This is a genomic window from Pseudomonas sp. 2(2015), assembly GCF_000955865.1.
Taxonomy (GTDB): Bacteria; Pseudomonadota; Gammaproteobacteria; order Pseudomonadales; family Pseudomonadaceae; genus Aquipseudomonas.
Window position 1 is genome coordinate 358,209 of the sequence record NZ_JYOF01000004.1, and the last position, 115,343, is coordinate 473,551.

Annotated in this window: 98 protein-coding genes (2 of these 98 cut by a window edge); 50 read left to right on the forward strand and 48 right to left on the reverse strand. The window is 63.8% G+C overall.

Translation table 11 applies throughout. The features are described 5' to 3' along the window. Both UB48_RS09885 and UB48_RS09890 read right to left on the reverse strand, forming a co-directional pair. Positions 1–353 carry the 5' portion of a DNA polymerase III subunit chi gene (locus UB48_RS09885; protein ID WP_045196384.1) on the reverse strand. It extends 76 nt beyond the left edge of the window, so only the first 353 of its 429 coding nucleotides appear in the window; it begins with the start codon at positions 351–353; its stop codon lies beyond the left edge, outside the window. A gap of 51 nt (positions 354–404) precedes the next feature. Beyond that, positions 405–1,898, reverse strand: a complete 1,494-nt coding sequence (locus UB48_RS09890) for a leucyl aminopeptidase (RefSeq protein ID WP_045196387.1) — start codon at positions 1,896–1,898, stop codon at positions 405–407. A gap of 280 nt (positions 1,899–2,178) precedes the next feature. Here UB48_RS09890 and lptF point away from each other — a divergent pair, with 280 nt between their 5' ends. Together lptF and lptG are read left to right on the forward strand one after the other, a co-directional pair. Next, entirely contained in the window at positions 2,179–3,294 is a 1,116-nt protein-coding gene (gene lptF, locus UB48_RS09895; RefSeq protein WP_045196390.1) for an LPS export ABC transporter permease LptF, read from the forward strand. After that, the gene (lptG, locus tag UB48_RS09900) at positions 3,287–4,348 is read left to right on the forward strand and encodes an LPS export ABC transporter permease LptG (protein ID WP_045196392.1); all 1,062 of its coding nucleotides are present in this window, start codon (positions 3,287–3,289) and stop codon (positions 4,346–4,348) included. Before lptF ends, lptG begins: the two co-directional genes overlap by 8 nt. 52 nt (positions 4,349–4,400) lie before the next feature. Here lptG and UB48_RS09905 read toward each other — a convergent pair whose 3' ends face one another. From UB48_RS09905 to arcD (UB48_RS09960), 12 genes are all read right to left on the reverse strand, one after another. Beyond that, positions 4,401–4,889, reverse strand: coding sequence for an RDD family protein (locus tag UB48_RS09905; protein ID WP_045196394.1), 489 nt, complete (start codon positions 4,887–4,889; stop codon positions 4,401–4,403). Positions 4,890–4,986: 97 nt separating this feature from the next. Then, on the reverse strand, positions 4,987–5,199 hold the full coding sequence (locus UB48_RS09910; protein WP_045196397.1) for a cold-shock protein: 213 nt from the start codon (positions 5,197–5,199) through the stop codon (positions 4,987–4,989). 347 nt (positions 5,200–5,546) lie between these two features. Then, entirely contained in the window at positions 5,547–6,671 is a 1,125-nt protein-coding gene (gene gcvT / locus UB48_RS09915; RefSeq protein WP_045196399.1) for a glycine cleavage system aminomethyltransferase GcvT, read from the reverse strand. A gap of 28 nt (positions 6,672–6,699) precedes the next feature. Further along, positions 6,700–8,076: an L-serine ammonia-lyase gene (locus UB48_RS09920; RefSeq protein ID WP_045196401.1), complete on the reverse strand. Its 1,377-nt coding sequence runs from the start codon at positions 8,074–8,076 to the stop codon at positions 6,700–6,702. 100 nt (positions 8,077–8,176) lie between these two features. Continuing rightward, entirely contained in the window at positions 8,177–11,032 is a 2,856-nt protein-coding gene (gene gcvP, locus UB48_RS09925) for an aminomethyl-transferring glycine dehydrogenase (protein ID WP_045196403.1), read from the reverse strand. Positions 11,033–11,041: 9 nt separating this feature from the next. Further along, on the reverse strand, positions 11,042–11,425 hold the full coding sequence (gene gcvH / locus UB48_RS09930) for a glycine cleavage system protein GcvH (RefSeq protein WP_045196405.1): 384 nt from the start codon (positions 11,423–11,425) through the stop codon (positions 11,042–11,044). 274 nt (positions 11,426–11,699) lie between these two features. Beyond that, positions 11,700–13,208 (reverse strand): sigma-54-dependent transcriptional regulator, encoded by a 1,509-nt coding sequence (locus UB48_RS09935; protein ID WP_045196407.1) that lies wholly within the window; start codon positions 13,206–13,208, stop codon positions 11,700–11,702. 143 nt (positions 13,209–13,351) lie between these two features. Next, positions 13,352–13,720, reverse strand: a complete 369-nt coding sequence (locus UB48_RS09940) for a DUF5064 family protein (protein ID WP_045196409.1) — start codon at positions 13,718–13,720, stop codon at positions 13,352–13,354. Positions 13,721–13,775: 55 nt separating this feature from the next. After that, positions 13,776–14,705, reverse strand: coding sequence for a carbamate kinase (gene arcC, locus UB48_RS09945; protein ID WP_045196411.1), 930 nt, complete (start codon positions 14,703–14,705; stop codon positions 13,776–13,778). A gap of 79 nt (positions 14,706–14,784) precedes the next feature. Further along, positions 14,785–15,795, reverse strand: a complete 1,011-nt coding sequence (locus tag UB48_RS09950; RefSeq protein ID WP_045196413.1) for an ornithine carbamoyltransferase — start codon at positions 15,793–15,795, stop codon at positions 14,785–14,787. 78 nt (positions 15,796–15,873) lie between these two features. Then, positions 15,874–17,130: an arginine deiminase gene (gene arcA, locus UB48_RS09955; protein WP_045196415.1), complete on the reverse strand. Its 1,257-nt coding sequence runs from the start codon at positions 17,128–17,130 to the stop codon at positions 15,874–15,876. 33 nt (positions 17,131–17,163) lie between these two features. After that, positions 17,164–18,591 (reverse strand): arginine-ornithine antiporter, encoded by a 1,428-nt coding sequence (gene arcD, locus UB48_RS09960; protein ID WP_045196417.1) that lies wholly within the window; start codon positions 18,589–18,591, stop codon positions 17,164–17,166. A gap of 442 nt (positions 18,592–19,033) precedes the next feature. Between arcD (UB48_RS09960) and arcD (UB48_RS09965) the strand changes: the two genes are divergently transcribed. Beyond that, entirely contained in the window at positions 19,034–20,461 is a 1,428-nt protein-coding gene (gene arcD, locus UB48_RS09965) for an arginine-ornithine antiporter (protein ID WP_045196419.1), read from the forward strand. Between the two features lie 15 nt (positions 20,462–20,476). On the opposite strand, the gene UB48_RS09970 is transcribed toward arcD (UB48_RS09965), so the two are convergent. The 8 genes from UB48_RS09970 to gap form a co-directional block, all read right to left on the reverse strand. Then, positions 20,477–21,835, reverse strand: coding sequence for a CoA transferase (locus UB48_RS09970; protein ID WP_045196421.1), 1,359 nt, complete (start codon positions 21,833–21,835; stop codon positions 20,477–20,479). 49 nt (positions 21,836–21,884) lie between these two features. After that, complete coding sequence (locus UB48_RS09975; protein WP_045196423.1) at positions 21,885–24,011, reverse strand: methyl-accepting chemotaxis protein; 2,127 nt, start codon at positions 24,009–24,011, stop codon at positions 21,885–21,887. A gap of 100 nt (positions 24,012–24,111) precedes the next feature. Next, on the reverse strand, positions 24,112–24,537 hold the full coding sequence (locus tag UB48_RS09980; RefSeq protein ID WP_045196600.1) for a YbaN family protein: 426 nt from the start codon (positions 24,535–24,537) through the stop codon (positions 24,112–24,114). A gap of 60 nt (positions 24,538–24,597) precedes the next feature. Next, complete coding sequence (locus UB48_RS09985; protein ID WP_045196425.1) at positions 24,598–25,212, reverse strand: biliverdin-producing heme oxygenase; 615 nt, start codon at positions 25,210–25,212, stop codon at positions 24,598–24,600. A gap of 134 nt (positions 25,213–25,346) precedes the next feature. After that, positions 25,347–27,941 (reverse strand): TonB-dependent receptor, encoded by a 2,595-nt coding sequence (locus UB48_RS09990; RefSeq protein WP_045196427.1) that lies wholly within the window; start codon positions 27,939–27,941, stop codon positions 25,347–25,349. Positions 27,942–28,060: 119 nt separating this feature from the next. Then, positions 28,061–29,023 carry a FecR domain-containing protein gene (locus UB48_RS09995; RefSeq protein ID WP_045196429.1) on the reverse strand — a complete coding sequence of 321 codons (963 nt, stop codon included), beginning with the start codon at positions 29,021–29,023 and terminating at the stop codon, positions 28,061–28,063. A 93-nt stretch (positions 29,024–29,116) separates the two neighbouring features. Further along, positions 29,117–29,629 carry an RNA polymerase sigma factor gene (locus UB48_RS10000; RefSeq protein ID WP_045196431.1) on the reverse strand — a complete coding sequence of 171 codons (513 nt, stop codon included), beginning with the start codon at positions 29,627–29,629 and terminating at the stop codon, positions 29,117–29,119. Positions 29,630–29,713: 84 nt separating this feature from the next. After that, positions 29,714–30,715, reverse strand: a complete 1,002-nt coding sequence (gene gap / locus UB48_RS10005) for a type I glyceraldehyde-3-phosphate dehydrogenase (RefSeq protein ID WP_045196433.1) — start codon at positions 30,713–30,715, stop codon at positions 29,714–29,716. Positions 30,716–30,984: 269 nt separating this feature from the next. On the opposite strand from gap, the gene edd reads away from it, so the two are divergent. From edd to UB48_RS10055, 10 genes are all read left to right on the forward strand, one after another. Beyond that, on the forward strand, positions 30,985–32,811 hold the full coding sequence (gene edd, locus UB48_RS10010) for a phosphogluconate dehydratase (protein ID WP_045196435.1): 1,827 nt from the start codon (positions 30,985–30,987) through the stop codon (positions 32,809–32,811). After that, positions 32,808–33,761, forward strand: coding sequence for a glucokinase (locus UB48_RS10015; protein ID WP_045196437.1), 954 nt, complete (start codon positions 32,808–32,810; stop codon positions 33,759–33,761). The genes edd and UB48_RS10015 overlap by 4 nt, the downstream gene beginning before the upstream one ends. A 40-nt stretch (positions 33,762–33,801) precedes the next feature. Then, the gene (locus UB48_RS10020) at positions 33,802–34,500 is read left to right on the forward strand and encodes a response regulator (protein ID WP_045196602.1); all 699 of its coding nucleotides are present in this window, start codon (positions 33,802–33,804) and stop codon (positions 34,498–34,500) included. After that, positions 34,481–35,938, forward strand: coding sequence for an ATP-binding protein (locus tag UB48_RS10025; RefSeq protein WP_045196439.1), 1,458 nt, complete (start codon positions 34,481–34,483; stop codon positions 35,936–35,938). The genes UB48_RS10020 and UB48_RS10025 overlap by 20 nt, the downstream gene beginning before the upstream one ends. A gap of 145 nt (positions 35,939–36,083) precedes the next feature. Continuing rightward, the gene (locus UB48_RS10030) at positions 36,084–37,343 is read left to right on the forward strand and encodes an ABC transporter substrate-binding protein (protein ID WP_045196441.1); all 1,260 of its coding nucleotides are present in this window, start codon (positions 36,084–36,086) and stop codon (positions 37,341–37,343) included. A gap of 135 nt (positions 37,344–37,478) precedes the next feature. After that, complete coding sequence (locus tag UB48_RS10035) at positions 37,479–38,387, forward strand: carbohydrate ABC transporter permease (protein WP_045196443.1); 909 nt, start codon at positions 37,479–37,481, stop codon at positions 38,385–38,387. Then, a complete protein-coding gene (locus tag UB48_RS10040) occupies positions 38,380–39,225 on the forward strand; it encodes a carbohydrate ABC transporter permease (RefSeq protein ID WP_045196445.1) in 846 nt (281 codons plus the stop codon). The genes UB48_RS10035 and UB48_RS10040 overlap by 8 nt, the downstream gene beginning before the upstream one ends. A 5-nt stretch (positions 39,226–39,230) precedes the next feature. Further along, the gene (locus UB48_RS10045) at positions 39,231–40,385 is read left to right on the forward strand and encodes an ABC transporter ATP-binding protein (protein WP_045196447.1); all 1,155 of its coding nucleotides are present in this window, start codon (positions 39,231–39,233) and stop codon (positions 40,383–40,385) included. A gap of 54 nt (positions 40,386–40,439) precedes the next feature. Then, the gene (locus UB48_RS10050) at positions 40,440–41,786 is read left to right on the forward strand and encodes a carbohydrate porin (protein WP_045196449.1); all 1,347 of its coding nucleotides are present in this window, start codon (positions 40,440–40,442) and stop codon (positions 41,784–41,786) included. A gap of 143 nt (positions 41,787–41,929) precedes the next feature. Continuing rightward, positions 41,930–42,784, forward strand: coding sequence for a D-hexose-6-phosphate mutarotase (locus UB48_RS10055; protein WP_045196451.1), 855 nt, complete (start codon positions 41,930–41,932; stop codon positions 42,782–42,784). On the opposite strand, the gene hexR is transcribed toward UB48_RS10055, so the two are convergent. Further along, positions 42,777–43,637 carry a DNA-binding transcriptional regulator HexR gene (hexR, locus tag UB48_RS10060; protein WP_176794343.1) on the reverse strand — a complete coding sequence of 287 codons (861 nt, stop codon included), beginning with the start codon at positions 43,635–43,637 and terminating at the stop codon, positions 42,777–42,779. The genes UB48_RS10055 and hexR overlap by 8 nt on opposite strands. A 213-nt stretch (positions 43,638–43,850) precedes the next feature. Between hexR and zwf the strand changes: the two genes are divergently transcribed. The 5 genes from zwf to UB48_RS10085 all read left to right on the forward strand — a co-directional run bounded on the left by zwf (position 43,851) and on the right by UB48_RS10085 (position 48,380). After that, positions 43,851–45,320, forward strand: coding sequence for a glucose-6-phosphate dehydrogenase (zwf, locus tag UB48_RS10065; RefSeq protein WP_045196455.1), 1,470 nt, complete (start codon positions 43,851–43,853; stop codon positions 45,318–45,320). Next, positions 45,307–46,020 (forward strand): 6-phosphogluconolactonase, encoded by a 714-nt coding sequence (gene pgl, locus UB48_RS10070; RefSeq protein ID WP_045196456.1) that lies wholly within the window; start codon positions 45,307–45,309, stop codon positions 46,018–46,020. Before zwf ends, pgl begins: the two co-directional genes overlap by 14 nt. A 17-nt stretch (positions 46,021–46,037) precedes the next feature. Further along, positions 46,038–46,712, forward strand: a complete 675-nt coding sequence (locus UB48_RS10075; protein WP_045196457.1) for a bifunctional 4-hydroxy-2-oxoglutarate aldolase/2-dehydro-3-deoxy-phosphogluconate aldolase — start codon at positions 46,038–46,040, stop codon at positions 46,710–46,712. Between the two features lie 172 nt (positions 46,713–46,884). After that, a complete protein-coding gene (locus UB48_RS10080) occupies positions 46,885–47,616 on the forward strand; it encodes a monalysin family beta-barrel pore-forming toxin (protein ID WP_045196458.1) in 732 nt (243 codons plus the stop codon). Positions 47,617–47,672: 56 nt separating this feature from the next. Next, entirely contained in the window at positions 47,673–48,380 is a 708-nt protein-coding gene (locus tag UB48_RS10085; protein WP_045196460.1) for a monalysin family beta-barrel pore-forming toxin, read from the forward strand. A gap of 66 nt (positions 48,381–48,446) precedes the next feature. Here the strand turns inward: UB48_RS10085 and UB48_RS10090 are convergent, their stop codons facing one another. From UB48_RS10090 to UB48_RS10120, 7 genes are all read right to left on the reverse strand, one after another. Beyond that, entirely contained in the window at positions 48,447–49,799 is a 1,353-nt protein-coding gene (locus UB48_RS10090; RefSeq protein WP_045196461.1) for a hypothetical protein, read from the reverse strand. 4 nt (positions 49,800–49,803) lie between these two features. Further along, the gene (locus UB48_RS27085) at positions 49,804–51,243 is read right to left on the reverse strand and encodes a DUF6384 family protein (RefSeq protein WP_052676507.1); all 1,440 of its coding nucleotides are present in this window, start codon (positions 51,241–51,243) and stop codon (positions 49,804–49,806) included. Next, positions 51,243–52,382, reverse strand: a complete 1,140-nt coding sequence (locus UB48_RS10100) for a hypothetical protein (protein WP_045196463.1) — start codon at positions 52,380–52,382, stop codon at positions 51,243–51,245. Before UB48_RS10100 ends, UB48_RS27085 begins: the two co-directional genes overlap by 1 nt. A gap of 158 nt (positions 52,383–52,540) precedes the next feature. Then, positions 52,541–54,214, reverse strand: a complete 1,674-nt coding sequence (gene leuA, locus UB48_RS10105; RefSeq protein ID WP_045196464.1) for a 2-isopropylmalate synthase — start codon at positions 54,212–54,214, stop codon at positions 52,541–52,543. Positions 54,215–54,525: 311 nt separating this feature from the next. After that, the gene (locus UB48_RS10110) at positions 54,526–55,350 is read right to left on the reverse strand and encodes a M23 family metallopeptidase (RefSeq protein ID WP_045196466.1); all 825 of its coding nucleotides are present in this window, start codon (positions 55,348–55,350) and stop codon (positions 54,526–54,528) included. A gap of 3 nt (positions 55,351–55,353) precedes the next feature. Then, on the reverse strand, positions 55,354–56,733 hold the full coding sequence (gene xseA / locus UB48_RS10115; RefSeq protein WP_045196605.1) for an exodeoxyribonuclease VII large subunit: 1,380 nt from the start codon (positions 56,731–56,733) through the stop codon (positions 55,354–55,356). Positions 56,734–56,853: 120 nt separating this feature from the next. Further along, positions 56,854–57,738 carry a LysR family transcriptional regulator gene (locus tag UB48_RS10120; RefSeq protein WP_045196468.1) on the reverse strand — a complete coding sequence of 295 codons (885 nt, stop codon included), beginning with the start codon at positions 57,736–57,738 and terminating at the stop codon, positions 56,854–56,856. A 114-nt stretch (positions 57,739–57,852) separates the two neighbouring features. Here UB48_RS10120 and UB48_RS10125 point away from each other — a divergent pair, with 114 nt between their 5' ends. From UB48_RS10125 to tadA, 7 genes are all read left to right on the forward strand, one after another. Next, positions 57,853–58,623: a sulfite exporter TauE/SafE family protein gene (locus tag UB48_RS10125; RefSeq protein WP_045196607.1), complete on the forward strand. Its 771-nt coding sequence runs from the start codon at positions 57,853–57,855 to the stop codon at positions 58,621–58,623. Between the two features lie 18 nt (positions 58,624–58,641). Further along, a complete protein-coding gene (locus tag UB48_RS10130; RefSeq protein ID WP_045196470.1) occupies positions 58,642–59,199 on the forward strand; it encodes a sugar ABC transporter ATPase in 558 nt (185 codons plus the stop codon). Positions 59,200–59,284: 85 nt separating this feature from the next. Next, on the forward strand, positions 59,285–60,754 hold the full coding sequence (gene guaB / locus UB48_RS10135; protein ID WP_045196472.1) for an IMP dehydrogenase: 1,470 nt from the start codon (positions 59,285–59,287) through the stop codon (positions 60,752–60,754). A 126-nt stretch (positions 60,755–60,880) separates the two neighbouring features. After that, positions 60,881–62,458: a glutamine-hydrolyzing GMP synthase gene (gene guaA, locus UB48_RS10140; RefSeq protein WP_045196475.1), complete on the forward strand. Its 1,578-nt coding sequence runs from the start codon at positions 60,881–60,883 to the stop codon at positions 62,456–62,458. Between the two features lie 133 nt (positions 62,459–62,591). Further along, positions 62,592–65,180, forward strand: a complete 2,589-nt coding sequence (locus UB48_RS10145; protein WP_045196477.1) for a membrane-targeted effector domain-containing toxin — start codon at positions 62,592–62,594, stop codon at positions 65,178–65,180. Between the two features lie 131 nt (positions 65,181–65,311). Then, positions 65,312–66,688: a multicopper oxidase family protein gene (locus tag UB48_RS10150; protein WP_045196479.1), complete on the forward strand. Its 1,377-nt coding sequence runs from the start codon at positions 65,312–65,314 to the stop codon at positions 66,686–66,688. Continuing rightward, a complete protein-coding gene (tadA, locus tag UB48_RS10155; RefSeq protein ID WP_045196481.1) occupies positions 66,688–67,170 on the forward strand; it encodes a tRNA adenosine(34) deaminase TadA in 483 nt (160 codons plus the stop codon). The genes UB48_RS10150 and tadA overlap by 1 nt, the downstream gene beginning before the upstream one ends. 44 nt (positions 67,171–67,214) lie before the next feature. Here tadA and mltF read toward each other — a convergent pair whose 3' ends face one another. After that, positions 67,215–68,675: a membrane-bound lytic murein transglycosylase MltF gene (gene mltF / locus UB48_RS10160; protein ID WP_045196482.1), complete on the reverse strand. Its 1,461-nt coding sequence runs from the start codon at positions 68,673–68,675 to the stop codon at positions 67,215–67,217. Between the two features lie 246 nt (positions 68,676–68,921). Between mltF and purL the strand changes: the two genes are divergently transcribed. Continuing rightward, positions 68,922–72,821, forward strand: coding sequence for a phosphoribosylformylglycinamidine synthase (gene purL, locus UB48_RS10165; RefSeq protein ID WP_045196483.1), 3,900 nt, complete (start codon positions 68,922–68,924; stop codon positions 72,819–72,821). 3 nt (positions 72,822–72,824) lie between these two features. Continuing rightward, complete coding sequence (locus UB48_RS10170; protein ID WP_045196485.1) at positions 72,825–73,136, forward strand: YqfO family protein; 312 nt, start codon at positions 72,825–72,827, stop codon at positions 73,134–73,136. A gap of 84 nt (positions 73,137–73,220) precedes the next feature. On the opposite strand, the gene nagE is transcribed toward UB48_RS10170, so the two are convergent. The 9 genes from nagE to tatA form a co-directional block, all read right to left on the reverse strand. Continuing rightward, entirely contained in the window at positions 73,221–74,888 is a 1,668-nt protein-coding gene (gene nagE / locus UB48_RS10175) for an N-acetylglucosamine-specific PTS transporter subunit IIBC (protein WP_045196487.1), read from the reverse strand. Between the two features lie 12 nt (positions 74,889–74,900). Continuing rightward, a complete protein-coding gene (gene ptsP, locus UB48_RS10180) occupies positions 74,901–77,441 on the reverse strand; it encodes a phosphoenolpyruvate--protein phosphotransferase (RefSeq protein ID WP_045196488.1) in 2,541 nt (846 codons plus the stop codon). Between the two features lie 19 nt (positions 77,442–77,460). Continuing rightward, on the reverse strand, positions 77,461–78,483 hold the full coding sequence (locus UB48_RS10185) for an SIS domain-containing protein (protein WP_156160185.1): 1,023 nt from the start codon (positions 78,481–78,483) through the stop codon (positions 77,461–77,463). Further along, positions 78,473–79,570, reverse strand: a complete 1,098-nt coding sequence (nagA, locus tag UB48_RS10190) for an N-acetylglucosamine-6-phosphate deacetylase (RefSeq protein WP_045196492.1) — start codon at positions 79,568–79,570, stop codon at positions 78,473–78,475. Before nagA ends, UB48_RS10185 begins: the two co-directional genes overlap by 11 nt. Before the next feature lie 10 nt (positions 79,571–79,580). Continuing rightward, the gene (locus tag UB48_RS10195) at positions 79,581–80,312 is read right to left on the reverse strand and encodes a GntR family transcriptional regulator (protein ID WP_045196494.1); all 732 of its coding nucleotides are present in this window, start codon (positions 80,310–80,312) and stop codon (positions 79,581–79,583) included. A gap of 80 nt (positions 80,313–80,392) precedes the next feature. Next, positions 80,393–81,904, reverse strand: a complete 1,512-nt coding sequence (locus UB48_RS10200) for a Fic family protein (protein ID WP_045196496.1) — start codon at positions 81,902–81,904, stop codon at positions 80,393–80,395. Positions 81,905–81,996: 92 nt separating this feature from the next. Continuing rightward, on the reverse strand, positions 81,997–82,776 hold the full coding sequence (gene tatC / locus UB48_RS10205; protein ID WP_045196498.1) for a twin-arginine translocase subunit TatC: 780 nt from the start codon (positions 82,774–82,776) through the stop codon (positions 81,997–81,999). Then, complete coding sequence (tatB, locus tag UB48_RS10210) at positions 82,776–83,054, reverse strand: Sec-independent protein translocase protein TatB (RefSeq protein ID WP_045196499.1); 279 nt, start codon at positions 83,052–83,054, stop codon at positions 82,776–82,778. The genes tatC and tatB overlap by 1 nt, the downstream gene beginning before the upstream one ends. Beyond that, a complete protein-coding gene (tatA, locus tag UB48_RS28400; protein WP_045196501.1) occupies positions 83,054–83,278 on the reverse strand; it encodes a twin-arginine translocase TatA/TatE family subunit in 225 nt (74 codons plus the stop codon). Before tatA ends, tatB begins: the two co-directional genes overlap by 1 nt. Positions 83,279–83,421: 143 nt before the next feature. On the opposite strand from tatA, the gene gspK reads away from it, so the two are divergent. Continuing rightward, on the forward strand, positions 83,422–84,387 hold the full coding sequence (gene gspK, locus UB48_RS10220; protein ID WP_045196503.1) for a type II secretion system minor pseudopilin GspK: 966 nt from the start codon (positions 83,422–83,424) through the stop codon (positions 84,385–84,387). Between the two features lie 24 nt (positions 84,388–84,411). Here gspK and UB48_RS10225 read toward each other — a convergent pair whose 3' ends face one another. Then, entirely contained in the window at positions 84,412–86,460 is a 2,049-nt protein-coding gene (locus UB48_RS10225; RefSeq protein WP_045196506.1) for a PhoX family phosphatase, read from the reverse strand. A 237-nt stretch (positions 86,461–86,697) separates the two neighbouring features. On the opposite strand from UB48_RS10225, the gene UB48_RS10230 reads away from it, so the two are divergent. The 12 genes from UB48_RS10230 to gspN are packed head-to-tail and all read left to right on the forward strand — an operon-like array spanning position 86,698 to position 97,338. Beyond that, positions 86,698–88,329, forward strand: a complete 1,632-nt coding sequence (locus UB48_RS10230) for a lipoprotein UxpA (RefSeq protein ID WP_045196508.1) — start codon at positions 86,698–86,700, stop codon at positions 88,327–88,329. Continuing rightward, a complete protein-coding gene (locus tag UB48_RS10235; protein WP_045196510.1) occupies positions 88,326–88,751 on the forward strand; it encodes a pilus assembly protein PilZ in 426 nt (141 codons plus the stop codon). Before UB48_RS10230 ends, UB48_RS10235 begins: the two co-directional genes overlap by 4 nt. Positions 88,752–88,754: 3 nt before the next feature. After that, positions 88,755–90,707, forward strand: a complete 1,953-nt coding sequence (gene gspD / locus UB48_RS10240; RefSeq protein ID WP_045196609.1) for a type II secretion system secretin GspD — start codon at positions 88,755–88,757, stop codon at positions 90,705–90,707. Between the two features lie 5 nt (positions 90,708–90,712). Then, positions 90,713–92,161, forward strand: coding sequence for a GspE/PulE family protein (locus UB48_RS10245; RefSeq protein WP_082075428.1), 1,449 nt, complete (start codon positions 90,713–90,715; stop codon positions 92,159–92,161). 3 nt (positions 92,162–92,164) lie between these two features. After that, positions 92,165–93,367, forward strand: coding sequence for a type II secretion system inner membrane protein GspF (gene gspF, locus UB48_RS10250; RefSeq protein ID WP_045196514.1), 1,203 nt, complete (start codon positions 92,165–92,167; stop codon positions 93,365–93,367). A gap of 14 nt (positions 93,368–93,381) precedes the next feature. Next, positions 93,382–93,816 (forward strand): type II secretion system major pseudopilin GspG, encoded by a 435-nt coding sequence (gene gspG / locus UB48_RS10255; protein ID WP_045196516.1) that lies wholly within the window; start codon positions 93,382–93,384, stop codon positions 93,814–93,816. Between the two features lie 2 nt (positions 93,817–93,818). Beyond that, positions 93,819–94,253, forward strand: a complete 435-nt coding sequence (locus tag UB48_RS10260; RefSeq protein ID WP_045196518.1) for a prepilin-type N-terminal cleavage/methylation domain-containing protein — start codon at positions 93,819–93,821, stop codon at positions 94,251–94,253. Then, positions 94,250–94,618: a type II secretion system protein GspI gene (locus UB48_RS10265; protein ID WP_045196520.1), complete on the forward strand. Its 369-nt coding sequence runs from the start codon at positions 94,250–94,252 to the stop codon at positions 94,616–94,618. Before UB48_RS10260 ends, UB48_RS10265 begins: the two co-directional genes overlap by 4 nt. Further along, positions 94,615–95,202, forward strand: coding sequence for a prepilin-type N-terminal cleavage/methylation domain-containing protein (locus tag UB48_RS10270; RefSeq protein WP_045196522.1), 588 nt, complete (start codon positions 94,615–94,617; stop codon positions 95,200–95,202). The genes UB48_RS10265 and UB48_RS10270 overlap by 4 nt, the downstream gene beginning before the upstream one ends. After that, the gene (locus tag UB48_RS10275; protein WP_045196525.1) at positions 95,202–96,311 is read left to right on the forward strand and encodes a type II secretion system protein GspL; all 1,110 of its coding nucleotides are present in this window, start codon (positions 95,202–95,204) and stop codon (positions 96,309–96,311) included. Before UB48_RS10270 ends, UB48_RS10275 begins: the two co-directional genes overlap by 1 nt. After that, complete coding sequence (gene gspM, locus UB48_RS10280; RefSeq protein ID WP_045196527.1) at positions 96,308–96,694, forward strand: type II secretion system protein GspM; 387 nt, start codon at positions 96,308–96,310, stop codon at positions 96,692–96,694. The genes UB48_RS10275 and gspM overlap by 4 nt, the downstream gene beginning before the upstream one ends. After that, the gene (gspN, locus tag UB48_RS10285) at positions 96,691–97,338 is read left to right on the forward strand and encodes a type II secretion system protein N (protein WP_045196529.1); all 648 of its coding nucleotides are present in this window, start codon (positions 96,691–96,693) and stop codon (positions 97,336–97,338) included. The genes gspM and gspN overlap by 4 nt, the downstream gene beginning before the upstream one ends. Positions 97,339–97,351: 13 nt before the next feature. Here gspN and UB48_RS10290 read toward each other — a convergent pair whose 3' ends face one another. The 4 genes from UB48_RS10290 to UB48_RS10305 form a co-directional block, all read right to left on the reverse strand. Continuing rightward, on the reverse strand, positions 97,352–101,824 hold the full coding sequence (locus UB48_RS10290) for a hemagglutinin repeat-containing protein (protein ID WP_045196531.1): 4,473 nt from the start codon (positions 101,822–101,824) through the stop codon (positions 97,352–97,354). A 28-nt stretch (positions 101,825–101,852) separates the two neighbouring features. Beyond that, positions 101,853–103,478, reverse strand: a complete 1,626-nt coding sequence (locus UB48_RS10295) for a ShlB/FhaC/HecB family hemolysin secretion/activation protein (protein ID WP_045196610.1) — start codon at positions 103,476–103,478, stop codon at positions 101,853–101,855. Between the two features lie 223 nt (positions 103,479–103,701). After that, positions 103,702–104,259, reverse strand: a complete 558-nt coding sequence (locus UB48_RS10300; RefSeq protein WP_045196533.1) for a murein L,D-transpeptidase family protein — start codon at positions 104,257–104,259, stop codon at positions 103,702–103,704. A 21-nt stretch (positions 104,260–104,280) separates the two neighbouring features. After that, entirely contained in the window at positions 104,281–104,835 is a 555-nt protein-coding gene (locus UB48_RS10305) for an NUDIX hydrolase (protein WP_045196535.1), read from the reverse strand. Positions 104,836–104,969: 134 nt separating this feature from the next. On the opposite strand from UB48_RS10305, the gene UB48_RS10310 reads away from it, so the two are divergent. From UB48_RS10310 to purT, 5 genes are all read left to right on the forward strand, one after another. After that, positions 104,970–105,569: a CoA pyrophosphatase gene (locus tag UB48_RS10310; RefSeq protein WP_010220257.1), complete on the forward strand. Its 600-nt coding sequence runs from the start codon at positions 104,970–104,972 to the stop codon at positions 105,567–105,569. A gap of 43 nt (positions 105,570–105,612) precedes the next feature. Next, positions 105,613–106,137 carry a gamma carbonic anhydrase family protein gene (locus UB48_RS10315; RefSeq protein ID WP_045196537.1) on the forward strand — a complete coding sequence of 175 codons (525 nt, stop codon included), beginning with the start codon at positions 105,613–105,615 and terminating at the stop codon, positions 106,135–106,137. Beyond that, positions 106,137–106,340, forward strand: coding sequence for a DUF1289 domain-containing protein (locus UB48_RS10320; protein ID WP_045196539.1), 204 nt, complete (start codon positions 106,137–106,139; stop codon positions 106,338–106,340). Before UB48_RS10315 ends, UB48_RS10320 begins: the two co-directional genes overlap by 1 nt. Before the next feature lie 63 nt (positions 106,341–106,403). Then, a complete protein-coding gene (locus tag UB48_RS10325; RefSeq protein WP_045196541.1) occupies positions 106,404–106,871 on the forward strand; it encodes a VUT family protein in 468 nt (155 codons plus the stop codon). Between the two features lie 88 nt (positions 106,872–106,959). Beyond that, positions 106,960–108,141, forward strand: a complete 1,182-nt coding sequence (purT, locus tag UB48_RS10330; protein ID WP_045196543.1) for a formate-dependent phosphoribosylglycinamide formyltransferase — start codon at positions 106,960–106,962, stop codon at positions 108,139–108,141. A gap of 59 nt (positions 108,142–108,200) precedes the next feature. Here purT and UB48_RS10335 read toward each other — a convergent pair whose 3' ends face one another. The 3 genes from UB48_RS10335 to UB48_RS10345 form a co-directional block, all read right to left on the reverse strand. Then, positions 108,201–109,505, reverse strand: coding sequence for an MFS transporter (locus tag UB48_RS10335; protein ID WP_045196545.1), 1,305 nt, complete (start codon positions 109,503–109,505; stop codon positions 108,201–108,203). Positions 109,506–109,772: 267 nt separating this feature from the next. Beyond that, complete coding sequence (locus tag UB48_RS10340; RefSeq protein WP_045196547.1) at positions 109,773–110,987, reverse strand: transporter associated domain-containing protein; 1,215 nt, start codon at positions 110,985–110,987, stop codon at positions 109,773–109,775. 13 nt (positions 110,988–111,000) lie between these two features. Further along, a complete protein-coding gene (locus tag UB48_RS10345; RefSeq protein WP_176794297.1) occupies positions 111,001–111,804 on the reverse strand; it encodes an inner membrane protein YpjD in 804 nt (267 codons plus the stop codon). A 205-nt stretch (positions 111,805–112,009) separates the two neighbouring features. On the opposite strand from UB48_RS10345, the gene ffh reads away from it, so the two are divergent. From ffh to rplS, 5 genes are all read left to right on the forward strand, one after another. Next, entirely contained in the window at positions 112,010–113,386 is a 1,377-nt protein-coding gene (ffh, locus tag UB48_RS10350) for a signal recognition particle protein (protein WP_038996825.1), read from the forward strand. Between the two features lie 238 nt (positions 113,387–113,624). Then, positions 113,625–113,876, forward strand: coding sequence for a 30S ribosomal protein S16 (rpsP, locus tag UB48_RS10355; RefSeq protein ID WP_028942918.1), 252 nt, complete (start codon positions 113,625–113,627; stop codon positions 113,874–113,876). 5 nt (positions 113,877–113,881) lie between these two features. Then, positions 113,882–114,418, forward strand: a complete 537-nt coding sequence (rimM, locus tag UB48_RS10360) for a ribosome maturation factor RimM (protein WP_045196552.1) — start codon at positions 113,882–113,884, stop codon at positions 114,416–114,418. 3 nt (positions 114,419–114,421) lie between these two features. Beyond that, a complete protein-coding gene (trmD, locus tag UB48_RS10365; RefSeq protein WP_045196554.1) occupies positions 114,422–115,174 on the forward strand; it encodes a tRNA (guanosine(37)-N1)-methyltransferase TrmD in 753 nt (250 codons plus the stop codon). A gap of 43 nt (positions 115,175–115,217) precedes the next feature. Then, positions 115,218–115,343: the 5' portion of a 50S ribosomal protein L19 gene (gene rplS / locus UB48_RS10370; protein WP_038996821.1), read on the forward strand. The gene runs 225 nt beyond the window's last position; only the first 126 of its 351 coding nucleotides appear in the window; its start codon is at positions 115,218–115,220; its stop codon lies beyond the right edge, outside the window.

Below are 115,343 nucleotides of genomic sequence, written 5' to 3' on the forward strand. Positions count from 1 at the left end.
TGACGAATCGCCGGCTCTTCGACCACGATCTCGGCGATCCGGGCAAAGCGGGAAGCGAACGCCGGTACCTTGAGGTCAAGGTTGATCAGCAGGTCCTGGTGGCTGCCGGCATCATCGCCAAGGCCCAGAGCGACGCTGCCCTGCGGGTTGTCTTCAGCCGCGTCGTGGGGCACGAAGGACTCGCCCTTGAACGCCCACAGGCGCGCGTCCAGTTCATCGCGCTGGGCGGCGTCGCTGCAATGCAGGTAAACCCGGTGCCCCAGGCGCCAGGCCTTGTCGCACAGCTTGCAGGCGAAATCCAGGCGCGCCGAGGGCGCGGCGCTGGGCAATATGTAGAAATCGACTTTGCTCATGGTCTGCCTGCCGGCCGGCTACGCCCCAAGGCGCAGACGGCCAGCGTCGCCTCAGGCGTTGGCGCGATCGAGCAGGTACTGGGTCAGCAGTGGAACCGGGCGGCCAGTGGCACCCTTGTCCTTGCCGCCGCTGATCCAGGCGGTGCCGGCGATGTCCAGGTGAGCCCAGTTGTAAGCCTTGGCAAAGCGTGACAGGAAGCAACCGGCGGTGATGGTGCCGGCTTTTGGCCCGCCGATGTTGGCGATGTCGGCGAACGGGCTGTCGAGCTGTTCCTGGTATTCGTCGAACAGCGGTAGCTGCCAGGCGCGGTCGTCGGCGCGCTTGCCGGCGTCGAGCAGTTGCCCGACCAGGTCGTCGTTGTTGCCCATCAGGCCCGAGGTGTGGCTGCCCAGGGCGACGATGCAGGCGCCGGTCAGGGTGGCGATGTCGATCACTGCCTGAGGCTTGAAGCGCTCGGCGTAGGTCAGGGTGTCGCACAGCACCAGGCGGCCTTCGGCGTCGGTGTTGAGGATCTCGACGGTCTGCCCGCTCATGGTCGTGACGATGTCGCCAGGACGGGTGGCGCCGCCGCTCGGCATGTTCTCGGCGCAGGCCAGCAGGCACACCAGGTTGATCGGCAGTTGCAGCTCGAGCACGGCGCGCAGGGTGCCGAAGACGCTGGCGGCGCCGCCCATGTCGAACTTCATTTCATCCATGCCGGCGCCGGGCTTGAGGCTGATGCCACCGGTGTCGAAGGTGATGCCCTTGCCCACCAGCACGAAAGGCTTCTCGCTCTTTTTGCCGCCCTGGTAGTTGAGGACGATCAGGCGTGGCGGCTGATCGCTGCCCTGGCCGACGGCGTAGAAGGCGCCCATGCCCAGGTCCTTGATCTTCTTCTCGTCCAGCACCTCGACCTTGAGGCCCTTGAATTCCTTGCCCAGGGCCTTGGCCTGTTCGGCCAGGTAGCTTGGGTGGCAGACGTTCGGCGGCAGGTTGCCCAGGTCGCGGGTGAAGCCCATGCCGTTGGCGATGGCGACGGCATGCTTGACCGCGCGCTCGACATCGCTGGCACCGGCCTTGGCGCTGAGCAGGGTGATTTTTTTCAGGGCGCGAGGTTCGGCTTTCTTGCTCTTGAACTGGTCGAACACGTACTGGCCATCGAGCAGGCTCTCGGCCAACAGGCGGGTCTTGCCATAGAAAGCATCGCGGCCGGCAACCTTGACGTCGTCCAGGGCCAGAGCTGCGTCGCTGCCGTTCAAGCCCTTGAGCACTGCCAGCACGGCGGCAACGACCTTGCGCCAGCTGCGATCACCCAGCTCGGCATCCTTGCCGGTACCCACCAGCAGCACGCGCTCGGCCTTGAGGTTTGGCAGGCTGTGCAGCAGCAGGGTCTGGCCGACCTTGCCGGCCAGGTCGCCGCGCTTGAGCACGCTGGCCAGGGCACCGCCGGTGGCTTCGTCGATGGTTTTGGCGATGGCGCCGAGTTTGCCGCCTTCAGCCACGGGCAGGACCAGGGTGGCGGTTTTCAAGGATGCTGCGGCTACGCTTTTTACAACCAGTTCCATGTCAGGTTCCCCGAATGATCTGTCGATGCGCGTTGTCTATGCAGGCGCGGTCGTGGCCGCGTGGTCGCGTACCAGTGCTAAAGCCCCCAGTTTGAGCCTGCTTCGCCCGCCCTGACAACCCCGAGATGAAGCATTGTGCGGCGCCAAGTGACAGGCACGGCCAATCACAGGATAATGCGCCAACTTTTACCCGGGTTCGCTCTGGCGAGCGGGCTACTATCTTGGCTGTTATGGATTTCTTGTTCGGCTGTCCGAGCCTGACAACCCAGGAGTGTCTGGTTTGATCGTCTTTCGTTATCTGTCCCGCGAGGTCCTGGTGACCTTGAGTGCCGTCAGCGCTGTGCTGCTGGTCATCATCATGAGTGGGCGCTTCATCAAATACCTGGCCCAGGCGGCCCAAGGCGTGCTCGACCCGAGCGTGCTGTTCCTGATCATGGGCTACCGCCTGCCGGGCTTCCTGCAGTTGATCCTGCCCCTGGGGCTGTTCCTCGGTATCCTCCTGGCCTATGGCCGTTTGTACCTGGAAAGCGAGATGACCGTGCTTTCGGCCACCGGCATGAGCCAGCAGCGGCTGCTGGGCATGACCATGGCGCCGGCGGCACTGGTGGCCTTGCTGGTAGCCTGGCTGAGCCTGAGCCTGGCGCCCCAGGGCGTTACCCAGGTCGCACAGATCATCAACCAGCAGGACGCCCTGACCGAGTTCGACACCCTGGTGCCGGGCCGCTTCCAGACCCTGCGCGATGGTTCGCGGGTTACCTATACCGAGCAACTGTCGGAAGATCGGGTCAACCTTGGCGGTGTGTTCATTTCCGAGAAGCGCTTCAACCAGGACAAGACCAAGGACCGCGGTCCGTCGGTACTGGTGGCGGAAAAAGGCCACCAGCAGGTCAACCCCGATGGCAACCGCTACCTGATCCTGGAAAACGGCTACCGCTATGACGGTAATCCTGGCCAGGCTGATTACCGCGCAATCAAGTACGACACCTACGGCGTGCTGTTGCCCAAGCCTGAAGTCAGTGAAGAGATCACCGAGCGTGAAGCCATCCCGACCTCGCAACTGATTGGCAGCAAGGGCCTGCGCGAGCGTGCCGAGCTGCAGTGGCGCCTGTCGCTGCCGTTGCTGGTGTTCATCGTCACCCTGCTGGCGGTGCCACTGTCGCGGGTCAACCCGCGCCAGGGCCGTTTCCTCAAACTGCTGCCGGCGATTCTTCTGTATATGGCGTACCTGACAATGCTGATTGCCGTGCGTGGCGCCCTGGAGAAAGGCAAGCTGCCGATCGGCCTGGGTATCTGGTGGGTCCATGGCCTGTTTCTGTTGATCGGCCTGGGGCTGATGTACTGGGAGCCGTTGCGCCTCAAGCGCGCCGCTCGCCGTGCGGAGGTGGCCCATGGTTAAGCTCGACAGTTACATCGGCAAAAGTGTGCTGATGGCGATTCTTGCCGTACTGGGCATCATCCTGGGCCTGGCTTCGCTGTTCGCCTTCATCGATGAAATGGGCGATATCACCGACACCTACACGCTGATGGACGCCGGCAATTTCGTCTTGCTTACCGCACCGCGGCGGCTCTACGACATGCTGCCGATGGCTGCCCTGATCGGCTGCCTGATCGGCCTGGGGAGCCTGGCCAGCAGCAGCGAGCTGACCATCATGCGCGCCGCCGGCGTGTCGATCGGGCGGATCGTCTGGGCGGTGATGAAGCCGATGCTGGTGCTGATGCTGGCCGGTATCCTGATTGGCGAGTACCTGGCCCCGGTCACCGAGAACAAGGCCCAGGCCGACCGTTCCCTGGCCCAGGGCGGTGGTGAGGCGCAGAGCTCCAAGCGCGGCATGTGGCACCGCCAGGGTGACGAGTTCGTGCACATCAACTCGGTGCAGCCCAACGGCTTGCTCTACGGCGTGACCCGCTATCGTTTCGACAACGAGCGGCACATGCAGACCTCGAGCTTTGCCCGCCGTGCCCAGTACAAGGAAGATCACTGGCTGCTCAGCGACGTGACCACCACCTATTTCCGCGGCGATCACACCGAAGTCATCAAAACGCCTGAAGAACGCTGGGACGTGTCGGTCACCCCGCAGTTGCTCAATACCGTAGTGGTCGCACCAGAATCACTGTCGATCACCGGTCTTTGGGATTACATCCACTACCTGTCCGACCAGGGCCTGAACAACGCCCGGTACTGGCTGGCATTCTGGACCAAGGTGCTGCAGCCGATGGTCACCGCGGCGCTGGTGCTGATGGCCATCTCCTTCATCTTCGGTCCGCTGCGCTCGGTTACCCTCGGTCAGCGGGTGTTCACCGGGGTGCTGGTGGGTTTTGTGTTCCGCATCGCCCAGGACCTGCTCGGGCCTTCCAGCCAGGTGTTTGGCTTCCCGCCGTTGCTGGCGGTGGTGCTGCCGGCGGCGATCTGCGCGGTGGCCGGGTTGTGGATGTTGCGGCGCGCCGGATAGATTGCCGCAGACAAGAAAAAGCCGACCTCAGGGTCGGCTTTTTTGTGCGCGGTTATTTTTTGCGCTTGGGAATTCGCACCAGCTGAGTGTCGGAGTAGATGTCGTGCCAGCTGCGCTTGCGCTTGTCGAACAACGCCCAGATGAAACCCAGGCCCAGGCACAGCCACGAGCCGATCGATACGACAAAACGCAGCAGTGCCTGCCACAGGCTGATAGCGCTGCCGTCGGCATTTTGCACGCGGATACCCCATACCTGCATACCCAGGGTCTGGCCGCCGTGGGTCCAGAACTTGGCGAAAAAGCCGAACAGGGCGAACAGCAGGATGGTCGACAGCAACGGGTCGCCATCCAGGGCGCCGGCCTCGGTCAGCTCGCGCATGCGCGCTTCACCGATAAAAGCCATCTGGATCATCTTGTAGGCACCGGCGGTGACGATCAGCAACGCGGTGCACAGCAGAAAGTCATAGAACATGGCGGCCAGGCGGCGGCCAAGGTCGACAGGGGGGAAATCACCTTCGGGCTGTAACAGCTGCTTGGGCACTGGCGAGGCCCTCCTTGCGCAAAACGCCCATTCTACGGAATTGCGCGCACAAAAAAGCCCCTGCTGTTGCCAGCAGAGGCTTCTTTGTTGATGAAGATCAGCCTTCGGCTTGAACTTCGTCAGCCTGCATGCCTTTCTGGCCCTGCACGGCGATGAAGGTGACTTTCTGACCTTCTTTCAGGCTCTTGAAGCCGTTGCCCTGAATAGCGCGGAAATGTACGAACAGATCCGGACCGCTTTCTGGAGTGATGAAACCAAAACCTTTTTCGTCGTTAAACCACTTGACGGTACCGCTCTGACGAGTCGACATAGCTTATTTCCTATGAAACTTAGAATTAGTAACAGCTTCTTCCAAATGAAAGAGTACTGGGCTGGGTTGCAGGAAAGTAAGAGACGTCGAACGGGTGTAGCAAACATCAGAGCTACTGCCCAGGTCACGAACCATAGCGACCCATGCAAACACAGTGCACAGACAATACGCTAACTTTGAAGACAAAAACAAGCCCTGCAGACCGCCGCCGCTGTGCCTTTTAGCCGCCGTTCGGTCGATTTTTTCCGGCTCATTCCAAGCATTGTCGCAACGCTTTTCGAAAGTTATAAAAAGCGTTCGAATTCGAAAATCCGAACGCTTCATGACACGTTGTTTCAAGTATCGATTCAGCCGCGATAATAGCGCTGCGCAACGAAGGGCATCTTGCTCACTTTCATCGCCACGCGCTTGCCGCGCACGATCGCCCACACTGGGGTTTCCAGTGCGCTGTATGCGGCATCGAGGTACCCCATCGCCACCGGCGCATTCAATGTCGGGCCAAAGCCGCCACTGCAGATGCTGCCGATAACCGTGCCTGACTGGTCAACGATCTCGGCGCCTTCGCGCACCGGTGTGCGCTCCTGCGGCAACAGGCCCACGCGCTTGCGCGCAACCCCGCTTTGCTGCTGGGCGAAGATCGCCTCGGCACCGGGGAAGCCGCCGGCGCGCTGGCCATCGGCACGGCGCACCTTGGAGATGGCCCAGAGCAGGCTGGCTTCGATGGGCGTGGTCTGGGTGTTCATGTCGTGGCCATACAGGCACAGGCCGGCCTCCAGGCGCAGCGAGTCGCGTGCGCCCAGGCCGATAGCCTGGACTTCGGGTTCGGCCAGCAGGCGGCGCGCCAGCTCTTCGGCTTTGCCGGCCGGCACCGAAATCTCGAAACCGTCCTCACCGGTGTAGCCCGAGCGGCTGACAAAACAGTCTGCGCCCAGCAGTTGTACCGGCTGGAACTGCATGAAAGTCATCTTCGCCACGACGGGTGCCAGGCGCTCGAGCACCTTCACCGCCGCCGGCCCCTGCAGGGCCAGCAGGGCGCGCTCCTCGAACAGTGGCTGGATCTGGCACTGATCGCCGATATGTTTGCGCAAATGGGCCAGGTCTTGCTCTTTGCAGGCCGCGTTGACCACCAGGAACAGTTCGTCGTTGCCCAGGTTGGCGACCATCAGGTCATCGAGGATGCCGCCGTGTTCGTTGGTGAACATGGCATAGCGCTGCATGCCCACCGGCAGGTCGATGATGTCGACCGGCACCAGGGTTTCCAGGGCCTTGGCTGCAGCGGCGCCGCTCAGGCGGATCTGGCCCATGTGCGAAACGTCGAACAGGCCGGCCTGTTCGCGGCTGTGCAGGTGTTCTTTCATCACTCCCAGCGGGTACTGGACCGGCATGTCGTATCCGGCGAACGGTACCATGCGGGCGCCCAGTTCCAGGTGCAGGGCGTGCAGCGGGGTCTTGAGCAGTGTTTCGGTGGACATTGATGACTCCTTGGGGCTTGAGAGGGTGTCAGCATTCGATGATGTTGACGGCCAGACCGCCGCGGGCGGTCTCCTTGTATTTGCTTTTCATGTCGGCGCCGGTCTGGCGCATGGTGCGGATGACCTTGTCCAGCGAGACGAAGTGCTGCCCGTCACCGCGCAGGGCCATGCGCACCGCGTTGATGGCCTTGACCGAACCCATGGCGTTGCGTTCGATGCAGGGCACCTGGACCAGCCCGCCGATCGGGTCGCAGGTCAGGCCCAGGTTGTGTTCCATGCCGATTTCGGCGGCGTTCTCGACCTGCTGCACCGTGCCGCCCATCACCTCGCACAGGGCTCCGGCGGCCATCGAGCAGGCAACGCCGACTTCGCCCTGGCAGCCGACTTCGGCACCGGAGATCGAGGCGTTCTCTTTATAGAGGATGCCGATGGCGGCGGCGGTGAGCAGAAAACGCACCACGCCGTCGTCATTGGCGCCCGGGATAAAACGCATGTAGTAGTGCAACACTGCCGGGACGATGCCGGCGGCGCCATTGGTCGGCGCGGTGACCACGCGCCCGCCAAAGGCGTTTTCTTCGTTGACGGCCAGGGCGTAGAGGTTGACCCAGTCGAGCACCGACAGCGCATCGCGCAGGCTCGCCTCCGGGTTGCTGCACAGCTGGCGGTACAACGCGGCGGCGCGGCGCTTGACCTTGAGCCCGCCAGGCAAGATACCTTCGTTGCGGCAACCGGCAGACACGCAGTCCTGCATGACCTGCCAGATGTGCAACAGGCCGCTGCGGGTGTCGCTTTCCGGGCGCCAGGCGGCTTCGTTGGCCAGCATGACCTGGCTGATCGACAGGTGCTGCGCGGTACAGTGGCCAAGCAGCTCCTTGGCGGTCTTGAACGGATAGGGCAGCTCGGTGCTGTCTTCGACGATGCGATCGGCGCCGGCGGCGTCCTCGTCGACCACGAAACCACCGCCCACCGAGTAGTACTCGCGGCTGCGAATCTGCAAGCCGGCGGCGTCAAAGGCACGGAAGATCATGCCGTTGGGATGGAAGGCCAGGGGTTTGCGGATCATCGCCAGGTGCTGCTTTTCAACGAAGTCGATGGCGTGCTCGCCGAGCAGGTTGAGCCGGCCGCTGCTGCGGATGGCCTGCAGGCGTGCGGGGATGCTTTCGGTGTCGACGCTGTCCGGGTGTTCGCCTTCAAGGCCGAGCAGCACGGCCTTGTCGCTGCCGTGGCCTTTGCCGGTGGCGCCGAGCGAGCCATAGAGCTCGGCCTTGACGCTGACTGTAGCGGCCAGCAGGCCGTCGCGACGCAGGCCTTCAGCAAAACGCGCAGCGGCGCGCATAGGGCCTACGGTATGGGAACTGGAGGGGCCGATGCCGATCTTGAACAGGTCGAAGACGCTTAGTGACATGGTCGTACCCTCGTTGTGATGAAGGCTATCGCGGGGCAAGCCCGCTCCCACAGGGAATGAGGGTCTCACTGTGGGAGCGGGCTTGCCCCGCGAAGAGGCCTCAGACGTCCTGATAGCTCTCGATCGACGGGCAGGCACACACCAGGTTGCGGTCGCCAAACACATTGTCGACGCGGCCGACCGGTGGCCAGTACTTGCCTTCGACCAGCGACGCCAGCGGATACACTGCCTGCTCGCGGCTGTACGGGTGGCTCCACTCACCGGCGATTTCGGCGGCAGTGTGCGGAGCGTTCTTCAGCGGGTTGTCGTCCTTGTCCAGACTGCCGCTTTCGACTGCGCGAATCTCTTCGCGGATGCGGATCATCGCCTCGCAGAAGCGGTCCAGTTCTTCTTTAGACTCGCTTTCGGTCGGTTCGATCATCAGCGTGCCGGCCACCGGGAACGACATGGTCGGGGCGTGGAAGCCGAAGTCGATCAGGCGTTTTGCCACGTCATCGACGCTGATGCCGCTGCTGTCCTTGATCGGGCGCAGGTCGAGGATGCACTCGTGCGCCACCAGGCCATTGCTGCCGGTGTACAACACAGGATAGTGCTCTTCCAGGCGGCGGGCGATGTAGTTGGCGTTGAGGATGGCCATTTGCGAGGCCCGCTTGAGCCCGGCGCCACCCATCATGCGGATGTACATCCAGGTGATCGGCAGGATGCTGGCGCTGCCGAACGGTGCGGCGCAGACCGCGCCCTGCTTGTTGTCCATGTGCGCATGGCCAGGCAGGAACGGCGCCAGGTGCGATTTGACGCCGATCGGGCCGACGCCCGGGCCGCCACCGCCGTGGGGGATGCAAAAGGTCTTGTGCAGGTTCAGGTGCGAAACGTCGCCGCCGAACTTGCCCGGGGCGCAGAGGCCGACCATGGCGTTCATGTTGGCGCCGTCGATGTACACCTGGCCGCCGTTGTCATGGATGATCGCGCAGATCTCGCCGATGGCTTCTTCGAACACGCCATGGGTCGAGGGGTAGGTGATCATCAGCGCGGCAAGGTGCTCGCGGTGTTCGATGGCCTTGGCGCGCAGGTCGTCGATGTCGACGTTGCCGCGGGCATCACAGGCGGTGACCACCACGCGCATGCCGGCCATGTGCGCGGTAGCGGGGTTGGTGCCGTGGGCCGAGGACGGGATCAGGCAGATGTCGCGGCGCGCTTCGCCACGGCTCTGGTGATAGGCGCGAATCGCCAGCAGGCCGGCGTATTCGCCCTGGGAGCCGGCGTTGGGCTGCAGCGACACGGCGTCGTAGCCGGTGGCGGCGCAGAGCATGGCTTCCAGCTCGCTGGTCAGTTGCTGGTAACCCTGGCTCTGCGCGGCCGGGGCGAACGGGTGCAGGCTGCCGAACTCGGCCCAGGTCACCGGGATCATTTCGCTGGCGGCGTTGAGCTTCATGGTGCACGAGCCCAGCGGGATCATGGTGCGGTCCAGCGCCAGGTCCTTGTCAGCCAGGCGGCGCAAGTAGCGCATCAGCTCGGTTTCGCTGTGGTAACGGTTGAACACCGGGTGCTCGAGAATCGCCGACTGGCGCAGCAGCGTGCGTGGCAGTTGTGCCTGAACGCTGGCGGCGAGAGCGGCGAAGTCCGGGCTGGCCTTGCCAGCGGCGAACAGCTGCCACAGGGCTTCGACGTCGGCCTGGGTGCTGGTTTCATCCAGCGACAGGCCCAGGCGCTGGGCGTCGATCTGGCGCAGGTTCAGGCGTTGGCCGCGGGCCTGGTCGTGCAGGGCGGCGGTGCTGCTGCCGGTGGCCAGGGTCAGGGTGTCGAAGAAGTGTTCCACTTCGACCTGTACACCCAACTGTTGCAGGCCGGCCTTGAGGATCGCAGTCAGCGCGTGGGTACGCTCGGCGATCTGCTTCAGGCCCTGAGGGCCGTGGTACACGGCGTACATGCTGGCGATATTGGCCAGCAGTACCTGGGCGGTGCAGATGTTGCTGGTGGCTTTCTCGCGGCGGATATGTTGCTCGCGGGTCTGCATGGCCAGGCGCAGTGCGGTCTTGCCGAAGCGGTCGATCGACACGCCGACCAGGCGGCCGGGCATGTCGCGCTTGAATGCATCGCGGGTCGAGAAGTAGGCGGCATGCGGGCCACCGAAGCCCAGCGGTACACCAAAGCGCTGGGCGCTGCCGATGGCCACGTCGGCGCCGAATTCGCCCGGCGGGGTCAGCAGGGTCAGGGCCAGCAGGTCGGCCGCCACGGCGACCAGGGCATTGGCCGCGTGGAAGCGCTCGACCAGCTCGCGGTAGTCGAAGACTTCACCACTGCTGGCCGGGTATTGCAGCAGGGCGCCGAAGAAGGCGCTGACATCGCTCAGCTCACGCTCGTCGCCGACGACAACCTCGATACCCAGCGGTTCGGCACGGGTGCGCAGCACGTCCAGAGTTTGCGGGTGGCAATGCACCGAGGCGAAGAAGGCGTGGCTGCCCTTGTTCTTGCTCAGGCGTTTGCAGAAGGTCATGGCTTCGGCAGCGGCAGTGGCTTCGTCGAGCAGGGAGGCGTTGGCGATCGGCAGGCCGGTGAGGTCGCTGATCAGGGTCTGGAAGTTCAGCAGCGCTTCCAGGCGGCCCTGGGAAATCTCTGGCTGGTAAGGGGTGTAGGCGGTGTACCAGGCCGGGTTTTCCAGCAGGTTGCGCAGGATCGGCGCCGGCGTGTGGCAGTTGTAGTAACCCTGGCCGATGAAACTCTTGAACAGCTGGTTGTCGCCGGCGATGGCCTTGAGTGAGGCCAGCGCCTGGGCTTCGCTTTGCCCGGCGCCCAGCTCAAGGACGCTGGTGCCCTTGATGCTGTCGGGGATGACCGCGGCGCTCATGGCCTCCAGCGAGTCAAAACCGAGGGTGGCGAGCATGTGCTGCTCGTCGTGCTGGCGCGGGCCGATGTGGCGGGCGATGAATTCGTTGGCAGTGCCGAGGTTGATGGTCATGGCGGTTCCTCAGGCGTCAGCGTTGGCTTTGATCAGGCGGTCGTAGGCGTCCTGGTCGAGCAGTTGCGCGACGGCGCCGGCGTCGGCCGGGATGAAACGGAAGAACCAGCCTTCACCCAGCGGGTCTTCGTTGACCCGTTCGGGGTTGCCTTCGAGCTGGTCGTTGACCGCTACCACTTCGCCGGTCAGCGGCATGTACACGCCGCTGGCAGCCTTGACCGATTCGACGGTCGAGGCTTCGGCGCCTTGCTCGTAGCGTTGCAGCTCTGGCAGTTGCACGTAGACCACATCGCCCAGGGCGTTCTGGGCGAAGGCGGTGATCCCGACGGTGACGCTGCCGTCAGCTTCGCTACGCAGCCATTCGTGATCTTCGGTAAAACGCAACTCGCTCATGGAAACTCCTCAAGGGCCGCAGGGGACGGCTGTGGGCATGGCTCAGGTGAGCCCAGGGATGGGTAATGCCATAGCAATATTGCGGCCATATCTAAAATATCGTTTTAAAACAAATAGTTAGATAATTTACGGGAAGAGAATACATAACCGGTGTAGCGAAATCGCTACACCTAGGGGTGAGAAAAAAAGCTCAAGTGGATCAGAACCTTGCACTGTGGCCCTGAAACTGTGCTGTATCGATATCGTTACGATGTAGTGATTTCGCTACAGCGATTCAGGGCTTGGCCGGGATGCCGTACTTGCGCAGGCGATGGGCGATGGCGGTGTGCGAAGTTTGCAGGCGGCTGGCTAGCTGGCGGGTCGAGGGGTAGCTGCTATAGAGCTTTTCCAGCAGGTTGCGCTCGAAGTCTTCCACGGCCTGTTCCAGGCTGTCGACTTCAGCGTCATGGCCGCGAGCCACCGAGGTGCCGGCAATGTCCAGGTCGCCGATGTCCACCAGGCTGCTTTCGCTGATGGCCGCGGCGCGGAAGATCACGTTCTGCAGCTGGCGCACGTTGCCCGGCCAGCGGTTGCCCAGTAGCGCCGGGTAAGTGGCCGGGGCCAGGCGGCACAGCGGGCGCTGGATCTGGGTGCAGGCCTGCTGCATGAAGTAGCGCGCCAGCAGGAGGATGTCCTGGCCACGTTCGCGCAACGGTGGCACCTGCAGGTTGAGCACGTTCAGGCGGTAGAACAGGTCTTCGCGAAAGGCGCCCTCGGCGACCATTTTTTCCAGGTGGCGGTGGGTGGCGCTGAGGATCCGTACATTGACCTTGACCTCGCGATCACCGCCGACCCGGCGAAAGCTGCCATCGTTGAGAAAACGCAGCAGCTTGGCCTGCAGGTACGGTGACATCTCGCCGATCTCGTCGAGGAATACCGTGCCCTGGTTGGCCAGTTCCATCAGCCCCGGCTTGCCGCCACGTTGCGCGCCGGTAAAGGCGCCGGGGGCGTAACCGAACAGCTCGCTTTCGGCCAGGTTCTCCGGCAGCGCCGCACAGTTGAGGGCCAGGAAGGGCGCACTGTGACGGCTGCTGATGGCGTGACAGGCGCGGGCCACCAGCTCCTTGCCGGTGCCGGTTTCACCGTTGATCAGCAGCGGCGCGTCCAGAGCTGCAACGCGCAGGGCGCGGGCCTTGAGGGTGCGGATTGGCGGGGAGTCGCCGAGCAGGGCATCGAAGCCCTCGGCGTGATCATGGTGCAGTGCCGACAGCCGTTCGCCGATGCGGTTGGGCTGGTACAGGGTCAGCAGGGCGCCGGCGTTGGTGATCGGCGTGGCGTCGAGCAGCAGGGTCTGGCCGTTGAGGGTCACTTCGCGCAGGGGCAGGTGAAAGCCCTGTTCGATCAGCGCTTCGAGCAAGCCCGGGTCGCCAAACAGGTCGGCCACCGAACGGTCGGACGGTTCCTGCCCGTACAGCGCCACCAGCGCCGGGTTGGCCAGCAGCACGTGGCCGGCGCTGTCCAGGGCCAGCACCGGGTCGCTCATGGCCGCGAGCAGGGCATCGAGTTGCAGGTGACGGCGCTGGCCGGGGAGGATGTCGACCACTTGTACGGTTTGCACGCCCTGCACGTTGAACAGCGCGTCGTGCAGCTCTTCGAGCACGTGGGGGCTGAGGGTCGGGGCGTCGATGTAGACGTTCGGCGGCACCATCTCCACGGCGTCCAGGTTGAGGTTGCGGGCGCCGAGCAGGGCCAGCACTTCCTGGGTGATACCGACACGGTCGATGAAACTGACGTGGATGCGCATGGGGGGAGGGGTTCAAGGCTGCCGAAGTCACCAAGTATGCCTTGCGACCGCTTTGCGGTCGAATCGCTGGCAAGCCAGCTCCCACAGGATCGGCGCATGCATTTCCCTGTGGGAGCTGGCTTGCCAGCGATGAGGCCCGAAGGCTATTCCAGATGTTCTGGCTTGATCGAGTCGCCAGACTTCAATTTCAGCTGAGTCCGAATATCTTCGAACATCAGGTCATAGATCTTGTGAGTCGACCCCAGGCTCTCGAATTTCTTCGGCGCTGGCAGGTAGCTCTGGGCCTTGCGAGTGGCGAGGCTGAGGAAGCTGGGGAGGACCTGATCCTTGGCCAGGAAGAAGTTTTCGTCCACCGGCTTGCCTTCGATGCTGCCATGCATGCGGAACTGAATGCCTCGGCCTTCCCTGGGGTCCTGCGCCACTTCGTAATTGATGTTCAGGTCATAGCTGTGATCATTCTTGTTCAGCGCGGTGCGCTCGATATGGACGTGACCAGGTTGAAACTGGGCCATGGTGCGATCCTCCGGAAGGTTGAAAATGGCGGACCCGCAAGCCCGCCCACTGCATTCAACGGTAGCTGATTCCAGGCTTCGAGGTGCTCACCCGGGTACCGGCCGTACCCTTGACGATATCCTCGATGTCGGCCAGCGAACCGATGACCGCCACTTTGCCGGTATGGCGGGCAAAGTCGCAAGCGGCCTGGACTTTCGGGCCCATGGAGCCGGCGGCAAAGCCGAGGCGTTCGAGCTCGTCAGGGTGCGCCTGGGCAATCGCCTTCTGGCTTGGCTTGCCATAGTCGATGAATGCCGCGTTGACGTCGGTGGCGATCACCAGCAGGTCGGCTTCGAGCTGTTCGGCCAGCAGCGCCGAGCACAGGTCCTTGTCGATCACCGCCTCGATGCCCTTGAGCTTGCGATCGGCGTCATACATGGTCGGGATACCGCCACCGCCGGCGCAGATAACGATGCTGCTCTTTTCCAGCAGCCATTTGATCGGGCGGATCTCGAAGATGCGCTTGGGTTTCGGGCTGGCGACCACACGGCGGTATTTGTCGCCGTCGGCCTTGACCACCCAGCCTTTTTCCTTGGCCAGGCGCTCGGCGTCTTCCTTGCTGTAGACCGGGCCGATGAACTTGGTCGGGTCCTTGAAGGCCGGGTCGTTGGCGTCCACTTCGACCTGGGTCAGGAGGGTGGCGAACGGTACTTCGAAGTCCAGCAGGTTGCCCAGCTCCTGCTCGATGATGTAGCCGATCATGCCTTCGGTTTCGGCACCGAGCACGTCCAGCGGGTAGGCTTCATCAGGTTTGTAGGATTGCGCCTGCAACGACAGCAGGCCGACTTGCGGGCCATTGCCGTGGGCGATGACCAGCTCGTTGCCCGGATGGATCTTGGCGATCTGCTCGGCGGCAATGCGGATATTGGCGCGCTGATTGTCTGCAGTCATGGGTTCGCCACGGCGCAGCAGGGCGTTGCCGCCCAATGCAACAACGATACGCATGATGATGTCCTTCTAGGAAAGGGAGATGCCACCCTGTTGGAGCGGGGCAAGCCCGCTCCCACAGAGACTGGCAGCTGGATTACAGGTCAGCCAGGGTCGACACCAGGATCGCCTTGATGGTGTGCATGCGGTTTTCCGCTTGCTCGAAGGCGATGCAGGCTGGCGACTCGAACACGTCGTCGGTCACTTCAATGCCGTTGGCCAGGTTCGGGTACTGCTCGGCGATCTGTTTGCCGACCTTGGTGTCGGAGTTGTGGAACGCCGGCAGGCAGTGCATGAACTTGGTGCGCGGGTTGCCGGTGGCTTTCATCAGCTCGGCGTTGACCTGGTACGGCAGCAGTTGCTGGATGCGTTCGCCCCAGGCTTCAACCGGCTCGCCCATCGATACCCAGACGTCGGTGTGAATGAAGTCGACGCCTTTGACCGCAGCTTTCGGGTCTTCGGTGAGGGTGATGCGCGCGCCGCTTTCTTCCGCGTATTTCTTGCACCGGGCGACCAGGTCATCGTGCGGCCACAGGGCTTTCGGCGCGCAGATGCGCACGTCCATGCCAAGCTTGGAGCCGACCAGCAGCAGCGAGTTGCCCATGTTGTTGCGGGCGTCGCCCAGGTAGGCGTAGCTGATCTCGTGGATCGGCTTGTCGGCGTGCTCACGCATGGTCAGCACGTCGGCGATCATCTGGGTCGGGTGGTATTCGTCGGTCAGGCCGTTGAACACCGGTACGCCAGCGAATTTCGCCAGTTCTTCGACGATTTCCTGCTTGAAGCCACGGTATTCGATGGCGTCATACATGCGCCCGAGTACCCGGGCGGTGTCCTTCATGCTTTCCTTGTGGCCGATCTGCGAGGAGTTCGGGTCGATGTAGGTGACGTTGGCGCCCTGGTCATAGGCAGCCACTTCGAAGGCGCAACGGGTGCGGGTCGAGGTCTTCTCGAAAATCAGCGCAATGTTGTTGCCTTTGAGGTGCTGCTGCTCGGTGCCGGTGTACTTGGCACGTTTCAGGTCGCGGGACAGGTCCAGCAGGTAGCGCAACTCGCGAGGGGTGTGGTGTTCCAGGCTCAGCAGGTTACGGTTGTGGATGTTGAACGCCATGATGTTTCTCCTGTTCTTGTGAACGGAAAGCGGTAATCGGCCCGCCTGCACCGGCAGGTGCAGGCGGTTGATGGTCGTCTAGTAGTCGATAGGGTCGCGCACGATCGGGCAGGTCATGCAGTGACCGCCGCCGCGGCCACGGCCCAGTTCGCCGGCGCTGATGGTGATGACTTCGACGCCTGCCTTGCGCAGCAGGGTGTTGGTGTAGGTGTTGCGGTCGTAGCCGATGACCACGCCTGGTTCAACCGCCACCACGTTGTTGCCGTCGTCCCACTGCTCGCGTTCGGCGGCGAAGCTGTTGCCACCGGTCTCGACCACGCGCAGTTTCTTCAGGTTCAGCGATTCGGCGACCACGTCGAGGAACGTCTTGTTCTCGCGGCGCACGTCCAGGCCATATGGCTTGCTGCTGTCCGGGCGAATGACGAACGGCACGATTTCCTTGACCACTTCCGGGAAAACCGTGACCAGGTCGCGGTCGCAGAAGCTGAACACGGTGTCCAGGTGCATCGCTGCACGGGATTTCGGCAGGCCGGCGACTACCACTTTTTCCACCGCGCCTTTGGCAAACAGCGATTGCGCCAGTTGGCCGATGGCCTGGCGCGAGGTGCGCTCGCCCATGCCGATCAGGACCACGCCATTGCCGATCGGCATGACGTCGCCGCCTTCGAGGGTGGCCTTGCCGTGGTCCTGGTCCGGATCGCCGTACCAGATTTCAAAGTCGGCCGCGGTGAACTCGGGGTGGAACTTGTAGATGGCGGTGGTCAGCAGGGTTTCCTGACGTCGCGCCGGCCAGTACATCGGGTTGAGGGTCACGCCGCCGTAGATCCAGCAGGTGGTGTCGCGAGTGAACTGGGTGTTGGGCAGTGGGTCGAGCAGGAAGCTTGAGTGGCCCAGGTAGTCGCGGTACATCTTGATCACGCCGGCGCCTTCACTTTCCGGCAGGTCTTCACCGGCCACGCCGCCGATCAGGAATTCGGCCAGTTTGCGCGGCTCAAGGCCTTCGAGCCAGCTGCGCACTTCGTTGGTCAGGCCGACACCGACGGTGTCCGGGGTGATCTTGCGGTCGAGGATCCATTTCAGCGCTTCGGGGTTCTGGATGGTCTCGGTCAGCAGGTTGTGCATTTCCAGCACTTCGATGCCGCGCTCACGCATTTTGGTGACGAAGTCGAAGTGGTCGCGTTTGGCCTGGTTGACCCAGATAACGTCATCGAACAGCAGTTCGTCGCAGTTGCTCGGGGTCAGGCGCTGGTGCGCCAGGCCAGGGGAGCAGACCATCACTTTGCGCAGTTTGCCGGCTTCGGAATGTACGCCGTACTTAACTTTATCCGTGGACATGGTTCATTTCCTCCAAGTTGCGAAAACGGGTGGTTACAGAGTCAGGAAGCCGTCGTACAGGCCATAGGCAGCCACCAGGGCACCAATGACTACGGCGGCGAAGATCAGCTTCTCCACGTTGGTAAAAATCGGTTGGCCGACCTCGCGCTTGGCCTTGGCGAACAGGATCACGCCAGGGGCATACAGCAGGGCCGAGAGCAGCAGGTATTTGACGCCGCCGGCATACAGCAGCCAGACCGCGTAGAGCAGGGCGATGGCGCCGATGACCAGGTCTTTCTTGCGTTCGGCCAGGGCCTGTTCGTAGGTTTCGCTGCGTACCGCGAGCAGGAAGGCATAGGCCGCCGACCACAGGTAAGGCACCAGGATCATCGAGGTGGCGAGGTAGATCAGCGACAGGTAGGTACTGGCCGAGAACAGGGTGATGACCAGGAAGATCTGTACCATGGCGTTGGTCAGCCACAGGGCGTTGGCCGGCACGTGGTTGGCGTTCTCGCGGCGCAGGAACTCCGGCATGGTGTGGTCTTTGGCGGCGGCGAACATGATCTCGGCGCACAGCAGTACCCACGACAGCAGAGCCCCGAGCAGCGAGATGATCAGGCCGACGCTGATCAGCACCGCACCCCAGTGGCCAACCACGTGCTCAAGCACGGCGGCCATCGACGGGTTCTGCAGCTTGGCCAGCTCCGGTTGGGTCATGATGCCCAGCGACAGCACGTTGACCAGCACCAGGAACAGCAGCACGGTGATGAAGCCGATGACCGTGGCCTTGCCGACGTCCGAGCGTTTTTCTGCCCGGGCCGAGAAGATGCTCGCGCCCTCGATGCCGATGAACACCCAGACGGTGACCAGCATCATGTTGCGCACCTGGTTCATCACGCTGCCCAGGTCCGGGTTCATCGAGCCCCAGATGTCAGCGGTGAAGATATCCAGCTTGAAGGCGAACAGGGCGATCAGCACGAACAGCGCCAGCGGTACGACCTTGGCTACGGTGGTGACCAGGTTGATGAAGGCCGCTTCCTTGATCCCGCGCAATACCAGAAAGTGCACGGCCCAGAGCAGCACCGAGGCGCCAATCACCGCTGCCGGGGTGTTGCCCTCGCCAAAGATCGGGAAGAAGTAACCGAGGGTGCTGAACAGCAACACGAAGTAACCGACGTTGCCCAGCCAGGCACTGATCCAGTAGCCCCAGGCTGAAGAAAAGCCCATGTAATCGCCGAAACCGGCCTTGGCGTAGGCGTATACCCCGCCGTCCAGGTCAGGCTTGCGATTGGCCAGGGTCTGGAACACGAAAGCCAGGGTCAGCATGCCGATGGCGGTGATGCCCCAACCGATCAGAACAGCGCCTACATCAGCACTTGCGGCCATGTTTTGCGGCAGCGAAAAGATCCCGCCGCCGATCATCGAGCCGACAACAAGTGCAACCAGCGCACCAAGTCGTAGTTTTCCGGGAGCGTCTGACATTGAATAACTCCGTACCAGGAGAAGAGATGACGCTAGAATAAATCCAGCGGCGAAGTCATTAGCTGATTCAGGTCAGTTCATGAGGACATTCCATTGCAGATCAATGACTGAAACAGCCTCCCGGAGTCTGCCGATCGCAGTACTGCAAGCCTTGTCAACTGGCACCTCCATGGCGTTTTAGAGCAATCGCTCTTGCGGGGCTGCGAGAATTGAAGCTAGTCCGTTTTGGGCGAATCGCAAATTTTCTCTGAGAATTTTTCTTATTAGCTTGAAGAAGCGCGAATTGTGCACAAAACTCACCATTTAGTTCGTCAGGCATAGACGCGCTAGTTATGAGCAGAAAGCGCTTAGTGGTTTAATATATATAGACGCTTAGAGTCAGATTATATTTAACTCAGGGTGTACCACTGGCGTTACAAACACGAGACAGAAGGGGATCTGCATGTCCGAACCTGGACAGAAATTACGCCTGGGGGCGTTGATCGCCTTGGTGGTCGGCTCGATGATCGGCGGCGGGATCTTTTCGCTGCCGCAAAACATGGCTGCGCGTGCCGACGTCGGCGCCGTACTGATCGGCTGGGGCATCACCGCGGTGGGCATGCTGGCCCTCGCCTTCGTGTTCCAGACCCTGGCCAACCGCAAGCCGGAACTCGACTCCGGCGTGTATGCCTATGCCAAGGCCGGGTTTGGCGAGTACATGGGCTTTTCTTCGGCTTGGGGCTACTGGATCAGCGCCTGGCTGGGCAACGTCGGCTACTTCGTGCTGTTGTTCAGCACCCTGGGCTTCTACTTCCCGGTGTTTGGCGAGGGCAATACGCCGATCGCCATCGCCTGTGCCTCGCTGCTGTTGTGGGCCGTACACTTTTTGGTGCTGCGCGGCATCAAGGAGGCGGCGTTCATCAACCAGGTGACCACGGTGGCCAAGATCGTGCCGTTGGTGATGTTCATCGTCATCGCCGCGGTGGCCTTTCGCGCCGACATTTTTACCCGGGACATCTGGGGCTTGAGCAACCCGAAATTCGGCGGCGTGCTCGACCAGGTGCGCAACATGATGCTGGTGACGGTGTTCGTGTTCATCGGCATCGAGGGCGCCAGCGTCTACTCCGGGCGGGCGGCGAAGCGCTCGGACGTCGGCAAGGCCACGGTGATCGGCTTTATCGGCGTACTGGCCTTGCTGGTGCTGGTCAACGTGCTGTCGCTGGGGGTGATGACCCAGCCAGAGCTGGCGGCCTTGCAGAACCCGTCGCTGGCGTCGGTGCTTGAGCATATCGTCGGGCCCTGGGGCGCCTTGCTGATCAGTATCGGCCTGGCGGTATCGCTGCTGGGGGCGCTGCTGTCATGGGCCTTGCTGTGCGCCGAGATCCTCTTCGCCACCGCCCGCGACCAGACCATGCCGCGCTTTCTGGCCAGGGAAAACGCCAACCACGTGCCGGCCAATGCGCTGTGGCTGACCAACGTGATGATTCAGCTGTTCCTGCTGATCACCCTGTTTTCCGCTGGGACCTACACCAGCCTGATCTACCTGGCCTCGTCGATGATCCTCGTGCCGTACCTGTGGTCGGCGGCCTACGCGGTGTTGCTGGCGGTGCGCGGCGAGTCGTATGAAGGCCACCCCGGCGCACGGCGCAAGGACCTGCTGATTGCCGGTATCGCGCTGATCTACGCGATCTGGCTGCTGTATGCCGGTGGGCTGAAGTACCTGCTGCTGTCGGCGCTGCTGTACGCGCCAGGGGTGATCCTGTTTGCCCGGGCCAAGCACGAGCAGGGCCAGGCGCTGTTTACCACCTGGGAGAAGCTGATCTTCGCCGCCGTGCTGGTGGGCGCGGGGTTGGCGGCCTATGGCTTGTACAGCGGGATGTTGAGCCTTTAATCAGTGCCGGCACATTCACCAACAGGCAGCAGCAGAACCCAGCTCACAAGCCCCCTGCTGCCAATCCAACGGTGCCCCTTCGACCAGCAGCGGCGCCTTCAGCCGCTGCGCCAGCCCCCAGGGCGTCTGCTCCAGCTGCGGGTTCAGATCCGCTGCCGTCTCAGCCTGTAACGGCAAATCCGCTGCCAGCGTCCCCTGATCGATCAACAGCTTTGCCGTGCGCGCCAGCGACAGGCGCAGGGTTGCCCCGCAACCGCTGCCCAGGCGTTCGCTGTAGGCCTTGATCGCCGCAGCCGCCATCAGGTACCCGGTGCCATGGTCCAATGCCTGCACCGGCAACGGCACGGGCTTGTCGGCCTGTTGCCAGCGCATGCCTTCACAAGCGATGCCGCAGCTCATCTGTACCAGGCTGTCGAAGCCCCGGCGCTGTTGCCAGGGGCCGCTCCAGCCGTAGGCGTTGAGGCTCACATCGATCAGCCCGGGGTTGAGCTGGCGGCGCTGTTCGCTGGCATACCCCAGTCGTTCGAGGGCATCGGCGCGGTAACCATGCAGGAGAATATCGGCTTCACTGAGCAGGCGTTCAAACACCCGTCGATCATCCCCATCGTGCAAGTCCAGGCGCGCACAACGTTTACCCAGGGTCACCTCGGCAACCACCGCCGGTTCCTCCCAGCCTGGCGGGTCGATCCGCAGCACCTGCGCGCCGAAGCCTGCCAGCAGGCGACTGGCTGTGGGGCCGGCGAGGATGCGGGTCAGGTCCAGCACCTTGACCCCGGCCAGAGGTCGGACGGCGTTACCGGTCCAGCGTCTTTTTGTAAAGGCCGGAGCCCGTTGGTGATGAATCAACGGCTCGGCATTCACTGCCAGGCCCTGAGGATGGGCCGACCATTCGGACCAGTTGCGCATTTGCGCGGCGCAACCGCCAGCGGTGACTATCGCGCTTTCCAGCTCATGAGCGCGCCAGCGCGCAACCAGATCAGCCATGTGTGCGCGGTCAGCCGCACGGCCCACTACCTGCTGGGCGGCGGCGCGATGATGAGCTGCGTTGGTATGCAGGCGAATCCAGCCATCCTCGGCGCGGTAGTCACCGGCAATCGGGTCCCACAAGGGCGGTGTGCTCCAGCCTTGCGGGCGCAGGCTGGTGGCGAACCAGAACGAGCTCAGGCGGCGGTCAACTTCAACGCCAGGCTGTTGCTCAAGCTGGCGCTGCAGCAGTTCGGCGATTGCCAGGCCACAGGCGGCAATGCTGCTGCTGGCAAGCTCGGTGACGGCGAAAGTCGAAGGCAGGGCGCCGTTGCCGCGAAAGCGCAGGCTATTGCGCAGTGCCGTTGGCAGCTGCAGTTCGGCGACAAGGGTGTCGAGTAGCGCGGTCATCAATGGCCCTCCAGCAGAAGGGCCATTGCAGACCATCAGCGGCGCCAGGTCAAACCCGGAACTGATCCATCAAGGCCATCTGCTGCGACGACAGGGTGTTGAGCTGGCTGCTCACCTGCGCCGATTCCGCGGCCTGGCCGGTCAGGGTTTCGGTTACCCCGCGGATCGCCGAGACGTTGCGGTTGACCTCTTCGGCCACCGCGCTCTGCTGTTCGGCGGCACTGGCGATCTGCAGGTTCATGTCGCTGATCACCGTGACCGCCTCGCTGATCTTGTCCAGCGCCTGCACCGCCTGGTGGATCTGCCCGGCGTTTTCCTGGGCCTTGCCGTGGCTCGAATGCATGGTCGCCACCACTTCGCGGGTGTTGCTCTGGATGCGCTCGATCACCTGGCGGATCTCTTCGACCGAGTCCTGGGTACGGCGCGCCAGGTTGCGTACTTCGTCGGCAACCACGGCAAAACCACGGCCGCTTTCACCGGCGCGGGCGGCTTCGATCGCGGCGTTGAGCGCCAGCAGGTTGGTCTGCTCGGCAATGCTGCGGATCACCTCCAATACCGAGCCGATCTGTTCGCTGTTCTGCGCCAGGGTTTCCACTTCGCCAACGGCTTTGCTGACCTGTTCGGCGAGTACAGTGATGTCGCGGGTGCTGCGCTCGATGATCGCCATGCCGTCCTTGGCCGAACGGTCGGCACCGCGGGCGGCGTCGGCGGCACTGGCGGCGCTGTTGGCGACGTCGTGGGCGGTGGCGCTCATCTCATTGGAGGCGGTGGCCACCTGGTCGATCTCGCGAAACTGCACCTGCATGCCTTCGCTGGTGCGCTGGGCAATTGCCGAAGACTGGTCGGCAGTGGCCCGGGCCTGGGTGATGCTCTGTTTGATCTGGGCGATGGTCGGCTGCAGCTTGTCGAGGAAGCGGTTGAAGCCGCCGGTCAGCCGCCCCAGCTCGTCCTTGCGCGCATAGCGCAGGCGCTGGGTGAGGTCGCCGTCGCCGCTGGCGATGTCTTCGAGCATGCTCGCTACGCTGTTGAGCGGGCGGGTCACGCCGGTGGCGGTCAGCCACATCAGCAGCAGGCCGCCGAGGCCGGCCAGGGTGGCGAACAGCACCACTTTGAGGGTACCGCTGGTGCGGGCCTCTTCAAGGGTCGCCTGCAGGCTGATGGCATCGGCCAGCAGTACCTGCTTGGGCAGGTCGATAAGGATGCCCCAGGGTTTACTGTCGGCAATCGGCTGCACCGGATTGACGGCGCGGATGGTATCGCCTTGTTCAAGGATCAGTGGCTGGTTGCCGGCGAGCTTCTGCAGCGCCTGCTGGCCGTCCTGGTCGATGGCCTTGCCGACCTTGCCGGCATCATTGCTGTTGGCCGCCAGCAAGCCGCTCGGGGCGACGATCATCAGGTGGCCGGCGCCGTTGAACAGCTCCTGCTGGGCCTTGGCGGCAGCCGACTGCAGGGCATCGAGAGAAATATCCACACCGGCCACGGCGATCACCTTGCCGTTGTGCAGCAGCGGCATGGTGATGCTGGTCATCAGCATCTGCTTGCCGCCGACGGTGTCGGAGTAGGGCTCAAGCAGGCAGGAGCGCGCGCTGTTGCGCGAGCAGGTGTACCAGACGTTGTAGGGCGTGCCGCTGAGATTGATCTCGGTCTTGTTCAGGTCGACATCGCTGATCACCGTGTTCAGCGCCTGACCCTGGGCGCGGCTCCAGTAGCTGGCAAAGCGCCCGCTCTCGTTGCTCAGGCGTTTGGCGTCGTTGGTAAAGGCACTGTCGCCGCCGTCCAGGCCGTCGGCCTCGAAGGCCAGCCACACGCCCAGCACGTCGGGGTTGCGCTTGAAGCTGGTGGCCAGGCTCTGGTTGATCGCTTCACGCAGGTCGCCAGCGCTCAGGCCGCGCTCGCGAGCCAGTTGCTGTAAGTCCTGGACCTGGTCGGCGAGGGCGGTGATGACGGTCTGGCTGTCGCTGAAAGTACGCCGCAGCATCTCGGCCTTTTCGCCGGCGCGGGCCTGCAGCAGGGCCTGGACATTGCGGGTGAGCATGGTGGTGCTGGCGTCGCCGACCAGCTCATCGCTCTGGTGCGATTGATACAGGTTGATACCGACGACGAGTGCGACCACGCCAAGCAGGCAGAGGCCGGAGAGCAGGACGATTTTCAGGCGGATCGAGAGCGTGTCGAACATGGACGTACTCGCTAAAAGGCAGGCCGGTAGAGGACCGAGCCACGGGCGGGCTCGATTCGCTACATCCTTTTAGCGATAACAGTTCATCGGCCTTATAGCCTTAGCCATGAGTGCTCGCCGATGAACGGTCGGCAAGGCTCAAGGGCGCGGTTTCTGGCCGCGACCAGATCCACAGGTTACCCAGGCTCATGCCGGCGATGGCGAGAAACACCGGCCAGCGGTGCTCGAGAAACACCAGCATCAGGCCAGCGCACAGCAGCATGCTGACAGTGGCGCTGACCTTGGCCCGGCGCTGGATTACCTTGCCGTTGCGCCAGTTGCTGAGGATCGGCCCGAACAGCCGGTGGTTTTCCAGCCAGGCGCTCAGGCGCGGCGAGCTGCGGGTGGCGGCCCAGGCGGCGAGGAGGATGAACTCGGTGGTGGGCAGGCCGGGAATCACGATCGCTACCAGGCCGATGCCCAGGCTTACGTAAGCCAGCAGGCCGAAGAGCAGGCGCGAGAGTTTTGAAGCGGCTGGGCGGGTCATGGGCTTGTCGGTGTGCACGGGCAAGGCCCGGTTACCACGAGGGTAACCGGGTACGGCGCATCAGGCCAGTTCGGCTTTAGGCGCAGTTGCGTAAGCGTGTTTGAGCAGCTCGGTGAAACGCTCGAAGGCGGCCACGGCGCCTTGCTCGGCCTTGGCTTCTTCTTCGGCGCTCAGTTCCAGGCCGTCGAGGATGCGCGTGAACTGCTTCCAGCCTTCAGCGCGGCCACCGGCCGGCTCGCCCAGGTGACGGGCACCGAAGCTGTCCGACAAGCCCAGGCCGACGGCACGCTTGATCAGGAAGGCGGCGCCGAGCTTGGAGCCTTCGGAGACGAAGATCCAGCCCATGGCTTCACCCAGGCTGGGGTTTTGCAGGGCGCCGGCGAAGTCGGCGGGGATCTCGGTGTTCAGGTCAGCCAGGTCCAGGCCGGCCTGTTCGGCGCGGCAGCGTGCGGCGAGGTCAGGGACGACGGCGATCAGCGCCGGGTCGGTGTACAGCGCCTTGAGCTCGGACTGGAACAGGTACTGGGCAACCACGAAGCGGGCGAAGCTCTCGCGGGTTTCGAACGGCGCGTGGGATTTGACCAGGGCGTCCAGCTCGGTGTGCGGGGCGTGGGTCAGCTGGTTCAAGCGTTGCGAACGCAGGCTGGCGCGTTCGGCGGTGGTAGCGGCGGTCATGGTGATTCCTTGCGAAATGGGCGTGCCTGATGACTAGACGAATGAGAAGACGCGGGACAGTAAAAAAACCTCACCTGTGGGGGGGCTGCATTTGCAGCCCATCGCGGGTCTAGCCCGCTCCCACAGGTTCGCGGTCAGATGTCCCAGACCAGGTTGATGGCGAAATTACGGCCTGGCATGGTCAGGCGGTCGAGGTTGGCGGGGGCGGTCACCGCCGCTTCACCGAGGCCGTCGTAGCCGCGCACGTCATCCCACTGCCAGTACTTCTTGTCGGTCAGGTTGTAGAGGCCGGCGTTGACGGTGATGTCATCGGTGACTTTGTAGAACCCGGTCAAATCGAGTACGCCGTAACCCGGGGTGCGGAACTGCTTGCTGGTGCCGTCGGGGGCGAAGAAGGTGGTGTCGTCGACGCGGTCCTTGCGCTTGACCAGGGTCCAGCTCAGCAGCGCGCCGTATTGCTCTTGCTCGTAACCCAGGCCCATCACCGCGGTCAGCGGGTTGACGCTGTTGAGCGGCTGGCCGGTGTCGTCGTTGCGGCCATGGGCGTAGGCCAGCGAGCCCTGGGTGTAGAGGCCGTGCGGCGCACCGAAGGCGTCGAGGTTCAGGCGGCCCTTGAACTCGGCACCCTTGATGGTGGCGTGCTTGATGTTGTTGGCTTCGAAGGTCTGGCCGAGGTTGCTGCCCTGCACGGCGTCTTCGTTGATGAAGTCGCGGTACTTGTTGTAGAACACCGCGACATCGAAGTTACCCGCTTCGAAGTTACCGCGCAGGCCGGTCTCGTAGCTCTTGCTCTTTTCCGGTTCGAGGTTGGAGTTGCCGCGCACGCTGTAGCCCAGGCCCGGGTTTTCGAAGCGGCCATACAGCGCCTTGGCGGTCGGCGTGCGGAAGCCTTCGGCGTACTGGCCATACCAGGTGTAGTTGTCGTTGAAGGCGTAGGTCAGGCCGAACTTGGGCGAAACCCGATGCCATTTCTTCGCATCGTCATCAACCGGGTCGGTAGGGCTGGCGCCAACCCCACGCAGGAACTCGTCGGTCATGTGCGGCTTGAGTTCGGTGTAGTCGTAGCGCGCGCCTGGCAGGAAGGTCCACTGGTTCCAGCGGATTTCATCCTGGGCGAACAGGCTGTAGGTGTTGACGGTCGGGTCAGGGAAGTCGCTGACCAGTGCCTGGCTGTCACTGGCGCTGATCTGGCCGATGAAGCGGCAGGCGCCGCCGACGTTCAGGCAGGTGCCAGTGCCGCTGCGCGAACCGGTGACCTTCTGGTGCTTGAGGGTGGTGCCGTAGGTCAGCAGGTGCTCGGTGGCGCCGATGCTGAAGGCCTTGTCCAGCTGGGCGTCGAACACCCACTGGCGGTCCTTGTAAGTGGTCTGGCGGTCACGGAACACCTGGCGACCGGAGGCGAAGTAGAGCTCTTCGGTACGCTGGTCGGTCTTGCCGATCTGGTAGTTCAGGCTCCACTTCATGTTGTCGGCCAGCACGCTACCGAGTGCGAATTCATGGTTAATGCCGAAGCGCTCGCGGGTCACGGTGTCGTTGCCGGTGCGGTCGCGGTACGAGTTCATCGCGCCGAAGCCAGGAATGAACGGCCCGCCCACGGCACTTTTCTGTTTGAGGTCGCGGTCGTCCTTGTAGTTTTCATAGGTGAAGGCCAGGCGTGCGTCGTCGGCGTAGTTCCAGCCGGCCTTGGCGAGGATGTTGGTGGTGCGCACATCTTCCGGGTTGGCGGCGGTGCGCGCCAGGCCGGTGCCGCCGTGGCTGCTGTAGGACTCGGTTTCATGGCCGTTGCGCTGGCTCAGGTGCAGCAGGCCGTCGAACTCGCCCTGGCGGCCGGCAACGGTAGCCGAGTTCAGCCAGCTCTCATCTGCCGAGCTGTAGCCAGTCTTCAGGCGTGCGCCGACGTCCTGGCCGGGCTTGATGATGTCGTCGGGGTCGAGGGTGAAGTAGCTGACCGCGCCGCCAATGGCGTTGCTGCCGTACAGCACCGAGGCCGGGCCACGGAGGATCTCCACGCGCTTGACGATTTCAGGGTCGACGTAGTTGCGCTGGGTCTGGGCGTAGGGGCCGAAGAAGAAGCTGTCGGGGATCGACACGCCGTCGATCTGGGTCAGCACCCGCTCGCCGTCGATACCGCGGATGTTGTAGCCGTTCAGGCCGCTGCGCTGGCCGGTGCCGCTGACCGAAACGCCAGGCTCGTAACGCACCAGTTCCTTGATGTTGTTGACGTTCTGGCGGTCGAGTTGTTCGCGGGTCTGCACGCTGACGGTGCTCGGCACCTGGCTGACGTCCTGGGCGCTGCGGGTGGCGCTGACGGTGATCTGCTGCAGGGCGATGGCCTTGCCGGCGCTGCGTTCGATCACCACGTTGGCGCTGCTCAAGGTGCGGTAGCTCAGGCCGGTGCCGGCCAGCAGGCGCTGCAGGGCGGCCTCAGGCTTCAGTGAGCCATGCACGCCCGGCGAGGCGACGCCTTCGGCCAGTTCGGCAGAGAAGCCCACTTGCCAGCCGGTGACCGAGGTAAAGGCATTGAGCGCTGACACCAGCGGCTGTTGGCTGATGGCAAAGCGGTAGTCGCCCATGCGCGGGGCACTGGCCTGGGCCGGCTCAGCGGCCAGCGCCGGCAGGCTGCAGGCACCGCTGGCGAGCATGGCCAGGGTCAACAGGGAGAGCGTGCAACGGTGCAGGCCGGGGGTACGTGAAGTGGCTGAAGATCGACGAGTGAAACCAGTGGACATCGAAAGCGCTCCCTGTCGCGCAAATGTTATAGGTGCTGGCTGATTCAAAAATAAGAATCAGTTGCATTAGCTATAACGAGACGTAACAGCGTCAGGGATCGCGTAAAAAAACTTTTGCCTCAGTTGAGAATCACCAGCGCCGGGTACTCATGCAACTGCGCCGAGGTGATGTGGGCCAGAGCGCGCAGGGTTTCCAGCGGCTGGTCGAGGCGGTAGTTGCCGGTGACCGCGACGTTCGCCAACTGTTGGTTGCTGTTGATGATCCACCCCGGGTAGTAGCGGCGCAATTCGGCCAGTACCTGGTTCAGCGGGCAGTTTTCGAACACCAGCCGGCCCTGGACCCAGGCCAGGTCTTTTTGCGCATCCAGACGCCCGCGCTGGCCAAAGCCATTGGGGCCGACGCTGATGCTGTCGCCGGCCGACAGGCGAATGCGCTGGTCGCTGCTGGCCTGCAGGTCGACATCGCCGCGTTGCACCCGCACCTGGGCTTCGCCGTTGAGGTAGCGCACGGCAAAGTCGGTGTCGCGCACACTGGCGCGCAGCGGCCCGGCTTGCAGCTCCAGGGGCGGTTGGGCGCCAGCGGGAATCTCGAAATAGGCCTCGCCCTGCAGCAGCCGGGCAACCTGGCGGTTGTCGCGCAGGTCGCTGGCAAAGGCCGAATTGGTGTTGAGCAACACCTTGGAGCCGTCGTCCAGTTGCAAGCGCTGGCGTTCACCGACCACGGTCAGGTGATCGGCCTGCAGGCGCACCGGCAGGTTGCCGACGGTGAAAATCCCCACCAGCAGCACAGCGGCTGCGGCCAGGGGCTTGTAGTGCGGGCGGATGCGTGAGCGCAGGCTGCGACGCTGCACCTGGTGCAGTTGCCCGGCTGCCTGGCGCAAGGGCGCGCCGTTCCAGATGGCCTCGGCCTCGACATAGGCGCGGGCATTGGCCGGGTCAGCCTCGAGCCAGGCTTCGAAGGCCTGGGTGTCTTCGGCGCTGGCACATTGCAGGCGGATCAGCCAGTCCAGGGCCTGGTCCATGGCCTGGTCACTGGCAGCTTGGCCAGGCGGCGCGGGGCGAGGAGGGGGACTGTCGGTCACGGGTGGGTCCTTGGCGGGGCTGACGCTTTTTGCGAATGATCCGGGGTATCCATGGGGATGGCAAGGTTTTAGCTGCGATCCACGACGGGCTGTTTACTTCAGCCGGTCGGCTACCCCTACACAGATGGCCATGATCAGTTTCAGTTCCTTCTGAACCGTGCTTGCCGACACGTTCAACTGTTCGGCGATTTCCAGGTAACTGGCGCCGTGCAGGCGGCTGAGGATGAAGATGCGTTGCTGGCGCTCGGTCAACTGGGCGAGGCTGACGCTCAGGCGCTTGAGCAGTTGTTCGGCGTGGGCGGCGTCTTCGGCGCTGCTGCTGGGGGCGGCGACGTTGTGCAGAATTTGCTCGGGCACGTCCTCGACCAGGTTGCGCGACTGCGCCCGGCGCGCGCGCAAGTGATCAAGGGCGAGGTTGCGCGCAGTCTGGAAAACGAAGGGTTCCAGGTGCTCGATGGGGCGTTCGCCAAGGGCACGGGTAACCCGCAGGTAAGTCTCCTGCAACAGGTCTTCGGCAGTGCTGGGGTTATCCACCATGCGCTGCAGGGTGCGCAGCAGGCTGACCCGCTGGGCGAGGAAAACGACGTTGAACTGGGACTGACTCACAGCGGTACCCGACCATGGCGTGGCGAATGATAATGCTTATCATCAACGCTTTGGTCAAGTACTGCCTCCTGCGAGGTTGTGATCCTAGCGGGCGTTGCACAGTGCCAGGCAGTTATCCAGCATGCGGTTGGAGAAGCCCCATTCGTTGTCGTACCAGGCCAGTACCTTGAGCATGCGCCCGTTGGCGCGGGTGTGGTTGGCGTCGAAAATCGACGACAGCGGGTTGTGGTTGAAGTCGCAGGACACCAGCGGCAGGCTGTTGTAGCCCAATACCTTGGAGTGCCGGCTGGCCTCCTTGAACAGCGCGTTGACGGCCTCGGCCGTGGCCTCGCGCTCAAGATTGACGGTAAGGTCGACCAGCGACACGTTGATCACCGGCACCCGCACGGCCATGCCGGTGAGCTTGCCGGCCAGTTCCGGCAGCACCAGGCCCACGGCTTCGGCGGCGCCGGTCTTGCTCGGGATCATCGACTGGGTTGCCGCCCGGGCGCGGTACGGGTCGCTGTGGTAAACGTCAGTGAGGCTCTGGTCGTTGGTATAGGCGTGGATGGTGGTCATCAGCCCCTGCTCGATGCCGAACTCGCGGTGCAGCACCTGGGCCAGCGGCGCCAGGCAGTTGGTGGTGCACGAAGCGCTGGAGATGATCTGGTGCGAAGGGCGCAGGATGTCATGGTTGACCCCGTACACCACGGTGGCATCCGCGCCCTTGGCCGGCGCCGAGATAATGACTTTGCCGGCCCCGGCAGTAAGATGGGCGGCGGCCTTGGCGCGTTCGGTGAATAACCCGGTGCATTCGAACACCACATCGATGGCTTCGGCTTTCCACGGCAATTCCGCCGGGTTGCGGATGGCGCTGACGGCGATGCGGTCGCCGTTGACGGTAATACTCTCGTGATCGGATTCAACCGTGGCAGCAAAGCTGCCGTGGACGCTGTCGTATTTGAGCAGATGGGCATTGATCGCGCTGTCGCCCAGGTCGTTGATGGCGACGACCTGCAGGTCCTGACGGTAGCCTTGGGTATAGAGTGCGCGAAGGATGTTGCGGCCGATGCGGCCAAAGCCATTGATTGCGATACGAAGGGTCATGGAGCTACCTCTGGCAGACCGGGTGAAGCCCGTGGCAATTGAAGTTTTGCTTCACTGCATCTGATTTTGTTGTTGGAATTACAAGATTATTCGTAAAAAAATAGAAAACAAGCCTTTTTGCTGGCAATATTTTATTCAATCTACAACGAGCGATCGGCCAAGCCGTCCCTCCCGCAACGCATCGCCCCTGCCCTTGAGCCTAGGTCGCGATCGTTGATAAGGGAAACCGCCGCAGAGGTCGCAACCACCGATAGCCTGGAGTCCAGTACATGCATCCGCGCATTCTTGAGGTCACCCAACGGCTGATCGCCCGCAGTCGCCCCACCCGTGAACGCTACCTTGAGCTGATTCGCGGGGCCGCCAGCGACGGGCCGATGCGCGCCAAGCTGCAATGCGCCAACTTCGCTCACGGTGTCGCCGGTTGTGGCAGCCAGGACAAAGACAGCCTGCGGATGATGAACGCGGCCAACGTCGCCATCGTCTCCGCCTACAACGACATGCTCTCGGCGCATCAGCCCTACGAGCATTACCCCGAACAGATCAAACAGGCGCTGCGCGAGATCGGCTCGGTCGGCCAGTTCGCCGGCGGCGTGCCGGCCATGTGCGACGGCGTCACCCAGGGTGAGCCGGGCATGGAGCTGGGCATCGCCAGCCGCGAAGTGATCGCCATGTCCACCGCCATTGCCCTGTCGCACAACATGTTCGACGCGGCGCTGATGCTCGGCATCTGCGACAAGATCGTCCCCGGCCTGCTGATGGGCGCGCTGCGCTTTGGCCACCTGCCGACCGTATTCGTCCCCGGTGGGCCGATGCCGTCAGGCATCTCCAACAAGGAGAAAGCCGATGTGCGCCAGCGCTACGCCGAAGGCAAGGCCAGCCGCGAAGAGCTGCTGGAATCGGAGATGAAGTCCTACCACAGCCCCGGCACCTGCACCTTCTACGGCACCGCCAACACCAACCAGCTGTTGATGGAAGTGATGGGCCTGCACCTGCCGGGCGCCTCCTTCGTCAACCCCTACACGCCGCTGCGCGACGCCCTCACTGTCGAGGCTGCGCAGCAAGTCACGCGCATGACCAAGGCCAGTGGCAGCTTCATGCCGCTGGGCGAGATCGTCGACGAGAAATCCCTGGTCAACTCCATCGTCGCCCTGCACGCCACCGGCGGCTCGACCAACCACACCCTGCACATGCCGGCGATTGCCCAGGCCGCCGGCATCCAGTTGACCTGGCAGGACATGGCGCAGCTTTCGGAAGTGGTGCCGACCCTGTCCCACGTCTATCCGAACGGCAAGGCCGATATCAACCACTTCCAGGCTGCCGGTGGCATGGCCTTCCTGATCCGCGAGCTGCTCGATGCCGGTTTGCTCCACGAAGACGTCAACACCGTCGCTGGCCACGGCCTGCGCCGCTACACCCGGGAGCCGTTCCTTGAGGCCGGCAAACTGGTCTGGCGCGAAGGCCCGCAGGCCAGCCTCGACGAGGCGATCCTGCGCCCGGTGGCCCGGGCGTTCTCGCCCGAAGGCGGTCTGCGGGTGATGGAAGGCAACCTCGGTCGCGGGGTGATGAAGGTGTCCGCCGTCGCCGCCGAGCACCAGGTGGTCGAAGCCCCGGCACTGGTGTTCCATGACCAGCAGGCACTGGCCGATGCCTTCCAGGCCGGCCAGCTTGAGCGCGATTTCGTCGCCGTGATGCGCTTCCAGGGCCCGCGCTGCAACGGCATGCCCGAGCTGCACAAGATGACCCCGTTCCTCGGTGTGCTGCAGGACCGGGGCTTCAAGGTCGCGCTGGTGACTGACGGGCGCATGTCCGGTGCTTCGGGGAAAATCCCCGCAGCCATTCACGTCTGCCCCGAAGCCTTCGACGGCGGCCCGCTGGCGCGCTTGCGTGACGGCGATATCGTCCGCGTCGATGGCGTCGCCGGCACCCTGACGGTGAAACTCAGTGCCGCAGAGCTGGCCGATCGTCAACTGCCCGCCGCGCCGACCGGCAACGACCTGGGTTGCGGCCGTGAGCTGTTCGGCTTCCTGCGGACCGCCCTGAGCCCGGCCGAGAAGGGCGCCAGCGCCTTCACCTCGGCGCTGGAGACGCTCAAATGAAGCGCGCACTGGTCGGCGATATCGGCGGCACCAATGCACGCTTTGCCCTTTGGCAAGACAACCGCATGCACGCGGTGCAGGTCTTTGCCACGGCCGACTACACCAGCCCGGAACAGGCCATCGGCGCTTATCTGGCCGCCCAGGGCCTGGCCCGCGGCGAGCTGGGCGCAGTGTGCCTGGCGGTGGCCGGGCCGGTCGATGGCGACGAGTTTCGCTTTACCAACAACCACTGGCGCCTCAGCCGCGAGGCGTTCTGCAACACCTTGCAGGTCGAGCGCTTGCTGTTGATCAACGATTTCACTGCCATGGCCCTGGGCATGACCCGCCTGCAGGCGGGCGAGTACCGCAGTGTCTGCCAAGGCGCGCCGGATCCAGGCCGCCCGGCGCTGGTGATCGGCCCGGGCACCGGCCTTGGCGTCGGCACTTTGCTGAGCCTGGGTGGCGAGCGCTGGATGGCGCTGCCGGGCGAGGGCGGGCATGTCGACCTGCCGGTGGGCAATGCCCGCGAAGTGCAGATACATCAGCAGATCGCCAACGAAATCGGCCATGTCAGCGCCGAGACCGTGCTCAGCGGCGGCGGCCTGTTGCGTTTGTACCAGGCCATCTGCGCCCTCGATGGCCAGCCTGCGCCATTGCAGAGCCCGGCGGCGATCACCGACGCGGCGCTGGCCGGTGAGCCGGTTGCCCTGGCGGTGATCGAGCAGTTCTGCCGGTTCCTTGGCCGGGTGGCGGGCAACAACGTGCTGACCCTTGGCGCGCGAGGCGGGGTGTTTATCGTCGGCGGCATCATTCCGCGCTTTGCCGAGCTGTTCCTGGCCAGCGGCTTTGCCGCCAGTTTTGCCGACAAGGGCTGCATGAGTGGCTACTTCAAGGATGTCCCGGTATGGTTGGTGACCGCCGAATTCTCCGGCTTGCTCGGGGCCGGCGTGGCGCTGCAACAAGCCGGTTGAGCGGTGGAGCAAGGAGTGATTCGTGAGCAAGTCGATACTGATGGTCGACGACGACCAGGACATCCGTGAACTGCTGCAGGCCTACCTGAGCCGCGCCGGTTTCAGCGTCCAGGCGGTGGCCGACGGCCGTGGCTTTCGCCAAGCCCTGGACGCCAGCGACTGCGACCTGGTGATCCTCGACGTGATGCTGCCCGACGAAGATGGCTTCAGCCTGTGTCGCTGGGTGCGCCAGCATCCGCGCCTGGCGCAGGTGCCGATCATCATGCTCACCGCCAGCTCCGACGAAGCCGACCGGGTGATCGGCCTGGAACTGGGCGCCGATGATTACCTGGGCAAACCCTTCAGCCCGCGCGAACTGCAGGCGCGGATCAAGGCGTTGCTGCGCCGTGCCGGTTTTGGCCAGGAGCGCAGTGGCGGTGACGTGCTGGCCTTCGATGACTGGCGCCTGGATACCATCAGCCACCGGCTGTTCCACCGTGACGGTGAAGAGGTGATTCTGTCCGGCGCCGATTTTGCCTTGCTCAAGCTGTTCCTCGATCACCCGCAACAGATCCTCGACCGCGACACCATTGGCAACGCCACCCGTGGCCGCGAGCCGATGCCGCTGGACCGCATCGTCGACATGGCGGTCAGCCGCCTGCGCCAGCGCCTGCGTGACACCGAAAAGCCGCCACGCTTGATTCGTACCGTGCGCGGCAGTGGTTACTTGCTGGCGGCCAATGTTGCGCCTGCGCACTGACGGGCGCTGGCGCCTGCCGCTGCCGCGCTCGCTGCTGGGGCGCATGCTGCTGTTGACCTTGCTGGTAGTGCTGCTGGCGCAAGCGCTCTCGAGCCTGATCTGGCTGTCGCAACTGCGCGCCAGCCAGATGCAAGGCCTGGTTGCCAGCGCCCGTAGCCTGGCCCATTCGATGAGTGCCAGCGTCAGCTATTTTCGTTCGCTGCCGGTCGCGTACCGGCCGATGGTGCTCGACCAATTGCGCAGCATGGGCGGCACCCGTTTCGTCGTGTCCCTCAACGATAAACCCCTGGACATGCAGGTACTGCCCGCCACGCCGCGCAAGGCCGCGGTGATCGATGCCGTCGGCGAGGTGCTGCACCAGCGCCTGGGGGCGCCGCTGGAAATTTCCATCCAGTTCGTCAGCCCGCAAGACCTGCGAATCTTCAACAGCGGCCTGAAACTCGATGAGCTGCCGCGCTCCTGGGCCCACTATGCGCTGACCCTGGAGCCGATCAACCCGCCAGTGCTGGTGACCCAGATCCACCTCGCCGAAGACGAATGGCTGTACATCGCATCGCTGTTGCCCGAGCCCTATACCAGTCTCGAAGAGCAGGGCCTGCCCAGCCAGCAGCTGTGGTTCATCGTCCTCACCAGTTCATTCCTGCTGCTGTTCATCGGCCTGCTGGTGCACTGGCAGAGCCGCCCGCTCAAGCGCCTGGCCCTGGCTGCGCGGGAGATGTCGCTGGGTGCTGACGTCGAGCCGGTGACCGAAGGCGGCGGCAGCGAAGTGGAGGAGGTGGGCCGCGCCTTCAACGCCATGCGCGAACGCATCAGCCGCTACCTGACCGAGCGCAGCCAGTTGTTCAGCGCCATCTCCCACGACCTGCGCACACCGATCACGCGCTTGCGCTTGCGGGTCGAGCTGCTCGACGACGAGCCGTTGCAGGCCAAGTTCGGCCGCGACCTCGATGAGCTGGAGATGCTGGTCAAGGGCGCGCTGCAGTGCGTGAAGGACACCGACATCCACGAGAACATCGAGCGAATCGACCTCAGTCAGGTGCTCGAATGCCTGGTCGAGCCGTACCTGGGCAGTGGCCAGATCACCCTCGAAGGCCGGGCCCTGGCGCCGTATCCGGGCAAGCCGCTGGCGCTCAAACGCTGCATCGGCAACCTGATCGACAACGCCTTGAAGTACGGCGAGCGCGCCCACCTGCGCATCATCGACAGCGACAGCGGCTTCGTCCTGCAGGTCGATGACGAAGGCCCGGGCGTGCCCGAGCAGCGCCAGGAGCAGGTGTTCGAGCCGCACTTTCGCCTGGCCGGGCAGCAGCAGGGCTATGGCCTGGGCCTGGGTATTGCGCGCAACATCGCCCACAGCCACGGCGGCGAGGTGAGCCTGCGCAACCTGCGTGAAGGGGGCCTGCGGGTGACCTTGAGCCTGCCGCGCAGCAATGACTGACACCCTCATTCAGGCGAATGTCACCAACTGGTGACATTCGCGCATCCCTTCGTTACCTGCAGCCCCCGTGCCGCTGGTTAGACTTCGATGCAAGCGCAAGCACCACGACTTGCACCTGCATAACAACAAGAAAAGGTTTCTCTCGATGAATGCGATCAATCGCCTCGCCGCTGTCATTTCCCTCGCCTCCTTGTTGCCCCTCAGTGCAATTGCCGCCAACGGTACCGTTGAAGTCACTCATTGGTGGACTTCCGGTGGTGAAGCCGCAGCGGTGAAAACCCTCAAGGAACAAGTCGAGAAAGACGGCTTCACCTGGAAGGACAACGCCGTCGCCGGTGGCGGTGGCGCCGCGGCCATGACCGTACTGAAAAGCCGCGCCGTGGCCGGCAACCCGCCGGGCGCCGCCCAGATCAAGGGGCCGGACATCCAGGAATGGGGTGCGCTGGGCCTGCTCACAGAACTCGACGATGTCGCCAAGGCCAACAACTGGGATGCCCTGCTGCCGAAGAAAGTCGCGCAGATCATGCAGTACGACGGCCACTATGTGGCGGTGCCGGTGAACATTCACCGGGTCAACTGGCTGTGGATCAACCCGCAGGTGTTCGACAAGGCCGGGGCCAAGGTGCCGACTACCCTCGATGAGCTGTTCGTTGCCGCCGACAAGCTCAAGGCGGCCGGTTTCATCCCGCTGGCCCATGGTGGTCAGCCGTGGCAGGACAGCACGGTCTTCGAAGACTTGGTGCTGAGCATTCTCGGGCCCAAGGGTTATCACCAAGCCTTTGTCGAACTGGATGAAAGCACCCTGACCGGCGAGAAGATGGTCGAGGTATTCAAGACCCTGCAACGCCTGGGCACCTACATGGACCCCAACCGCGCCGGGCGTGACTGGAACATTGCCGCCGCCGAGGTCATCAACGGCAAGGCCGGCATGCAGATCATGGGCGACTGGGCCAAGAGCGAATGGACCGCCGCCGGCAAGGTGGCGGGCAAGGACTACCAGTGCGTGGCCTTCCCCGGTACCCAGGGCAGCTTTGCCTACAACATCGACTCGCTGGCGATGTTCAAGCTCAAGAACGAGGACGACATCAAGGCCCAGAACGACCTGGCCAAGGTCGCCCTGGAGCCGCAGTTCCAGACCGTCTTCAACCAGAACAAGGGCTCCCTGCCGGTACGCCAGGACATGGACATGAGCCTGTTCGACGCCTGTACGCAAAAGTCGGCGGTGGACTTCAAGGAAGCGGAAAAAGGCGACGGCCTGCAACCGAGCATGGCCCACAACATGGCGACTTCGCTGGCGGTGCAGGGGGCGATCTTCGATGTCGTCACCAACTTCTTCAACGACCCCAAAGCCGACCCGGCGACAGCGGTCAAGCAGCTGAGTTCGGCGATCAAGTCGGCCAAGTGATGGTGTAGGCAACGACTCTGCGGGGCTTCATCGCTGGCAAGCCAGCTCCCACAGGGTCGGTGCATGCAGTCCATTGTGGGAGCTGGCTTGCCAGCGATGCGGTGCGCAGCGCCGCCCTTCAACCGAGACTTTCTGATGAGCACTGTTGCCACACTCAACAAGGCCTCACCCCTGGACGCCCTGCAGCGCTGGTTACCGAAACTGGTGCTGGCGCCAAGCATGCTGATCGTCCTGGTGGGCTTTTACGGCTACATCCTCTGGACCTTCGTCCTGTCCTTCACCAACTCAAGCTTCATGCCCAGCTACAAATGGGTGGGCCTTGCGCAGTACGCGCGGCTGATGGAGAACGACCGCTGGTGGGTGGCGAGCAAGAACCTGCTGCTGTTCGGCGGCATGTTCATCGCCATCAGCCTGGTGATCGGCGTGCTGCTGGCGGTGCTGCTCGACCAGCGCATCCGCCGCGAAGGGTTCATTCGTACCATTTACCTGTACCCCATGGCACTGTCGATGATCGTCACCGGCACCGCCTGGAAGTGGCTGCTCAACCCCGGCCTGGGCCTGGACAAGATGCTTCGCGACTGGGGCTGGGAAGGCTTTCGCCTGGACTGGCTGGTGGACCCCGACCGGGTCGTCTACTGCCTGGTGATCGCCGCCGTGTGGCAGGCCTCGGGCTTTGTCATGGCACTGTTCCTGGCCGGCCTGCGCGGCGTCGATCAGTCGATCATCCGCGCCGCGCAGGTCGATGGCGCGAGCCTGCCGAGCATCTACCTGCGTATCGTTTTACCGAGTTTGCGCCCGGTGTTTTTCAGCGCGCTGATGATCCTTGCGCACATCGCCATCAAGAGCTTCGACCTGGTCGCGGCGATGACCGCAGGCGGCCCGGGCTATGCCTCGGACCTGCCGGCGATGTTCATGTACTCCTTCACCTTCAGCCGCGGGCAGATGGGCATGGGCTCGGCCAGCGCGATCCTGATGCTCGGCGCGATCCTGTCGATCCTGGTGCCTTACCTGTATTCGGAACTGAGGAACAAGCGCCATGACTAGGTCCCTCGCTCCCCGCTCGTTGAGCTTCAGCCGCCTGGCGATTTACTCGACCCTGATCCTGGCCTGCGCGCTGTATCTGATCCCGCTGGTCGTGATGCTGCTGACCAGCTTCAAGTCGCCGGAGGACATCCGTACCGGCAACCTGCTGAGCTGGCCGGAGGTGATCACCGGCATCGGCTGGATCAAGGCCTGGGACACGGTCGGCGGCTACTTCTGGAACTCGGTGAAGATCACCGTGCCGGCGGTGGTGATCTCGACCCTGCTCGGCGCGTTGAACGGTTACGTGCTGTCGATGTGGCGCTTCCGGGGCTCGCAGCTGTTCTTCGGGTTGCTGTTGTTCGGCTGCTTCCTGCCGTTCCAGACCGTGCTGCTGCCCGCTTCGTTCACCCTCGGCAAGCTGGGCCTGGCCAGCACCACCAGCGGCCTGGTGCTGGTGCATATCGTCTACGGGCTGGCCTTTACCACGCTGTTTTTCCGCAACTACTACTGCAGCGTGCCGGAGGCGCTGGTGCGCGCGGCGCGGCTCGATGGCGCGGGGTTTTTCACCATCTTCGGGCGCATCCTGCTGCCGATGTCGGTGCCGATCATCATGGTCTGCCTGATCTGGCAGTTCACCCAGATCTGGAACGACTTTCTCTTCGGTGTGGTGTTCGCCAGCGGCGATGCGCAACCGATCACCGTGGCCCTGAACAACCTGGTCAACACCAGCACCGGGGTCAAGGAATACAACGTCGACATGGCGGCGGCGATGATCGCCGGGTTACCGACCCTGTTGGTCTATGTGCTGGCTGGCAAGTATTTCCTGCGCGGGCTCACGGCCGGCGCGGTCAAGGGGTAAACACAATGGCAACGCTTGAACTGCGCAACGTCAACAAGAGCTACGGCAGCGGCATGCCGGATACCCTGAAGAACATCGAGCTGTCGATCGACTCCGGCGAGTTCCTGATCCTGGTCGGGCCGTCCGGCTGTGGCAAGTCGACCCTGATGAACTGCATCGCCGGCCTTGAACAGATCAGCGGCGGGGCGATCCTGGTGGATGATGCCGACATCAGTGGCATGAGCCCCAAGGACCGCGACATCGCCATGGTGTTTCAGTCTTACGCGCTGTACCCGACCATGAACGTGCGCGACAACATCGCCTTCGGCCTGAAGATGCGCAAGATGCCCGCCGCCGCCATCGATGAAGAAGTGGCGCGGGTGGCCAAGCTGCTGCAGATCGAGCACCTGCTGGCACGCAAGCCCGGGCAACTGTCCGGCGGCCAGCAGCAGCGCGTGGCCATGGGCCGGGCGCTGGCGCGGCGGCCGAAGATCTACCTGTTCGACGAGCCGCTGTCCAACCTCGACGCCAAGCTGCGGGTGGAGATGCGCACCGAGATCAAGCTGATGCACCAGCGCCTGAAGACCACCACGGTGTACGTCACCCACGACCAGATCGAGGCCATGACCCTGGGCGACAAGGTGGCGGTGATGAAAGACGGGCTGATCCAGCAGTTCGGCACCCCGCAGCAGATTTACAACGACCCGGCCAACCTGTTCGTCGCAAGCTTCATCGGCTCGCCGCCGATGAACTTCATTCCCCTGCGCCTGCAGCGCAAGGACGGCCGCCTGCTGGCCCTGCTCGACAGTGGCCAGGCGCGTTGCGAGCTACCCTTGGGGTTCAATGTCGCGGGCCTGGAGGAGCGAGAAGTGATCCTCGGCATTCGTCCCGAACAGATCGCCCTGGCCCCGGCCCAGGCCAACGGCTTGCCGAGCATTCGTGCCGAAGTGCAGATCACCGAGCCCACCGGGCCGGACCTGCTGGTGTTCGTCACGCTCAACCAGACCAAAGTCTGCTGCCGCCTGGCCCCGGATGTGCCAACCCAGGTGGGTGACACCCTCAACCTGCAGTTCGACCCGGCGCGGGTGCTGCTGTTCGATGCCGCCACGGGTGAGCGCCTGGGTGTTGCCGCACCCGCGCAGACAAGTCAGGACAATGTCGCCCAATTCAAGGGCCGCTGAATTCGTTATAGAACGTAGAAACCCATCGAGAACAATAAAACGAGGAAACAAGGGATGGATCACTTCAAGCGTATCAAGCCGCTGGCGCCGCTGACCCTGCTGGCGGCCCTGGGCGTCAGTTGCGGGGCGCAGGCGGCCGGCGCCTTTGCCCCGGAGTCGAAATGGATGAGCGGCGACTGGGGCGGTACCCGCACCGAATTGCTGGAGAAGGGTTACGACTTCACCCTCGATTACGTCGGCGAGGTGGCCGGTAACCTCAATGGTGGCTACAACGACGACAAGACTGCCCGTTACAGCGACCAGTTCGCGCTCGGTGCGCACCTGGACCTGGAGAAGATCTTCGGCTGGCACGATGCCGAGTTCAAGCTGGCGATCACCGAGCGTAGCGGGCGCAACCTGTCCAACGACCGCATCAGCGACCCGCGCGCCGGCCAGTTCAGTTCGGTGCAGGAAGTCTGGGGCCGTGGCCAGACCTGGCGCCTGACGCAGATGTGGGTCAAACAGAAATATTTCGATGGCGCCCTGGATATCAAGGTCGGCCGTTTCGGTGAAGGCGAGGATTTCAACAGCTTCCCCTGCGACTTCCAGAACCTGGCGTTCTGCGGCTCGCAGGTGGGTAACTGGGTTGGCGGCATCTGGTACAACTGGCCGGTCAGCCAGTGGGCCATGCGGGTCAAGTACAACATCACCCCGGAGTTCTTCGCCCAGGTCGGCGTGTATGAGCAGAACCCCTCCAACCTTGAGACCGGCAATGGCTTCAAGCTCAGCGGCAGCGGCACCAAGGGCATGATCCTGCCGGTGGAGCTGGTCTGGTCGCCGCAGGTCAACGGCCTGCCGGGCGAGTACCGCCTGGGTTACTACTACAGCACGGCCAAGGCCGATGATGTCTACGACGACCTCAATGGCCAGCCCCAGGCATTGACCGGCGCCGCCTTCAAGTCGCATTCGAGCAAGCATGGCTGGTGGGTGGTTGCCCAACAGCAGGTCACTACGCACAACGGTGATGCCAACCGCGGCCTGAGCCTGTTCGCCAACTTCACCGTGCACGACAAGGCCACCAACGTGGTCGACAACTACCAGCAGGTGGGCATGGTCTACAAGGGCGCCTTCGATGGCCGGCCCAAGGATGACATCGGCTTTGGCGTGGCGCGCATCCACGTCAACGATGACGTGCAGGACAGGGCAAAACTGCTCAACCAGCAGAGCGGTATCGCGGATTACAACGACGCCGATTTCGTGCCGATCCAGAAGACTGAGTACAACGCCGAACTGTACTACGGCTTCCACGTTACCAACTGGCTGACCGTGCGGCCGAACCTGCAGTACATCAAGAGCCCGGGTGGGGTGGATGAGGTGGATAACGCGCTGGTCGCCGGGTTGAAGATTCAGTCGTCGTTCTGAGGCGATATGTTGTAAATTTACGCATATTGCGACCGCTGTGCGGTCGATCGCTGGCAAGCCAGCTCCCACATGGATTGCGCAGAACCTGTGGGAGCGGGCTTGACCCGCGATGAGGCCCTCACTAACAACAAGAGTTTCCCGCCATGCCAGAGCACCCGCTACAACGTTTCTTCACTTCGCAGAGGCCCAGGCCGACCTTCGAGTGGGAGCGTTACCAGCAGCGCGATGTGCTGATCATCGATCACCCGCAATGCCAGGCAGTATTCAGCCGTCAGGGCGCGCAGTTATTGCACTTCCAGCCCCAGGGCGAGCGCCCCTGGCTGTGGTGTGCGGCGCAGTGGCCGCAAGTCGGCGCCATCCGCGGCGGCGTGCCGGTGTGCTGGCCCTGGTACGGCCGACACCCCAGTGAAGACATGTGGCCGGCCCATGGCTGGGCGCGCCTGCTTGACTGGAAGCTGATCGACAGCAGCGAAGACGCAGACGGCGTGACCCTCAAGTGGCGCCTGCAACTGTGCGACTGGCAGGTCGACCTGCTGGCCAAACTGGGCAAGCGCATGGAGCTGCAACTGAGTACCGAGCACCAGGACAGCCAGCCTTGTCAGTTGAGTCATGCTCTGCTGGCCTACTGGCGTATTAGTGACGTTTCCGAGATAGCGCTGTCTGGGCTAGAAAACATTGAGGGTTACGACCGTTTGAACCGTCAGGCCTGCCGGCAGAAGGGCGCCTTGAAGGTCCATGGCGGTTGCCAGCGGGTATTCCCCAATGCGGCGACCCTGCAGTTGCACGACCCAGCCTGGCAGCGCCAGTTGTGCATCGATACCGGTGACAGCGAGGACACCGTGGTCTGGCACCCCGGCAGCCGGCCGTTGATGGGCGTCAGTGGCAGCGAAACCCTGGGCTTCGTCTGTGTCGAGGCGGCCAGCGGCAGCAGTGACAGCCTGAGCCTGGCGCCGGGTGAGCAAGCACACCTGCGGCTGCAGGCGCACTTGCTCAGTTGAGTTCGTCGTCGATCGGGTAGCGGCTGGCGTTGAGGCTTTCCTTGATCTTGCGCAGGTGCGGCTGGAAGTCGACGCCGCGGCGCAGAGTCATGCCGGTGGCCAGCACGTCGAGCACGGTCAGCTGGATGATCCGCGAAGTCATCGGCATATAGATGTCGGTGTCTTCGGGCAGCGGGATGTTCAGGCTCAGGCTGCTGGCCTTGGCCAGTGGCGAGTCGGCGGCCGTCAAGCCGAGTACCGAGGCGCCGTTTTCCCGGGCCAGGCGCGCGACTTCGACCAGCTCGCGGGTGCGCCCGGTGTAGGAGATGATCACGAACAGCTCGCCGGTGTGGGCCACCGAGGCCAGCATGCGTTGCATCAGCACATCGGCATGGGCCGACACTGCCAGGTTGAAACGGAAGAACTTGTGCTGGGCATCGAGTGCCACCGGCGCCGAGGCGCCGAGGCCAAAGAAGTGAATCTGCCGGGCCTGGATCAGCATGTCGACGGCGCGGCTGACCAGCTGTGGATCAAGTTGCTGGCAGGCACTGTCCAACGAGGCGATGGCGCTGCCGAAGATCTTTTGGGTGTAGGAGGCCGGGTCGTCATCGGCTTCCACCGCCCGGCTGACATAGGCGGCACCACTGGCCAGGCTCTGCGCCAGTTGCAACTTGAGCTCGGGGTAGCCGCTGACGCCGAACGAGCGGCAGAAGCGGTTGACCGTCGGCTCGCTGACCTTGGCGGCCTGGGCCAGGGCGGCGATGCTGAAGCGGGTGGCTTGCTGGGGGTTGAGCAGGATGACTTCGGCGACTTTGCGCTCAGCCTTGTTCAGCTCTTCGAGGCGGCCCTGGATCTGCTCCAGGAGGTTTCGCACGCGGTCCATGGGTGTTTTCCTTGGGTCGTTGAGACAGCCGGCTGGCGACAGCAGCGGGCTTTTGACACGGTGGCCTATCGTACTGATGGCATGGATGGCACACCACTTGAATCTGTCCATTGAGTAAAATGTTGTGGTTTTTACTACATTATTCCTTGAAAACTGCGATTGAAAACGGTATTTCTACGTCAACTTGATAAAAGAACCAACATCATGGCTTCGATCAGCGTTGAACCCTGCACCTTTGCCCTGTTTGGCGCCCTCGGCGACCTGGCCTTGCGCAAGCTGTTCCCGGCGCTCTACCAGCTCGACCGGGCCGGCCTGCTGCACGCCGATACCCGGGTGCTGGCCCTGGCTCGCGAGCCGGGCAGTGTCGCTGAGCACCTGGCGTCGATTGAGGTGCACCTGCAGGAGTTCGTGCCTGCCGGGCAAATAGAGGCGCCGGTTCTGCAGCGTTTTCTCGCCCGACTTAGCTACCTGCACGTGGATTTCCTCAAGGCCGAGGACTACCAGGCCCTGGCCGAGCAGGTCGGCAGCGACAGCCAACTGATCGCCTATTTCGCCACCCCGGCGGCGGTGTATGGCGGCATCTGCGAGAACCTCGACAAGGCCGGCCTTAGTGCCCGTACCCGGGTGGTGCTGGAAAAGCCCATCGGCCATGACCTGGAGTCCTCGCGGCGGGTCAATGACGCCGTGGCCCAGTACTTTCCGGAAAATCGCGTTTACCGCATCGACCATTACCTGGGCAAGGAGACGGTGCAGAACCTCATCGCCCTGCGCTTTGCCAACAGCCTGTTCGAAACCCAGTGGAACCAGAACTCGATCTCCCACGTGGAGATCACCGTTGCCGAAAAGGTCGGCATCGAAGGGCGCTGGGGCTATTTCGACAAGGCCGGGCAATTGCGCGACATGATCCAGAATCACCTGCTGCAGCTGCTTTGCCTGATTGCCATGGACCCGCCCAGTGACCTCTCTGCCGACAGCATCCGCGACGAGAAGGTCAAGGTGCTCAAGGCCCTGGCGCCGATCAAGGGCGAGGGCCTGAGCACCCAGGTGGTGCGCGGCCAGTACATTGCCGGCTACAGCGAAGGCAAGCCGGTGCCCGGCTACCTGGAAGAAGACAACGCCAACGCACAGAGCGACACCGAAACCTTCGTCGCCCTGCGCGCCGATATCCGCAACTGGCGCTGGGCCGGGGTGCCCTTCTATTTGCGCACCGGCAAGCGCATGCCGCAAAAGCTGTCGCAGATCGTCATCCACTTCAAGGAAACCCCGCACTACATCTTCGCCCCGGAACAGCGTTTGCAGATCGGCAACAAGCTGATCATCCGTCTGCAGCCGGACGAAGGCATCTCGCTGCGGGTGATGACCAAGGAGCAGGGCCTGGACAAAGGCATGCAGCTGCGTAGCGGGCCCTTGCAGCTGAATTTTTCCGACACCTGGCGTAGCGCGCGGATTCCCGATGCCTATGAACGGTTGTTGCTGGAAGTGATGCGCGGCAATCAGAACCTGTTTGTGCGCAAAGACGAAATCGAATACGCGTGGAAGTGGTGCGATCAGCTGATCGCCGGCTGGAAACAGTCGGGCGACGCGCCCAAGCCCTATGCCGCCGGCTCCTGGGGGCCGATGAGCTCGATTGCACTGATTACCCGCGATGGGAGGTCCTGGTATGGCGATATCTGAACTGCAACTGCCGGCAAACGTCGCGGCACATGAATTCACTGTCCCTGCGCTGTTGGCCGAAGGCTTGGCCAAGGATGTGGCTGCTCGCCTGAATGCGGCGATTGCCGACAAGGGCCAGGCTACCTTGGTCGTCTCCGGCGGCCGCAGCCCGGTGGCGTTCTTCGCCGCACTGCTCAAGCAGCCGCTGGACTGGTCGAAGGTACTGGTGACACTTGCCGATGAACGCTGGGTACCGGTGGAACATGCCGACAGCAATGCCGGCCTGCTCAAGCGCCATTTGTTGACCGGTCCTGCTGCCAAGGCGCGTTTCCTCAATCTCTACAATGCTGCTGCGAACCTTGAAGCGGCCGCATTGGAAGCCGACCAGGCCCTGGCCGAGCTTGCGGGTATCGACGTATTGGTGCTGGGCATGGGCGACGATGGCCATACCGCCTCGCTGTTCCCCAACAGCCCGAACCTTGCCGAAGGTCTTGATCCGAACAGCGCCCGCCGTTGTCTGCCGATGCTGGCGCCGAGCGTGCCGCATCAACGCCTGAGCATGACCTGCGCGCTGCTGGCGAGCGCCGGTTTTACCGCCTTGTCGGTGCAAGGTGCGGGCAAACTCGCTACCCTGCGCGCCGCACTGGCGGGCAATGACCTGGCCGAGATGCCGATTCGTGCCTTCTTACAAGACCCTCTGGATATTTACTGGTGCCCATGAGCCAAGGATCCGCCGTTATGACCACGCATGAACTGAAACAGCCGGGAGCTTCCATGGCCGACAAGATTGCCCGGATCGATCAGATCTGCACCCAGGCGCGCATTCTGCCGGTGATCACCATCGCCCGCGAAGAAGACATCCTGCCCCTGGCTGACGCCCTGGCAGCCGGCGGGATCAAGACCCTGGAAGTGACATTGCGCTCCTCCCATGGCCTCAAGGCCATCCAGGTCCTGCGCGAGCAGCGCCCGGAGTTGTGCATCGGTGCCGGTACAGTCCTGGACCGCACCATGTTTGCCGCCGTGCAAGCGGCCGGCGCCCAGTTCGTGGTCACCCCGGGCATCACCCAGGACTTGCTCGAGGCCGGCGTCGACAGCGACATCCCGCTGCTGCCAGGTATCAGCACGCCGTCGGAAATCATGATGGGCTATGCCCTCGGCTACCGGCGCTTCAAGCTGTTCCCGGCCGAAATCAGCGGCGGCGTGGCAGCGATCAAGGCCTATGGCGGCCCGTTCGGCGACGTGCGTTTCTGCCCCACCGGCGGGGTCAACCCGGGCAATGTGAAACAGTACATGGCCCTGGCCAATGTGATGTGCGTGGGTGGTACCTGGATGCTTGACAGCAGCTGGATCAACAACCGCGACTGGGCCCGTATCCAGGACTGCAGCGCCGAGGCCCTGGCACTGCTGGACTGAAACCGAATTCGTTGTGTGCTACACGGCTTTGAGGTGCGCTTGGTCGGCGCACCTTTTTTTTGCCGGTGATAGTTCGATGCAGCTGGCGTTGTAGGGAAGGGCGTCCGGCTGTCGCGATTGTCGACCGCGCCGTACGGTTAAGAGGCTGCACGACTTTTAACTGAGGTGCGTTATGCAAGAAGAAGTACATGAAGCCATCGGCTTCCCGCTTAAGAGCGGGTCGTACGAAATTGAACGCTATCTGATTGGCGATCGAAATTTCAATCGAGGCTGCTGGGTGAGCGGGCAGTCAATCTACGGCGAAGTCAGCTTCAAAGGGCGTAAATGGCCGACTATCAGCCGGCCGGTTTTTGCCTATCTGGCCTATGTTGATACGCGAGTGATACAGGCTACTGGCAATCAGAGCTTAGAAGTCAGCGCTGCTCAGGGGCATCACCTTTGGTTCTTCAAGGGCACGGCAAAAGACTGTTCTGTGGCGCCGGCGATTGATCAAGTCAATGCGTTTTCCAATCTTCAAACCGGGATGGATTCCGAGCAGGCCTGGGCACCTGCACGGCCGCACAAACAATCGTTACTCGTCCCGGGTAGTACGACCTATTTGGTTTATCAGGTAGCACTGGTCTATGCCCATCGGGTATTCGCTGCTGCTGACACTATCGGTGGCCTGTTCAGCTCCAATCATGCGTGCGTTGTGAGCACGGGTGGGAAAAACGACCTGATACTGCTTTCTTCGGTGGCAACCAGTCGGCTTTGTGCTCGCGAGCAGGTGCAAGGCGCGCAGCCACCTTTGTCCAGAGACGACCTGTTCAAACTGATACTGCTCGATAACTACTCCACGGCTGGCGATGCCCGCGCCTGGAGTTTTGATATGGACGCTCTTGTGGATCCACGAAAACGCTACTGATCAACAGGCGTACCTGGATATTACCGACGATAATCGTTTCGACAAGGAATTCACCGATGAATCAGCAACCGGAAATACGCAACTTGCCTTTCAAAGAGGGCGCCTACGAAATTGATCGCTACTTGTTTGCAGAAGGCGCATCCAATTATGGATGCTGGGTAAATGGCCTGACCGTGGAAGGGGACGTCAGCTACCTGGGCTCCTCTTGGAATGTTCAGACGCGACCCATCTTCGCCTACCTGGAATACCTCAGGCCGCTGGTTAACAAGCTCAGTGTCGAGCAGACGTTCAAAGTGACTACCCAGCAAGGGATGAGCAAAAGTTACGCAACCGCCGTCTCGAAAACCTACGGCGCCGGGATTAAGTTGGGGGCGATCAGGCTGGGGGCGGAGATTACTGAGTCCAGTGTCTACGGTGAGGCCTTTTCCGAGTCCAGCACTGACGAGTGTTCGTTGTCGGTTCCTGCCCATGCGACGAACTATGTATATCAAGTCAACATGGTCTATGCGCACAAGATGCTGGCGGGCGGTAGGTTTAAACAGGTGGCGGATAACAACCTCGTCGATCTGGTCGTTGATGAATATGATCGCGTGGTTCGAGAAGACCTGGTCTTTCTGACTTCGTTTGCTACGCAGAAAATTGTCATGTTGCCCAGCGACGAATCCATCAATCCCATCAGCTGGGAGCAGATCAAAAAAGCGGTCCTGTTTGAGGGCTACCAGCACTATAGCGAGCAGGGCGATATCGGTTTCTGGGGTTTCTGACTACCTCAAAGACTGATGGCCAGCATGCCGGTCACGCCTGAAATACGGGCAAGACCGGCATAGCACTTAGAAGCTGTCGCTGGTGCTGAAGCTGCCACCACCGCTGCTGCTGGAGGTGGAGAAGTCACTGGAGCTTGAGCTCGAACTCGAACTGCTGGAGCCGGAGCTCGACCAGCTGAATGACGAAGAGCTGCTCGACGAAGAACTGCGCGGCACCAGGCGTCGGCCACTTTGCAGCACGGTTTCCAGCGCGTGCAGGCTGAGGTCGCGGGTCATGTAGTCGGCCAGCAGGCGCTCGATGCTCAAGGTCGTGCTGTAGGTATAGTCGCTGTCCCGGTAATAGTCGGTGCGCAGCGCCCGCTCCAGTTCCTTGGCTCGCTCATAATTGTGCAGGGCGCGGTCGTGCTGTTCGCGCAGCTCCGGCAGGCGGTCCTGGACGTCACGCAGGCGCGGGTAAAGCTCCTTGAGCTGCGCGGCGATCTTGTCGTCGTTGCTGTCCGGGGTCTTTTGTACTTCGACCAGCAGTTGCTCGATGGTCTGCGCCTGCAGGCGTTCGGTGATGTTCTGGCGGATCCGCAGGTAATGCGGGTCCTGCTTGCCGGCAAAATTGGCCAGTTGCTGGTGCTGCTCGTTGGCCCGGGCTTTGGCGGCGACGATGTGCTTGTTCAGGGTGACGTCTTCGCGGCTCAGCGGGTCCATGCCTGCGGCTGTGCGCGCCTGGGCCAGGTGCTGGTCGACTGCCTCCTGCAACCCGGCTATCAGGCTCAGGCGCTCACCTTGCAGCTCTTCGTTGCGGGTCTGCATGGCCCGCAGGATCAGCTCGTTGTTGCGGTTGCTGGCAAAGTTGACGCGCTTGGCCAGCGTGTTGTCGAGCCAGCGGTGGAGAAAATTGTGGCGATACTGCTCAGTGCCATAGTCACGCTTGAGCAGGTGGTAGTAGATCGGGTTGGCGCTGTACGAAGGCAGCTTGTCGACGCACTCCTGGCGAATTTCCTGGTAGCCGGTATTGGCTTCACTGTTGGCCTCTTGCGCGGCCAGCAACTGCTCGCCCAGCTCACACCAGGCCGGTTCGAGTGCCAGCTGCTGCTTGACCTGGCGGTTGATGCTTTCAATCTGGCTGCGCACCGCGTGCTGGGCGGCCAGCGACTCGGCGATATCGGTTTCGAGCCGGGCAAGTTCGGCGCGCGATTGCGCTTCGGCGTCCTGGCGTGCCTGCAGTTGCTGCAGGGTGTCCTGATCGAGGGCCGGGCGATGTTCAAGCTTGAGTGTGGCGATGTTGCTCAGGCGGGTGAGAATGTCCTGTTCCAGGCGCGCTTCCTGACTGCTCAGGGCCGACAGCAACTGCTCGGCGCTACGCAGCAAGGCCTCGCAACTGCGAGCGTTCTGCGCCACGGTGCCGGTGAGGGTAGAAGGGGTCATGTGTTCACCAGTCCATGATCATGTCAGGGTTGCCCGTGGTGCGCTGGTTGAAGCGCAGGGTCAGCGAGTTGGCAGCCTTGCTGCCCATCATGCGGTTATCGACATGGCCATCGTCGAGCTTGTCCGCTTTGACCTTGAGGTATTCGGCCTGGCTGACGCGCACGGCGAACAAACGAGTCCAGCGCTGCTTGCCGGTTTCGGCGCTGGTAACCGGCACCTCGACGCTGATGCCACCTGCGTCGGTAGCCTCGACCACCAGGAACCAGCTCTTGCCCTTGTCGGTGTCTTCGCCGCGGTTGCAGCCGGCGGGGTCGTAGCAACGTTCGACCCCGGACTTGATCCCGGTGCGGTCGACGATCTGCACAGTCAATGGCACGGCGGCAAAGTCGAGCATCTGCTTGAGGTGCTCGAGCTGATAACGGGCCTGGGGGACGTTCTGCTCATGCAGGGCATTGTTGGCTTGTGCCAGCAGCGCTTGCAGTTGCGCGCGGTCACCGGCGGCCAGCGGCATCGCTTGCAGGCGCTGCTGCAACTGATCGCGCAGGGTGCTCTGTTCCAGCCAGTAGGCGATGCGCTCGATCTCAAGATCCAGTTTGGCCACTTGCTGGCTGGCCGCTTTGAGCGTATCGCCATCGTTAACCTGCAGCAGTTGCCGGTCAGCCGATTCGGCAAGCGCCTTGAGCGTGGGGAACGGCTTCAGGCCTTCGAGGTAGGCTGGCATCGCCAGCAGCCTGGCCAGGTTATCGCGCTGCGGGTAGATACCCTCCACCGTGGTAAAGGCTGCGCGGGCCGAGGAAACGGCCTTGCGGGCCTGTTCGATCTGCGCCTCATGCATCGTGACCAGGGTCTTGACGTTGTCGCGGTTGGCCTTGTTGACGAACTGCGGCACATCGCTGGCAAAACTCTGCTCCAGCGGCGGCAAGGTTTGCCGGACCTGATCGAGGATGCGGCTGACAGCGGCATCGGGCTGGGCCTGCGCCTTTTGCTGCCACTGCTTGAGCTGCTCGTGCTTGAGCTGGATGTCAGCGCGCACGTCTTCATCGTGGTGGCGCAGGTCGCGGGCGCTGTTTTCGATTTCGACGGTAATGCCGCTGTCATGGACAATACGTGTGCACTGGGTGATCAGCGCTGCGGCGATGATCGCCAAGACCAATTTGAACAGTTGGCTGCGCGCCATCGACGCCTTGCTCAGCAGCTTTTGCCGCCAGCTCAGCGGTGGTGCCTCGAACATCAGGCGGCGGGCGAAGAAGTCACGCACGCCTTGTTCGATCAAGGCCTCATCGAAAGCGATGTTGTGGCTTTGGTAATAGGTCCGGATGCGCGCCGCAACTTCCGCGCGGCGCTTGGGCAGGTCCAGGTGTTCCTGGACCTGCATCTGCTGGTGGCGCAATTCGTCGACGAACGCCATCGCTCCGAGCTGTTCGGAGAGTGGAATACTGCTCATCAGGCCGCCTTGCTGAGCAGTGCGGCGAACTTACGCTTGGAGTCCTCGACCGCAGCGGCGATGTCGCGCGATGCGTTGCTCGACTCGGCCCGGTAGGTTTCGGTCAGGCTGTGCATGTCGTTCTGGAACGACAGCGTGGCATCGGCCAGGGCGCGAACCGAATCGACCTTGATGGTCGAGCCGTAGCTGGCCTTGACCGCAGCTTCAAGTTGCTGGTTGCCGGTAGTGCCCAGGGCTTCGAGGCCCTTGCTGATGCCATCGGTGGTGGCATTGAGGGTATGAGTGGCTTCGGCCAGGCCGCTGTTGGCGGTGAACGAAACCGCAAGGCCGGTGAGCACCACCTCGTTGGTCGAGAAGAACGAGACCATGCGTTGGTACTGGCGCTCCTTGATCACGTGCACCTGGTTGATGCGGGCGAAGACCATCTCGGCGGTGTTGTAGCCGACCTTGAGGTCGTCGGCGATGTCCTTGACGATCTGGTAGCGCTTGTCTTCATCCTGCAGGGCGCGCACGGCTTCATCGCGGCGCAGCTCAAGGGCGGAGCGCTGGGCAGGCTCGGCCGACTCGGCTGCGGCGACTTGCTGGTTGGCTTCGTTAAGCTCGACCGTGCGCTGCTCCAGGGCCTGGCCGGCAATCGCCAGCACTTGCTGGGCCTCGACCTCGGCGGCTTTCATGGCCATGCGAAAATCCAGGTAGGACTCGAGGATCACCGTCTCGCGGCTGATCTGGTCGTTGGCCGACTTGCACACTTGCAGGTAGTTGTCGCGAATGTCGTTGAAGCGGCTGGGGATCGAGCCACGGCGTACATTCATCCACGCCAGCTTGAGTTTTTCCATGCTGTCCAGGCGCCCGTCGTCCATCCAGCCGGCCATGGCGGCGGCGTCTTCGCGGATCGAGGTAAAACTCTGGGTGATGTCCATGAAACGGGTGGAAATGTCCATGCCCTCGATCTGCTCGCGGACCATGCTGTTGAAGGCGGTGGCTTGCTGCAGCACGGCGGCGATCGAGGTGACCTTGCTGCTGTCGTATTGCGCCACACGGTCGAGCAGTACCAGTACGGGAGCGTCCTGGACCGGACGAACGAGGTTGATGCCGATGGTGCGCAGGCCGCTCAGTGCCCGCTCGAGGTAGTTGCTCATCGAGTGTCCTTTCATGATGTGCGCGCAGCGCAAGGTAAAGCGAGGAGGGGAGTATACCGGGGGTTGCCAGCAAGCTGACCGACGATTTTTATTGCACGCAAACGAAAGTGCCCGCCTCCGGAGGGAGGCGGGCACTCGGTTGCAGCTCAGTTCAGGGCTCAGGCCGCCTTGGCCGCCTGCTGGCTCAGCGAACGGTTCAGCGCACTGAACAGCGCCTTGAAGCTCGCGGTGGTGATGTTTTCATCGATACCCACGCCGTGCACCGGACGACCACCGGCCACGCGCAGTTCGATGTAGGCCGCGGCCTTGGCGTTGGTGCCGGCGCCGATGGCGTGCTCGTTGTAGTCCATGATCTCGACGGCGATCGGCAAGCCGGCCACCAGGGCTTCAAGGGCGCCGTTGCCCTTGCCGCGCCAGTGCAGGGTGGTTTCGCCTTCACCGGCAACTTCCACTTCCACCGCGCTGTGGCCGTTCTCTTCCTGCAGGCGATGGCTGACCAGCGCGTACGGCGCGTTGGCCTGCAGGTACTCGCGGTGCAACAGCGAGTGGATCTGCTGGGCGGTCATCTCCAGGCCCAGGCGGTCGGTTTCACCCTGAACCACCTGGCTGAACTCGATCTGCATGCGCCGTGGCAGGCTGATGCCGTATTCCTGTTCGAGCAGGTAGGTGATACCGCCTTTGCCCGACTGGCTGTTGACGCGAATCACTGCCTCGTAGCTGCGGCCGATGTCGGCCGGGTCGATCGGCAGGTACGGCACTTCCCACTTGGCATCGTCTTTCTGCTGGGTGAAGCCTTTGCGGATGGCGTCCTGGTGCGAGCCGGAGAACGCGGTGTGAACCAGGTCGCCGACATACGGATGACGCGGGTGCACCGGAATCTGGTTGCACTCCTCGACGACCTTGCGCACGCCGTCGATGTCGGAGAAATCCAGCTCGGGGTCGATGCCCTGGGTGTAGAGGTTCAATGCCAGGGTCACCAGGTCGACGTTGCCGGTACGCTCGCCGTTGCCGAACAGGCAGCCCTCGACACGGTCGGCGCCGGCCATCAGGCCCAGCTCGGTGGCGGCCACGCCAGTACCACGGTCGTTGTGGGTGTGCAGGCTGATGATCACACTGTCGCGGCGGTTGACGTTGCGGCCGAACCACTCGATCTGGTCGGCATAGATGTTCGGCGTCGAGACTTCGACGGTAGCCGGCAGGTTGAGGATGATCTTGTGCTCAGGGGTCGGGTTCCACACCTCGATCACGGCGTCGCAGACTTCCTTGGCGAACTCAAGCTCGGTGGCGCTGAAAGTCTCCGGCGAGTACTGGAAGGTCCACTGGGTTTGTGGCTGCTGGGCGGCATATTTGACGAACAGTTTAGCCGCGTTCACGGCGATGTCCTTGACGCCTTGCTTGTCCTGGTTGAAGACAATGCGGCGGAACGACGGGCTGGTGGCGTTGTACAGGTGGACGATGGCCTTTTTCGCCCCGCGCAGCGATTCGAAGGTGCGCGCGATCAGGTCTTCACGGGCCTGGGTCAGCACCTGGATGGTGGTGTCGTCCGGGATGTGGCCGTCTTCGATCAGGGTGCGAACGAAGTCGAAGTCGGTTTGCGAAGCAGATGGGAACGAGGCTTCGATTTCTTTCACGCCAACGCTGACCAGGGTCTTCCAGAAGCGCAGTTTCTTTGCCGCATCCATGGGCTCGATCAACGACTGGTTGCCATCACGCAGGTCCGAGCTGCACCAGATCGGCGCCTGGGTGATGGTCTTCGAAGGCCAGGTGCGGTCCGCCAGGTTGACGGTCGCGAAGGCGCTGTATTTTTTCGAAGGGTCTTTGAGCATGGTCATGAAAGCAATCCTTGAATGTGCGGCCTTGAAAGGGGCCCGCCGAACGAAAACGAGATGAAAAGGCGAGGCGACGCGATTCAGCTTGGTAGTCGTGCACTGACCAGGCAGAGGCTGCGGTGTTGACGAAGCAGGATGAGGGTCTGAAAGGTTTTCATGGCTTCAACCCTAACCAGTGGGGTTAAAGATGGCAAGCCTTGAGAGAAAATTGAGAGAAATGCTTAAAAAACCAGTTTTGTCGAGATTTTATGGCGATTTACAAATAAAAAGACCGCGCCAGTTGCGCGGTCTTTTTGATTGGCGCAAGCCAGGCCTCAGGGCTGGAAGGCGCCGATGAAGATCGCCGGATCGACCCGCGCATCATTGAGGCTGACGTTCCAGTGCATGTGCGGGCCGGTGGCGCGGCCGGTCGAGCCGACGCGGCCCACCACGGCGCCGCGGCTCAGTTGCTGGCCGGGTTTCACGTCGATCTTCGACATGTGGCAGAACATGCTGATGAAGCCCTGGCCGTGGTCAACGAACACGGTGTTGCCGTTGAAGAAGTAATTGCCGATGAGGATCACCTTGCCGTTGGCCGGGGTCTTGATCGGCGTGCCGGCGGGTACGGCGAAATCCAGGCCGGCGTGCGGGTTGCGTTCTTCGCCATTGAAGAAGCGGCGCACGCCGAACTTGCTCGACAGCGGGCCGTTGACCGGCTTGTCGAGGATCAGGTTGCTCGGCAGGGTGGGGCTGAAGCTGCGGTAGGCCTTGATCTGCTCGGCCAGCTCGGCGTCGATGCGCTTGAGGTCGGCAGGGTCGGGGTTGACCTGGCGTTTGTTCTTCAAGGTGATGCGCTGTTCCGGGTACTTCTTGCTGCCCACGTTGAAGCTAAGGGTACGGCTGCCCTGGGTGAGCTGCGCGGTGCCGGGCTTTTGCGTCAGTGGCAGGCCGACGATGGCCAGCCAGGTGTCCTGTTCCCTGACCACCAGCACTGGCTTGCCATCAAAGCGCGCGCTGGGTGGCGTGGCGGCCGGGCCCAGGTCGACGACGGCGACGCCGCCGGGTACCGGCTTGTTCAGTTGGCGGGTGATGTAGCTGGCCTGGGCGCTGCTGGCGAACACCAGGCACAGGAGCAACAGCGGGGCAAATAGACGCGGCATGGTTCAGTCCAGTAAAGAGAGCGTGACCGGGGTCAGGTGGTTGTCTTCGACCCGCACCAGCAACTCGCCCTCGCCCAGGCGGGCGGTCAGGCGCTGGCCGTTGTGGGTCTGGGCGGCATTGCGGATGGCCTGGCCGCGCTCGTCGAGCAAGATGCTGTAGCCACGGCCCAGGGTCGCCAGCGGGCTGACCACGTGCAGGGTCTGGACCTGCGCCTGCAGACGCTGGCGGCGGTCCTTGAGGGTTTCGCGCATGGCTCGCGGCAGGCGTTCGGCGAGGCTGTCCAGGCGTTGCTTGAGCAGCGCCAGGGTGCGTCCGGGGTGTTGCGCGGCCAGGCGCGTGTCCAGGCGGGCGAGGCGCTCGCGGCGCTGGTTCAGGCGCTGCTCGAAGGCGCGGCGCAGGCGCATGTCCAGGTCGTCCAGGCGCTGGGCCTGCTGGCGCAGGCGTTCGCCCGGATGGCGCAGGCGCCGGGTCAGGCTGTCCAGGCGCAGGCGGTCGTGCATCAGGCGGCTCTGGATGCGTAGCAACAGGCGGCGCTTGAGGCTGTCGATGCGCCGTTGCAGGTCGCTGCTGTCCGGGGCCAGCAGTTCAGCGGCGGCAGACGGCGTCGGGGCGCGCACGTCAGCGACGAAGTCACTGATCGAGACATCGGTTTCATGGCCGACGGCGCTGACGATCGGCGTCTGGCAGGCGGCGATGGCGCGGGCCACGGCCTCTTCGTTGAAGCACCAGAGGTCTTCCAGCGAGCCGCCACCGCGGGCCAGGATCAGCGCGTCGAAGCCGCGACTGTCGGCCAGTTGCAGGGCGCGGACAATCTGGATGATGGCTTCGCGGCCTTGCACGGCGGTCGGGATCAGGGTCAGCTCGACCTGCGGCGCACGGCGGCGGAACACGCTGATGATGTCGCGGATCACCGCGCCGGTGGGCGAGCTGACGATGCCAATGCGCTGCGGGTGAGCGGGCAGGGCGCGCTTGTTTTCGGCACTGAACAGGCCTTCGGCGCCGAGCTTTTCCTTCAGCGCTTCGAAGGCCAGGCGCAGGGCGCCGTCACCGGCCGGCTCGACGGTGTCGAGGATCAGTTGATAGTCGCCACGGCCCTCGAACAGCGAGACCTTGCCGCGCACCTTGACCGCCAGACCATCGCGCAGGGCCTGGCGCACCCGCGCGGCGTTCTGGCGGAACAATGCGCAGCGCACCTGGGCACCGCTGTCCTTGAGGGTGAAGTAGACATGACCGGAGGCCGGGCGGGCGAGGTTGGAGATCTCGCCTTCGACCCAGACATTGCGGAACACGTCTTCCAGCAGCACCCGGGCGCGGCCGTTGAGTTGGCTGACGGTCAGGACTTCGCGGTCCAGGCCGAGTCTTTCGAAGGGGTCTTTGATCATGGGCTGCATCATAAAGGAATGTTGCACAGGTGTCGGCATGTAGGAGCGGGCTTGCCCCGCGATGCGATCTGGCTGACCGTACCTGATCGCGGGGCAAGTCGGGTCGCCGCACCGCCGCTCCTACCGGTCCTGCATGTAGTTCAAGAATCCTTGCACCAGCGCTCCGGCATCGCGCCGATACGCCAGCGCCACGGTGCTGTTGCAGTCTTCATCGGCCAGTGTCACGAACTTCACCGTCGCCGGCGCAAGGTCCTGCATGCAGCGCGGTAGCAACGCCACCCCGAACCCGGCCTGGATCAGCTGCAGTTGTGTGGTTTTGCGCGACACCACCCGCGCAGCCCGGGGGAAGAAGCCTTCACGCGAACACAGCTGAGCAGACAGGTAGCTCAAGCCGCCACGCTGACGGTGAGGGATGGAGATAAAGGCTTCTTCATGCAACTGCGCCAGGTGCACGCTGCTTTCCCCGGCCAGCCGATGATCCTGAGCCACTGCCAGTAGCAAGGGTTCCTCGAACAGCGCCTGCACACATACGTCCTCGTGCTGACGCAACACCGGCAAGCGCAGCAGGCCGAGCTCCAGGCGACCCTCGGCCAGTTCCTCAAGCTGCGCCTCGGACGACTGCTGGGCGATTTCCATGGACACCCCCGGGTTGTCATGCAGATAGCCACTGAGCCGCGCCAGCAACTGCCCGCTCAGCGGCACGGTGCTCGAGTGACTCAGGCGCAGGCTGCCGCGCACGCCCTGGCCGACCTCACGGGCCAGGCGCTGGGCTTTTTCCAGGTCCACCAGCAAGGTCCGCGCCCGCGGCAAAAAGGCTTGGCCCGCAGCGGTGAGGCGCGGCTGGCGGGCGGTGCGCTCGAACAGCAGGGTGTCGAGTTGCGACTCCAGCTCCTTGACCTGACGGCTCAGCGCCGACTGGGCGATGAACAGCCGCTCGGCCGCAGCACTGAAGCTGCCGCTCTCGGCAATTTCGACGAAGTAATGCAACTGGCGAGTGGAAATCATTGCAGCTATGCCGTTTCAAGATGACTGACTAGGTAATTGCATATTAGTCGGCATGGCTAGTGGCTGGCTAAAGTTTCCACACCTCCGCTGGTGAAGACCGTCATGCTTTCCACCCTGTTTGCCCAATTACCGTTTACCCCGCTCGACTGGTTGCCGATCCTGCTGGGTATTGGCGCCGCCTATGTCGTCTTCGGCATCGCCGGCTTCGGTACCGCGCTGGTGGCCGGCCCGGTGCTGATCAACTTCATGCCGCTGTCGCGGATCATTCCGTTGCTGGTGCTGCTGGATTTCGTCGCCGCCTTCGGCAACTGGCTGCCGGCGCGCAAGGCGGTGGCGCGTCCGGAACTGATGCGCCTGCTGCCATGCATGGCGCTGGGCTGCACCTTTGGCGTGGTGTTTCTGCTCAAGCTCAAGTCCGACGTGTTGCTGTTATTGATGGGGCTGTTTATCAGCGCCTATGCCCTCTACAGCCTGGCGGTGAAGGTCAGGCCGGCGCAGCTGTCGGCGGCCTGGTCGGTGCCGATGGGGACGGCGGGCGGCCTGTTCGGTGCCTTGTTCGGCAGCGGCGGCTTTCTATATGCGCTCTACCTCAACGCCCGGTTGCCCTCCAAGGAGCAGGCGCGGGCGACCCAGAGCGCGCTGATCAGTTGCAGCACTGTGGTGCGTCTGAGCCTGTTCCTGATCGCTGGCGTATATGCCGACCTGCCGCTGTTGCTGCTGGCCCTGTGCCTGGCGCCGATGATGCTGGGCGGTGTGTACCTGGGCCGGCGCCTGACCCTGAATATGTCGCGTGAGACCTTCGTGCGCCTGGTCACCTGGCTGGTGCTGGCCAGCGGCATTGCCCTGATCGGCCGCTACCTGAGTGAGGTAAACTGGCATCTTTGAACCTGTTTGGCCGCTGTGATGACAAACCAGAGCATTATTGTCCCGAAGATTTCCACCGTCCCCGTCCATGAGGCCCGCGCCCGAGCGATCCTGCGCTGGCTGGTGCGCGAGAAAGTCATCGAGGAGCAACTGAGCACCTGCGGCAGCACCGGTAGCCGTATGGCCTACGCCATCGCCGAGGGCGCACGCAAAGTCGTCGAGCGGCCCGAACTGCTGCCGTTCGGCCAGCCGGTCAACGGCCTCGAGGTGATCACCAAACGCTGCATCTATACCCCCACCGATGGCTTTCTCGAAGAAGCCGGCTGCGCCGAGTGCCGCAAGGAAGTCGGCGTGGCGCTGTTCGAGAGCCTGGAAGACTGGATGCCCGGGCGCACGGAAAACTTCGTTTGCCCGCTGTGCGGCCATGAAGACGACATCAACGGCTTTCTGTTCCTGCAGCCCTGTGCGTTTTCCAACCTCGGTTTCATCTTCAATAACTGGACTGCGGCGGGGTTCAGGCAGGGTTTTCTGGATAACTTCGCCGATTGGCTGGACCAGCCGGTGGCCGTGGTGCAGGTAAGCCGCGAAGGTAACTGACCGAAGGCCCATCTTTGCATTGAGCGAAGGGCACTGGATGAGTATAATGGCGCGCTTCCATTTTTCCCGCCCGGGAGCCCCCGCGATGCTGCGTATCAGCCAAGAAGCCCTGACCTTCGACGACATTCTCCTAGTGCCTGGTTATTCAGAGGTGCTACCCAATGAAGTCAGTCTCAAGACCCGTTTGACCCGTGGCATCGAGCTGAATATTCCGTTGGTTTCCGCCGCCATGGATACCGTGACCGAAGCCCGCCTGGCCATTGCCATGGCCCAGGAAGGCGGCATCGGCATCATCCACAAGAACATGACCATCGAGCAGCAGGCTGCCGAAGTGCGCAAGGTCAAGAAGTTCGAGGCTGGCGTGGTCAAGGACCCGATCACCATCGAGGCTGACGCCACGGTCCGTGATCTGTTCGAACTGACCCGGCTGAACAACATCTCCGGCGTTCCGGTGCTGCACAATGGCGACCTGGTCGGCATCGTCACCTCCCGCGACGTGCGCTTCGAAAACCGCCTGGACGCCACCGTCCGTGAAGTGATGACGCCTAAAGAGCGTCTGGTCACGGTCAAGGAAGGCGCCGACAAGAACGAAGCTCGCGAGCTGCTGCACAAGCACCGCATCGAGCGCGTACTGATCGTCGACGACAAATTTGCCCTCAAGGGCATGATGACCGTCAACGACATCGAAAAAGCCAAGGCCTACCCGCTGGCCAGCAAGGACGACCAGGGTCGCCTGCGCGTCGGTGCCGCGGTCGGTACCGGCAAAGACACCGGTGATCGCGTGTCGGCACTGGTTGCCGCCGGCGTTGACGTGGTGGTGGTCGACACCGCTCACGGTCACTCCAAAGGCGTGATCGATCGCGTTCGCTGGGTAAAAGAGAACTTCCCGCAGGTTCAGGTCATCGGCGGCAACATCGCCACCGGCGCTGCTGCCAAGGCCCTGGCCGAAGCCGGCGCTGACGCCGTCAAGGTCGGTATCGGCCCGGGCTCGATCTGCACCACGCGTATCGTCGCCGGTGTCGGCGTGCCGCAGATCAGCGCCATCGCCAATGTTGCCGCGGCCCTCGAAGGCACCGGCATCCCGCTGATCGCCGATGGCGGTATCCGCTTCTCCGGTGACCTGTCCAAGGCCATCGTAGCCGGTGCCTCGGCAGTGATGATGGGTTCGATGTTCGCCGGTACCGAAGAGGCCCCGGGCGAGATCGAGCTGTTCCAGGGCCGTTCCTACAAGGCTTACCGCGGCATGGGTTCGCTGGGCGCCATGTCCCAGGCCCAGGGTTCTTCCGACCGTTACTTCCAGGACTCTTCGGCCGGTGCCGAGAAGCTGGTGCCGGAAGGTATCGAAGGCCGTGTGCCCTACAAGGGCACCCTGACCGCGATCATCCACCAGCTGATGGGCGGCCTGCGTTCCTCGATGGGTTACACCGGCAGCGCCAACATCGAAGAGATGCGCACCAAGCCAGAATTCGTGCGCATCACCGGTGCCGGCATGGCCGAGTCCCACGTGCATGACGTTCAAATCACCAAAGAAGCGCCAAACTATCGGGTCGGCTAACGCCTCCAGCGGCAAGTGACAAGCTTCTAGCTCCAAGCGGTAGTTGCTCTGCAGCGGCTACCGCGTAATTCCCGAACAACTTGCGGCTTGCAGCGTGAAGCTTGCAGCTGCATCAGAGATTGAGTCATGGCCCTCGACATTCACGCTCACCGCATCCTGATCCTCGACTTCGGTTCCCAGTACACCCAGCTGATCGCCCGCCGCGTGCGCGAAATCGGCGTGTACTGCGAACTGCACCCGTTCGACATGGACGATGAAGCGATTCGCGAATTCGCCCCGCGCGGCATCATCCTCGCCGGCGGCCCCGAGTCCGTGCACGAAGCCAACAGCCCACGCGCGCCACAGGCGGTCTGGGACCTGGGCGTACCGGTATTCGGTATCTGCTACGGCATGCAGACCATGGCCGAACAGCTGGGCGGCAAGGTTGAAGGTTCCGAGCTGCGTGAGTTCGGTTATGCCCGCGTCGACGTAGTCGGCAAGAGCCGCCTGCTCGACGGCATCGAAGACCACGTTGACGCCGATGGCGTGTTCGGTCTGGATGTGTGGATGAGCCACGGTGATAAGGTCACCCGCATCCCGGAAGAATTCCACATCCTGGCCAGCACCCCGAGCTGCCCGATCGCCGGCATGGCCGACGACACCCGTGGCTACTACGGCGTGCAGTTCCACCCGGAAGTGACCCATACCAAGCAGGGCGGTCGCATTCTCTCGCGCTTCATCCTCGACATCTGCGGTTGCGAAGCGCTGTGGACCCCGTCGCACATTGCTGAAGACGCCATTGCCCAGATCCGCGCCCAGGTCGGCAGCGACAACGTCCTGCTCGGCCTGTCCGGCGGCGTTGACTCCTCTGTGGTTGCAGCGCTGCTGCACAAGGCCATCGGCGACCAGCTGACCTGCGTATTCGTCGACAACGGCCTGCTGCGCCTGCACGAAGGCGAGCAAGTGATGGCCATGTTCGCCGAGAACATGGGCGTCAAGGTGATCCGCGCCAACGCCGAAGAGCAGTTCCTCGGCAACCTGGCCGGCGAAGCCGACCCCGAGAAGAAGCGCAAGATCATCGGCCGCACCTTCATCGACGTGTTCGATGCCGAGTCGAGCAAGCTGCACAACATCAAGTACCTGGCCCAGGGCACCATCTACCCGGACGTGATCGAGTCGGCTGGCGCCAAGAGCGGCAAGGCCCACGTGATCAAGTCGCACCACAACGTCGGTGGCCTGCCGGAAGAGATGAACCTCAAGTTGGTCGAGCCGCTGCGCGAGCTGTTCAAGGACGAGGTTCGTCGCCTTGGCCTGGAGCTGGGCCTGCCGTACGACATGGTCTACCGTCACCCGTTCCCGGGTCCGGGCCTGGGCGTGCGCATCCTCGGTGAAGTGAAGAAGGAATACGCCGACCTGCTGCGTCGCGCCGACCACATCTTCATTGAAGAACTGCGCAAGGCCGACTGGTACCACAAGGTCAGCCAGGCCTTCGTGGTGTTCCAGCCGGTGAAATCGGTCGGTGTGGTTGGTGACGGCCGCCGTTACGCCTGGGTCGTGGCCCTGCGTGCGGTCGAGACCATCGACTTCATGACCGCGCGTTGGGCGCACCTGCCTTACGAGCTGCTGGAAACCGTCAGCGGCCGGATCATCAACGAGATCGAAGGCATCTCCCGCGTCACCTACGACGTGTCGAGCAAGCCGCCAGCGACCATCGAGTGGGAATGATCCCGCCGGTTGCTTGAGAAAGCGCCATGTCCCCTCGGGGCATGGCGCTTTTTTTTTGTCGCGATAACTATCTAATGCCGCGGTTCAACGCTGTCTCGCACAGTGGGTCTCCCTTGCACCGGAGGCTATCGTCATGAATGAACCATCTTTTTCCGTGTTACTGCACAACGACCTGTCAGCCATTGCCCTGCGAGTTGTGCAAGCTTTTCCCGATCTGCACAACGAGGCTCGTGAGGCTGCAAAAAGCTTGCTGCGCACCGAAGGCAACCTGATCGCAGATCCGGATCGCATCTACTGGCACCGTTTCTCTGGAGCGGCCAGTAGCAGCAGAACGTTTACGGGCTGGGAGCATTACGGAACGCCTGATCAATCCATGACCTTGACGGAGCTGGTGATGCGCCGCTTTCGCGTCAGTGATCAGGACAACGCCGATTTACTTCTCCTGTACGGCGGCTTCTATACCGACGGACCCGGAGCGCGACGGTTCGATGAAACCAACGAAGTACGCCTGGATCCACAGAAGGTGCTCAATGCCCTGTGGCAACTGGACTTCGGCGCGGCCTTCCAACGACGCAGGACGGCATTCTGGAGCGATCACGGCGCTGACGTTCGCACACTGAGCAAGCTCAACTACCTGTCCGAAGCCCTGCAGGCCGGCTTGAGCGGGCAACTGAACGAACAGCAGTTGCAACTGGTGTTCGATGCCGTCGGTTTCGACAGCAGTGTCATGCCGCAATTGCGGCATTTTGAACAGGCGAAGCCGCCCGCCGCCGGGATTCATATCGCGACACTGAGCCTGGCCGGGCAGCTGTCAACTGATGTGGTCTGGTTGCAGGGGGCGGGCGGTCAGCATGTGCTCTATTTGCCCGGTGCGACGCCGTCCTTTCAGGGGTTCAGCCGCCAGCAAGAGGTGGCTGGGTGGTTATTCGGCTGGCTGCAGGCGCCTGCCAGCAGCGAACAGCTGTTGGTGCATTTCTCCAGTGATCCGCAGCAGAGGCAGCGCGATCAGTTCGACAGTTGGGCGAAGGGTAGCCTCCAGGTATTTGCCAGCCAGGTTCAGCGTGCGCCGATCACAGGGGAGGTGTTCACCTGGATGCGCGACAACGCCAGGCACCACATGGAAGTCGAAACCGATGCCGCCTTGCGCACCAATGCCGAACTGCGTGCGCAGTTGTGGGTGGGCTACCTGGGCGTGGCCTCGCGCCTGCTCGGTGCCGTGGCGCCTGCCGGTTGGCCGTTGGCACTGCTGGCGGTCGCTGTAGGTACTGCGAGCCTTGCGTTGAACGTCGAGCAGGCGGTCGATGGCGACAACCCCAAAGAACGTCGGGCGGGCTTGCTCGGGGCCATCCTTGCCGGGGTCGACCTGCTGCTCAACCTGCCGTTTCTGCTGCCGCTGGGGCGCGGTGCGGCGCAAGAGCTGGGCCAGCTTGAAGGCAATGAGATCATCGATGAACCAGCAGCTACCAGCGGCCTTGTGCAAGGTGTCAGTACTTTGGCTGACGGTGCCCAGTATATCGAGCTCAAGGGCGTACCCTACCGGGTTCGCTATGACCAGGCCTTGCGTACCTGGTTGATTGTTCCTGAAGACAATCCGTTTGCCTTCTATGGCGTAATACCCGTGCGCCTGGACGAGCAGGGGCAGTGGGTCGTGCTCGAATCCGTCTGTTTGCGCGGGGGCGGCCAGTGCCTGGGAGGGCTGACGCCCGAGGCGCCGGCGGTGCCGGTGGATTACTCGCCCTTCGACGCTGCGCCTGGCAGCTATGAAGTCCCTGAACAGGCCCGGCCCGCTGTGCGGGAGCTCATCAGTGCAAACAATCGGCGGGCGATCGGCGGTGATTACTACGACCCGGAGTCGCCGCTGATGGAAGTGCGCGATAGCCTGGAGCAGATTCGGCAGCAATTGCGCACGGATGCCGAGACTTTCTTCACCCGGATAACGCTGCCCAGGTTCAGGATTCACCCGCCAGCGGCCTCAATCAGCCCGCAGCGGGCATTCATCGAATTGTTCGACGAGCATGCCGGCGTGGTCATTGGCGAATCGCACGACTCGATCGCCAGCAAGCGTTGGCTGCTGGAGAATCTGACACCTATGTATGCCAAGGGCGTGCGCACGCTTTATCTCGAACACCTGATGACGGACCTGCACCAGGCGGACCTGGACCTGTTCCATCGCAGCGGGCGCATGAGTGCGCAATTGCGGCGCTATCTGGACCGGCTGGATGTCGGGCAGCGCACCGATACCTCCGGGCGGTACAGCTTCCTGGAACTGGTTAGAAAAGCCCGGGCCAACGATATCAGGGTACAGGCTGTGGATTGTGTTGCGAGCTATCAACTGGAGGGCCTTGAGGTCGAGCCCCCGGGCAATCCGCTGCGCCAGAAAGTCATGAACTACTATGCCAACCGGGTTATTGGCGCCACGCAAGGCGAGGCTGACGCCGGCAAATGGGTCGCGCTGGTCGGCAACACCCATAGCAACCTGTACAAACGTGTGCCAGGCCTGGCCGAGCTGCGAGGGGTGCCGGGCTTGCGCCTGGTCGATGCTGGGCCGGGGCAGGCGACCGGCATTACCCTGGATGCGGGTGAATACTACTTGCCGAGCATGGGCAACCCCGACGGTATCGTACAGGGTGACTTGCGCCTGGCATTGCAGACGCAGGGTCAGCCCGTTGCCTTTCGCGACGCCATCACTGCGCCGCCAGGGGTTATAAGGCCGGGAGCCTAGGCCCTGCGGCAACTCTTCACTTAATATTTCTCAATTGCAGGTGTATCGTATTCGCCCTTCATCGTCGGCACCTTGGCGCTTTTGTGCTGGGTGCCGGCATGTTGTTCCTGGCATTACGAGGTACCTGCTGCATGTCCTTTACCCGGCGACAAATTCTCGGTGGCCTGAGCGGCCTGGTGGCGATCGGCCTGGGCGCCGGTGGCGCGTCGCGGTACTGGCTAGGAAGAACCGATCCGGATGCCGGGCATGACTACGAGCTGATCGCCGCGCCGCTGGATGTCGAGCTGGTTTCCGGTTTCAAGACCGAGGCCTGGGCCTTCGGCCCGTCGGCGCCGGGCACCGAATTGCGGGTGCGCCAGGGCGAATGGTTGCGGGTGCGTTTCATCAACCACCTGCCAGTGGCCACCACCATCCACTGGCACGGCATTCGCCTGCCGCTGGAAATGGACGGCGTGCCTTATGTCTCGCAACTGCCGGTGTTGCCGGGTGAGTATTTCGATTACAAGTTCCGCGTGCCGGATGCCGGCAGCTACTGGTATCACCCGCACGTCAACAGTTCGGAAGAACTGGGCCGCGGCCTGGTCGGCCCGCTGATCGTCGAGGAGCGCGAGCCGACCGGTTTCAAGCACGAACGTACACTGAGCCTGAAGAACTGGCACGTCGACGAGCAGGGTGCCTACCTGCCCTTCAGCATCCCCCGTGAGGCTGCCCGTGGCGGCACCGCCGGGCGGTTGATCACCATCAACGGCCAGGCCAATGCCGTGGTAGAGATGCCAGCAGGGCAGATCGTGCGGGTGCGTCTGCTCAACCTCGACAACACCCTGACGTATCGCATTAACCTCAAAGGCAACTTTGAGGCGCGGGTCTACGCCCTCGACGGCAACCCCATTGCCCCGCGTCCGCTGGGCAAAGACTACTGGCTGGGCCCGGGCATGCGTATCTGCCTGGCAATCAAGATGCCGCCAGCCGGTGAAGAGCTGTCGTTGCGCGATGGCCCGGTGCGCCTGGGCACCCTGCGTTCGGTGGCCAGTAGCGAAGCCCCGGGCGACTGGCCGCCAGCGTTGCCGGCCAACCCGATCGCCGAGCCGGACCTGGCCAACGCCGAAAAGCTCAACTTCAATTTCGAGTGGGTCGGCTCGGTTTCGGTAAATACCGACAACGGCAAGCCGCCGAGCCTCTGGCAGATCAACGGCAAGGCCTGGGACATCACCGACAAGACCTGCGCCGACCGGCCGATTGCCACGCTACAAAAGGGCAAGAGCTACATCTTCGAGCTGAAGAACATGACCCAGTACCAGCATCCGATTCACCTGCACGGCATGAGTTTCAAGGTGATCGGCTCGAACAAGCGCAAGATCGAGCCGTATTTCACCGATACCTACCTGCTGGGCAAGAACGAGCGCGCGCGGGTGGCGCTGGTGGCGGATAACCCGGGTACCTGGATGTTCCACTGCCACGTGATCGACCATATGGAAACCGGCCTGATGGCCGCGATCGAGGTGGCCTGATGCGTCAGCCGCAGATCATCGATCGTAGCCGCGACCAGCAATTCATGCGCCTGGCGCTGGAGTTGGCGGCGCAAGGCGCGGCCATGGGCGAAGTGCCGGTGGGCGCGGTGCTGGTCCAGCACGGCCAGGTGATCGGCCGTGGCTTCAACTGCCCGATCAGCGGCAGCGACCCCAGTGCCCATGCCGAGATGGTCGCCATCCGCGCCGCCGCCCAGGCCGCGAGCAACTACCGGCTGCCCGGCAGTACCCTGTACGTGACCCTGGAGCCGTGCAGCATGTGCGCCGGGCTGATCGTGCATTCACGGATCAACCGGGTGGTGTACGGTGCGCTGGAGCCTAAGGCCGGCGTGGTGCAGAGCCAGGGGCAGTTCTTTACCCAGGGCTTTCTCAACCATCGGGTGCTATTCGAGGGAGGGGTGCTGGCAGAGGAGTGCGGAGCGATTCTGTCCGAGTTCTTCAAGGCGCGGCGGGCCAAGGTCTGAGGTAGCCTTGATCGCGGGGCAAGTCGGGTCGCCCGCGAAACAGTTCAGAGTGGCGGGGTCTGCTCGGTCGGCTTGGTCTTGTTGACGCCGGGCACGTGCAGGTTGCTCTCGGCCACCTGGCTGCCTTCAAGCTGCGGCTGGGTCACCCAGGTGAGGATGTCGTAGTAGCGGCGGATGTTGGCGACGAAGTGCACGGGCTCGCCACCGCGGGCATAGCCGTAGCGGGTCTTGCTGTACCACTGCTTCTGCGACAGGCGCGGCAGCATCTTCTTCACGTCGAGCCACTTGTTGGGGTTCAGGCCTTCGCGCTTGGCCAGCTTGCGCGCATCGTCCAGGTGGCCGCTGCCGACGTTGTAGGCGGCCAGGGCGAACCAGGTGCGGTCCGGCTCCTCGATACTGTCATCGAGCTCGGATTTGACGTACATGAAGTACTTGGCACCGCCGCGGATGCTCTGCACCGGGTCCAGGCGGTTGGACACGCCCATGGCCTGGGCGGTGCGCTGGGTCAGCATCATCAGGCCGCGCACACCGGTCTTGGAGGTCACTTCGGCCTGCCACATCGACTCCTGGTAGCCGATTGCGGCCAGCAGGCGCCAGTCGACCTGTTCCTTCTTGGCCGAGGCCTGGAAGGCCTTCTCGTAGCGCGGCAGGCGTTGCTGCAGGTGCTGGGCAAAGGTATAAGCGCCTACATAACCCAGTACATCGACGTGGCCGTAATAGCGATCTTTCAGACGCTGCAAGGTGCCATTTTTCTGCACCTTGTCGAGAAATTCGTTGATCTCGTTGAGCAGGCTGTTGTCTTCGCCGGCTGCCACCGCCCAGCGCTGGTCACGGGCATCGCCGAGGTCGAAAGCCACCCGTACCTTGGGGAAGTAGACCTGGTTCATTGCCAGTTCATTGGAGTCGACCAGGGTCAGGTCGATCTGCCCCTCATCGACCATGCGCAGCAGGTCGACTACCTCAACTGCGTCAGATTCTTCGTATTCGAGCGCCGGATACTGCTTTTTCAGCTCGGCCATCTGCTCGGCGTGGGTGCTGCCCTTGAGCACCATGATCTTCTTGCCGACCAGGTCCTTGGCGTCGGTGGGCCGTGGACGGCCGTTGCGGTAGATGATCTGCGGGGTGACTTCCAGATACGGGTGTGAAAAGCGCACCTGCGACTTGCGCTGTTCGCTGCTGACCAGGCCGGCCGCTGCGAGCACCGGGCCGGACGGCTGGCCGAGCTGGTTGAACAGGTCGTCGAGATTGTCGGCGGTCTCGATCTTCAGCTCTACGCCCAGATCGTCGGCGAAACGCTTGACCAGCTCGTACTCGAAGCCGGTTTCGCCGTTGCGGTCCTGGAAGTAGGTGGCCGGGCTGTTGCGGGTAATTACGCGCAGCACGCCGTCTTCCTTGACACGCTCGAGGGTGCTGGGTTTTTCAACACAGGCACCGAGCATCAGGAAGAGTCCGGTTGCGATGAGCCATCTGGCGCACCGCTGGCGCAAAGCGGTTTGGGCGAACATAGGTTGCAGTATACGCAAAGGACCGGCCGCGCCATATCTCGACAACGGTTTGCTTGTCTGCTAGCGATCTTTGCGTTAAAGGCAAAATGCAGGGCAAAACCGGCGGTTTTTTTTGACCCCCGAGTCCGCTTTGCCGGGCCGACATGCGGAGGTGTTGCAATGCTGTGTTTCGGGTGCCGGAAGCGCCGGAATTAGGCTAGAATGCACGGCCTCTAAGCACACCCCCTTCCTGAGGCTGTCCCGACGATGTTGATCCTGCGCGGCGCTCCTGCCCTTTCTGCCTTTCGCCACGGTAAGTTAATCGAGCAACTGAGCCAGAAAGTCCCCGCTGTTAGTGGTTTGTATGCTGAATTCACGCATTTCGCCGAGGTTGACGGCGATCTGAGTGCCGACCAACAGCAAGTGCTCGCGCGCCTGCTCAAGTACGGCCCGAGCGTACCGGTCCAGGAGCCAAGCGGGCGCCTGTTCCTGGTGGTTCCGCGTTTCGGCACCATCTCGCCCTGGTCGAGCAAGGCCAGCGACATCGCTCACAACTGCGGCCTGGAAAACATCCAGCGCCTGGAACGGGGCATTGCCTACTACGTCAGCGGTGCGCTGAGCGACGCCGACGCCGCCATCGTTGCCGACATCCTCCACGACCGCATGACCCAGCTGGTGCTGGCCAAGCTTGAAGAGGCCGCCAGCCTGTTCAGCCACGCCCAGCCAAAGCCGCTGACCGCTGTCGACATTCTCGGCGGTGGCCGCGCCGCGCTGGAGAAAGCCAACGTCGAGCTGGGCCTGGCCCTGGCCGAAGACGAGATCGATTACCTGGTCACCAGCTTCCAGGGCCTCAAGCGCAACCCGCACGACATCGAACTGATGATGTTCGCCCAGGCCAACTCCGAGCACTGCCGCCACAAGATCTTCAACGCCAGTTGGGATATCGACGGCCAGAGCCAGGAAAAAAGCCTGTTCGGCATGATCAAGAACACCTACCAGATGCACAACGAAGGCGTGCTGTCGGCTTACAAGGACAACGCCTCGGTGATCGTCGGTTCCGTCGCCGGGCGTTTCTTCCCGAACCCTGAGACCCGCCAGTACGGCGCGGTGCAGGAGCCGGTGCACATCCTGATGAAGGTCGAGACCCACAACCACCCGACCGCCATCTCGCCGTTCTCCGGCGCCTCCACCGGTTCCGGCGGCGAAATCCGTGACGAAGGCGCTACCGGCCGCGGTGCCAAGCCCAAGGCCGGCCTGACCGGTTTCACCGTTTCCAACCTGCGCATCCCGGGCTTTGAACAGCCATGGGAGCAGGCCTACGGCAAGCCGGACCGCATCGTTACCGCCCTCGACATCATGGTCGAAGGCCCGCTGGGTGGCGCCGCGTTCAACAACGAATTCGGCCGTCCGGCGCTGACTGGCTACTTCCGCACCTTCGAGCAGTCGATCAACACCCCGCACGGTGAAGAAGTTCGCGGTTACCACAAGCCGATCATGCTGGCCGGTGGCCTGGGCAACATCCGCGAAGACCACGTGCAAAAGGGCGAGATCACCGTCGGCGCCAAGCTGATCGTGCTCGGCGGCCCGGCCATGCTCATCGGCCTGGGTGGCGGCGCGGCTTCGTCGGTCGATACCGGCGCCAGCTCCGCCGACCTCGATTTCGCCTCGGTGCAGCGCGAGAACCCGGAAATGGAACGCCGCTGCCAGGAGGTCATCGACCGTTGCTGGCAGCTGGGTGACAACAACCCGATCGCCTTCATCCACGACGTCGGCGCCGGCGGTATTTCCAACGCCTTCCCGGAGCTGGTCAACGACGGTGGCCGCGGTGGCCGCTTCGAATTGCGCAACGTGCCCAACGACGAGCCGGGCATGGCCCCGCACGAGATCTGGAGCAACGAGTCCCAGGAACGCTACGTGCTGGCGGTCAGCGCTGGCGACTTCGAGCGCTTCCAGGCCATCTGCGAGCGCGAGCGTTGCCCGTTCGCGGTGGTCGGCGAGGCCACTGCCGAGCCGCACCTGACCGTGACCGACAGCCACTTCGGCAACACCCCGGTCGACATGCCGCTCGACGTGCTGCTGGGCAAGCCACCGCGCATGCACCGTTCGGTGACCCGCGAAGCGGAGCTGGGCGATGATTTCGACCCAAGCACCCTGGAACTGAACGACTCGGTCGAGCGCGTCCTGCGCCACCCGGCCGTGGCCAGCAAGAGCTTCCTGATCACCATCGGCGACCGCACCATCACCGGCCTGGTTGCCCGCGACCAGATGGTCGGCCCGTGGCAGGTACCGGTGGCCGACTGCGCCGTCACCGCCACCAGCTTCGACGTCTACACCGGTGAAGCCATGGCCATGGGCGAGCGTACCCCGCTGGCCCTGCTCGACGCCCCGGCGTCCGGGCGCATGGCCATCGGCGAGACCCTGACCAACCTGGCTGCCGCGCACATCGGCAAGCTGTCCGACATCAAGCTGTCGGCCAACTGGATGTCGGCTGCCGGCCACCCGGGTGAAGATGCCCGCCTGTACGACACCGTCAAGGCTGTCGGCATGGAGCTGTGCCCGGAGCTGGGCCTGACCATTCCGGTGGGCAAGGACTCGATGTCGATGAAGACCAAGTGGAGCGAAGAGGGCGTTGACAAGAGCGTCACCTCGCCGATGTCGCTGATCGTCAGCGGCTTCGCCCCGGTGCTCGACGTACGCAAGACCCTGACTCCGCAACTGCGCATGGACAAGGGCGAGACCGACCTGATCCTGATCGACCTGGGCCGCGGCAAGAACCGCATGGGCGCCTCGATCCTGGCCCAGACCCACGGCAAGCTGGCCGCCGTAGCGCCGGACGTCGACGACGCCGAAGACCTCAAGGCCTTCTTCGCCGTGATCCAGGGCCTGAACGCCGACGGCCACCTGCTGGCCTACCACGACCGTTCCGACGGTGGCCTGCTGACCACCGTGCTGGAAATGGCCTTCGCCGGCCACTGCGGCCTGGACCTGGAACTGGACACCCTGACCAGCAAGCGCGAGAAAGTCGCCGCCATCCTCTTCAACGAAGAGCTGGGCGCGGTGATCCAGGTGCGTCAGGACGCCACCCCGGACGTGCTGGCCCAGTTCAGCGCTGCCGGCCTTGGCGAAGACTGCGTCGCGGTGATCGGCCAGCCGATCAACAACGGCGAAGTGCTGATCAAGCTGGCCGGTGAAGAGCTGTTCAAGGGCGACCGTCGCCTGCTGCAGCGCCAGTGGGCCGAGACCAGCTACCAGATCCAGCGTCTGCGCGACAACGCCGACTGCGCCGATCAAGAGTTCGACGTGCTGCTGGAAGAAGACAACCCCGGCCTGAGCGTCAAGCTCGGCTTCGACGTCAACCAGGACATCGCCGCGCCGTACATCAAGAAGGGCGTGCGCCCGCAAGTGGCAGTGCTGCGCGAGCAGGGCGTCAACGGCCAGGTCGAAATGGCCGCAGCCTTCGACCGCGCCGGCTTCAACGCCATCGACGTGCACATGAGCGATATCCTCGCTGGCCGCGTTGACCTCAACGACTTCAAGGGCCTGGTGGCCTGCGGTGGTTTCTCCTACGGTGACGTGCTCGGCGCCGGTGAAGGCTGGGCCAAGTCGGCGCTGTTCAACGCCCGTGCCCGTGATGCCTTCCAGGGCTTCTTCGAGCGCAGCGACAGCTTCACCCTGGGCGTGTGCAACGGTTGCCAGATGATGTCCAACCTGCACGAGCTGATTCCGGGCAGCGAGTTCTGGCCGCACTTCGTGCGTAACCGCTCCGAGCAGTTCGAAGCCCGTGTGGCCATGGTCGAAGTGCAGAAGTCGAACTCGATCTTCCTCCAGGGCATGGCCGGTTCGCGCATGCCGATCGCCATCGCCCACGGTGAAGGCCATGCCGAGTTCGCCAGCGAAGAAGCCCTGCTCGAAGCCGACCTGTCCGGTTGCGTGGCCCTGCGCTTCGTCGACAACCACGGCAAGGTCACCGAGAGCTACCCGGCCAACCCGAACGGCTCGCCGCGCGGGATCACCGGCCTGACCAGCCGCGACGGTCGCGTCACCATCATGATGCCGCACCCTGAGCGGGTCTTCCGTGCCGTGCAGAACTCCTGGCGTCCGGATGACTGGAACGAAGACGCGGCGTGGATGCGCATGTTCCGCAACGCCCGGGCGTGGGTGAACTAAGGGGTGTACAAGCTCGCCTTCTTCGTCCCGCCAAGCCACGTGGAGGTGGTCAAGGCCGCTGTGTTCGCCGCCGGTGGCGGACACATCGGCAACTACGACTGCTGCGCCTGGCAGGTGCTGGGCCAGGGCCAGTTCCGCCCGCTGGACGGCAGTCAGCCGTTCCACGGGCAGGCGGGCGTGGTCGAGCAGGTCGAAGAATGGCGGGTTGAGCTGGTGGTGGCCGACGAGCTGATCGGCTCGGTGGTCGCTGCCCTCAAGCTCAGTCATCCCTATGAAACCCCGGCTTATGAGGTCTGGCAGCTAGCGGACTTCTGAGGGTTCCGGACTTATCGCGGGTCAAGCCCGCTCCTACAGAGGAAGTAGTGATCCTGTGGGAGCGGGCTTGACCCGCGATGCTTTTCAGCCCTGCAACGCTTGGCTCAAGGCAGCAGCACGCTTGCCCAGCAACAAATGCCAGGTCCCGTCCGCCAGCGGACTGACCCCCTGGCACCCCAGCGCCAGCAGGCGCTCGCGCGTCACCTTGCGCGCATCCTTGAGCTCGACCCGCACCCGGGTCAGGGCCACGCAATCCACTTTCAGCAAGTTATCCTTGCCGCCCAATGCCCTCAGCCAGTCTTCAGCGGCCAAGCTTTCGCTCGCCTCGGCTTTCACCTGCGGCTGTTCGACCACATTCGCCAGGGCATGGGGCAGTTGGTTGCGAATCTCGTCGGCAATGGTGTCGGCCAGCGGCCCGACCACCACCTGCAGGCTGCCACCTGAACCCGGACGCACCACGGCCATGGCCCCGAGGGTTTTCAGCACGCCGTCCTGGGCCAGGCCGCGGTCCTTGAGCAGCAGGCGCAGGCGCGTGGTGCAGGCGTCCACCGAGAGCAGATTGGCGGCGCCGCCGAGGGCATCGATATAGCGCTTGCCGCGGGGTGCACTGGCGTCTTGTGCCGGCGCTTCCTCGCTGGGTTGGTCTTCGCGGCCCGGGGTTTTCAGGTTGAAGCGGCGGATACAGAAGTCGAAAACGAAGTAGTACACCAGCGCATACAAAAGCCCGACCGGGAACACCATCCAGCCGTTGCTCGAGCGGCCCCAGCCCAGGGCCATGTCGATGGCGCCACCGGAGAAGGTAAAGCCCAGGCGGATGTTGAGCAGATCGCACAGGGCCATGGAAAGCCCGGTGAGCACGGCATGGATCAGGAACAGCAAGGGCGCGAGGAACATGAAGGCGAACTCGATCGGCTCGGTAACGCCGGTGAGTGCCGAGGTCAGGGCCATCGACAGGAGGATGCCGCCAATCAGTTTGCGCCGCCCCGGCAGGGCATGACGGTACATGGCCAGGCAAGCGGCAGGCAGGCCGAAGATCATCATCGGGAACATCCCGGCGAGGAATTGGCCGGCCCGGGGATCGCCGGCGAAATAGCGACTGATGTCGCCGGTTACCGTCAGGCCATTGGCACCTTCGAAACTGCCAAAGACGAACCACACCAGATTGTTGAGGATATGGTGCAGGCCGGTGACGATCAGCAGGCGGTTGAACACGCCGAAGAAGAACGCGCCGATGCTGCCGCTGTCGAGCAGCAGTTGGCCGAGGCTGTTGATGCCGTTCTGCAGGGGCGGCCAGATCAGGCCGAACAGTAAGCCCAGGCCCACCGCCGATAAACCGGTGGCAATCGGCACGAAACGCCGGCCACCGAAGAAGGCCAGGTACTCGGGTAGCTTGATGTCCTTGAAGCGGTTGTACAGCGCACCGCCGAGCAGGCCGCACAGAATCCCGGCGAGCATGCCCATGTCGATGTGCGGGTCGATGACCTTGAGGGTCGAGACCAGCACCAGGTAACCAATGGCCCCGGCCAGGCCCGCGGTGCCGTTGTTGTCGCGGGCAAAGCCGACGGCAATGCCGATGGCGAAGATCAGCGCCAGGTTGGCGAAAATCGCGTTGCCGGCATCGTGGATCAGGGCGATGTCCAACAGGTCGGTGTCGCCCAGGCGCAGCAGCAGGCCGGCAATCGGCAGGATGGCGATGGGCAGCATGAGGGCGCGGCCGAGCCGTTGCAGGCCCTGGATGAAGTGCTGGTACATGGTGCGCTCCGGTTATTGTTCTGTGCTGAGTGGGGAGTGGCGGTGGTGTAGCGGGCGTGCGGCGAAATCGCGGCAGGCCTGGCGCACCGCGCGGGCGCTGGACAGGCCCAGTAGCTGCTGGCTGAAGGTGCGGCATTCACTGCTGTCGAGCTGGCGCACGCGCTCCTTGATCTCGCCGACCTGCGGGGCGCTGACCGACAGCTCGCGGACCCCGAGGCCGACCAGCACCGCGGTGGCCAGCGGCTCCGAGGCCAGCGCGCCGCACACCCCGACCCAGCGGCCATGGCGGGCAGCGCCCTGGCAGGTCAGGTCGATCAGGCGCAGCAGCGCCGGGTGCAGGGCGTCGACGCGGGCAGCCAGACCCGCGTGGTCACGGTCCATGGCCAGGGTGTACTGGGACAGGTCGTTGGTACCGATCGAGAAAAAATCGGCGTGTTCGGCCAGGCGCTCGGCGAGCAGGGCGGCGGCCGGAACTTCGATCATCACCCCGAGTTCGGCGCGCTGGTTGATGCCCAGTTCGCTGGCCAGGTGGTCCAGGCGCTGGCGGATATCCAGCAGCTCATCGACCTCGCTGACCATCGGCAGCATGATCCGGCAGCGGCGCTGCGGGCTGACCTGCAGCAGGGCACGCAATTGCAGGTCGAGCAGCTCGGGGCGCACTTGGCCCAGGCGAATGCCGCGCAGGCCGAGTACCGGGTTGGCCTCGTGGGGCAGGGGCAGGTAGTCCAGTTGCTTGTCGCCGCCGACATCGATGGTACGGATGATCACCGGGCGATCGCCCATGGCGTCGACTACCGCCTGGTAGGCGCTGAGTTGCTCTTGTTCATCCGGGGCGGTGTGGCGGTCGACGAAGAGGAATTCGGTGCGCAACAGGCCGACGCCGTCGGCGCCAAGAGTCAGGGCCTGGGCAGCTTCGGCCGCCGAGGCGACATTGGCGGCAACTTCGATCAGGCGCCCGTCACGGGTCTGGGCGCTGCCCTGGGCGGCGGCTTGTTGCTGTTGGCGGCGTTGCTGCTGTTGCTGGCGAAGCTGCGCGACTTCGGCCAGGCGTTCGGCGTCTGGCGCGGTTTCCAGCCGGGCCTGCTCGCCGTCCACCACCAGCACCTGGCCGGCCTGCAGGTTCAACAGCTCCGGGCCCAGGGCAACCAGGCACGGCAGGCCACGGGCGCGGGCGAGGATGGCAACGTGCGAAGTGGCGCCCCCGGCGACCATGCACAGCCCGGCCACCGCGTGCTTGTCGAGCAGCAGCAGGTCCGAGGGCGTCAGTTCATGGGCGGCGACAATCGCCGACGGCGGCAACTCGAGTTCGCGGCTTTCGCCGAGCAGGGCGCGCAATACCCGTTGCTGCAAATCCTGCAGGTCGTTGGCGCGTTCGGCCAGCAGCGGCTTGTCGAGGGCTTTGAGTATCGCGCACTGGGCGTCGATGGCCTGGCTCCAGGCGTGGCTGGCGGCGACGCCCTGGTCGATGCGCTGACGTGCAGCGTCGATCAGTGACGGATCGTCGAGCAGTGCCAGGTGCGCTTCGAAAATGGCCGCCGCATCACCTTGTTGCAGGTGCTGCAAGTCGCCTTCAATGGCGGCCTTGACGCTGACCAGTGCGGCGTCCAGGGCCTGGTGCTGCGGGCCGGGCGTATGGCCGCCCGGGTCTGGCGGCAGGCGTATCCCGTCCAGACGCGCCAGCGGGCCGAAGGCCAGGCCCGGCGATGCGCAGACACCGTTGAGGATGCCGGGCTGCAGGTTGGCGACGGGTGTGGCCTGAGCACTGATGGCAGGGGCGGCATGCTGTTCGCCGACGCTCGCGGTGGTGACTGCTGCCAATAGTGCCTGCAGCGCCTGCGCACTGTCGGCACCGCTGCAAACAATTTCAACTTCATCCTGCTCGCCGACACCCAGGCCCATGATCGCCACCAGGCTGTTGAGCGCGGCGACCTGGCCGTTGCAGTGCAGCTCGGCGCGGCTGCCAAAGCCCTGGGCTGTCTGGCGCAGCAAGGCCGCAGGGCGCGCGTGCAAGCCGCCGTGATGAGCGACCCTGGCGCTACCGCGCACGGTTTCGCCGTTGCTGGCTGCTTTGCCTTCAGTGGCGCTGGCAGTGGGGATGACATCCAGCAGCGGTGCGCCCAATGCCACCGAGCGAGTGGTGCGCGGCAGCAAGCGGTAGTCGCTGCTGTCGCTGAGGATCATCACCGTGATAAGGCTGGTGCAGTGTTGCGCAACCAGGTCCAGGTCAAAGCGGATCAGCGGCTGGCCGCGTTCGACCCGTTCGCCATTGGCCACCAGCGCGTCGAAGCCGCGGCCCTGCAACTGCACGGTATCCAGGCCGATGTGCATGAGGATCTCGGCGCCGTTGTCGGCACGCAGGGTCAGCGCATGAAGGGTTTTCGCCAGGTGGATGACGGTGCCGGCGCAAGGCGCCTGCAGGCAGTCGTTGAGCGGGTCGATGGCGATGCCGTTGCCCAGGGTGCCACCAGCGAACACCGGGTCGGGCACCTGGTCGAGCGGCAATAGCGGGCCTTCGAGGGGGGCATGGAGGGTGATGTTTTTGTTGTTGGGCATGCGCAAGGTCCTCGGTGCCTCAGTGAGTTCGGGTCACTTTGCTCAAGTGACGGGGCTGATCCGGATCCATGCCACGCGCCTCGGCCAGGCCTGCAGCCATGACATAAAAGCTCTGGATCGCCAGCAACGGATCGAGGCCCGGGTGGGCGGCGCAGCTTAAGGTCAGGTTGCGCTGGGGGACGTCCGCCGGTGCCGCCAGCAGCACCTTGGCGCCGCGCTGGCGCATGTCTTCGGCCAGTTGCAGCAGGCCCGCCTGCTCCACGCCACGAGGCGCCAATACCAGCAACGGGTAATGGGCATCGATCAGTGCCATCGGGCCGTGACGGACCTCGGCGCTACTGAACGCTTCGGCCTGGATCGCCGAGGTTTCCTTGAACTTGAGCGCCGCTTCCTGGGCGATGGCAAAGCCTGCGCCACGGCCGATGACCATCAACCGCTGGCAGTCGCGCAATTGCTCAATGGCCAGGCTCCAGTCCTGTTCTGCGGCTTCACGCAGTTGCCCGGGCAGGGCGAGGCCGGCTTCGAGCAGCGCCGGGTCTTGCTGCCAGTGGGCGACCAGGCGGGCGCTGGCGCTGAGGGTGGCGATAAAGCTCTTGGTCGCGGCAACGCTCAGCTCGGGGCCGGCGCACAGCGGCAGGTGGTACTGGCAGGCACGCTCCAGAGGCGAGTCTTCGGCATTGACCAGCGCCAGGGTGGTGGCGCCGCGTTCGCGCAGGGTGCGCAGGCTGTCGACCAGGTCCGGGCTCTGGCCCGACTGAGAAAAGCCCAGGGCCACCTGGCCGCGCACCTGCAGGGGCGAGTTCTGCAGGGTCACCACCGACATCGGCAGCGAGGCCACCGGCAAGCCAAGTTGCTGCATGGTCAGGTAGGCAAAGTAGCTGGCGGCGTGGTCCGAGCTGCCGCGGGCGACCGTCAGGGCTACCTGCGGCGCGAGGCTGCGCAGTTGTTCGGCGACGCTGGCAATACGCGCGTCGCAGCGCTTCAACTGGGTCTGCACAACGTTGGCCGCGGCCAGGGCCTCGGCAAGCATCTTAGAGCTCAAGGTGTTCTCCTTCGACCATTACGCCGATCAGGTTGAGGTTGCGATCCAGGCTCACGGCGTCGGCCCAGCTACCGGGCTGCAGGCGCCCGCGTTCTTGCAGGCCGAGGTAGTCGGCGGGGAATTGCGACAGGCGCTGGGAGGCTTCGGCCAGGGGCAGACCGATCTTCACCAGGTTGCGCAGGGCCTGGTCCATGGTCAGGGTGCTGCCGGCCAGGGTGCCGTCGGCCAGGCGCACGCCGCCCAGGCATTTGGTCACGGTGTGGCTGCCAAGCTTGTACTCGCCATCGGGCATGCCCGCAGCGGCAGTGGAATCGGTCACGCAGTACAGGCAAGGAATCGAGCGCAGGGCCACGCGGATGGCGCCGGGGTGCACGTGCAGCAGGTCGGGAATCAGCTCGGCAAAGCGCGCATGGGCCAGGGCCGCGCCGACGATGCCCGGCTCGCGGTGGTGCAGCGGGCTCATGGCGTTGTACAGGTGGGTAAAGCTGGTGGCGCCGGCTTCCAGGGCTGCCACGCCTTCTTCGTAGCTGCCAAGGGTGTGGCCGATCTGCAGGCGCACGCCGCGCTCGCTCAAAGTGCGGATCAACGGCAGGTGGCCGGCGACTTCCGGGGCGATGGTGATCACCTTGATCGGTGCCAGGGCCAGGTAGGCGTCGACCTCTTCGAGCAGCCCCAGGTGGGCGAAGTTCGGCTGCGCGCCGAGCTTGCCGGGGTTGATGTACGGGCCTTCCAGATGCACACCCAGCACTCGGGCGCCGTCGCTGCGTGGTTGGCGAAGGTACTCACCGAGGGCGGCGAGCACCTGGGTCAGTTCTTCCTTCGGTGCGGTCATGGTGGTGGCCAGCAACGAGGTGGTGCCGAAGCGCACGTGGGTACGGGCAATGGTGGCGAACGCCTGGGCGCCTTCCATGATGTCGCTGCCACCGCCGCCATGCACGTGCAGGTCGATGAAACCGGGCAGCAGGTAGGGCAGATCGTTGCCCTGCGGGTCGCAGGGCTGGCCGTCGATGGCGGCGACGCGGCCGTCACGCAGCAACAGGCGTCCGCGTACCCAGCCCGTCGGGGTGAGTATGTTGTGTTCGCTCATGGGGGCTCCGCTAGCGTCGCAGCTCGGCGACAAAGTCGTAGTAGTCGTCGCGACAGTAGGTGTCGGTCAGTTCGATAGGGGTGTTGTCGTCGAGGTAGCCGACCCGGGTCATCAGTAGCATGGCAGTGCCGGGCTCGATGCCGACCCGCGCCGCCAGCTCGGCGCTGGCATTGATCGCACGAATATGTTGCAGGGCGCGCACCACCGGCTTGCCGATCTGGTCGAGGTACTGGTACAGCGAATCGCCGATAGCCTCGGGGTTGCCCAGCAAGCGCGTGGGCAGGGTGCTGTACTCGACGGCCATGACGATGTCATCGGCCTTGCGCAGGCGCTTGAGGTGTACCACCTGTTCGTTGGGCGACAGGCCCAGGCGCACCAGCTCATCGGCCGACGGCGCATCGACGCTACGCTCCAGCCACTGCGAACTGGGCGTGAAGCCCTTCATACGGAGCATTTCGCTGAAGCTCGACAGGCGCGAGAGCGGTTGTTCCAGGCGCGGGGTAATGAAGGTGCCGGAGCCCTGGATGCGGCGGATCAGGCCTTGTTCGAGCAGCACTTCCAGGGCCTTGCGCGCAGTCACCCGGGAGATGTCCAGGGCTTCGCTGAGGCTTCTTTCCGAAGGCAGGGCCTGTTCGGCTTTCCACTGCCCGGCGTGGATGGCCTGTTCCAGATTGCGCGCCAACTGAAGGTAAAGCGGGGTGGCCAGGGTGTCGTCGGGGCGCAGGGCGGTCAACGGAGGCATGGCGGTAGCTTCAGGTGGCGAGTGGTATTAAAAATTTAATACCACTTGAATACCACGTCAATACCACTTGTCAGGCTGTTTCATTTTGCGTCGTCATCAATCGACTCAACCTCAGACTGTTGGTCAGCCAGGGCTTGTCGTGCCGCCTGTTCGATAAAATCGAATACGTGGGCGGGAACCGTGTATTGAAACTGCTTACGCCTGTGCCTGGACACGACACCACCATTGCTCAGGCACATCATGACCAGATTCGAAAGCTCGCTGCCGCGCACGTCAAATTGCTCGTCGACGGCTTTGTAAACGCTATCGAAACAGGCCAGGAAGGTCGTTTCTTCGCGCAGTTCCACTTCAAGCGCATGCTTGGCCATTTCCAGGGTGAAGGCCACGCAAGGCGTTGCATCCCAGTAACGGTAGACGGCCGCATCACCACGGAACTGGAAGTTCAACTGTCCGAAGTCAATCCACTGGACATCCCAAAAATCCCTCACGGGTCGGGAGAAGCTTTGCAGAGCTTGCAGGTATCCTCGCTCGTTCCGTTTCATGGCAACCGACACGGGAAGCAACAGGCCGTTGTCCAGCGCGCCGGCCCGGCACAATGTTTGATGGATCAGGAAGCGAGAAAGCCGACCGTTACCATCCATGAAGGGATGGAGCAGGACAAAGCCGAAGGAGATGATCCCGGCTGCCACCAGTGGATCGGTGCGGGCTGCATCTTCATTGGCAAAGTGCATCAATGATTCCATCAGCTCCCGGCAGAGCTCCGCTGGGGGAGGAACGTAGGTCACACCCGCAGCGCCTTGCAGGGCACCGGCAAGATGGTTCTGTTCATGTCTGAAGGCGCCAGCCATGTCATACGGGTTGCTGATCGTGGCGTTCTGCAAGGCGACCAGATAGTCCTCGGTTAGCGGCTGGCGTTCGTGGGCCTGGCGCAGCAACTGTATGAACTTGCGCGATTTGTCTTCACTGGGCGCTTCCCGTTCGATGGCGAAAGAGTCCTTGGTTTCGTGCAAGTACGCCCAGTTGATGGTGCGGTCCATCATGATGGGCGCCAGCGACTGCATGAACGCCTTGGCGCGTGCTGGAATGTCATAGTCGAGCAGGGCTTTGATGTGCGGCGTACGTTCGACTGTGGCGCAGTAAGCCAGTGAACCGAGGCCATTGAACTCGACCCGCCACCTGGAGCTTCGCTCCCCAGGCTTGGTGATGTAGTGCTCAGGATCGAAAAGGTCCACGAAAGGGCCACGGACCGGAGCTTGCTGCTTCAGCAACTCGCCAGAGAACGCCTCGCGTAAATAGCAGGCCTTACGGATGTATATCCCGTTGGGTGTTGAGCGCAGGGCATCTTCGAATGCTTCGGCGGGGATCTTCGGCAACGCCTGGGCCAATAGCGCAAGGTTGATCCCTTCGTGCTTCAGGGCAAACAGCGCATGACCCAGCAAGTCGTTGGCCGCAGGCGCAATGGCGGCGGGTACGGCCAAGGTGGTACCGATTTGCTGGATACGCGTAACCCGCTGAACGACAGCCGGTAGCTGCAGCGGTACTACCGTCAGTTGAAGCTGCTGATGAAGATGGGCGTAGCCAACCGCTTGCATGCTGGAAATCCTGTTTTTCGGTATCAAAGGCCAGGATTTTCTTCACTGGCCCATGAAAATCTTCAGATTTCTCGAGTATGCCGATTTTTTCTTTAGTTGCCAGGCTCATTTGAGGCCTGAAGGCTGACTGGCATTGTGCGTTGTTCTTTGCGCTCGACCGCAGCACAGGCCAGCAAACCGACCTCAAACAAGATCCACATCGGCACTGCCAGCAGGGTTTGCGAGAACACATCCGGCGGAGTCAGGAGCATGCCGACGACGAAGCAGCCGACGATCACGTAAGGGCGACTTTTGCGCAGGGTACCGACGTCGGTGACCCCGGCCCAGACGATGATGAAGGTCGCCACCGGGATTTCGAACGCCAGGCCAAAGGCCAGGAACAGGGCAAGAATGAAGTCCAGGTACAGGCCGATGTCGGTCATCATCGCCACGCCATCCGGGGTGACGCTGGCAAAGAAGCCGAACATCATTGGAAAGACCACGAAGAAGGCGAAGGCCATGCCCGAGTAGAACAGCACGATGCTCGATACCAGCAGCGGCAGGGCGATGCGCCGTTCCTGGCGGTACATCGCCGGGGCAATGAAGCTCCAGGCCTGGTGCAGCAGCACCGGCATGGCGACGAACAGCGCCGCCATCAGGGTCAGTTTGAACGGCGCGAGGAACGGCGAGGTGACGCTGGTGGCGATCATGCTCGCGCCTTCGGGCAGGTAGCGGCGCAGCGGCTCCGAGACCTGGGTGTACAGGGTCTGGGCAAACGGCAACAGGCCGAGGAATACCACGGCGATGGCCAGCAGGCAGCGCACCAGGCGCCTGCGCAGTTCGCGCAGGTGAGCGGTGAGCGGCATGGCGCAGTCTTGGCTTGCTGTGTTCATCAGGGGTTTCCGCTGGTTGGGCTGTGGTCCGGCTGCAGGCTGACGCCGCGGCGCAGGTCCTGTTCAAGGCGCTGCAAGGGCAGGGCATCGAGTTCCTGGCTCAGGGCCTGGGTGTCCAGTTCGCGCTCGACCTGGGCCTTGATCGAGGCCATGGCGCGCTTGGCCTGGCCCAGGCCGCGGCCCAGGGTGCGCGCCGCCGCCGGCAGGCGCTCGGGGCCGAGCACCAGCAGGGCGACGATGGCCACCAGCAGCAGTTCGGTAAAACCGACTTCGAACATCAGCGCTGGTGTTCCGCTTGCTGCACGCTGTCGACCGGCAGCGGCGCCTGGGGTTTGACCGGGCTTACGGCTTCGTCCGTGGCCGGGCCGTTGCCCATGGATTTGCGAAAGCCCTGGATCGCCTCGCCGACATCCGCACCCAGGCCCTTGAGGCGCTTGGTGCCGAACAGCATGAACACGATCACCAAGACGATAAGCAACTGCCAGATCCCGATACCACCCATGAAAAATGCTCCAAGCTCATGAAAAAGAAGGCCTTATCCTGCCTGCGCTTTGTGACGCAAAAGTGACGTGCAGCTGTATTTGCCATGTGCCTGCAACATCCGTTGTGTTGACTGACGGCTCATTGGCTAGGGATGTGCAGTTCATGGGTGCGAAGCGGCAACAAGGAGCGGCGCTGTTGATGGTGCTGGTGGTGCTGGCGATGCTCGCAGGCGGCCTGACCTGGCTGGTGCAGGACGGTCGCCAGCAGATCGACAGCGTGCGCCTGGTGCAGCAACGGGTGCAGGCCAGGGCCATGGAAACCGCCGGCCTGGCCTTTGCCGAGCAAGCCCTGAAAGACCCGGCCTGGCGCGCCAGCCCGCTGTTCTGGCAGGCGCTGCGCGGGCAGCCGCTGTCTTATGCCTTTGCCGGCGGCTCGGCGGCCTTGCGCATCCGCGACCTGCACAGCTGTTTCAACGTCAACGCGCTGATTGGCGAGGAGAGCGAACGGGCCGCGCGGCAATTGCGCTACCTGCTGGGCGATGACATGGCCGCGCAACGCTTGACCGATGCCCTGGCCGACTGGATCGACAGCGACGGCCAGGCCCGGCTCAGCGGCGCCGACAGCGACCAGTACCTGCGCCAGTCACCTGCGCGCCTGGCGGCCAACCAGATGATGGTCGACATGAGTGAGCTGAACCTGCTGCTTGAGCCCGATGCCAGCCGCCAGCAACGCTATCCACAGTTGTGCGCGCTGCCGCAGACCAGCGGCTGGCGGCTGAACGCCAATGCCTTGAGCCTGGAGCAGTTGCCATTGCTTGAAGCGCTGTACGAAGGGGAGGTGTCACGTTCGCTGCTGACCCGGATCATCACCGGCCGGCCTGCTGGCGGTTATCACGATGCGGGTGCGTTGCGCCAGGCACTGGGGGCAATGGACGACGCAACATTCGCACGGTTGAGCGAAGGCTTGCTGCTCAACAGCGGTGACTTTGCCTTGCAGCTGGAATTCGAACAGGACGGGCAGAAGATGCGCAGCGAGTTTCAACTGCGCGCACGCGGGATCGTGCAGTGGCACGCGCTGGTGCCGGTCCAGCAGGTGCAGGTGATCAGCCGCTCGCCGCAACCCTGGTAAGGGCTGCGCCGAGCGTTGCTTGGGTTACACGCCGATTTCACCGCCATCGGCACGCTGGATCACCACGGTCGAGGCCCGTGGCCGCACCTTGGTGCCGGCCGCGGTAACGGTGGTGGCAACATCCGTGGACGGCCAGTTGTCCGGGTGCTGGATGTTGACGAAAATCGACTTGTTGTCGGGGGTGAAGGCAATGCCGGTGACTTCGCAGCCGTTGGGGCCGACGAAGAAGCGGCGCAGGTCGACCTGGTTCTTGGCGTTGACCGGCACCTGCTTGCCCGCGGCATCGACCAGGTCGGTGGGGATCACCGCCAGCATCTGGTCGTTGGTGTAGTCGGTCAGGGTTTTTTCACCGTTGTCGGTCTGGAACCAGAGGATGCCGCGGCTATCGAAGCTCATGCCGTCGGGGCTGGCGAACTGGTTGAGTTCGGTCAGGCCCGAGCGGTTGATGTCGGCAGTGCCGGCGGCGTTGGCGCCAAACACGAAGATATCCCAGCTGAAGCTCAACTGATCGTCGCTGTCGTGCCAGCGGATGATATGGCCGTGGCGGTTCGGCCCGCGCGGGTTTGCGGCATCGACCTTGGCCGCGGTGCGTGCGCTGTTGTTGGTCAGGGTCAGGTACACGTCGCCATTGAGCGGGTTGACCGTGGTCCATTCCGGGCGGTCCATCGGCGTCGCGCCCAGGGCGTCGGCAGCGCCGCGGGTGTTGAGGATGATCCCCGGCAGGTCGCCGTAGATCGAGCCCAGGGTCTTGCCGCTGCTGGTCGGGGTGTTGACGTCGAGCAGCAGCCACACGCCGCTGCCGTCGGCATTGAAGCGGGCGACGTACAGCTTGCCCTGGTCCATGTACTTGTTGCCGGTGGCCAGGCGGTCGGCCGGGTTGGCATCGGCGGCTTCCCACAGCGCGCTGGAGACGAATTTGTACAGGTACTCGTTGTTGGAGTCGTCGCCCATGTACCAGACCAGCGGCTTGCCCACCACCGCCAGCCCCGGGCAGCAGCCCTCGTGGCGGAAGCGCCCGAGCGCGGTACGTTTTACCGCAAGGGTATTGGCCGTGTACGGGTCGATCTCGACGATGTAGCCGTAGGTGCTGGCTTCGTTACGGAAGTCCTCGGTGGCGCTGGCGCCGCTCGGGGTGACGTTGAAGCGGCTGAATTCACCGTCCACTTCGCTTGGGTCACCGGCGACGCTTTCCCACTTGTAGTTACCGGCCTTGGTGCCGACGCCAATGCGCTTCTGGTCGGCCGGCAGGGTGGCGCTGGTGTTGACGAAAATCCCCGGCCAGTTCTCTTCGCAGGTCAGGTAGGTGCCCCACGGGGTGTAGCCGTTGCCGCAGTTGTTGTTGGTGCCGCGGGCCTGGGTGCCGTTTTTCGAGAAGCGCGTCTTGACGTGCTCGCTGCCGCGCAGGGGGCCGGCGATGTTCATTACCGTGGCGGTGGTGAAGCGGCGGTTGAGCGGGTCGTTGTCGACCACCTGCCAGCGGCCGCTGACTTTCTTCAGGCGGATCACCCCGGCGCCATGGGCGTTGATTTCCTTGCGCACTTCCTCGACCGGACGCTTGCCGCTGCTGTCGCTGGTCGGGCCGTTGGGGTGCAAGGCGTCGGCGTCGATGTATTCGTGGTTGATCGCCAGCAGGCCGTCTTCGGAGCTGCCGTTGATGGGGAAGAAGTGCATGCCGTCATGGTGCATGCCCACCGAGTTGGCCTGGTCGGCGGCGGTGTTGCTACCGTCGGCTTTCCACGGGTTGGCGCTGCTGTTCAGCGGCGTGCCCCAGGGCGCCAGGACGTAAGCAGTGTAGCCGGCGGCGACCACGCAGGCGTCGGTGCGCGAGCCTGGGATTGAAGTGAAGCCGAGCTTCAGTTTCGGCGGGGTTGGCGGCTCGACTACGGGTTCATCGTCATCCGAGTCGCTGCTGTCGAAGCAGCCCGTCAGGCCAGTCCCGGCAATCATCGCGATCGCGGCGCCCAGGCCACCGCGTACCACGCTGCGGCGGCTCAGGTAAGACTCCAGAACGCTGTCCATGGGCAGGTTGCCACTCTGGTTGCGGTTCAGGTTGTCGCCGGTGTCTCGACTCATCAGTTCAGTTCCTTTTGTTCAATGATGCGGCGTGAAAGAAACCGGGACTTTAGTGAGCAAGTGTGATGATTGATTGGCAGTTTTGTTAAAAGGCGTTGAAGGAAATAAATCGTTACCACCTGATTTGCCTGAGGTTTTGCCCTGGCTGTCGATTAACTGCCATCAAACTGTAATCCAGGCGCCCCAATATCCCGGCCCGACAACCAACAAGCGCGAAGGCGACGGGACAGGCTGAACATGCACAGACGGGAAGTGTTGAACTGGATCGGCGTTGGCGCTGCGGCGCCGCTGCTCACGGCCTGCGCGGGCCTGGGCGGGACGTCGGCCGGCAACGACGCGGCGCTCGATGTGCTGTATTTCGCTGACACCCTCGATGCCCGCCAGGCCGGTAAACCGGTGGTCCCGGCCACGCGCCTGGGGCCGGTCACCCACCTCGGCCAGGCGCCCTGGATGACCGGCGCCAGCGCCCGCCAGACCCGCGCCGAACTCAACCCGCTGCTCGACGCCAGCCTCGCCGATGGCGTGCGCACCGGCGGCTACGCGGTGCTGGCGGCCTTGCTCGAGCAACTGCGCCAAGGCGCCGGGGCCGACAACTGCCTGACCCTGGAGAACGGTCAGGGCTGGAATGGCAGCGGCCTGGCCTACCTGACCCAGGGGGGTAGCGGTGTTGAAGGCAGCCAGTTGCTGGCCAGCGACGTGCGGGTCAGCAGCGATGAGCGGGTGCTGTGGCCGCAGCGTTGCACCGGCCTTTATCGGCAATATGGCAAGCCCGTGCTGGGCGCCGGCCTGGCTGTGGAGCAGGGCACCGCGCTGGGTGTTGCAGCCTTTACAGTGTTTCGCCGTGGTGGTGTGCGGGTCGCCGTGGTCGGCATCACCGACCCCTATGCCCAGGACCAGAAAGCCTCGCTCAAGCAGTGGTACCAGTCGCTGCTGCCGGCCTTCGAACAAGCCCGCGGGCAGGCAGACCTGGTGATCGCCCTGGCCGATGTCGGCACCGGCCCCGGCCTGTGGCTGGCCGAACGCCTGAGCGATGCCGACTTGCTGCTGTGCGCCCGTGGCCAGGACTTCTGGCCGGAGCCGGTGACCGTGCTGCAAGCCAGCGGCAAGCGCGTGCCGGTGCTGTTCGCTGGCAATCGCGCTTGCGGCGCCTTCCAGGTGCGCTGCCAGCGAAGCGCTGGGCAATGGCAATTCAGCGCGCATTTTCATCCGGCCTTCGAAAGCAGCCTTACCCCTGGGGCCCAGGCCCGCGCCGCGCAGATCCGTGGTGTGCTGGCGCAGCAACGCGCCGGTCACGCCGCCTGGCTCGATCAACCCCTGGCGCGCGCACCGCAGGCACTGTGGCGCCGTGATACCCGCGGTGGCAGTTGGGACCGCCTGCTGCACCTGGCCCTGGCCGCCGACAGCGGCTACCCGGTGTTGCTCCCGGGCCTGCGCTACGACAGCCCCCTGGCTGCCGGCCAGGCTATCACCCGCGAACACCTGATCAGCCTGACCGGCAGCTACCCGGCGCCGGTGGTCGAAGCGCCTGCCCGGCAAGTCGAGCAGGTGCTGGAAAACGCCGCCGAGCAGTTGTTCGGTGACCCGCTATTGCTCGACAACAGCCAGGACCTGCCGCGCTGGCTGGGCCAGCCCTGGCAGTTGAGCTACAGCCCGAGCGGCAAGCGCGTCTCGGGCTTCAGCGAAACCCAGGGGCAGTGCCGCACCTTCGGCCTGCAGTACGCCTCTAGCAGTGGCGAGCCGCTGTGGCAACGGGTCGAGGCCTGGCTGGCGCAGCAGCCGACCGACTGGCAATTGCCAGCGTTGCAATTGCCGCAGCTGCGCTATGTCCAGGGCCATCCCGGTTGGCATCCCCGTGAGTTGAGCGCGTGATCCGCGCCTCGCGCCTGTTCAGCGGCGCGCTGCTGACCCTGGCTGCCTGGCTTGCCGCCCAGTGTGTTTTGCAGCTCAGCCGCACGCCGCTGCCGGCTGTGGCTGAGGTCCAGCAAGCAACGCCTTTGCCGGGCCTGATGGTCGGCCACTGGCAGGCCCAGGCCGACAGCGGTGAGGTGCCGCTGACCCGTTTACCGCTGGAGTATCTGGGCGGCCTGCGGGCCGTGCCGCTCAGCGCCACGGTGGTGGTGCTGCGTTACGGCCAGGCGACGCGCAGCATGCGCCGTGGCCAGCGCCTGGCGCCGGGTATCGTGCTGGAGAGCATTGACGACCAGGGCCTGATTTTCGACAACCAGGGGCGGCGCGAACGCCTGCCCTGGCCGCCACGGCCTGCCGTGACCGGCTTCAAGCGCCAAGGATGAATGATGATCGCAAGACTCTGCCTGGCCAGCGTGCTGATCCTGGGCCTCAACCTGGCCTGGGCCGAAGAGCCGGTGGCGCTGGATGACAACGAGACGCCGTTATACGAAGTCAATTTCGTCGACACCGAGCTCAGCGAGTTCATCGACAGCGTCTCGCAAATTACCGGCACCACCTTCATCGTCGATCCACGGGTCAAGGGCAAGGTCACCGTGCGCACGGTCGATCGCCATGACAGCGACGCGATCTACGACATCTTCCTGGCCCAGTTGCGCGCCCAGGGTTTCGCCGCCGTCGACCTGCCCAACGGCAGCGTCAAGATCGTCCCCGACCAGGCCGCGCGGCTTGAGCCGGTACCGGTGGAGACGGCGGGCAAACCGGCGCAAGGCAGCGACGGGGTCGCCACCCGTGTGTTCAATGTACGCAACGCCGCCAGCGAGCAATTGCTGGGCATCCTCAAGCCGCTGATCGATCCCCGGGTCGGGGTGATCACTCCGTATCCTGCGGCCAACCTGCTGGTGATCACCGACTGGCGCAGCAACCTGGAACGTATCGACAGCCTGTTGCTGCAGCTCGACCAGGTCAGTGACGAGCCGATGCAGGTGATGCCGCTGCAACATGCCAGCGCCAACGACACCAGCAAGTTGATCAGCCAGTTGCTGGCCCGCGAGCAGGGCGCCGACAGCGCCCAGGTGGTGGCCGACCCACGCAGCAATGCGCTGTTGGTGCGCGGCAGTGCCGACAGCCGCGAGCGGGTGCGCGCCTTGCTGGCGCAACTGGACCGCCCCGGCGATAACCTGCGCAGCTCCAACACCCAGGTGATCTACCTGCGCCATGCCAATGCCAGCGAAGTGGTCAAGGTGCTGCGCAGCCTCAGCCAGGACACCCTGCCAGCCGCCAACGGCGAGGGCGGCAAGGACGACAAGGCGCCGATGCCGGTAAGCAGCTCGGGGATTCGCCTGGAATATGAAGAAGGCACCAACGCCGTGGTCATGGTCGGCCCCGACAGCGAGCTGGCGGCGTATCGCAACATCGTCGAGCAACTGGACGTGCGCCGCGCGCAGGTGGTGGTCGAGGCGATCATTGCCGAGGTCTCGGATTCACGCGCCGAAGAGCTGGGGGTACAGTGGCTGTTCGCCGATGAGAAGTTCGGCGCCGGCACGGTCAACTTCGGCAGCAGCGGCCCGAGCATCGCCGCCATCGCCGGGGCTGCAGCGGGCAAGGACAACGCCGCGTTGGCCAAGCTGCTGTCAGGCACCAACGGCCTGACCGCAGGCTTTGGCAACTTCGGCGGCGGTTTCAACTTCGCCGTGCTGGTCAATGCGCTGAAGAGCAAAAGCGGCTTCAACCTGTTGTCGACGCCAACCCTGCTGACCCTGGACAACGCCGAAGCGTCGATCCTGGTCGGCCAGGAAGTGCCCTTCGTCACCGGCTCCGTGACCCAGGACAACACCAACCCGTACCAGACCATCGAGCGCAAGGAAGTCGGGGTCAAGCTGCGCATCAAGCCGCAGATCAACATCGACAACACCGTGCGCCTGGACATTGTCCAGGAGGTCTCGTCGATTGCCGACAACGCTTCGGCCAGCGATGTGATCACCAACAAGCGCGAGATCAAGACCAAGGTCATGGTCGAGGATAACGGCCTGGTGATCCTTGGCGGGCTGATCAGCGACGAGGTCACCTCGAGTAATCAGAAAGTGCCGTTGCTCGGTGATATTCCCTGGCTGGGGCGGCTGTTCAGTTCCTCTGGCCACCAGGGCGTGAAGCAGAACCTGATGGTGTTCATTCGCCCGCGGATCCTGCGCGACGGCCCGAGCCTGGCCAGCCTGAGCACCGAGAAATACCGCAACCTGCAGCAGGACACTGCCCTCAAGCTGCCGGCCATCAGCGATGACGGCAAGCTTCTGCAGGCCTTTCCGGCCAGCCGTCAGCGCCTCGACGAGGGTGTCTGGTGATGGAGCTGTTGCCCTATCGCCTGGCCCGCCAGGCCGGCCTTGCCGTGGCGCCTTTGGCGACGGGCTGGAGCCTGTGGCTGCGCAGCGATGTCGACAGCGATCAATTGCAGGAGCTGCTGCGCGTGCAGGGCCAGCCTGATGAAGTCTGCCACCTCGACAGCGCCAGTTTCGACAGCCGCCTGGGCCAGCTGTACCAGGCCGGCGAGGGTGCCACCGCCGCACTGATCGAAGGCATCGGCGAGCAGGTCGACCTCGACGGCCTGATGAGCGAAATGCCGCGCATCGAAGACCTGCTCGAAAGCGACGACGAAGCGCCGGTGATTCGCCTGATCAACGGCCTGTTTGCCCAGGCCTTGCGCCTGCAGGCCTCGGACATTCATATCGAGACCTTCGAGCAGAGCCTGGTGGTACGTTTGCGCATCGACGGCCACTTGCGTGAAGTGCTGCGCCCGCCGCGCGCACTGTCGGCGATGCTGGTGTCGCGGATCAAGGTCATGGCCCGCCTGGACATCGCCGAGAAACGCCAGCCTCAGGATGGGCGCATCACCCTGCGCGCAGCCGGGCGCGAGGTGGACGTGCGGGTCTCGACCCTGCCCGGTATTCACGGCGAGCGGGTGGTGATGCGTGTGCTCGACAAGCAGGCCAGCCTGCTGGCGCTGGTCAACCTCGGCATGCCGGCAGCGGTGGAGCAGGGCTTGCGTGGCTGCCTGGCGCGGCCCAACGGTATCGTCCTGAGCACCGGGCCGACCGGCTCGGGCAAGACCACCACGCTGTACGCCAGCCTCAATAGCCTCAACGATGGCAGCCGCAACATCCTCACCGTCGAAGACCCGGTCGAATACGCCATCGCCGGCATCGGCCAGACCGCCATCAACCCCCGCGCCGGGCTGACCTTTGCCACCGGCCTGCGGGCGATCCTGCGCCAGGACCCGGACGTGATCATGCTCGGCGAAATCCGCGACCGCGAGACCGCGCAGATCGCCGTGCAGGCCAGCCTCACCGGCCACCTGGTGCTCTCGACCCTGCACACCAACAGCGCCGTGGGGGCGGTGACGCGCCTGCGTGACATGGGTATCGAGCCGTTCCTGATCGCCTCGTGCCTGCGCGGGGTCATGGCCCAGCGCCTGGTGCGGCGCCTGTGCAGCTGTGCGCGGCCGCAACCCTTGCAGGCGGCTGAGCGGCAGCTGTGGCCGGAGCTGGCGGAGCTGAGCGAGACCTTCCATGCCGTCGGTTGCGAGCAGTGCCAGGGCAGCGGCTATCGTGGCCGCCTCGGTCTGTACGAATTCATCGAGCTGGACGCCGGGCTGATCGCCCTGCTGTACGACGGCGCCAGTGAAGTAGCCATGCACGAGCATCTGGCCGGGCGCCGCCAGAGCCTTGCCGGCATGGCCAGCGAGTGCCTGCGCCGCGGCGATACCAGCCTCGCCGAAGTGCTGCGCGCGGTGCAGGGCTAACCCATGCCGACCTTTCGTTACCAAGCGGTCGACCTCAGCGGCCGGGCACGCAAGGCCAGCATCCAGGCCGACAGCGAGCGCCATGCCCGCCAGTTGTTGCGTGAGCAAGGGCTGTTCACCCGGCAGTTGCAACGCCACGATGCGGCCACTCAACAGCCGCGCCGCCAGCGGGTCAACCGCGCCCAGTTGTGCGAGCTGACCCGGCAACTGGCGACCCTCACCGGCGCCGGCATTCCCTTGGTGGATGCCCTGGCGACCCTGGAGCGGCAACTGGTGGAACCGGCCCTGCGAAACCTGCTGGTGGCGGTGCGCGGATCGCTCGCCGAAGGCCTGAGCCTGGCCCGCAGCCTGGCGCGCCAGGGCGGCCTGTTCTGCGGTTTGTACTGCGCGCTGGTCGAGGCCGGCGAGCGTTCCGGGCGCCTGGCCCAGGTGCTGGAACGCCTGGCCGAGCACCTCGAACAGGTTCAACGTCAGCAGCACAAGGCGCGCACGGCGCTGATCTACCCCTGCGTGTTGATGGGGGTGTCGCTGGCGGTGGTGGTTGGCCTGATGACCTTCGTGGTGCCCAAGCTTACCGAGCAGTTCGCTCACTCCGGGCAGAGCCTGCCGTGGATCACTTCGCTGCTGATCGGTATCAGCGACCTGCTGGTGTTGCTTGGGCCGTGGTTGCTGCTCGGCGCTGTGTTGGCCTCGCTGCTCGGCGCCTGGCTGTTGCGCCGCCCGCACTGGCGTTTGCGCCGCGACGACCTGCTGCTGCGCCTGCCGCGGATCGGCAACTTGCTGGCGGTGCTGGAGAGCGCGCGCCTGTCGCGCAGCCTGGCGATTCTATGCGGCAGCGGCGTACCGCTGCTTGAAGCCCTGCAAGTGGCCACGGCCACGGTCAACAACCGGCGCATCCACCTGGCCCTGCAACGGGTCAGCAGCGATGTGCAGGGCGGGGTCAGCCTGCACCGGGCGCTGGATGCCAGCGGCCACTTCCCACCGTTGCTGCTGAACATGGTCGCCAGTGGCGAGGCCAGCGGCACCTTGCCGGACATGCTCGAACGGGTCGCCGACAACCAGGAGCGTGGCTTCGCCCGCCAGGTCGACAGCGCCATGGCCTTGTTCGAGCCGCTGATTATCCTGGTGATGGGCGCGGTGGTGTTGTTCATCGTCCTCGCCGTGCTGTTGCCGATCATGCAGCTCAACCAGGGCCTGACACTTTGAAAAGGAGCAAGACCATGCACAGCCCACGCGCGCGTCAGCGCGGTTTTACCCTGATGGAAATCATGGTGGTGATCTTCATCATCGGCCTGTTGATCGCGGTGGTCGCCCCAAGCGTGCTCGGCAGCCAGGACAAGGCCATGAAGCAGAAGGTCATGGCCGACCTGTCGACCCTGGAGCAGGCGCTGGACATGTACCGTCTCGACAACCTGCGTTTCCCTTCGGCCGAGCAGGGCCTGGTGGCGCTGGTCAGCAAACCGACGGCAGAGCCGCTGCCACGCGCCTGGCGCGCCGACGGTTACATCCGCCGCCTGCCGCAGGACCCCTGGGGCACTGCCTATCAGTACCGCGCCCCCGGCCAGCACGGGCGCATCGATATCTACTCGTTGGGCGCCGACGGCGTCGAGGGCGGCGAAGGTATCGATGCCGACCTGGGTAACTGGAACCTTTAAGGATGCACAGCGAGCGTGGTTTTACCCTGCTGGAGATGCTTGTGGTGCTGCTGATCGCCGGGCTGATGAGCACCTTGAGCATTGCCTGGCTCGACAGCGGCAAGGCGCCGGTGCAGCAGGCCCTTGAGCGCCTGGCCGGAGCCAGCCGCCAGCAGGCTGAGCTGGCGCTACACGGGGGGGAGATTCGCGGCTTGCGCTGGAATGGCAGCCGCCCCGAATTTGTCCGCCGGGTCGCCGAGTGCTGGCAGGTCGAGCCCGTCGATTTCGCTGACTGGCCGGCAACGCTGCAAGCCGACTGGCCTGCCAGCCGTGAGCCACGCCTGGTGTTCACGCCCTCCGGGCTTGCCCGCAGCGCCACCTTGAACTGGCATTGGCCCGAAGGCACCCAGCGTTGGCAATGGAGCAGCGCCGGCCAGTTGCACAGGGCGCCGCTGTGAAGCGCGCACAACGCGGCTTCACCCTGCTTGAGGTGACGGTGGCCCTGGGGATTGCCGCCGCCCTGGCAATCATGACCAGCCAGGTGTTGCGCCAGCGTCTGGCGGTGCAGCAGAGCGTGCAGCACCACCGCCTGGGGGTGTTCTGTGCGCGCGAGCTGCAGGCGCGGTTTGCCGTCGAGCGGTTCTGGCCGCTGCAAAGCAGCGCCGCCGGGCAATTGCAGCAAGGCGATGGCCAGTGTCACTGGCAACTGCAGTTGACCTCGACCGGCGTGCGCAACCTGCGCCGAGGGCAATTGCACCTGTTTGCCGACCGAGACGGGCGCGATCCGCTCGGCCAGTACCGTATCTTTCTGGTGCGCCCATGAAGCGCCGCCAGCAGGGCCTGACCTTGCTTGAACTGCTGGTGGCCCTGGCCCTGACCGCGGTGCTGGGGATCTTGCTGGCGGCGCTGGTCAATGCCTGGGCCGGTATGCGCGAGCGCTTGCAGCAACCTGCCCCGGGCTCGCCGGTGCTGGATTTCTGCCTGGCCCTGGAGCGGCGTTTCGACTCCACGGTGTTGCGCCAGCTCTATGAGCAACGTCTGCCCCTGGCGATCAACTGGCTCGACTGGCAACCCGCCACCCTGCAGTTGCAATGGGTGGCGCGCAGTGCCTGGCCGCAAGCCGAGGGCGGCTCGCGCCTGCAGCGTCAACGCCTGAGCTACGACGCACGCGGACAACGCCTGCTGCTGGAAACCTCGTCCGACCTGTATGCGGTGGGTAAGCCTCAATGGCGTCAACGTGAACAGCTCGATCAGGTCACGGCGCCAAGCTTTGCGTTTTTTCAATCGGGCCGCTGGCTGGCCTTTCCTTCTGCCGAGCGGTCCGCCCCGGATCGCGGTGTGCGCCTTGAGTTCAAGCGTGATGGAGCACCTTATGTCTGTACCTTCGCCCTGCCGGAGGCACCCTGATGAAATGGCTTGAACGCTGGCAAACGCCACGCGAAAGCAACTGGTTGCTACTGCGCCCTGGTGTGGGGCAAGCGCCCTGGAGCTGGTTACGCCTGGCTGACGGCAGGCGCGAAGCCGGCGAGGGAGAACCGCCCAGCCCGGACGGCGCGCGTGTGGCGCTGATTCTGCCCGGTAACCACTGCAGCCATAGCCAGCTTGCGGCGCCGCCGGGGCTCAAGCGTGATGAGTGGCCTTTGCTGCTTGAAGAGCGTTTGCTGCAACCGGCCGAATCGATCCGTTGTGGCTGTGTTTCACGTCAGGGCAATCAACTGGAGCTGGTCAGCGTCGATCAGGCTTTGCTCGAACAATGGTTGGGCCAGTGCGCCGACTGGGGCTTGAGCGTCGAGCGCTGCTGGGCCGAGTTTCAGTTGCTGGCAGACACTCCAGCGGGTACCGCCCTGTGCTGGCAGCGCAGCCCGGACCTGCTGTTGCTCAAGGGGGTAACCGAACTCTCACGCCAGCATTGGCTGGCCTGGCCGACACTGCTTGGATCGAACTTGCCGGCTCCCTGGACAAGCCTGCAACCCGAAATGTTTGAAGGGGCCTGGCCAGCGCGGTTGGCCGCGTTGGAGCCTTTGCCCAGCCTGTTTGCTCTGCACCCGGCGCGGCAGATGCGGCTGCGCGTTGCCATGGCCCCCGGGCAATGGCGCCTGATGGCCGCCTGCGCGCTGTTGGGGCTGGTCTGCAGCGGCCTGTGGCTGGCCCAGCAATGGCGCCAGAACGAGGTCTACAAGGCGCAAGTGGTGGCGGTCACCGGGCCGGTCACTTCATCTCGCCAGGCAGCCCAGCTCCTCAAGCGTCAGCGCCAGGCCGAGGCGGATCGCCACTTGCGCCTGCGTCAGATCGAGCAGTTGCAGATGGCGGTGCAGCAATGGTTGCAGGCACAACCCGGTTGGCATGTCAGCGCCAGTGGCTTTGACGGACAACGCTGGACCCTGCGCCTGCGTGGCGACCAGGCACCCGAGGCGGCAACCTGGCAGGCCATCGCCCGGCAGGTTGGCGTGGCGGTTGCAGCAAGCACGGGCGAAGGCCAACTGCAACTGGTGTTCGACCTGGGAGCTGTCTCATGAGTGCATGGCTGCAGCGCCGCTGGTTGATGCCCGCAGCCTGGGTGATGGTAGGCGTATTGCTTGTCACCTTGATCGTTCGTGAAGGCTCCGCGCGCTGGCAGGACGCACGGCAGTGGCAAGCCCTGGCCCGCTCGGCGGCCAGCCTGCAGGTGCAGACGCGCTTCAGTGCCGAGCAACTGCAGCAATCGGCCCAGGCACACAGTATTGCCCTCAATGAAGTGCTGGCAGAAAACCACAGTTGGCAGATCAAGGGCCGTGCCGCCGATGAGCAAGGTGTGCAGCGCTGGCTACTGGCTGTACAGCGCGAAGGCGTGCGCCCGCTGCGCTGGTCGCTGGAGCAGGGCGAGTCAGGTATGAGCTTGGAGCTGGAGTTGCAACAATGAAGCGTGGGGGCTGGTTTGCCCTGGTGTTCATGTTGAGCCTGTTGGCCGCGTTGCCGGCGAACTGGCTGCTCGCGCCCGTTGCCGCCGAAGGCGTCTCCGGCAGCCTCTGGCAAGGCCAGGCGCAACGTCTGGGGCAGGTGGGGCCGGTCGCTTGGCACTGGCAGCCCTGGCGTCTGCAGGCCCAGGTCGAGCTTGGGTTCCAGGGGCAAAGCTGGCAGGTACAGGTTGCTGGCTGGCCGTGGAACTGGCGGGCGGCAGTAGTGCCAATGCAGCCTACACTCACGACGCCTTCGTCCTATCGGCTGACGGGTGAGTGGAGCGGACGGATCGACGTGCAGGGTAGCGGTCGACAGTGCCGAGGCAGCCAGGGCGAGATCAGCGTCGACGGTCTGGCCATGGACGCGCCCTGGTCGGTGCCCCTTGGGGCGGGCCAGGTGCGCATTGATTGCTCGGCAGGCATGCATCTGCTGGCGCGGTTGCAGTTGCAGGGGCAGCATCAGGCCGAGCTGGATGCCGACCTGCTCGCCCGGCGCGCGAAGCTGCAGGGCGAGATGACACCGGGTACCGCCCTGTACCCGGTGTTGCTGGCGGCCGGCTGGCTCAAGGCGGATGCAACCGGCATCAGCCGCACCCTCAAGTGGTGACCGGCAGGCGGCCTCAGCGCGGCTTGCTGCCCTCCGTTATGCTCGAGGCCAGAGTGGTGCTGCGGTCATGCCCGCTGGTGCGCAGGAAACCGAGGTCCAACGGCTTTTCTCCTGCGTTGCTGTTGGCGCCGGAGCCGTAGACATCGATCAGGCCGCTGACCAGGTCGACCGGTGCGTTCGAGGCGTTGATGCCCACCTGGCGATAGTAATCGCGCCCCTGCACGTTCTGCTCGGTGACGGCGGCACCGCCCAACTGCACCTTGCCCTTGTTCGCTTGCAGGCTGGCGCCGGAGAGGCGCACGGCGCCGCCGACCTCAAGGTCGATGCCGTCGCGGCCGTTGAGCGCGCTCTGGCTGGCGACGGTGTCGCGCTGGGTGTGCTCGACCTTGAGGGTGAAGGTGGGTGAGGTCTTCGGGTCGACTTTCTGCAACGCGCCGCCGACCGGTTTACCGACCTTGTCAGCCAGCGGGCCGGCCACCGCGTTGGCGGCGTTGATATAGCCCTGTGGGTTCTTTTCCTGGCTCAAGCGCGCATCCACCTTCACGTTCAACTGATTGACCCGGTCCTGGCGGCTGGCGACGTGCAGGTCGCCGCCGACCTGGCCGTCGATGCGCCCGGCATCCAGGCGCACACCGTCAAGGCGCGTGTCGCTCAGGCTGGCCAGGCTGATCTGGCCGGCGCGCCATTGGCTGTTGGCGAAGGTGAGATTGTCGGCGTTGTCGATGTTCACCTGCCCGCGGGCATACAGCCCGCGTTTGGCCTCTTTCGACGTCGCCCCTGGAGCCGCGTTGAGGCCGGCACCGGCGGTGATGTCGAGGTTGTTGCGCCGTTCGCTGCTGCCTGCGGCCTCGATCAGCACGCCGCCTTCGCTGGCGCTGATGGCGACCTGGTTTGCCGAGGCCTTGACGCCTTGCAGCGTCAGCGCATCGTCCTGACTGGCGGTGCTGCTCAACAGCAGTTGCTCCCTGGCAAACCAGTTGGCCCCGCTGGCCGTGGTACTGGCTTCATCGACCCGCCCAGCGCTGAAGTGGCCACCCAGGCCAGCGCCTTTGCCATTGCTGGTGCTTTTACCGAGCAATTCCAGGCCGCCGCCGATGTTGCTGCCTTGAGCCTTGTGGGTATCAGTGGCAGCGCTGACTTTCAGCGCACCCGCGCTTTGCAGCTCGATATCGGCGACCTTGGCCGCGCTGCTGCCGATGCGCCCACCCACAAGCTCGAGGGCACCACCGGCCTGCAGTTGCACTTTGCCTTTGGCGTCTATCTCTACCACGCGGGCCTGGGTATCGAGACTGTCCAGTTTGCTCTGGTCAAGGTAGCCGCGAAACTCCAGGGCACTGCCCGCCGGTGCGTTGCCTGCCTTGAACCAGCCGTTGCCGTCGAGTTTGTTCAACTGTTGGCGCTGTTGATCGTTGGCCTGGGCAAGGCTCAGGTCACCCTTGGCCGTTATTTCAAGCGAGCCGTCGCCGGCATTGAAGCGCGTGCCTTCGTACAGGCCATCACTGCCCAGTTGCACCTGGATGCCGGTTTGCCCATAGAGGCTGCCAGGGCGAGCGGTTTGCGTGCTGTTGTCGGTCAGCAGCGAGCCACCCTTGCCGGACAGACGCAGGTTGATATCGCTGCCAGTGCTGGTTTCGACGCGCACCGCAGCGTCTACATCCAGGCGCTCGACACCTGTGCTGGTGCTGTCCTGGGCGGCGACGAAGCGATGGTTTTGCGCCTGGATCGACAAGGGCCCCTGGCTGGCCCGGTACTGGGTGCCGGTATCGTCGAGGCTGCCGGCCTTGAGGTTGATACGCTGGCCCATGAGTTCGGTGACTTGCGCGGTGTTGCTGCGCTTGAACTCTTCGCGATTGAGATGCTTGAACTCAAGATCAGCGCCCAGCGTTGGCGGGGCCAGGGCGTCTTCGATTGATGCCTGCTGGAAGCGACTGGCTTCGATGCCGGTGACCAGGTTCTCCACCGGGCGGGTCAGGTCCTTGTACACCAGGCTGGCGCCGAGGCTGGCTTGCCAGTGGGTCTGGGTCTGTTTTGATTCGCGGGTATCGTCGACGGCGCGATTGTCTACGCTGCCGGCCTGCAGCTCGAGCGACCGGCCAGCTGTCAGGCGGGCAGCCTCGTTGACCAGCGTGTCGGCAGTCACGCGCAGATCGCCAGTGGCGCTCAGGCTGCTGCGTTGCGCCTGGCTTGCGCGTTCATCGACCTCCTGGCGCCTGTAGTAGCCTTCGAAGGCGCTGCCAACAGCATCGATGCCGCCACTGACCCGCAGGCCGCCGCCACTTTCGCTGGTGGTGGTCTGCTGCGACTGTAGTTCGCGAGCTGCGCTTACGGTGACAGTGCGACCATCCAACTGAAGGTCACCGGCGAGCGCCTCAATGCTGGAGCCCGTGATGTCGATATCTTCAGCACTTTCGAGTGCAACGCCTGCGCCCTTGAGCTCGCTGGCAACCTGCTTGAGGTGGGATGCCTGCGTGTCGGTGTTGACCACGGCGTAACCCACCGAAGCTGTGTACTGGCGCGAGTCGGGCTTGCCGTCGATGGCGTCCTGGGTCTGGCTGGCGCTGGCAGTGAAGCCCTGTTGCTGCTTTTGTTCGCTGACGGTCTGCAGCTGTTCGGCGCTGCGCACATCGATGGCGTTTTGCGCCTGCAGGTGCAGTTGCTTGCCGGCCTCGAGCCTTGACCCGATCACCTGCAGGTCATCGGCGCTGGCCAGGCGCAGGTTGCTTGCAGAGGCCAGGTCGCTGCTCAGCACCTGCTGGCGTTGTTCCTGACGCTGGCTGCTTTCGGCGATCAGGCCGAACAGCTTGCTGTCGCTATCACGTTGCTCGACGCTGGACTCATTGTGTGTCGCCTCGACCGACAGCCGGGCTTTTTCGCTGAGCAACAGCGCATCGCCTTTGGCTTGAACCTTTGAGCCTTTGATTTGCACCTGGTCAGCCACCACGGTCAATGCACCTTCAGCTTGAAGGTTACTGGCGCTACCCTGTTGGCCCTTGGCTTCGGTCTGGCCGTTCTTGCCGAAGAAGCTGCCGGAGACCAGGTCGCCACTGTAGTTGCGGGTGTTTTCGTCGTTGCTCAGTGCGATGCTGGCGACCTCCAGCTTGCCGGCCTTAAGGTTCATGTCGCCGGCGCTGCTCAGGGCGCTGCCCAGTATCTGCGTGTTGCCTTTGGACGCCAGGGAAACCTGCTGGCCGGACAGAACACTGGCCTTGGCGCTTTCCTGGTAGCTGCTGCTGTCCTTGTCACCGCGCCACAGATGTTTGCGGTGGCGGATTTTTTCATCGACCTGCAGGCTGTCGACGCCGGCGCTGATGGTCAGGTTCTGGCCCGCCTTGACCGACAGGTCGCCACCGGCCTCGACGCTGGCGGCGACCATGCGCAGGTCGCCGCCCGCCTGCAGGTTGATGTCCTGGCTGGCCTTGATCTGGCTGCCGACCTGTTGGCGCTCGGTGCGGGTGCTTTCGCGCTCGTAGGTTTCGGTGGTGATGAGCCCCCACTTTTCTTTGCGGTTCTGCTGTTCGCGGCTGATGTTTTCCCGCGCTTGGGCATCGAGGGTGAGGTTCTTGCCGGCCTTGATGTTTACCTGTTGCGCCTGGGCGCGTACGGCGCTGATCTCCAGGGTGCCGGCAGCGTCTATGGCGATCCCGTCGCGGGCTTGCAACTGGCTGCTGGCCATGCGCACACCGGCGCCCGCCGCGGTGCTGAGGATACGGATGCGCCCGGCTTGCATGGCGCCAAACAGGCTGGCATCGATACTGCCAGCCGGCGCCGCCAGGTGCTCGATGACCTGGCCGTCGGTGGCGTCGATGCGGTTGCGCCCGACCACCAGGCTCAAGTCGTCGCGCGCCGCGAGCGCGCCGCGGCTGTCGATGCGTGGGGCGATCAGTTCGAGAGCTCCGTAGTGGTTGCTCTGGCCGGCGCCGAGGACCTCCAGGGTGCCGCTGGCGGTACGGGTATCGAGGTACTTGAGGCGCTGGTCTTGCAGCTCGACCGTTCCGACCAGAAAGCCTGCACGGGTGGTATTGATGAAGCTGCCACCGTTGAGGGTGATGCCATTGGGGTTGGCCAGGATGTAGTCGGCCGGGCGACCGAAGATTTCCTGTGGGCCGGCAATGCGCGAGGCGTTGCGGCTGATCACTTCATTGAGAATGGTCGAGGCGGCCTGGCCCTGAAACTGCGGGTTGGCGGCCAGGGCGCCGGCCAGTTGCGATTGCCCGGTCTGCAGGGCGTTGTTCAACACCAACCCGGATTTGTTGACGTTGTAATCGAGAAACTGGTTGTGCGACAGGCCACTGGCGTTGGGCGCGACAATATCGATCACCGGTACACCGTGCCGATCGGTGATCAGCGGCGTTCCGGCAACCCCGGCTGCCGCTTGCAGGCCGTTGGCGGCAAGGCCAATGCCCGGGCTCATCAGGCTCAGGGCGATTATCCAGCGCAGGCGATTGAGCCTGCGCCGTTGTACGGCGGGGGAGGGCGTCTTGGGCATCACTGTCTTCTCTTTTTTGTTGTGGACTTCAGATGTTCAGTACCCACTCCAGCAGCCAGTAGCCGGGCTCCAGGTCCTGGCGGCGGGTGTTGCTGGCGTGCAGCGCGCGTTGGTAGTCAAGCTTGAGCAGGCTGTCGGGCAGGTTCAGTTCAAGGCCGGCATGGGCGCCGGCCAAGCGCTGTGCGGCGCGGCCGTGGTCGTATTTGCTCCAGCCCAGGTCCAGGCCCAGTTGCGGGCGAATCACTAGCCCGGCGGGCAGGTTCAGGGCCAACGGCTGGCTCAGGGTGTTGCGCCACGCGGCGCCGCTGGCACCAGCCGCCACCTGTTGGCGAAAGCCGCGCACGGCACTGGTGTCGCTGAGCAGCAATTGCTCGACTGCCGGCAGAGCGTCGGCGCTGTATTGCAGGTTCAGTTCGCTCTGCCAACGCCAGGGCCAGGCCGGGTCACGGCCCTGGCGCAGGTGCAGGGCGCTTGCGCGGTACTTGCGAAACTGCGGCTGCGGCGCGTTGCTGGCCAGCGGCGCAGTATCGGCGCCAAACCATTCCAGGCCCTGGGCAATGCCCAGGTAGGCACTCCACAGGTTGGCGTCGAGCCACAGCAGGTTCAGGCCTGCTTCCAGGCTGGTAAGGGTCGGGCTTTGCACGTGCAGGCGTTGCCCGGCCAGGCGGTTGTCCAGGCGCTTCTGGTCCAGGCGCAGGCTGGCGCTGAGCAGCCCGTGCTGGTTGCGCCACAGGTTGCGTTCAAGGCTCAGGCCATAGAACCCGCTCTGGCCACTGCTGCGCTCGCGCCGGCCCGGCAGTTGCGCCTGGTACTGCAGCTGGTTGAGGTTGAGCGCGTAGGTCCAGGGGCCGTAGGGAATGCTGTAGTACAGGCCGTAGCCGCGGCTGTAACTGGCGGCGGAACCCAGCGTCGAGGTAAGCGACAGCTGGCTGTAGTCATTGAGCTGCAACGGGCTGTCCAGGGTCAGACTGGCGCCGACTCGCTCGCGCCCGGTCAGCTCGCTGCCGCGGTTGTCGAAGCTGCTGCCCAGGCGCCAGCGCGGGTTGATCTGCCGCGGCGTGATGAGGATGCGGGTGCCGCCTTGCAGCTCGCCGGGCAGCAGGTCGGCGCCCAGGTCGAAGGCTCGCAGCCGGTTCAGCTGGTCCATGCCCTGTTCCAGTTCGCTCAGGCGCAAGGGCTGGCCGAGCAGGGTCGGGAACGCGCTGTGCAGTGACAGCGGCAAGTCGGGGTCGGCCAGCTCGATCGACTCGACAAAGCCCTCGACGATCTCGATGTCCAGAGTTGCGCCTGCTTGCGGCGGCTGGCTCAGGTAGGGGCGGCTGGTCAGGTAGCCGGCTTGCACATACTGCTCGGTGATGGTTTTGAGGATCAGGTTGATCCGTGCCACGTCCATGCACGGGGTCAGCAGCGGTCGCACGCTGGCGGCCAGTTCTGCCGAGCCGAGTTGCCGGTTGCCAGCCAGGCGCACGCCGTTCAGCGGCCAGCAGGGCGAGACCTCGGTGGCGGCTGGTGCTTGGCTGGCCGGTTCGGCCAATTCATCGCCACGTTGCAGCTTGCGCAGGCGTTGACGTTGCTCGAGTTGTTCCAGTTGCAGGCGCTGGTCGCGTAGCGGCTGAATGCCCAGGTGTTCATGAGCACTGGCGGGAGGCACCATCAACAGCACAATTAAGAGGGCCGAAGGCCGGATGACAAGGCGTGCAGCGACAATGCTGAGTGAACTGGGCATGCAGTAGCGTCCAGGTGGTATCCAGATGCGTGGATCTTATGGACGCTGCTATTCGAATGGATGCGCTACCGAGCCGATAGAAGGGTAGGGCTGAGGCCTGAGTTACGAGGGAAGCTTCCGACGTAATTGTCGGAAGCGCCTTAAGGGGCGATCAGGGGCGGATCTCGATCATGGTGCCGTCCGGGACCATGTTCCACACTTCGCGCATGTCGCGGTTGGTCATGGCGATGCAGCCTTCGGTCCAGTCGAGGGTGTGGAAGACTTCTTCCGGGTATTCCTCACTCAGCGGCGTGCCGTGGATCATGATCATCCCTCCCGGCGGAACGCCTTCACGACGGGCGCGGGCGGCGTCGGTGATATTCGGGTAGGACACGTGCATGGCCAGGTTGTAGCGGTCGCTCTGCTTACGCCAGTCGATCCAGTAGAAGCCTTCGGGGGTGCGCTTGTCGCCTTCGCGCAGCTTGGCGCCCTTGGGTTGCTTGCCCAGGGAGATGCGGTAGGTTTTCAGCGGCGTGCCGGCGCTGATCAGCTGTAAACGACGTTCGGACTTGATCACCAGGATCTTGTCGATCAGCGCAGGCTTGGGCGCTTGCGGTTGCAGTGGCGAAGGCGCGGTCTGGTCGACCGGCCGGGTGATGATGGTTTCGGTGAAACCCGCCTGGGACATCGAAGCCACACTGAGGCAGAAAAGGGCAAGCAACCAGCGCATGAAACGATATCCCTGAAAAAGCTAGGTGTTGGGTGACGAGACGAGCATGGGTGACAGGCATTCATTGCCGATCGGGAAGCGCTGCTCGATGCGGTCACGATAATAGCATTCTAGGGTACGACTGACGGTGCGGAAAGCCAGCTCGTCCCACGGGATTTCACTTTCGTCGAAAAGCCGCACTTCCAGGCTCTCGACGCCCACGGCAAAGTCCAGGTCGGCAAGCTCGGCGCGAAAGAACACGTGCACCTGGTTGATGTGCGGCAGGTCGAACAGTTGGTAGAGGCTCATGCCGCCTACGCGGGCGCAGGCTTCTTCATCGGTTTCCCGGCGCGCGGCCTGTTCGATGGTTTCGCCGTTCTCCATGAACCCGGCGGGCAAGGTCCAGTAGCCTCGGCGCGGTTCGATGGCGCGGCGGCACAACAGCACCCGGCTGCCCCAGGTCGGCAGCACCCCGGCGACAATGTTGGGGTTCTGGTAATGAATGGTCTGGCAGTGATCGCAGACATAGCGCAGGCGGGTATCGCCCTCGGGAATACGCTGAATCACCTGATTGCCGCACGCACTGCAGAATTTCATGCTTTTATTCCTGTTAGGTGCGCCTATCTTGGCGCCACTGTCCCTGCGGCCGCAAGCCGGATCGTCGCCGGGACTTGGGCGGCCCGCGGCTTTGGTGCATCATGCACGACAGGCTTTGGAATCGAGAGAGAGCAATGCTGGACGAGCTACTTCGCCGCGTGAGCAGTCATACGCCGAGTACCCTGGAGACGGACCGACGTTTTCCCGAGGCCGCTGTGTTATTGCCCATCACCCGCAGCGAAGAGCCGGAGCTGGTGTTGACCCTGCGCGCCAAGGGCTTGTCGACCCACGGCGGCGAGGTGGCCTTCCCCGGTGGTCGCCGCGATCCGGAAGACCCCGACCTGATCTTCACCGCCCTGCGTGAAGCCGAAGAAGAAATCGGCCTGCCGCCGGGCCTGGTGGAGATCATCGGCCCGTTGAGCCCGCTGATCTCGCTGCATGGGCTGAAAGTGACGCCTTTCGTCGGCCTGATTCCGGATTTTGTCGAATACCAGGCCAACGACGCCGAGATCGCTGCGGTGTTCACCGTGCCGCTGGAGTTCTTTCGCCAGGACCCGCGTGACCATACCCACCGTATCGATTATCAGGGCCGCAGTTGGTACGTGCCCAGCTACCGCTATGGCGAGTACAAGATCTGGGGGCTGTCGGCGATCATGATCGTCGAGCTGGTCAACTTGCTTTACGATGCCAACATCAGCCTGCATCAGCCGCCTGAACGCTTTACCCCCATTTGAGCGGGACCACCCGCCAGCCACGCCGCACCGTGAGGATCCACGCATGAAATACCGTCTGGGCGACCTGCGGGTCGAAACCCATCCGCGCAGCTGGGTTGCGCCGACTGCCACGCTGATCGGCAAGGTACGCCTGCAGGCCGGCGCCAACGTCTGGTTCGGCGCGGTGTTGCGCGGCGATAACGAGCTGATCGACATTGGCGAGAACAGCAACGTCCAGGACGGCACGGTGATGCACACCGACATGGGCTCGCCGCTGACCCTGGGCAAGGGCGTGACCGTCGGCCACAACGCCATGCTGCACGGTTGCACGGTTGGCGACCACAGCCTGGTCGGTATCAACGCGGTGATCCTCAACGGTGCGCGGATCGGCAAGTACTGCATCATCGGCGCCAACGCGCTGATCCCCGAAGGCAAGGAAATACCTGACGGCTCGCTGGTGATGGGCTCGCCGGGCAAGGTGGTGCGCGAACTGACCGAGGCGCAAAAGAAGATGCTCGAGGCCAGTGCCGCCCACTACGTGCACAACGCCGAGCGTTATGCCCGCGACCTGGCCCCGCAGGAGGATTGATGAGCACGCCTGAACGCCCGGTGGCCTCGCCCTGCGTGCAGATCTGCGCGCTGGATGACGCCGATATCTGCACCGGCTGCCAACGCAGCGCCGCTGAAATCACCCGCTGGGGGCGGATGGACAACAGCGAGCGGCGTCAGGTGCTCAAGCTGTGCCACGAGCGCGCGGTCGCGGCCGGGCTGATCTTCAGCGTCGGCGCATGATCCGCCGCTTGGCCGCCGGCAAGCGCTGCAGTACCCTGTAGCGCTTACCCAGCGGTCGATCCCATGTTCTTTCTGATTGCCTATATCAGCAGCGTAGTGCTGATCAACTACGCCTTCTCCAGTGCCCCGCACCTGGACGTCATCTGGTCCGCCTGGGGCGGGCTGGTGTTCATCCTGCGCGACATGGTCCAGACCCGCTTCGGCCACGGCGCGCTGGTGGCCATGCTGGCGGCCCTGGTGCTGTCCTACATCACCTCGGAGCCGGCCATCGCCCTGGCCAGCGCCACCGCCTTCGCGGTGTCTGAGCTGATCGACTGGCTGGTGTTTACCATCACCAAGCGGCCGCTGCACGATCGCCTGTGGCTGAGTTCGGCGCTGAGCATTCCGATCGACACCTTTATCTTCTTCGGCATGATCGGCGCCCTGACCCCGGCCGTGGTCGGCACCGCCATGGCCTCGAAATTCGCCGGGGTTACCGTGGTCTGGCTGGCCATGGCCTGGCGCGCGCGCAAGCGCGTGGTCACCGGCTGAGCACGGTTCATGTAAAATGGCGCTCCTTTTCACCGGGTTGCACCGAGTACGGGGCGGCCCAGGATGTTCTTCCCTCTGAGGACCTGAAATGACCCGTATCGGAACCCCATTGTCGCCGACCGCGACCCGCGTACTGCTCTGTGGCTGCGGCGAGCTGGGCAAGGAAGTGGTGATCGAGCTGCAACGCCTGGGCGTTGAAGTGATTGCCGTGGACCGTTACGCCAATGCCCCGGCCATGCAGGTGGCCCATCGCAGCCACGTGATCAACATGCTCGACGGCGCCGCCCTGCGGGCAGTGATCGAGGCCGAGAAGCCGCACTACATCGTCCCGGAAATCGAAGCCATCGCCACCGCGACCCTGGTCGAGCTGGAAAACGAAGGTTTCACCGTGGTGCCGACCGCTCGCGCCGCGCAATTGACCATGAACCGCGAAGGCATCCGTCGCCTGGCCGCCGAAGAGCTCGACCTGCCGACTTCGCCGTACCATTTCGCCGACACCTTCGAGGAATACGCCAAGGCCGTCGACGACCTCGGCTTCCCGTGCGTGGTCAAGCCGGTGATGAGTTCGTCGGGCAAGGGCCAGAGCCTGCTGCGCAGCGCTGACGACGTGCAAAAGGCCTGGGACTATGCCCAGGAAGGCGGGCGTGCCGGCAAGGGCCGGGTGATCATCGAAGGCTTCATCGATTTCGACTACGAAATCACCCTGCTGACCGTTCGTCATGTCGGCGGCACCACCTTCTGCGCGCCGGTCGGCCACCGTCAGGAGAAGGGCGATTACCAGGAATCCTGGCAGCCGCAGGCGATGAGCCCGGTGGCCCTGGCTGAATCCGAGCGGGTGGCCAAAGCAGTGACCGAGGCGCTGGGCGGCCGCGGCCTGTTCGGTGTCGAGCTGTTCGTCAAAGGCGACCAGGTGTGGTTCAGCGAAGTCTCGCCACGCCCGCATGACACGGGCCTGGTGACCCTGATTTCCCAGGACCTCTCGCAGTTCGCCCTGCATGCGCGGGCGATCCTGGGCTTGCCGATCCCGCTGATCCGCCAGTTCGGCCCGTCGGCGTCGGCGGTGATCCTGGTTGAAGGCCAGTCGCAGCAGACCGCGTTCGCCAATCTTGGCGCCGCCCTGAGCGAGCCGGACACTGCCATTCGCCTGTTCGGCAAGCCTGAGGTCAATGGCCAGCGGCGCATGGGCGTGTGCCTGGCCCGCGACGAGTCGATCGAAGCCGCCCGGGCCAAGGCCACCCGAGCTTCGCAGGCGGTCAAGGTAGAGTTCTAAGCAATCGCGGGGCAAGCCCGCTCCTACACCGGTAGGAGCGGGCTTGCCCCGCGATGATTTTACAGCTCCGAGTGGCGCGTCTCTTTCAGGCACAACACCGCAATCAGGCTCAGCACAGCTGCCGCTGAGACATAGCCGCCGACCCAGCTCAAACCGCCCATGGCCACCAGCTTCTGGGCAAAGAACGGTGCCGCCGAGGCGCCGACGATCCCGCCCAGGTTGTAGGCTGCCGACGCCCCGGTGTAACGCACGTGAGTAGGGAACAGCTCAGGCAGCAAGGCGCCCATCGGCGCGAAAGTCACGCCCATCAAGAACAGCTCGATGGCCAGGAACAGTGCCACCCCCGTGGTCGAACCCGAGGTCAGCAGCGGTTCCATGGTAAAGCCCGAGGCAATCGCCAGCACAGCGCCGACGATCAGTACCGGCTTGCGCCCGTAACGGTCGCTGAGCCAGGCCGACAACGGCGTTGCCAGGGCCATGAACAGCACCGCGAAGCACAGCAGGCCGAGGAAGGTTTCGCGGCTGTAGCCCAGGGTCGAAACGCCATAGCTGAGCGAGAACACCGTCGAGATGTAGAACAGCGCATAGCACACGACCATGGCCGCCGCGCCCAGCAGGGTGGGGGCCCAGTACTGGGCGAAGAGCTCGACCACCGGCATTTTCACCCGCTGGTGACTGGCCACGGCCTTGGCGAACACCGGGGTTTCTTCCAGCTTCAGGCGCACGTACAGGCCGACCATCACCAGCACGGCGCTGAGCAGGAACGGAATGCGCCAGCCCCAACTGCGAAATTGCTCATCGGTCAGCAGCATGGCCAGGGTCAGGAACAGGCCGTTGGCCGCCAGAAAACCGATCGAAGGGCCTAGCTGCGGGAACATGCCGAACCAGGCGCGCTTGCCCTTGGGCGCGTTCTCGGTGGCCAGCAACGCCGCGCCGCCCCATTCACCGCCAAGTCCAAGCCCCTGGCCGAAGCGCAACACGCAAAGCAGGATCGGCGCCCAGGCGCCAATGCTGTCGTAACCGGGCAGTACGCCAATCAGGGTGGTACACACACCCATCAGCAGCAAGGATGCGACCAGGGTCGATTTACGGCCGATACGGTCGCCAAAGTGACCGAACAGCGCCGAACCCAGGGGCCGGGCCAGGAAGGCGATGCCGAAAGTAAGGAACGCCGAGAGCATCTGCGCGGTGCCGGAGGTCTGCGGGAAGAACACCGGGCCGATCACCAGCGCCGCCGCAGTGGCGTACACGTAGAAGTCGTAGAACTCGATGGCGGTGCCGATGAAGCTGGCGGTGGCAACCCGTGCCGGCGAGTTGCCGGGGCTGGCCTGGGCGGTTTCGGGGTAGGTGCTGCTGGTCGTCATGCGATTATCCCTGTCAGTCGAGAGCTCCATGGGCATCGCCGCCGGCCGGGTACGAACAGGCAGGCACGGGCGTGCACCGAAGCGAATTGTTATGGTCGCGTGACGAAACATACGCCCGTTGGGGATGGGGGCGGGCGCGGGCAAGGCTCGGGGTGTGAGCCAGTACCGCTGGTGCGCGCAATGTTCAGTCAGGCTGACTGGCCGTGTGACGCCGGTGCGGGTAGCGGGCGAGACGGCTGGGGCTGGGTAAGCGTGTGGCCAGTATAGCTAGCGCTTGAGCGTCCAGACCAGTATGCGGCTGGCACAATTGTCCTCGGTTTCGAGGATTTCCAGGCGATAACGGCCGATTTTCAGGCACACGGCGCTTGCCGGGATGCTTTCCAGGGCTTCGGTGACCAGGCCGTTGAGGGTCTTCGGCCCGTCGCTGGGCAGGTGCCAGCCCAGGGTGCGGTTGAGCTCGCGGATCGACACGTTGCCTTCGATGACAAAGCGCCCGTCGGCCTGGGGGTGGATATGCGGGTTGTCGAGGCTGTGTTCGTCTTCGAACTCGCCGACGATTTCTTCGAGGATGTCTTCCAGGGTAACGATGCCCAGTACTTCACCGTATTCGTCGACCACCACGCCCAGGCGCCGCTGCTGTTTGTGGAAATTCAGCAATTGCAGCTGCAACGGGGTGCTTTCCGGCACGAAATAGGGTTCGTAGCAGGCCGCCTGCAGAGTTTCGCGGGTCAGTTCGGCCTTGGGCAGCAGGTGGCTGATCAGCTTGGTATTGAGGATCGCCTCCACCTGGTTGATATCGCTGTGGTAGACCGGCAGGCGGGTGTGGCGGCTGATGATCAACTGCTCGATGATTGCCTCGATCGGCTCGTCGAGGTTGATGCCGTCGACATCGTTGCGCGGCACGAGGATGTCGTTGACGGTGATTTTGTCCAGCGCCAGCAGGCTTTCCGGCAGGTTCAGGCGCTGGTCGGCATCCGGCTCGTCGGCGGCGTAGCTGTCGCTGTCGTCGTTGTCGTGCAGCGCTACCGCATGGCTTTGCACCCGGAACGGGCGCAGCAGCACCCGCGCGCAGCCATCGAGCAGCCAGGCCAGGGGCTGCAACAGCTTGAGCGGCACTTTGAGCAAGCTGTTGCCCAGGCCGATGAAGGCCTGCGGATTGCGCCTGGCCAGCTGTCGCGGCAGGTATTCGGCAACGATCAAAAGTACGGCGGCAGCGCCCAGGCCGGCCAGCCAGAAACCGTGCTCGCCGCTGTAGCGCTGGCCCATCAGGCAGGCCAGGGCCAATACCAGCAGCTTGCCCAGGGTCGAGCACAGCACCAGGGCCTGAGGGGTTACGGCAAGTTCGGGGTGCTCGCCGGTCTGCGGGTTGCGCCGGCCACCGTTGAGTTGCTGCTGGGCGGCGTCCACCGCAGTGAACAGCGCCGACCACAGCAGTGCCAGTGCCAATACGCCGAGTAGCGGTCCTAACGGCAGAGCGTCCATTTACCTGTGCCCGTCAGATATGCAGGATGAATTCGCGTACCAGCTTGCTGCCGAAATAGGCCAGCATCAGCAGGCAGAAGCCGGCCAGGGTCCAGCGGATCGCCTTATGCCCGCGCCAGCCGAGGCGGGTGCGGCCCCACAGCAATACGCTGAAGACGATCCAGGCCAGGCACGCCAGCAGGGTTTTATGCACCAGGTGCTGGGCGAACAGGTTGTCGAGGAACAGCCAGCCGGACAGCAGTGACAGCGACAGCAGGCCCCAGCCGGCCCAGAGGAAGCCGAACAGCAGGCTTTCCATGGTTTGCAGCGGCGGGAAGTTCTTGATCAGCCCGGAGGGGTGCTTGTGCTTGAGCTGGTGATCCTGCAACAGCAGCAGCAGGGACTGCACCACGGCGATGGTGAACATGCCATAGGCCAGGATCGACAGCAGGATATGCGCGAGGATGCCCGGCTCTTCGTTGATCAGCGGCACCGTGCCCGACGGCGCGAACTGGGCGATCAGCGCCGTGGCCATGCCCAGCGGGAACAGCAACAGCAGCAGGTTCTCCACCGGTATGCGCAGGCAGGCCAGCAGGGTCAGGGCGATCACCGCGGTGGCGATCAGGCTGGCGGCGCTAAAGAAGTCCAGGCTCAGGCCCAGGGGCGTGAGCAGTTGCCAGAACAGCGCAGTGCCCTGGGCAATGACCGCCAGCGCGCCAAGCAGGCCGAGCAGGCGTTTGTCGGCCTTGGTGCCCTGGGCCAGGCGTGAGCCTTGATAGAAGGTCGCGGCGGCATACAGGCAGGCGGCGATGAGATTGGGTAGCAAGCTGGGTGACAAGGGGAGCATAAGTCCTGTTAGGCAAGCCCGAAAGGGACTGAGTTTGGCATAGATCGCGCCCGCCTAGGAAGACTGCCAGCCGACGGCATGGTGTGCGCTGGGCCAAGTCTTCGTTATAATCGCCGGCCTGCCCCTGCCCAAGGCCGGCCGATTACGCCAGAGGCAGCTGATAAACCTCGGTTCTACAGAGCCCGAAAGGATCACCATGTTTGAAAACCTGACCGACCGTCTGTCACAGACGCTGCGCCATGTCACCGGCAAGGCCAAGCTGACCGAAGACAACATCAAAGACACCCTGCGTGAAGTGCGCATGGCGTTGCTCGAGGCTGACGTCGCCCTGCCGGTGGTCAAGGATTTCGTCAACAAGGTCAAGGAGCGTGCGGTCGGCACCGAGGTGTCGCGCAGCCTGACCCCGGGCCAGGCGTTCGTGAAGATCGTCCAGGCTGAGCTTGAAGGCCTGATGGGCGCCGCCAACGAAGACCTGGCGCTCAACGCCGCACCGCCTGCGGTAGTGCTGATGGCCGGTCTGCAGGGCGCGGGCAAGACCACCACCGCCGGCAAGCTGGCGCGCTTCCTCAAAGAGCGCAAGAAAAAGACCGTGATGGTGGTCTCGGCCGACGTCTACCGTCCGGCGGCGATCAAGCAGCTGGAAACCCTGGCGGGCGACATCGGCGTGACCTTCTTCCCGTCGGATATCAGCCAGAAGCCGGTGGCCATCGCTGAGGCGGCGATCCGCGAAGCCAAGCTCAAGTTCATCGACGTGGTCATCGTCGACACCGCCGGCCGTCTGCACATCGACGCCGAAATGATGACCGAGATCAAGGACCTGCACGCTGCGGTCAAGCCGATCGAGACGTTGTTCGTGGTCGACGCCATGACCGGCCAGGACGCCGCCAATACGGCCAAGGCGTTCGGCGATGCGCTGCCGCTGACCGGGGTGATCCTCACCAAGGTCGACGGTGACGCCCGTGGCGGTGCCGCGCTGTCGGTGCGCGCCATTACCGGCAAGCCGATCAAGTTCATCGGTATGGGCGAGAAGAGCGACGCGCTCGAGCCGTTCCACCCCGACCGGATCGCTTCGCGCATCCTGGGCATGGGCGACGTGCTCAGCCTGATCGAGCAGGCCGAACAGACCCTCGACAAGGACAAGGCCGACAAACTGGCCAAGAAGCTTAAGAAGGGCAAGGGCTTCGACCTCGAAGACTTCCGCGACCAGCTGCAACAAATGAAGAACATGGGTGGCCTGGGCGGCCTGATGGACAAGCTGCCGAGCATCGGCGGTGTCAACCTGGCCCAGATGGGCAGCGCCCAGGGCGCCGCCGAGAAGCAGTTCAAGCAGATGGAAGCGATCATCAACTCGATGACCCCGGCCGAGCGCCGCGACCCTGAGCTGATCAGCGGTTCGCGCAAACGCCGTATCGCCCTTGGTTCCGGCACCCAGGTGCAGGACATCGGCCGTCTGATCAAGCAGCACAAGCAGATGCAGAAGATGATGAAGAAGTTTTCTGCCAAAGGCGGCATGGCCAAGATGATGCGCGGCCTGGGTGGCATGATGCCCGGCGGCGGCATGCCCAAACTGTAACCCTATTCGCATCGGCGGCCTGGAAACGGGCCGACGATCGGACTCCCGCCCCGGCGGGAACAACGCAGCCTTTATATAGAGGCTGTACGAAGCGCAGATCTGCAGGCTGTCCTTTTTACCTGGCGTAAAAAGGCATTTGCAAAAGTCCGTGTATTCCTTGAGAATATGCGGCCTTTCGGGCACCCGTGTGCCCGCTGTGCATTATGATTTGCAGCACCGACTACAGGAACGATGTTCAATGCTAACCATCCGTCTTGCCCGTGGTGGCTCTAAAAAGCGCCCATTCTACACCCTGACCGTGACCGACTCGCGTAACCCGGTTACCGGTTCGCACATCGAGCAGGTTGGTTTCTTCAACCCTATCGCTCGTGGCCAGGAAGTTCGCCTGTCCGTTAAACAAGACCGCGTTGCTCACTGGCTGAGCGTTGGCGCACAGCCATCCGAGCGCGTTGCAAAACTGCTGAAAGATGCTGCTAAGGCTGCTGCCTGAATAGTATGAGCGCGACGCCAGAAAAAGCTGATGACCTGATCGTCGTTGGCAAGATTTTTTCGGTTCACGGCGTTCGCGGCGAGGTAAAGGTCTTTTCCTTTACCGATCCGATTGAAAACCTGTTGGATTACCGTAACTGGACGCTTCGGCACGAAGGGAAGGTAAAACAGGTCGAGCTGGTCAGTGGCCGTTCCACTCAAAAGGACCTGGTCGCCAAGTTCAAAGGCCTCGACGATCGTGATGAAGCCCGTCTTCTGAGCGGTTATGAGATTTGTATCTCGCGTAGCCTTTTGCCCAACCTGTCTGCCGACGAGTACTACTGGTACCAGTTGGTGGGTCTGAAAGTCATCAATCAGGACGAACAGCTGTTCGGCACGATTGATCACCTGTTGGAGACCGGCGCGAACGATGTAATGGTGGTCAAGCCCTGCGCGGGCAGCCTGGATGATCGAGAACGCCTGTTGCCCTATACCGAGCAATGCGTGTTGAAGATCGACCTGGTTGCAGGCGAAATGAGGGTCGAATGGGACGCGGACTTCTAAGCAATGGCCAGCCTGCGCGTAGACGTCATCACGCTGTTCCCCGAGATGTTCTCGGCCATCAGTGAGTACGGCATTACCAGCCGTGCGGTGAAACAGGGGTTGTTGCAACTGACCTGCTGGAACCCGCGGGACTACACCACAGATCGTCACCATACGGTAGATGATCGGCCGTTTGGCGGTGGTCCGGGCATGGTGATGAAGATCAAGCCTCTGGAAGACGCCCTGGTGAATGCCAGGCAGGCAACCGGAGAGGCGGCAAAGGTGATTTACCTGAGCCCACAAGGCCGCAAACTGACTCAGTCGGCGGTCAAAGACCTGGCGAAGCACGAATCGTTGATTCTGATAGCCGGTCGATATGAAGGCATCGACGAGCGCTTTATTGAAGCTCATGTCGATGAAGAGTGGTCGATTGGAGACTATGTCCTGTCTGGCGGCGAGCTGCCGGCGATGGTCCTGATCGATGCGGTTACACGACTGCTGCCTGGAGCTTTAGGGCATGCGGACTCGGCGCAGGAAGATTCCTTCACCGATGGTCTGCTTGATTGCCCGCACTACACCCGACCTGAGGTGTATGCGGATCAGCGTGTTCCCGACGTGTTGCTTAGTGGCAACCATGCACACATCCGGCGATGGCGTTTACAGCAGTCCCTTGGGCGGACCTATGAACGACGCGTCGATCTTCTGGAAAGTCGCTCACTTTCTGGAGAAGAGAAGAAGCTGCTGGCGGAATACCTCCGTGAGCGGGACGATAGTTAACGTATCGATGGTAAATCCAGCTGATTTACCTTAGGAGCACAGCATGACCAACAAAATCATTCTTGCACTCGAAGCAGAGCAGATGACCAAAGAGATCCCGACCTTTGCCCCGGGCGACACCATCGTCGTTCAGGTGAAAGTGAAGGAAGGTGATCGTTCGCGTCTGCAG

What these genes read in the sequence shown, in the direction of transcription:
- nagE (WP_045196487.1), bottom strand. Translation starts at nt 74,888, where the DNA reads ATGTACCAGCACTTCATCCAGGGCCTGCAACGGCTCGGCCGCGCCCTC.
- arcD (WP_045196419.1), top strand. Translation starts at nt 19,034, where the DNA reads ATGTCCGAACCTGGACAGAAATTACGCCTGGGGGCGTTGATCGCCTTG.
- UB48_RS10015 (WP_045196437.1), top strand. Translation starts at nt 32,808, where the DNA reads ATGAAGCGCGCACTGGTCGGCGATATCGGCGGCACCAATGCACGCTTT.
- UB48_RS10100 (WP_045196463.1), bottom strand. Translation starts at nt 52,382, where the DNA reads ATGAGCAACTACCTCGAGCGGGCACTGAGCGGCCTGCGCACCATCGGC.
- nagA (WP_045196492.1), bottom strand. Translation starts at nt 79,570, where the DNA reads ATGAGCGAACACAACATACTCACCCCGACGGGCTGGGTACGCGGACGC.
- UB48_RS09990 (WP_045196427.1), bottom strand. Translation starts at nt 27,941, where the DNA reads ATGTCCACTGGTTTCACTCGTCGATCTTCAGCCACTTCACGTACCCCC.
- mltF (WP_045196482.1), bottom strand. Translation starts at nt 68,675, where the DNA reads ATGTTCGCCCAAACCGCTTTGCGCCAGCGGTGCGCCAGATGGCTCATC.
- guaA (WP_045196475.1), top strand. Translation starts at nt 60,881, where the DNA reads ATGGCCCTCGACATTCACGCTCACCGCATCCTGATCCTCGACTTCGGT.
- gspD (WP_045196609.1), top strand. Translation starts at nt 88,755, where the DNA reads ATGATCGCAAGACTCTGCCTGGCCAGCGTGCTGATCCTGGGCCTCAAC.
- UB48_RS10310 (WP_010220257.1), top strand. Translation starts at nt 104,970, where the DNA reads ATGCTGGACGAGCTACTTCGCCGCGTGAGCAGTCATACGCCGAGTACC.
- UB48_RS27085 (WP_052676507.1), bottom strand. Translation starts at nt 51,243, where the DNA reads ATGAGCAGTATTCCACTCTCCGAACAGCTCGGAGCGATGGCGTTCGTC.
- gspG (WP_045196516.1), top strand. Translation starts at nt 93,382, where the DNA reads ATGCACAGCCCACGCGCGCGTCAGCGCGGTTTTACCCTGATGGAAATC.
- UB48_RS10300 (WP_045196533.1), bottom strand. Translation starts at nt 104,259, where the DNA reads ATGCGCTGGTTGCTTGCCCTTTTCTGCCTCAGTGTGGCTTCGATGTCC.
- UB48_RS10230 (WP_045196508.1), top strand. Translation starts at nt 86,698, where the DNA reads ATGCACAGACGGGAAGTGTTGAACTGGATCGGCGTTGGCGCTGCGGCG.
- UB48_RS10020 (WP_045196602.1), top strand. Translation starts at nt 33,802, where the DNA reads ATGGTCGACGACGACCAGGACATCCGTGAACTGCTGCAGGCCTACCTG.
- UB48_RS09985 (WP_045196425.1), bottom strand. Translation starts at nt 25,212, where the DNA reads ATGACCGCCGCTACCACCGCCGAACGCGCCAGCCTGCGTTCGCAACGC.
- UB48_RS09890 (WP_045196387.1), bottom strand. Translation starts at nt 1,898, where the DNA reads ATGGAACTGGTTGTAAAAAGCGTAGCCGCAGCATCCTTGAAAACCGCC.
- UB48_RS10120 (WP_045196468.1), bottom strand. Translation starts at nt 57,738, where the DNA reads ATGATTTCCACTCGCCAGTTGCATTACTTCGTCGAAATTGCCGAGAGC.
- gspK (WP_045196503.1), top strand. Translation starts at nt 83,422, where the DNA reads ATGGGTGCGAAGCGGCAACAAGGAGCGGCGCTGTTGATGGTGCTGGTG.
- leuA (WP_045196464.1), bottom strand. Translation starts at nt 54,214, where the DNA reads ATGACCATGCTCAAAGACCCTTCGAAAAAATACAGCGCCTTCGCGACC.
- UB48_RS10270 (WP_045196522.1), top strand. Translation starts at nt 94,615, where the DNA reads ATGAAGCGCCGCCAGCAGGGCCTGACCTTGCTTGAACTGCTGGTGGCC.
- zwf (WP_045196455.1), top strand. Translation starts at nt 43,851, where the DNA reads ATGGCTTCGATCAGCGTTGAACCCTGCACCTTTGCCCTGTTTGGCGCC.
- UB48_RS10260 (WP_045196518.1), top strand. Translation starts at nt 93,819, where the DNA reads ATGCACAGCGAGCGTGGTTTTACCCTGCTGGAGATGCTTGTGGTGCTG.
- UB48_RS09910 (WP_045196397.1), bottom strand. Translation starts at nt 5,199, where the DNA reads ATGTCGACTCGTCAGAGCGGTACCGTCAAGTGGTTTAACGACGAAAAA.
- tadA (WP_045196481.1), top strand. Translation starts at nt 66,688, where the DNA reads ATGCGTCAGCCGCAGATCATCGATCGTAGCCGCGACCAGCAATTCATG.
- tatA (WP_045196501.1), bottom strand. Translation starts at nt 83,278, where the DNA reads ATGGGTGGTATCGGGATCTGGCAGTTGCTTATCGTCTTGGTGATCGTG.
- UB48_RS10295 (WP_045196610.1), bottom strand. Translation starts at nt 103,478, where the DNA reads ATGGTGCCTCCCGCCAGTGCTCATGAACACCTGGGCATTCAGCCGCTA.
- trmD (WP_045196554.1), top strand. Translation starts at nt 114,422, where the DNA reads ATGGCCAGCCTGCGCGTAGACGTCATCACGCTGTTCCCCGAGATGTTC.
- guaB (WP_045196472.1), top strand. Translation starts at nt 59,285, where the DNA reads ATGCTGCGTATCAGCCAAGAAGCCCTGACCTTCGACGACATTCTCCTA.
- UB48_RS09975 (WP_045196423.1), bottom strand. Translation starts at nt 24,011, where the DNA reads ATGTTCGACACGCTCTCGATCCGCCTGAAAATCGTCCTGCTCTCCGGC.
- UB48_RS10200 (WP_045196496.1), bottom strand. Translation starts at nt 81,904, where the DNA reads ATGCAAGCGGTTGGCTACGCCCATCTTCATCAGCAGCTTCAACTGACG.
- UB48_RS10025 (WP_045196439.1), top strand. Translation starts at nt 34,481, where the DNA reads ATGTTGCGCCTGCGCACTGACGGGCGCTGGCGCCTGCCGCTGCCGCGC.
- UB48_RS10080 (WP_045196458.1), top strand. Translation starts at nt 46,885, where the DNA reads ATGCAAGAAGAAGTACATGAAGCCATCGGCTTCCCGCTTAAGAGCGGG.
- UB48_RS10335 (WP_045196545.1), bottom strand. Translation starts at nt 109,505, where the DNA reads ATGACGACCAGCAGCACCTACCCCGAAACCGCCCAGGCCAGCCCCGGC.
- UB48_RS10045 (WP_045196447.1), top strand. Translation starts at nt 39,231, where the DNA reads ATGGCAACGCTTGAACTGCGCAACGTCAACAAGAGCTACGGCAGCGGC.
- UB48_RS10325 (WP_045196541.1), top strand. Translation starts at nt 106,404, where the DNA reads ATGTTCTTTCTGATTGCCTATATCAGCAGCGTAGTGCTGATCAACTAC.
- UB48_RS09920 (WP_045196401.1), bottom strand. Translation starts at nt 8,076, where the DNA reads ATGTCACTAAGCGTCTTCGACCTGTTCAAGATCGGCATCGGCCCCTCC.
- UB48_RS10040 (WP_045196445.1), top strand. Translation starts at nt 38,380, where the DNA reads ATGACTAGGTCCCTCGCTCCCCGCTCGTTGAGCTTCAGCCGCCTGGCG.
- UB48_RS09935 (WP_045196407.1), bottom strand. Translation starts at nt 13,208, where the DNA reads ATGCGCATCCACGTCAGTTTCATCGACCGTGTCGGTATCACCCAGGAA.
- UB48_RS10320 (WP_045196539.1), top strand. Translation starts at nt 106,137, where the DNA reads ATGAGCACGCCTGAACGCCCGGTGGCCTCGCCCTGCGTGCAGATCTGC.
- tatB (WP_045196499.1), bottom strand. Translation starts at nt 83,054, where the DNA reads ATGTTCGAAGTCGGTTTTACCGAACTGCTGCTGGTGGCCATCGTCGCC.
- gspN (WP_045196529.1), top strand. Translation starts at nt 96,691, where the DNA reads ATGAAGCGTGGGGGCTGGTTTGCCCTGGTGTTCATGTTGAGCCTGTTG.
- UB48_RS10290 (WP_045196531.1), bottom strand. Translation starts at nt 101,824, where the DNA reads ATGCCCAAGACGCCCTCCCCCGCCGTACAACGGCGCAGGCTCAATCGC.
- UB48_RS10305 (WP_045196535.1), bottom strand. Translation starts at nt 104,835, where the DNA reads ATGAAATTCTGCAGTGCGTGCGGCAATCAGGTGATTCAGCGTATTCCC.
- tatC (WP_045196498.1), bottom strand. Translation starts at nt 82,776, where the DNA reads ATGAACACAGCAAGCCAAGACTGCGCCATGCCGCTCACCGCTCACCTG.
- UB48_RS10055 (WP_045196451.1), top strand. Translation starts at nt 41,930, where the DNA reads ATGCCAGAGCACCCGCTACAACGTTTCTTCACTTCGCAGAGGCCCAGG.
- UB48_RS10075 (WP_045196457.1), top strand. Translation starts at nt 46,038, where the DNA reads ATGACCACGCATGAACTGAAACAGCCGGGAGCTTCCATGGCCGACAAG.
- lptG (WP_045196392.1), top strand. Translation starts at nt 3,287, where the DNA reads ATGGTTAAGCTCGACAGTTACATCGGCAAAAGTGTGCTGATGGCGATT.
- gcvH (WP_045196405.1), bottom strand. Translation starts at nt 11,425, where the DNA reads ATGAGCGAGTTGCGTTTTACCGAAGATCACGAATGGCTGCGTAGCGAA.
- UB48_RS09980 (WP_045196600.1), bottom strand. Translation starts at nt 24,537, where the DNA reads ATGACCCGCCCAGCCGCTTCAAAACTCTCGCGCCTGCTCTTCGGCCTG.
- UB48_RS10315 (WP_045196537.1), top strand. Translation starts at nt 105,613, where the DNA reads ATGAAATACCGTCTGGGCGACCTGCGGGTCGAAACCCATCCGCGCAGC.
- arcC (WP_045196411.1), bottom strand. Translation starts at nt 14,705, where the DNA reads ATGCGTATCGTTGTTGCATTGGGCGGCAACGCCCTGCTGCGCCGTGGC.
- UB48_RS10050 (WP_045196449.1), top strand. Translation starts at nt 40,440, where the DNA reads ATGGATCACTTCAAGCGTATCAAGCCGCTGGCGCCGCTGACCCTGCTG.
- UB48_RS10275 (WP_045196525.1), top strand. Translation starts at nt 95,202, where the DNA reads ATGAAATGGCTTGAACGCTGGCAAACGCCACGCGAAAGCAACTGGTTG.
- UB48_RS10030 (WP_045196441.1), top strand. Translation starts at nt 36,084, where the DNA reads ATGAATGCGATCAATCGCCTCGCCGCTGTCATTTCCCTCGCCTCCTTG.
- UB48_RS10195 (WP_045196494.1), bottom strand. Translation starts at nt 80,312, where the DNA reads ATGCCTCCGTTGACCGCCCTGCGCCCCGACGACACCCTGGCCACCCCG.
- rpsP (WP_028942918.1), top strand. Translation starts at nt 113,625, where the DNA reads ATGCTAACCATCCGTCTTGCCCGTGGTGGCTCTAAAAAGCGCCCATTC.
- UB48_RS09970 (WP_045196421.1), bottom strand. Translation starts at nt 21,835, where the DNA reads ATGACCGCGCTACTCGACACCCTTGTCGCCGAACTGCAGCTGCCAACG.
- ptsP (WP_045196488.1), bottom strand. Translation starts at nt 77,441, where the DNA reads ATGCCCAACAACAAAAACATCACCCTCCATGCCCCCCTCGAAGGCCCG.
- xseA (WP_045196605.1), bottom strand. Translation starts at nt 56,733, where the DNA reads ATGATCAAAGACCCCTTCGAAAGACTCGGCCTGGACCGCGAAGTCCTG.
- purL (WP_045196483.1), top strand. Translation starts at nt 68,922, where the DNA reads ATGTTGATCCTGCGCGGCGCTCCTGCCCTTTCTGCCTTTCGCCACGGT.
- UB48_RS10225 (WP_045196506.1), bottom strand. Translation starts at nt 86,460, where the DNA reads ATGAGTCGAGACACCGGCGACAACCTGAACCGCAACCAGAGTGGCAAC.
- gap (WP_045196433.1), bottom strand. Translation starts at nt 30,715, where the DNA reads ATGACCCTTCGTATCGCAATCAATGGCTTTGGCCGCATCGGCCGCAAC.
- ffh (WP_038996825.1), top strand. Translation starts at nt 112,010, where the DNA reads ATGTTTGAAAACCTGACCGACCGTCTGTCACAGACGCTGCGCCATGTC.
- purT (WP_045196543.1), top strand. Translation starts at nt 106,960, where the DNA reads ATGACCCGTATCGGAACCCCATTGTCGCCGACCGCGACCCGCGTACTG.
- UB48_RS10035 (WP_045196443.1), top strand. Translation starts at nt 37,479, where the DNA reads ATGAGCACTGTTGCCACACTCAACAAGGCCTCACCCCTGGACGCCCTG.
- UB48_RS10150 (WP_045196479.1), top strand. Translation starts at nt 65,312, where the DNA reads ATGTCCTTTACCCGGCGACAAATTCTCGGTGGCCTGAGCGGCCTGGTG.
- gcvT (WP_045196399.1), bottom strand. Translation starts at nt 6,671, where the DNA reads ATGTCCACCGAAACACTGCTCAAGACCCCGCTGCACGCCCTGCACCTG.
- pgl (WP_045196456.1), top strand. Translation starts at nt 45,307, where the DNA reads ATGGCGATATCTGAACTGCAACTGCCGGCAAACGTCGCGGCACATGAA.
- UB48_RS10090 (WP_045196461.1), bottom strand. Translation starts at nt 49,799, where the DNA reads ATGACCCCTTCTACCCTCACCGGCACCGTGGCGCAGAACGCTCGCAGT.
- UB48_RS10110 (WP_045196466.1), bottom strand. Translation starts at nt 55,350, where the DNA reads ATGCCGCGTCTATTTGCCCCGCTGTTGCTCCTGTGCCTGGTGTTCGCC.
- UB48_RS10145 (WP_045196477.1), top strand. Translation starts at nt 62,592, where the DNA reads ATGAATGAACCATCTTTTTCCGTGTTACTGCACAACGACCTGTCAGCC.
- UB48_RS10085 (WP_045196460.1), top strand. Translation starts at nt 47,673, where the DNA reads ATGAATCAGCAACCGGAAATACGCAACTTGCCTTTCAAAGAGGGCGCC.
- UB48_RS09950 (WP_045196413.1), bottom strand. Translation starts at nt 15,795, where the DNA reads ATGGCGTTCAACATCCACAACCGTAACCTGCTGAGCCTGGAACACCAC.
- UB48_RS09940 (WP_045196409.1), bottom strand. Translation starts at nt 13,720, where the DNA reads ATGGCCCAGTTTCAACCTGGTCACGTCCATATCGAGCGCACCGCGCTG.
- gcvP (WP_045196403.1), bottom strand. Translation starts at nt 11,032, where the DNA reads ATGACCATCAACCTCGGCACTGCCAACGAATTCATCGCCCGCCACATC.
- gspF (WP_045196514.1), top strand. Translation starts at nt 92,165, where the DNA reads ATGCCGACCTTTCGTTACCAAGCGGTCGACCTCAGCGGCCGGGCACGC.
- UB48_RS10340 (WP_045196547.1), bottom strand. Translation starts at nt 110,987, where the DNA reads ATGGACGCTCTGCCGTTAGGACCGCTACTCGGCGTATTGGCACTGGCA.
- rimM (WP_045196552.1), top strand. Translation starts at nt 113,882, where the DNA reads ATGAGCGCGACGCCAGAAAAAGCTGATGACCTGATCGTCGTTGGCAAG.
- arcD (WP_045196417.1), bottom strand. Translation starts at nt 18,591, where the DNA reads ATGTCAGACGCTCCCGGAAAACTACGACTTGGTGCGCTGGTTGCACTT.
- edd (WP_045196435.1), top strand. Translation starts at nt 30,985, where the DNA reads ATGCATCCGCGCATTCTTGAGGTCACCCAACGGCTGATCGCCCGCAGT.
- gspM (WP_045196527.1), top strand. Translation starts at nt 96,308, where the DNA reads ATGAGTGCATGGCTGCAGCGCCGCTGGTTGATGCCCGCAGCCTGGGTG.
- arcA (WP_045196415.1), bottom strand. Translation starts at nt 17,130, where the DNA reads ATGTCCACGGATAAAGTTAAGTACGGCGTACATTCCGAAGCCGGCAAA.
- UB48_RS10130 (WP_045196470.1), top strand. Translation starts at nt 58,642, where the DNA reads ATGACAAACCAGAGCATTATTGTCCCGAAGATTTCCACCGTCCCCGTC.